Genomic DNA, 115,343 nt, shown 5'->3' with positions numbered 1-115,343 from the left:
TGATGAAGCGCAAACGCTTACACCACACTTAAACTACACACTTGAGCAAGCGCTTGAGTTCATCGATGATGATGAGTTAGTAGAAGTAACACCTGAAAATATTCGTATCCGTAAGCGTCACTTAACTGAAAGTGATCGTAAACGTGCGAGCCGTGCTGCTAAAGCATAGTTTTTGATTAAATGCAGTGAGGTTTAGCTTCACTCTTTAATTTAAGATTAAAAAACCCGCTAATTTAGCGGGTTTTTTGTTGGCAAAGCTTAAGCTTTGCTATCTGACTCCTCTATTTATTCATTACATAACTTCAAAGTAGCCTTATTTTTTGTTCATTCTTTTTAAACGGCCAAAAAGAACGAACCACAAATTTATCAGGAATTAATTTGAACAGCTTCAGCTGGCCCGAAGGGCTAAATACAGGGATGTATTTTGTCACAAAAAGTCGCCGTAATAATCAAACTACTCCTCAAATAAAATTTGATTTGAATATAAACGCCATGAAGTGGCATCCCTGCCTCAGCATGGCTTATTCGATATCCTATCTCATATTATTCATCAAATTATTATTTTCGGGTTTGATTTAAACGGAAGGGGAGTCCAACTTTTTCTTGTTTTTATAATTTTAAACTTTAATTGAGATGCTCTGGTCTTTAAAAAAGCTCCAATAAGAAGCCTTTTTAATGCTTTGTAACAAACCAAAACCTAACCTTGGTGCATTTGCTCGATAAATTTATTTGAATCTAAAATAGAGTTATTCATATCTTTTATTAATGATTGAATATCACGTTTTAAATTAGTGAACTCACCTTTGATTGCGCTAATAGCTTGTGCGTTAACGTTATGTTTTAAATATAAGCTGTTGTCTTTCAGCGCAGCTAAAACTGGCGCCATTTTAGTTTCTGACTTACGCATAGAACGTAGTAGTTTACTAAACTGTCTTTGCGTTGCGCTTAGCTTTTTTTGGCTTTCACGTTTAAGGGTTGCGCTTTGGTATTGCTCAAGTTCAGTTTCCCATTCATCAAATAATGCGGTTGCGACGTCTTCAACTTTGTTGATCCTGTTAGATACATCTTTGGCTGCAGATTCGCTAGCGATGTAATCATCATTTAATTGCTCATATACGCTTTGTAATTCGCCGCCGTCAAAGTTAATTAATGCACTTAAATGTTCTAAAGATGATTGAAATTGTTTTTGTGATTCTTCTTGAGATTCTTTAGCTGCTTCCACTCTATCAACTAAAATATCTCTTTTATGAACACCTACTTTTTCCATGGCAGAATAATAAGCAGTTTGACATGCAGTTAATAAAAGCAATGTAGTGCCTATTAATAATATTTTTTTCATTTGAGTAATATCCTTGAATTTTAATCACACTTAATAATGCTACTATAGAGTATCAGACAACTAACTAATAATAAAAAATGCAACAGAAATTAGACCTTACAATTGATAAGTTTAAATCATTTTTGCACCAGCAATCTATATGGTGGATAGCCTATTTTTCAAGGTGTCAGCAAGATCAAATTACCGTTAATGCGGGGTATTTGGCTTATGTTACCTTGCTATCTTTAGTGCCTATGATAGCTGTGGGTGTAGCAATTTTTTCAGCTTTTCCGGTATTTGAGTCTTTTCGAACCGGCATTGAAAATTTTATTTTTAATAATTTTGTACCAACTTCAAGCGATGCGATTAAAGAACATATTAGTGCTTTTGCGGGTAATGCCAGCCAAATGACGAGTGTGGGCATAGGCTTTTTAGTGGTGGTTGCGTTATTTTTGATCCGAAATATAGATCTGACACTAAATAAAATCTGGCGAGTAAGAACTAAGCGCAAAGCTATTTTTTCATTTGCGATTTATTGGATGGTGTTAACTTTAGGACCTGTTATTTTGGGGGCAAGCTTAGGTGTGACTTCATATTTAGTTTCCCTTGCGAGTATTGCAGATCAAGAAATTCCAGGTTTTAGTGGTTTTTTATTGAAGTTATTACCATACATGATCTCAATGGCTGGGTTTATTCTACTTTATACCTTAGTACCTAACGCTGATGTGCCTTTAAAATGTGCTTTTCCGGGAGCATTATTTGCTGCTGTTTTATTTGAATCAAGTAAAACTGGATTTGCTTTATATATGAGCCATTTTCCATCTTATGAAGTAATTTATGGTGCATTAGCAACTGTGCCTATTTTATTTGTATGGGTTTATTTGTCTTGGATTGTAGTGCTTTTAGGTGCTGAGTTCACTGCTTCTCTACAAGAGCAGAAAAAAGAGCAGTATTTAAAAAGGGCTTTATTAGAAGAAACTACATTAGACTAACCTTGGTTTTATGATCTATAGCTATACTCTTTGTATTGGATTATTAAGTTACAATACAAAGGGAAAGCAATGCCGCAATTATATGTTGTAGAAAAAGCCCGCAGAAGCTATCATTTAGCTGTTGGCGAGGGCCATCAAATTCATGTAGAAGAATATGGCTTAGAAGATGGTATTCCTGTTCTGGTATGTCATGGAGGCCCTGGTAGTGGTTTAAATCCACTGAGTTGCCGCTATTATAACCCTGAGCATTACCGCTTGATTCTTTTCAGTCAAAGAGGCTGTGGTTTATCAACTCCGCATTTCGAATTACAAGCTAATACAACCGCACACTTAATTGCTGATATTGAACTACTAAGAACCTCTTTAGATATAGCGCACTGGATGATCACTGGAGAGTCTTGGGGCGCAACGCTTGCATTATTATATGCCATTGAATATCCAGATAAGGTATTGGGCTTATTGTTGAGGAGTACTTTTTTAGCACGTAAACAAGATTTACATTGGCTATTTGGTGAATTAGGCGCACCTGCGCAAGCATTTCCTGAGCAGTTTGAAAGCTTTAGAGCGAGCCATCATAATGTAGCCGCTACTTTAGAGTATTATAAACATCAACTAAATATGGATGATGAATTAGCCTGTATTAAAGCTGCTAAAGCATGGTGTGAATGGGAGTCGGTATTATCAGGTATGTATCCAAATCATAATGCAGACTTACATTTAGTGAATAAAGAAAAAGTATTAGATGTATCCCGCCTAGAGAATCATTATTTTACCCATGACTTTTTTATCGAAGATGACTTTATTTCAAATAACATAGATAAATTACAATATATTCCAATGTGGTTTTTACATGGTCGCCAAGATTTAATTTCGCCTTTTGCAGGCGTATACCATCTGACAAAAAAATTATCGCACAATCCAAATATTAAATTGGATATATTAAATGATGTGGGGCATAGTTCAGAAAATATAAATTATGCCAATGCAATTAGAATTGCATCTGACATGTTTTATTGTCTAATGATAAAGCGATTTAAAAAAGGTAATTAAATACAGTGCAGGCGTTAATTCAAAGAGTATCAGAAGCTAAAGTAGTTGTAGATGGACAAACAATCGGAGAAATAGAGCAAGGTATTTTGGTTTTATTAGGTGTTGAAAAAGAAGATGATGAGCCAAAAGCCAATAAGCTTTTAAATAAAGTATCTGGTTATCGTATTTTCCCTGATGATGAAGGAAAAATGAATTTAAGCCTTAAAGATATCAAAGGCCAGTTATTAGTTGTATCTCAATTTACTCTCGCTGCCGACACCAAAAAAGGTATGCGCCCAAGCTTTTCGTCAGCGGCAATTCCGAGTGAAGCAGAGCGTTTATATGAATATTTTGTAAGCCAGTCAAAAAAACTTGTGCCTTTAACCAAAGTGGCAACGGGTGAATTTGGTGCAGATATGAAAGTGTCTTTGATTAACGATGGGCCAGTTACTTTTCGCCTAGAAACCTAATTATTCTTCATTCTTACAATTACTGCTTTGTTAGCTGCGAATTCTCACCTCCATCACTTAGTCTACTAAGCTCAAGGGGATTCGCATTCTTGCCGCCTTGCAGTAATCGCAATGATTTTGAATAATACTTTTGCTAAATTACACTTACTCGCCCGAATTACTTATAAACCATAAGCTCATCGAGCCTCGAATGTTTGTCACCTTGATACAATTTTAATTATTTAGAGGATTCATAGAAAGCATAAAGCTTTGTTAATTGCGAATGCTCACCACCATCACTTAGTCTTTCTTTGCTTTTATTTAGTAACCTAATTGAGCATCAATTAAATTAATTAAAGATTCACCTTTTGCCATGAGTCCATAGTTTGTTGATATTTGTTCAACTATGGTATTGATACTTGTAAGGGCTGAGGTATGCGGTGTGCAAATAATGCGAGGGTGTAACCAAAACTTATGATCTTTTGGTAAAGGCTCGGTTTGAAATACATCTAAAATAGCGCCTAATATTTCATTATTATCTAACGCTTTTAATAAGTCTTTTTCGATTAAGTGTTCGCCTCTAGCAACATTTATAACGCAAGCGTGATTAGGTAAATATTGAAAAAGGGCATAGTTTAAAATGCCTTTTGTTTGATCTGTAAGTGGTAATAAACAGATTAAATAATCAGATGATTTTGCCATTTCGGTTAAGCCATCATCACCATGGTAGCAATTAATGTTCTTAATATTTTTTTCAGAGCGAGACCAACCTGACACTTCAAAGCCATTTATATTTAAAAGTTCTGCTGTTTGCTGACCTAATTGGCCTAAACCTAAAATTCCGACTTTTGATGCTTGGTGCGCTCTTCTTGGCTGCCATAGTTTTTGTTGTTGTTTGACCTGAAACTCATTGAGTCTCAGTTTGAAATTAAGCACTTGGCCAAGTACATACAGTGCCATATCAATAGCGAGTTTTGGGTCTACTATTCTAGCGACAGGTACATTTGGTAGTGGTTCATTTTTAATTAAGCCATCGACACCGGCACCAAAAGAAGAAACCGCTTTGATATTTGGTAAATTACACCATAAATTTTTAGGCGGGTTCCAAGCTAAAACAAACTCGACCTTTAAAGGGTCTTGAATGTTAGGCCAAACTTCAATTGTAATTTCAGGAAGGGCATCAGATAACAAGGCTTGTAACTTTGTCATATCTCTATTTGGTACAACAATCAGTAAACTCATTTTTAATTCTTTATTGTTTCAGCTAATATTTATCATACCTTTTAGCTATTTTTTAACAATAAAGTTTTAAACTTGAAGCCATAATAAATGATTACTATATCCAGGTACCATTAAATGGTCAGCGGGTGTTTTAAATACATTTTTGAGTGTTTTTTTTAGTTGAATTAATTGAGATTCATGCTCTGCAACAAAGTTAATAAATAGCCAGCCATTTGAATTGAGCACATGATAAATATCTTCGTAAAAATCTTGCTTGAATAAAAAAATGGGCGGATCAACTTTACAAAATAAATCAACAATTATCCAATCAAAAGTTTGTTTGCCTTTAAGCTCAACGGTAGCATCTTCACAATGTAAATTTGAAGCTGCAAAACCACCAAAATACTTTTTGTAACAATGTATTATTTCTGAGTCTTTTTCTACTGTAATGATATTGGCTTTAGGATAGTGGAGATGTAAATAATTTCGGATAGCACCTGCACCTAAACCGAGTTCTAGCACTGACTGTGGTTCTGCTAATGGTTGCCATATTTCAGAGAGTGTTTTTAAATGAGGGAAAAGCAGATGTTCTGGATTATCTTTTTCTATAACTGATTGTAATGTTTGATCTATTAGCAGCCACCTTAATTGCTTATGTTGCCTCACTTGTATACTTTGACCATATTGTTTATGCCAATAAATAACATGACCAATATCATTACAATGTTTTATAAAGTTGCTACTGATCACGCCTGTTTTGGCTTTAATATAATCCATACATTCCTAGCTAATTGATTTCTTAAAATTAAAAATTCAAGGATTGACTTAGGAGCATAGTCAAGCTTTAGCGATCATGCCAATGATGTATTTTATCTTCAGGTTTTTTGTTGTATGGTATTTTGCAAATAAAACCGCTTCAACAGGAATTTTTATGTTTAAGGTGACAACACCCAACAGTAGCCAAGACTGGCAAGATTATTATCAATTACGTTGGCAAGTTTTACGTGCTCCTTGGGATCAACCTAGGGGATCAGAGCAAGATGATTTAGAACAAGACTCTGAACATAGATTTATTAAAAATAATAAAGGTGATGTTTTAGGCGTAGCAAGATTACACTTTAATAGCCATGTTCAAGCGCAGGTTCGCTATATGGCAGTATCTGATGAACATAGAGGCCAGCATTTAGGTAGTCGATTATTAAATGAATTAGAGTTGCTAGCTTGGGAGCAAGATGTTGATGAGCTAGTGCTGTTTGCAAGAGAACGCGCGCTTAATTTTTATCAAAGTCATGGTTATGAAGTAAAAGAAAAAGCACACTTAGCATATGGTGATATTCAGCATTATCGTATGGTAAAAAAACGCCCATCTCAACCTGGATGGTTTAGGCATCCTGATTGGGCGCAGGTATTACAAAATACATGGCGTGAATCAATTCCTATCTCTGATGCGATGGGTATAAAAGTTGAAAGTTACACCGATTGGCAATTTACCACTCGTGCTGATTTTGGTGCGAATGTAAATCTTCATGGCTCTATGTTTGCAGGATCGATTTATAGTTTGGCAACTTTAACTGGTTGGGGTGCAACATACTTAGCCCTTAAAGAGCAAGATCTTGAAGGTGAGATTGTATTAGCTGATGCCAATATTAAATACTTAAAACCGTTAAAAACACAGCCTAAAGCAAGTGTTAAATTAAGTGACTGTGAAGGTAAACTCGCCAAACTATCTAGTGGTGATAAAGCTAAATTTATCGTACCGGTTATTGTATATGATGGCGAAGAAGCCGTTGCAGAGTTTGAAGGTATTTTTGTGGTATTGCCTAAAAGCTAAAAAATAAAGAGGCTAATTCATAATCAAATTAAATTAGCCTCTTAAGCTTAAAATACAATCGATAATTGTAAGCCACTATATAAATGTTCTTTTGACTCCCAGTTATTACCATCTATTTGTCGTAATCTTGTAAATACATCTATTTTGATTGGTTTGAGATCAAATCCAATGCCTACACCTATATACCCATCAATATCATCATCTTGGCGTTCTGTATCAAAATAATCATATTCTTCATTATCGTAATAATAAGTGCGTTCATCTTCATGTTTGTCATTTAAATCGTCCCAAATAAGCTCAAATAAATCTAAACCGACTTCGCCATAAATTGATATATCAGAAAAGTAGCCAAATTTAAAACCTGTATCCCATGTAAGATAATCATTGCTATTGCCTGTTTTATCAGTGATATCAGCATAGCCAATTGCTGAGGTCATATAGGCACCAAAATGAGAGTGAGGATCACCAAAGGGGATTTCTATACCGATACTTGAGATCGAATCTGTATTATGGCTTTCATTTTTTGCAAAAATTGCAGGGGGGGAAGTTATTCGCACTAGCCAAACATGGCATAAAACTAAATAAAGTAATACTAATTAATAAAAGTGAGATTTTTTTCATATATGAAAACCCTTTTAGTGTCAGTAAGAAATTACTAACGAATAGTTTAAAGCTTATCTGTTTTGAGTTTGTGAGAAATTGTCTTAAACCCTGTGAAAAATTGTAAGATAACCAAAGGGTTTGATAAAAAATGAACAATTGATATTTTAAATTTATGAGTTTTGTGTATTATTATAGGTACTTGATTGACAATTAACTTATATGGATTTTGGTGTGAACGACTATAAACAGTCTATAACGAATATGTCTTGGTGTGGTTTGGTGTCTTTGGCGATTGCGCAAGAAAATGGCGAGTGTGGTTTTAATGCTATGCATGAAAATCGATTTTTAAGTAAATGGTTAGATGTTGCTTATAAACAAAAAAGATTTTCGAAAACGATTGCTGTTGATTTAGAGCATTTGATTAGAATTGCAAAAAGTAAAGGGCAATTTGCTAAGCTTAAAGAGTTGTTAATTGAATTGTATCAGCAGCCATAAATTAAGTTAGTTAAGGTGGCTAGAATAACCACCTTAAGCATAAATTTATGACTTTATAATAAGTCACTTAATAATATACCAACCCCAAAACGTTCTACTGAGGCATTGTAATCTATTAAGCTCTCACCATAACCATTAAAGTATTGCGCGTACCCACGTAATCGACCCCAAAGTGGAAATGACCAATCTAGCTGTAATGCACCACGGTTATCATTACTTAAGTTATTACGGCTCATAAAGCCAAATTCGTGTTCTTTATAACGATAAGCCCCTGATAACTCGTAATACCCCATGTACTTATGAATATCTGGATTATCATCACCTTCTGGGTGAGTAGGATCTTCTTTTTTATCTTCAGGTAATCTGTACCAAGGTTTAAAGCTGAAAACGAAACCACTTTGCTCCCAAATTAAATTAGCATAAATTCGATTCCAAGAACGTGAAAGCGCAGTACTTTTACCATTAGATTGATGTTCAGCACCTAAAAACACTACCATTTCATCACCCCAAAGGGTATTTTCTTTATCGAGAATATTAGCCCAATAGATTTCTGGTTGGTAGTTAGTTTCTCTAAATGGCGCTGAAATTTCGGAATTATATACTTGCCAATATGATTGCATTGTAAAAGCAAAATATACAGCTTGATCGTCATCAGAAAAATTATCAAAGACAGGTACTTTTAATGATAATTGGAACTTAGCTTCAAAGTTATCGAGTACTTCTTCATTTTCTTCTAGTCCTTCAGAGTCAATAATTGGAATATTGTTAGGACTATTCATATACGTGACTGGCAGTATATAATTACGTTTATGTGGTGTGATCACATTAGGATTACTCTGAGATACTAACTCCCTTGAAACGCGTTTATCAATTGCAGTAATTTGTTTTTCTTCAGCGAGCTCTTTACATTTATTTTTTAAATCAGCGATAGTTTGTGAGTCATCGCCAGATAATAATTCATTTAAAACACATTGTTTTACTTGAGCATGTTGTTCTTTTTGTGGCTCAACCTCTTGCTCTGCAACATTGACAAAGCTGACGCTCAGTAATGACACGCTAATAAATTTAGTAAACAAATCCATGATGAAGTTTTTGGGTAGGTTAATTTTTAGCTAGTATACTTAATTTAATTGTAATCTAAAAAGAAAAAGGCAAACGATTTTCACCGTTTGCCTTGAGTAGCCATAAATTTATGATCTATGACTCTCACGCAATATTGTTTGAACTCACTAATTTGCTAGGTGAGCTTTTGGTAATTGGTAAAAAATTTATAAAGTTCAGTACCTTGATTTACGCTTGCAGATGCAAAGTGCAAAATCGTAATGGCATCTTGATCAAAGCTAATCGACTGTAATGGTTGTTCTGATAAGTATCTTTCCATGCACAATATATTGGCAATTGGATCACCGGCCTTTATATGGCTGCCAAGCGGAGCTAAATATTCAATCATGCCACCCATAGGCGCATAAAATGCAATGTAATCTTTTAATTCACATACATATCGTGACATGGATTTAGGTCGGTGCTCTGAGTCTGTAAATGCTTCTTTGTAAGTTAAATAACTTAAAATACTATTAGCATCGTGTTTCGCTTCTTTCAGATCAATTAGCTCTTGAGAGCCCAGTTCAACAGTAAAGGCTTCCACTGCAACCGGGAAATATTTCCCTAAAGTTGCAAGTGTTTCTGTTAGGTTCCACCAAGGGCAAAAGTTTGCTTCATCCATTGCACCATCAAAATCATTAGGGATCATAAGTACATGTGGAATATCAAAATAGCTTGCACTAGATTTTGCATATTCAGGACAATATAAATGCTTACTTGAGATTGGCCCTGTATGTAAATCAAGTACGATATCAGCTTGATGCGCTAATTTTTGTAAGTTTAATGCAATGCGTTTACCTGTAGTAATGGCATAAGCAGGACCATCTAATATTTTATCTACTTCAGATATCAGTGCTTGTCTAAATTCGCTTTTAATAGTTTCGATATCACTACCTAAGTGTTTATTTGCAAACTCGTTTACCAAATGACTATTATCTTGGTACATGCGATTCCAATTGGTGCCTGTGATAGGATCAAAGCGACCTAAAGTGAATTCACCTGATTTTTGATTACAACCGATTGGGTTTGCATAGGGCACTAACGTGATATCAGAAGTTAAATGCATGTCTTTTAACTGCTCAAGTAACTGATAAATTACGGCATTACCTTGTACTTCCGCACCATGCATATTTGCTTGAATATATACTTTGGGACCAGTGCCATTGCCTTTTATACGATAAACAGGGATCGTTAATCGTAAACCGTTAGCAATTTCGCCAACTTGAATATCTTCTTGTGTGATTTGGTTTGTTACGTGTGCTGTCATAACCAATTACCTTAATACAAATAGCTTTGAGCGGGTTGAGCTGGGCGAATACAGTGAGTTTGATTATTTTCAATCACATATTCTGCAGCAAGTTCATGGCATAAAAAATAAGGCATGCTTTCAGTAAAACCGTAAGCACCACATTGATTGAATACCAGCCAGTCATTTTCATTTATATCACTTGCGAAAGTATGTTCACCTAAGCTATCTAGTGCAGTACATAAGGGTCCATGCACATTAAATGATTTACTAGGCGCATTAGATTTCCTTAATAATAATGCCGGGAAATCTTGATATGTCACTGCTGGACGTAAAATGTGGTTAATACCGCCAGCCATAATGAGTTGGTCTACACCGTAGTTTTGCTTTTGCTCGACCACAGGGTTGGCGTAATAACCGTATTCACCCACAGCATAACGACCTAGCTCCATCCAAAGTTGTTCAACGGCTGCATTTTTTTTGATAAGGCTCAGCGCTTCGATTAATTCAGGCCAATGTAATTGTTGATCTTTTTCAGTATAAGGAATACCTAAACCACCGCCTAAATCGAGCGTTTTTAATTTAAAACCTAAATCTGTGGCTAATTGCTGTAAAGGTGCAACCATCTGTGACCATAAATCAGCTAATTTTTCAGTGCTGAGCATATTGCCCCACTGAAAAATATGTAAACCAGTAAAGTTCAGCTGTGCGTAATCAGCAATATTAAGTGCTTGCCATTGCTCACACCCTAAACCAAATGGCGTTAAGCTATCGCCACCTAATGGATTTTTTTCACCTTCAGGCCAGCGTAGCTGCACTCTTAGTAATATGTTTAGCTCAACTTCTTGTGCTGTAGCTTCTTCATTCAACCAAGCTACTTGGTTAAGGCTCTCAGCAACAAATGTGCGTACGCCTAAATTAATAAACTCATTAATTTGGCGTTTGCTTTTGGCTGGGCCAGTATTAAGAACACGATTAGGATCTATACCTTGTTTGAGTACTTGTTTTAATTCGCCACTGCTTGCAACATCAAAATTAAAACCAGATTTATTTATCGTTTTAATGATGGAAGAAAGCGGGTTAGCTTTAACTGCATACCATAACTTTATACCTGAATCACTGATCGATGAGGTTAGGTTTTGTAAATGTTCAGCTAAACCATCTAAATCATAAGTAAAAAATGGGTAAGGCTCATTTTTACTTATGGTATCGATATGTTGGCGAACTTGCGTGCTCAAAAAACTCATAATGATCCTAATTTCACTTATCTTAAAATATCTTCTAACTCTAAAGATGCGTCGCTTTGCTCATCGCGGTATTTCACGATTAATGCACATGACATGCTTAAACCTTGTGCTTTACCCCATTCGCTAGAAGATGGGCGAGAACCTGGAATTACAATTGCATTTTCAGGAATGGCTTCGCCTTTATCTAATACACGTTCATTCACACAGTCATAAACAGGGATTGTTGCTGAAAGACGAACACCTGGTGCTAATACAGCACCTTTTTTGATTACAACACCCTCAACTAAAACACAACCAGCACCAATAAATGCATCGTCTTCAACAACAACTGGGCTTGCACCAATCGGCTCTAATACACCACCAATTTGCACAGCTGCACTTAAATGTACGTTTTCGCCTATTTGTGCACATGAACCAACAAGTACGTTACTATCAACCATAGTGCCCGCGCCAACATAAGCACCAATATTTACATAGGCTGGTGGCATGATGATAGTACCTGATGCAACATGAGCACCACGGCGTACACTTGAACCACCAGGAACCATACGTACATTATCTTGCGCTGAAAAACCACGTGGTGCTAAGTTATCTTTATCTACAAAGCCACCTGGAAATTCAATGTTAGAGCCATTTTTAAAAGCTTCTAAAATGCCTTTTTTAACTTGAACATTAGCATGCCATTGACCATTTTCGTCTTGAGTTGCCGCGCGTACCGTGCCGTTTTCTAAATTATTTAAAAGTTCTAACCAGTTCATTTTTATATACCTATTCTTAAATCTAAAATTTTGTTATTGCCAAGATAAAATTGTTGAGTTTGCTTGTTTTATTGCTGAAAAGTCGGTTAATTCAAGATGTGTTAATGGCGGTCTTAAATCAGCTAAAGGCAAACGACCTTGCTGTTGCATTAATACTTTTACGGGAATTGGATTTGCCACAGCAAATAAGCTATTTACGGATTTAGTCCATGTTTGAAAAAGGTTAGGGCATGTACCTAACAATGCGCGACGAACAAATTCAGCCGTTTGTTCAGGCCAAGCATTTGCTGCAACTGATACTAACCCTCTAGCGCCAGCTTGAGCGAAATAAGGTAGTAGGGCGTCATCACCGCTAAAAATAGATAATTCTGGAGCCGCAGTTCTAAAACTTTCAAATTTGCTAATGTCACCACTGGCTTCTTTCATAGCCCATAAGTTTTTATGATGAGATAGGTTTTGAATTACTTCAGGCTCAACTTCAACTGCACTACGCCCTGGTACGTTATAGATCATACAAGGGAAATTAGCAGTCGATAATAAAGCATCAAACCATTGAGTTTGTCCTACAATGCCCGGTTTAGCGTAAAGTGGAGAACCAAGTAAATATGAATCAATTGGCAGTTGATTACAGTATGAAACCCATTCTTGTTGTTGTTTTAAGTTACTGCCACCGACTGCGGCCATTAAAGGCACATTTGGTTGTAATTGACATACAAATTCAACAATAGATTTATGTTCGTCTAAAGTAAGCGCTAGGCCTTCACCTGTACTGCCTAATAATAGAATGCCATTATTTGCAGCAACCTGATCAGCAACTAAATTTTCTAATGTTGCAAAATCAATATTATCTTGAGCATCAAAAGGCGTGACTAGCGCAGTCCATAAAGGATAGTCATTTAAGTTATATTTTTGGTTCATCTCTACCGAACTCATATCATATTCGAGTGGTAGTTTTTGGGTGAGAGCCCGTATTTACCAATCGAACATATTAAATTCGAAGAGCAATGGGCTTAAGAAGAAAAAGGCTAATAGCCTAAATTCTTTAAGACCAGAAGCTCTCCACCATTAGGTGACAGTCAATTAGGATTCAACCCAATCGCCCGAAATTTTATTAAAGCAAATAATAAAAATCTCTCGGCGTTAATTCCCATCACAAGTTCTCATCGGAGTTTGCTCTCCTAAAACTTGTTACCTGAATAACGCACCTCTTCCAGCCCTATCATTTATCGTAAAGTGAAAACTCACTTAACAATAAACTTATGAATAGGGGAATTAATGATTAATTAAATAATCATTAATTGCGTGAATTGAAACATTTTAGACGTCTACATGTCAATGAGGTTTTTTGTTATTTGTTATAACAAATTTTTAAGTAGTTGATAAATTAAGCTAGCTTAAAGTAAAAAACAGACCTTTTAATATTTTTGTCTAGATAATTAAATAACAAAAAACCAGCTTATGCTGGTTTTTTTTATTGGGAGTTTTGGATAACTAGATTTGTGCGTTAAGGGTTAGTTACTTACTTTTACGTCACCTACACCAACTTCTACTTCTATGCGGTATAAGCCTGAGCCTGTGTATGCACTAGAAGAACTTACCATTTGACGCTTTTGACTTGAGTCGCCTGAAAACCCTGAAATGCGCGTATCACCTACACCAGACTCTAAATCGATACGTTTAAAGTCATTAGTATCTGTATCAATGACAACTGAGCCTACACCTACATCAACTTCAACTGAATTTGATAAGTTATCAATTTCAACACTGCCAACACCTAGGTCAATATCAATCTCTGCTGAACGAGGTACTTTAATATGCCACTCTTGGTTTAAATCATCTTCGTCAATTTCTAATGTGACATGGGAGTTACTGATATTTTTATCTAGCTTTATGCTGCCCAAATCTTTATCTGAAGAAAACCAGCTATTCCATTTAGAGTCTTGTGGCTTTAGTTCAATTTCTATTTCAAGTTGATCGCCATCAACAATTTCAATATCAACACTGCCAACTGGGAATTTTATATCTAAACTTTGATCTGTAGATAAGGTTAAGTTTTCTACAATACGTTTTTGAGAGTCAGCAAAAGCCGATGTAGCTAATATAGATGCGATGATGCCTGATGCGATAAGTAACTTTTTCATTTTATTATTCCTTTTGTCTAACTTATTTCTGGGCTTTTCTAGCCGTTTAATAAGTTAGACGCAGGATTTTTTAAAAGGGTTTAAATAAAAATAAATTATTTTTTAGTAACTTTAAAACCTTGGTTTCTTAACTGTTGAATTAAACCTTGTTCAGAGGCTAAATGTAATGCGCCAACTGCGATAAATAAAGATTCACTTTTAAATCTAGGAGTCAATTGTGTTAACCAATTTTGGTTTCTATCAACTAACATTACTTTTTCGCCTAATTTACCAAATTCGTCTTGAGTGAAAACTTCTTTATAGTATGTGTTTAAGTCTTCAAGTGACCCATTTTTCCAGCTATTAATTAAGCTTTCAAAGTGAGTGTTCATATCATTTAACTGTTCAAAAGTATCTGAAACCATAACATCATTATACGGTGCTAGCTTGCCAAAAATGGACATTTGCTGCTCTAAGGTTTCCAGTTGTCCTACTTTGATTTTATTTTTATTAGCAAAAGCGATTACTTGCTTATCTATACCATTATTCTCGCTGTAACCTGCATTTTGATATTCCATTTGGGTAATAATCAACATCACAGCCCAAGGTTTCATTGTGTTAAATAGGTTGATATCAATAGATTTCTTTTTGAAATAGTTATCAATAGCCTGATAGTTTTTGGTTTTAAGCTCAGTTTTTAATGTCTTACCTGCAGATAGCATCATAAAAGGCATTGTTTTAGATTGGATTTCGAAAGGTGTGAATTTAGAAATATCCACTTCGACCATTACTTCATCAGTTTCTTTTATGGCTGAAATTACTTTATTTGGCAGTTTTGCCATGCTGGCATCACCCACATGAACAGTGCCAAATATATATGATTTATTAAATGGTGAACCTTCTTTTTCTACTAACCAAAGAGAAGGTGATGCAAGTATTGAAGTACTAAACGATATTAAAATTAATAATGTGAATATATGCGTGAGTTTTAATAAAAACTTCATTAAAAGTCCTTTTTGTTATTTTATAATCTAAAAGGTTATTTTTAAGTAAACGGCTCCACATGTCTATTAATAAACTTAATAATGGGTAATTGTTTAAATATATAAGATTTAGTTATAAGTAAATTTATTAGAACTGAATATGCATTGCTTTGTGGCTATTAAGGTTTTTTGATTTTAATATCTTTGTATGCATTGAATAGTTATTTCTTATATTGGCGTTTTTTATTTTATATTGGAATAAATTATCCTTTTAGGTGTGGAAATTAAAATTATTTATATCTTGACATAACACCATTAAAAAGTTAAAAATTAGCCAGTAAATAAAGTTGAGATTTAAGACTTCTTTATTTTTAACCGAATTTAAAAGTAAATTTTATAAAAAAAGTGATTATTTATTAATGTTTAATACAGCTAACTCTCTCGTCAAAATTATTATTATCGTGGTGATTATTATCACCGCGGGGGCGGGTTAGTGCTGTAATTTAAGCAGGAATAACTAAAACCCCTCGCACCTACCGGTTCGAGGGGTTTTTTGTTTTTAGGTTGTAAATTTTTAGTTAGCATTTTTTTAAGTACAGGGTTGGGATTGAGGATGACAGGCGCAGAGTTATTAATCGAGTTATTAGCCAAACATGGTGTAAAAGACGTATTTGGTTACCCAGGTGGCGCTATTATGCCTATCTACGATGCGCTATATGGTGCACCGGTTAAGCATTATTTAACACGTCATGAGCAAGCAGCTGGTTTTTCTGCTATCGGTTATACCCGAAGCACAGGTAAATTAGGTGTTTGTTTTGCAACATCAGGTCCTGGTGCTACAAACTTAGTGACTTCTATCGCAGATGCTATGATGGATTCAATTCCATTATTGGCTATCACAGGTCAAGTACCAACAGCTGCAATTGGCTCAGATGCCTTCCAAGAAGTTGATGTTTTAGGTGTGTCTTTAGCCATCACTAAGCATAGCTATATGGTTGAACGCGCTGAAGACTTAGCTGAGATCTTACAAGAGGCAATTCACGTTGCTACTTCTGGTCGCCCCGGACCAGTTTTAGTTGATATCCCTAAAGACATCCAATTAGCGCAAGTTAACTTTAAACCTTGGTTAGCCGCTGAAGATTATCAACCTCAAGTTGACTTAAATGAAGTAGCTAAAGCTAACGAATTATTAAAAGAAGCTAAAATGCCAATAGCCTATGTTGGTGGTGGTGTTCATGCTGCTGACGCCCAAGAAAAATTAATGGCATTTTTAAATGAAACCAATATGCCAGCTGTATCTACCTTAAAAGCGTTAGGCTCAGTATTACCTGACTATGAATATGATTTAGGCATGTTAGGTATGCATGGTGGACAAGCTGCTAATTTAGCTGTGCAAGAATGTGACTTGTTAGTATGTATAGGTGCACGTTTTGATGATCGTGTTACAGGTAACTTAAGCAAGTTTGCTTCAAATGCAAAAATCATCCATTTAGATATAGATGCTGCTGAAGTGGGTAAACGTAAACCTGCTGAGGCATCTTTAATTGCAGATTTACATGATTCATTGCCTTTATTAGCGCATCCAAAAACCAATGAAGCTTGGTTAGTACATATAAAAGAAATGATGGTAAAACATGCTTGGCGCTATGATTATCCAGGCGAAACTGTTTTTGCACCTTACTTATTAAATAAATTAAGCCAAACTATGCCTAGCAATGGCGTGGTGTGTTGTGATGTTGGCCAACATCAAATGTGGGTGGCACAACATATGAAATTTAATAGTCCTAAAAACCATTTAAGTAGTGGTGGTGCAGGTACTATGGGCTTTGGTTTACCTGCTGCTATAGGTGTACAAGTTGCTCGCCCAGATGATTTTGTTATCACAGTGTCGGGTGATGGTTCTATCATGATGAATATACAAGAGCTTGCAACGATACGTCGTAATAACTTACCAGTAAAAATACTTGTAATAGATAACCAAAGATTGGGCATGGTAAGACAGTGGCAGCAAATGTTTTTTGAAGAACGCTATAGTGAGACTATCCTTTCTGATAATCCTGATTTTGTGGCTTTAGCTGCCGTGTTTGGCATTAAAGGCCAAACTATCACTAAAGCAAGTGAAGTAGATGATGCAGTTCAAGCATTAGTAGATTCAAAAGGTCCTTATATACTACATGCTTGCATAGATGATAAAGATAATGTTTGGCCGCTTGTTCCACCTGGTGCGGCTAATGATCAAATGGTAACAGAAGTTAAATAAGCTGAAAGATACGAGCACGTATTGGCTATTAACTCCATCATGTGCAGAAAAGATTAAATGGGAACTGAGGTGAAATAATGAAACATCAATTAAAAGTTGAAGTAAAAAATCAAAGTGTTGCAGTTGAGCGTTTTTTACGTGTTGTACGCCACCGTGGCTTTTCTTTATTACAACTGAACTTAGAAGCTGTTGAAGATAAGTACTTTGTTAATATGACAGTAGATAGTGATCGTCCTATTCATTTACTTACATTGCAACTAGCAAAATTAATTGATGTTCATAATGTAGAGTTAGCAGAACAAGCGCACCAACAAGCAATTTAATAAATTTTAAATATAAAGGGTATTTGTCATGTCAGATTTAATTTGGTTTAACGGTAAAATGGTTCCAGCTGAACAAGCTACAACAAGTGTATTGAGTCATGCTCTTCACTACGGTAGTTCAGTGTTTGAAGGTGTCAGAGCGTATGATACACCTAAGGGCCCAGCTATTTTTCGTTTAACTGATCATATTCAACGTTTATATGATTCAGCCAAAATTTATCGTATGGAAATTCCTTATACATTGGAAGAAATCACACAAGCTTGTAAAGACGCAGTAAAAGAAAATGGTTTAACAAATGCTTATTTACGCCCTTTTGCTTATTTAGGGAATGTTGGCTTAGGTTTAAATCCAAAATCTCATCTTGCCGAAGTATCTGTAGCGGCAATGGAGTGGGGCGCATATTTGGGTGATGAAAGCCTAGAAAATGGTGTAGATGTATGTATTTCATCTTGGAATCGTTTAGCACCTAATACTATGCCTACTGCAGCAAAAGCAGGTGGTAACTACTTATCTTCTCAGCTGATCTCAGGTGAAGCTAAGCGTAATGGTTATGTTGAAGGCATTGCACTTGATACCAATGGTAATTTAAGTGAAGGTGCGGGCGAAAACTTATTTGTAATTAAGAAAGGCATACTTTACACACCACCTACAACGGCATGTATTTTACCGGGCTTAACGCGTGATACGTTAATGACTTTAGCACGAGAGCGTGGTTATGAAGTACGTGAGGAATCAATCGCTCGTGAAGCATTATATTTAGCTGATGAGTTCTTTATGACAGGTACCGCAGCTGAAGTAGTTCCTGTACGTAGCGTAGACAAAATTCAAGTAGGTAGCGGTAAACGTGGGCCTATCACAAAAGAATTACAACAAGCTTATTTTGACTTAGTAAAAGGTCAATCTGATGACAAGCATGGTTGGTTAGAATATATAAACGAATAAATCTATTACGCATCTTTATAAAAACCATTGCGTGGAAATAAAGAATAGTTTTGGGAATGAGGAAATGTAGCTAAATAGCTGCAGAAATAAATTGAGGTAAATGATGGCTAAATTAAGAAGTGCAACTACAACTGAAGGTCGTAAACGCGCAGGCGCAAGAGCATTATGGCGTGCGACAGGTATGACAGATAAGGATTTTGGTAAACCAATTATTGCGGTTGTAAATTCATTTACCCAATTTGTACCAGGCCACGTACATTTAAATCAGTTAAGTGAGCTAGTAGCTGATGCAATCACTGAAGCGGGTGGTGTACCAAAAGAGTTTAATACTATCGCGATAGATGATGGTATTGCCATGGGTCACAGTGGCATGTTGTATTCTTTACCTTCTAGAGATTTGATTGCAGATTCAGTTGAATACATGGTAAATGCCCATTGTGCTGATGCTATGGTATGTATTTCAAACTGTGACAAAATCACGCCAGGTATGATGCTTGCTGCATTTAGATTGAATATCCCTGTGATTTTTGTATCGGGTGGACCTATGGAAGCGGGTAAAACTAAGCTTGCATCTATTGATGTGAAATTAGATTTAGTAGATGCCATGGTTCAAGCTGCAGATCCAACTGTAAGTGATGAGCAATCGGAGCAAGTGGAGCGTTCTGCATGTCCTACATGTGGTTCTTGTTCTGGCATGTTTACAGCAAATTCAATGAACTGTTTATTAGAAGGCTTAGGCTTAGCATTGCCAGGAAACGGGACTACTTTAGCAACGCATAAAGATCGTAAGCAGTTATACCTAGATGCATCTGCTCGTATCGTAGATTTATGTCGTGAGTATTATCAGAAAGATAATGAAGCTGTATTACCACGTAATATTGCCAGTCGAGCTGCATTTGAAAACGCTATGACACTAGATATTGCGATGGGTGGTTCATCAAATACTGTATTACATTTATTAGCAGCCGCACAAGAAGCAGGTGTTGATTTTGATATGACACATATCAATGCACTTTCTCTTAAAACACCTTATTTATGCAAAGTTGCACCTGCAACACCACAATACCATATTGAAGATGTGCATCGCGCTGGTGGTATTATGGGTATTTTAAATGAGTTAGGTAAAGCGGGTTTACTTGATTTATCTTGTGAGCATGTTGCTGGTGGTAGCATTGGCGATTTAATCAATAAATGGGATGCAACAAACCCAGATAACGTTAAAGCGCAAAAGTTTTATAAAGCAGGTCCTGCAGGTATTCGTACAACCAAAGGTATGAGCCAAGAATGTCGTTGGCCAGAGCTTGATATAGACCGTGAAAATGGCTGTGTTCGTAGTGTAGAACATGCATTCAGACAAGACGGCGGTTTATGTGCACTTTACGGAAATATTGCTGTTGATGGCTGTATTGTTAAAAGTGCCGGTGTCGTTGATGATATGTTGACTTTTACTGGTCCAGCAAAAGTATATGAATCACAAGATGATGCTGTTGATGGCATTCTAAATGAAGAAGTTAAAGCTGGCGATGTGGTTGTTATTCGCTATGAAGGTCCTAAAGGTGGACCGGGTATGCAAGAAATGCTTTATCCAACAAGTTATTTAAAATCTATGGGCTTAGCTGAAAAATGTGCATTGATCACTGATGGACGTTTCTCTGGTGGTACATCTGGTTTATCAATTGGTCATGCTTCACCAGAAGCTGCTGCTGGTGGCGCAATTGCATTAGTTGAAGACGGCGATTCAATTATTATAGATATCCCTAACCGCGGTATTTCAATAGATATTTCTGATGCTGAGCTAAAGACCCGCCGTGAAAAACAAGACGCTAGAGGTAAAGATGCTTATAAGCCAGTTGATAGAAACCGTGTTGTAAGCCCTGCATTAAAAGCGTATTCGCTACTTGTTACAAGTGCAGATAAAGGTGCGGTAAGAGATTTGGCTAAGTTAGACAAGCTTGTCTAGCGAATAGAAAAATAGAATTTAAGTTTGAATGACTCGCGTCATTCAAACTGTAGGAATGTAATATGGTCAGTAAAGAATTAGATTATTTCAGAGCTATCATCCAAGCCAATATGGCGCCATTAGCTAAATTGACTGACGTTAGCCCAGTTACCAGCCTTGAAAAAAAGTTAGAAAACAAAATTTGGCTTAAACGTGAAGATCAGCAACCTGTTTATTCATTTAAACTACGTGGTGCTTTTCATAAGCTAAAAAAATTACCTGCTAACTCTAAAGTAGTCACAGCTTCAGCGGGTAATCATGCACAAGGTGTTGCATTAAGTGCAAGTCACTTAGGTCATACCGCAGCGATCGTGATGCCAGATACCACGCCTGATATAAAAGTGAATGCAGTAAGAAGTTTAGGTGGTGAAGTCATTTTACATGGTCATCATTTTGATGCTGCAAATGCTTATGCAAAAGAACTGGCTGAAAAAGAGGGCGCTATCTTTGTTCCACCATTTGATGACCCTGATGTCATCGTAGGACAAGGCACCATTGCACGTGAACTTATGCAGCAATTACCAAACTTAGATGCGGTATTTATTCCGGTTGGTGGCGGTGGTTTATTGGCTGGTATGGCTGTTTATATCAAATCACTTAATCCTGAAATACAGGTAATAGGCGTAGAGTTTCAAGAAAGTGCGTGTTTAGAAGCCGCATTAAAAGCGGGTAAACCAGTAGAACTTGATCGTGTTGGTAGTTTTGCAGATGGTGTCGCAGTAAAGGTGATAGGCACTGAAACATTTAGATTAGCGCAGCAGTTTTGCGATAAAGTTATTACCGTATCAAGTGATGAAATATGTGCAGCAATGCAAGATATTTTTGTATCTACGCGTGCTGTTGCAGAACCATCTGGTGGCTTAGCATTAGCAGGGCTTAAAAAATGGTGTTTAGATACCGGTGTAAAAGGCCAAAATCTAGCAGCGGTGTTATCGGGTGCAAACTTGAACTTTGATCGCTTACGTTATGTTGCTGAACGTACTGCGCTTGGTGAAAAAAATGAAGCACTTTTAGCTGTTACTATTAATGAAGAAAAAGGTAGCTTTAAAAAGTTTTGCCAGGCATTAGATGGCAGAACGATTACTGAGTTTAACTATCGTTATGACAATAGTAATGATGCTGAAATTTATGTAGGCATAGGCCTGAGGAATGGCCAGGATGAACTTGATGAGTTGAAGTCACAATTAGCTTCTAAAGAATATAATTTTATTGACTTATCTGATAACGAGTTAGCTAAGCTACATATCCGTTATATGGTGGGTGGTAAGCCTTGTAGCCCATTAACTGAAAAGTTATTTAGGTTTGAGTTTCCTGAACATCCAGGTGCTTTAGAGCGCTTTTTAGATACGCTGGGTGCTAATTGGAATATCAGCTTATTTCATTATCGAAATCACGGTTCAGCTATAGGTAATGTATTGGCTGCATTTGAAGTTACAGATCAGGATATGGCCGAATTTAAGCAACACTTAGATAAATTAGCTTATGTTTATCAAGAAGAAACTGATAACCCTTGTTATCAAAGATTTTTAGCTGCAAATCATAAAGCTTAATTTTAGTTAAGTATAAAGCTCACGTGATATTTTATCGTGAGCTACCTCTTTTTGAATAACAAACACTTTCTTACAGTAATTTTTATTTGAAGCAGTAGAATCCAAGTTTTTATAATAAGCTAAGGTTATTATGTCTTCTTTTAAACTCAATCTCGCTCTTTTTTGCTCTATACTCGCTTTGGTATTTTCTGGAATGAATTTAATTCAACAAAATTCCATAATAACTGATGTTATAAAAGAACCAACAGGTACGTACAGTAATAAACAATCAATCGCTCTGAGTGAACCTGAAGTAAAAAGCAGTGATATTGAGGTTCAATACTTGTTAGAGCGAATAGTTAAATTAGAAACGCGTCTTAGCTCTTTTTCTAGAGAAGACACCACTATGCCTTTGGAGCATTCTCGACAAGCGTTAGAGACAGTTGTTTTTTCTCTGATTGAAAAGCACAAACAAAAAGAAATGGATGAGTTGAAGGCTGAAAACCCAGTATATAGTGTTTACGAGGATCTGCCTAAAGACTATGAGTTAAGAATCAAAACTGATTCTGAATTTGCAAATCAAGTGAGTAATGAATTAAAGCTAAAAGTATTAAATGATAATTTGCCTGCTGCAGAGCGTCTGGCTGCAATTAGCCAATTACAGATGAATATGTATATTCTTAACAAAAAAAACTTGGAACAATATGATTATCAGGCTGTTGAAGCCATTTTAGATATGACAAACAATATGCAAGATGAAAATCTGCGATTACAAGCGCTAGAGCTAGTTTCAAGAGCACCTCTAGTAGATGAAAGATTGTCACAATCATTTGCAAAAATGCTCGAGCAAGAACCGAATGATTATGTAAAAAGCCTTGCAGCTGAGGGGTTAATGTCTCAATACTTTCAATCTGGTTCAAATCCTACTAAACAAAAGAAAATAGCTCAAAACTTATTACATCTTTATGAAAATACTGAAGACCCAAAAGTAAAATCGATTCTTGAAAATACAATGGGAGACGAAAGAATGCTAGAGGACCTGAATAAATTATTGAAAGACTAAATAGAAGTTGTTCCAGTAGCCCATTAAAATGGGCTATTTTAGATTGTCTGTTTAGTTATTAAAGTCATAATTATTCGTTTATAGACTTTTTCGACGAGTAATCTTTAGTATTAAGCTGGCTACAATCAATAATAGAGCGAAACACGAAAGTAAAATATATGTTTTATATTTACCTTGTTCTGAGTTAGGGAGTTCATATGGCTTATCGTCAAGAATATGATTGATAACTTTAGCTATTTGCCATCTAGGCACATTTTTAGCGTTAGCTAATATAATAATGGCACGTTTGGTTTCGGGATAAGTGATTAATAAAGATTTATACCCGGTAATAGAGCCTGCGTGTTGGGCAACTGATATGTCGTTTTTTGTGTAGACTTGCCAGCCTAAACCCATTTCTATTTTTCCCCAGTTTGTTTTTCTTAGAGGGGTGAGCATTTCTTTAAATGCGCTTTTTTGTAGCAACTTCGCATCTTGATTTAAAGTGCTTAAAAGCCATTTTGATAATTCATCAACTGATGAAATAAGCCCTTCACTAGGAAAGTAGCTAATATCGTAAGGTCTTGTTGGTGCGTTAACTACCAATCCATAGTTATAGCTAGGTTGAGCATCAGGCGTTAAGTCATTGGTGCTAAGTTTAAAGCCTGATTGGGATAGACCTAGTTTTTGCAATATATTCACTTGAACATAATTGTTATAAGTTGTGTTTGAGGCGATCTCAATTACTTTACCTAATATATTAAAATTAAGATCTGCGTAATTAAAGCTTCTATTATCGTGTTCGCTGTTAAGTGCCAAGCTTTGTTTAAGATATGTATCAAAGTTACGATTTTCTGCTAAAGAGATAGGTTTTATTACATCCTTTAGGCCTGAAGTATGTGTAAGCAGATCTCTTATTTTGATGTTTTTATCAGATAACAAATTTATATATTTAGCGACATCATCATCTAATTTAACTTTGTTTTTTTCTACAAGCTGCATAATTGCTTGGGCGGTAAATAGTTTGGTAATAGAGGCGATTCTAAATAATGTATGCTCTGTAACTGGCTCAGAATTGTCTTGAACTCCAAAACCTCCGGTATAAAAATACTTGCCTTTATCTATTACAGCAACTGAAAGCGCTGGGATATTATGAGATTCACTAATAGTAGTTAATGCTTGATCTAGCTGTTTTGTTTTAGCTGCTATATTGGCAATGCTAAGCCCACTAAATAGGATACTAAGGATTACGATTAATTTTTTTAACATGAATAACCTAAAATTTTTATTGAAGGTGAGTTAATGCTTGATCTAGCTGTTTTGTTTTAGCTGCTATATTGGCAATGCTAAGCCCACTAAATAGGATACTAAGGATTACGATTAATTTTTTTAACATGAATAACCTAAAATTTTTATTGAAGGTGAGCTAAGGCTCACCTGTTACACATATGTTTTATATAACTTTATAAGTTTGCATATAAATGCTCTGCAGCAGCTTTTCCCATTAATCTATAATTATGGCCAATATTAGGAATGATTTTTAACTGCCAGTTAATTGGAGTGTTTAAATTTTTAGCCGCTTTTTTTGCTGTTTTATAAAAGTACTGAGCACGTGCATAGCGATGTAAACCTTGTTTGTTCACCGTAGGTGAATGTAATAAGGTGCCGCCTGTGCCATTTTCATTATCCAATTCACCAATAAATAAAGTTAACTTCTCTTTAAAGGCATGTTTTAAATGCTCATCTGATAATTTCGCATCTTGAATTCCAAAGGGGAGCTTAGTTTCAAAAACTGGCGCTGTATATGAACCTGAGTTTGATGCCAAGATACGGTTAACTTTGGTATTGGGTTTAAATAAAGCAAGTCTATGTGCAATTTGACCGCCTGCAGAATGCCCAAAAATATCATACTGACTTTGATTTGTGCCTAACTTTTTAATAGCGATATCAAAAAGTCTGTCAAAATCACTAAAAATTAAGCTCTTTGAATTGTTATAAGCATCATAACTGATATCTTCATCATCAATTTTTAGTACATAACGATTATTGTATTTTTCTTTTCTAGGCTTTTTATTAAATTTAAAGTTATTGATTAAACCTGCCATATGATAATTTGAAAAATCATAATCTTTTTCACTATAAGATGGAGAAAGAATTAATACATTATATTTTTCAGCAGCCTCCACCCAAGAATCTCGATAATCATCAGCATTGCGACCAGCGCCAGGGATCACAATTAAAACTTGTGAATTGGCATTAAACGCTTTGGGTTTATGATAATAAATATTGAGTTTATCGTCCTCATGATTGTAGCCGCCTCTGATTTTAAAGTTACCAGAACCTGAGTTTATATTTATAAGTTTTTGAACGGCATTGTTACTATTATGATTCGCTTTTGCTTGAGGCAAAAAAGTCAAAGGTAATAAAGTTAACAGTATAAAATTAAGTAAATGTTTCAAATGAAGCTCCTTTATTCATTATAGAATCTCGAGATGAACTATATATTCATCTTGGATTGGAGCATTTCATTATTGAGGTAAAAAGGTCTAGCCGATTTTGAAAAAACCTTGTCATTTTTAAAATCGCTATGAGTATTTTATTTTTGATAAGCCTATTTTACTGGTCTGTAGTTAACTTAGCATCAGTTACACTGTTTTTTGTATTCAGTAGGTGTCATACCCATAATATCTTTAAAAGCACGATTAAATGGTCCTATGGAGCCATAGCCCAAATCTAAGGCAATGCTTAAAATAGGCTTTCTGATATTGTTGAGATCTTTAAATTGAGCGCAAGCAGCAGGAATGCGGTGGCTATTTAAAAAAGAGGAAAAATTCTTAAATCCTAATTCTTGGTTTATTAATTCTCTTAATTGATGTTCCGGAATAACTAAAATTATGGCTAACTTTTTTATAGTTAAATTTGTTTCAGTAAACTTTTCTTCTTCAATAAATAAATTTAGTTTATCTAACTCAGCTTGAAATAGATTGATTGTTTTGGGCTGATTATTTTTAATTTCTTCTGGTTCTACAATATGAGTATTTTGTATGTCTTGCTGAGATTTATATTGTTTTAATAAAACCAGATAAAAAATATTGGTACCAATAAATATTAAAGCTGAGTTGGCTAAGCTAAAAATAGAAGTGTGAACAAAATCACTTTTTGTAAGTTCAAACAGCACTAAAATAGAACCGTAAAAAGTAGTCAATAACACAATAAACATGCGAATCTTGCGACGTTTATCTATGAGGTCATCATTAATATCTTTTAATACTAGGTAAATGATATGGACTAAAACAACAGCTTCAATGGCGTGGTTTATTTGATGGAAGGCACCATTGCCTTGTAAGTATATGAAAAAGTATAACAACCATAAAATAGCAGCAATTAAGCTTGTTTGAATAGCGATATGCCAATTTTTAGGATGGAAATCATCATCTAATAGAGAGCAAGCATAAAACCATAAAACATAAGGCATTAAATCAGTAAAAAAGAGTAATACGCCTCTAAAATAACCATAATGGTGGTTGGGTATTTGCGGTGTTAATAATAAATAGGCACTGGCACAAATCATTAAAGTGATAACCAATTGCGACTTAAAGGTGATGTTTTTGGCTAAGTAAATTACAGACACTAAAAAAAACTGCCCTATAATGGCAAACCTAAAAAACAAATCAAAAATGTCTATAAATGATAAATACATAATTACAGCAAAACCTAAGTCGAGTATTGATAAATTTACCATTAAGTAAGATTTTCCACTAGAGAAATTGAATATACTGGTTTTAAGGTAAAAAATAGATGATATTTAACTGTTATTTATTGCAATATTTACCTTAGATTTAAGAAATCTTTAATTCTTAAAAAGTGATCATATGCTTGCTATCGCTGCTATAATTAGGCATCGTTTTTTGTTATGTCGTTTTATGAATTACCTTGCTCATTTTCAACAGTTAGACCAGATTTTAGTTTCGACTCGTCAATATTGGCAATTACTTGCTTTTTCTCAAAATGAACTGCCGTGGCCGCAACTACTTGATAAGCTTAATAGTTTAAGCTCAGCACAATTATTAGAATTAGAACAAAATCCTGATTTATCTTATGAATACTTTTCTGATGTGATCCCGCAACTAGCTGAATTAAAAACGCTTATAGATATTTTTTCAATGGTTACAAAAGAAGTGGAATTTCCATTTTGGCTCGAAGCAGGTATTAAAGGCCGGAAACTCGCACAATTAAAATCATTTGTTGCAGCTGTTGATGAAACGGAATTACCTGTACTTGAATGGTGTGCCGGTAAGGGGCATTTAGGCCGTATGTTGGCTTTTAAAGGTACTAAAAAAGTACATAGCGTTGAGATCCAGCCTCACTTATGTGAGCAAGGTACAGCATTGGCAAAAAAATATGATATGAATATCAATTTTACCCAAGCTGATGTGTTGCAAGATGATCTATCACAACAGATTAAACAAGAACAACATGCTGTAGCATTACATGCTTGTGGTCAATTACATCAAACTTTGATGAGGCAAGCTGTTTCTTCTAAAACACAAAAACTGTCTTTATCACCTTGTTGTTATCACTTAATGCAAGAGTCAAATCAATACCAAGCAATGAGCAATGAAGGTTTAAATAGTGAGCTAAACTTATCTAATTATGATCTAAAACTTGCATTACAAGAAACGGTTACTGCAGCTGATCGGATCACGCAAAAGCGTACCCTTGAGGTAGAGTGGCGTTTAGGCTTTGATCAGTTGATGCGAGATGTAACAGGTACAGATAAATATATTAGTGTACCTTCGGTTAGTAAAAGTATGTTTTCTACTAATTTTGAAGCATTTTGCATATGGGCCGCAGAAAAAAAATCTTTAGATTTACCTCAGGATATTGATTTCGAAAATTACTACCAGAAAGGTAAAGCGAGAAAAAAAATAACTGAAAAAATTGAATTAATACGCCATTTGTTTAGAAGGCCAATTGAAATTTGGCTGATTTTAGATCGTGTTTTGTATTTACAGCAACATGGCTATGATGTTGTAGTGAATGAATTCTGCAATAAGCAAGTGACACCAAGAAATATATTAATACGCGCACATAAAATTTAACTATATTGTATTACCAAGGGACGCAATGAAACATTTAAAAAATCTATTTGATAATAATCGACACTGGGCCTGTCAAACAACTAAAGACAACCCTGAGTTTTTCAAAGTACTTTCAATGCAGCAAAATCCAGATTATTTATGGATAGGTTGCTCAGACTCACGTGTACCGGCAAATGAAATTGTAGGGTTATTACCAGGTGAATTATTTGTTCATAGAAATGTAGCAAATGTGGTAGTTCATACTGACCATAACTGTTTATCTGTAATGCAGTATGCTGTAGAAGTTTTAAAAGTAAAGCATATCATGGTTGTAGGTCACTACGCCTGTGGTGGTGTAAAAGCTGCTCTTGATGGTGCAAAGTTAGGTTTAATTGATAATTGGTTAAGACATGTTGTAGATGTAAAAGAAAAGCATACTGAGCAATTAAATGAAATTGAAGACTACGAAAAACGTGTAGATACTTTATGTGAGCTAAACGTGATTGAGCAAGTTAAAAATGTTAGCCAAACTTCTATTGTGCAAGATGCATGGGATCGAGGCCAAGAATTAACAGTACATGGTTGGATTTATGGCTTAAAAGATGGTCATTTAAGTGATCTGAACTCTTGTACAACTAACAGTAAAGAGCTTTTAAGTATTTATCAGCAAGCAACAAAAGAAGTATTTGAACGCTAGTGTTATAGCAATTGTACTAATTAACTTCTCATTCAGCGGGAATTAAAAGCGCTTTAGACAAGGCAAATAATTGAAGTCATAGTTATTCTATTTCAAAATTATTTAACGCAGTATAAATCGCTTTTAAACCCGCCTTACAGGATCCTCTGGGGTTTACACTTCGTTGTTATGTTATCTTTTAAGGGAGTAACCATTACTGCGATAACATGCCTAGAATTGAAAACCCCCAAAGGCTCTGAATGGGAACTTACTTAATACAATTGGTATTAAATATTTTGACATAAAAAAAGCCAATCTGAATTTAAGCTTAATGCTTTAATAAAAAGAATTAAGTTTTAAACTTACCTACAAGTGAAGTTAGATTTGATGATAAACCTGATAGATGCTCAGCATTATCATTTGCTGTTGTCGCTACATCAGCAACCTCATCGGCTACATTTTTAATTTCTACTACATTACGGCTGATATCTTCTGCAACATGTTGTTGTTCTTCAGCTGCAGTTGCAATTTGTGTATTCATATTGCTTATCATATCGACTGAGTCTGTAATGCTAATAAATGCATCTTTTGCTGCAGTTGTGAGATCGACTGTTTCGCCTGATTTAGCTAAACTGTCATTCATTTCTTTAGACACACTTTGTGTCATATTACGTAATTTACCAAGTTGAACTGATATTTCTTCGGTTGATTCTGAAGTACGTTGTGACAAGGCTCTTACTTCATCTGCAACAACTGAAAACCCTCTGCCTTGTTCTCCTGCTCTAGCGGCTTCTATAGCTGCGTTGAGTGCCAGTAAATTAGTTTGTTCAGCAATACCTCTTATAACATCTAATATGGAGGTAATATTTTGGCTTTCTATATCTAGATGCTGAATGTCATCTGCTGCACTTCTTATTGTTTCGCTTAATGAGCTAACGCTAGCAACAGATTTTTCAATGATTTTTTGACCGTCATCAGAAGCTTGTTTTGACGCATTAGCAGAGTCAGCTGCATTAGCGCAACTTGAAGCAACTTCATTTGCCGTAGCTGCCATTTCATTTACAGCAGTAGCTGCTTGTTCAAGTGCTTGCTGCTGTAATTGAATTGAATCATTTAAAGTGAGTGATAAACTAGAAGACTGATCTGCAGAACCATTTACATTATGAGACGTATCATTGATTTCTTTAACTAAATTGGCGATTGAAGTTAAAAATAAATTAAAGCTATGCGCTAGCTTTCCTGTTTCATCCCCTGTACGTATTGTTAGTCTTTGAGTTAAGTCGCCACCACCTTGAGAAATAAGTTCTAAGCCATCGGTTACTTCAATAATAGGCTTAGAGATTAAACGTGCTAAATAAATTGCCCCAGTTGAAAATAAACCAATTAAAATCAGGCTGATAACTATGATAGTGGTTGCCATTTTGTTTGCAGATGCTAGTACCTCACTGGTTTTAAGTAAGCCAATAAACTTCCAACCAAGCTTTTGAGATGTATATATATTTGCTAAATAAGTTTGGTTATTAATCTCAATTTCAACTTGTCCGCTACTGAGCTTTGATAATTGTTTATATAAACCATTACTCACTTCATTAAGTGGTTTAAAATTATTTTTGGTATGTTTAGGGTCAACAAGTATGGTGCCGGTATCTTCAACCAGCATTAGATATCCGGTTTCCCCTAATTTTATTTTTGAAACCATTTCAGTTAAGCCTTTAAGGCTAACATCCATTCCTGTTACGCCAAATGATTCCCCATTAGCTGATTTAATTGCTTTTACTGTTGATACAATAACGGCATCATCAGGCTCCCAGTAATAAGCTTTTGTTCTCACAGTTGTGCCATCTGCTTGCATGCCCGTTTTAAACCAAGGTCTAGACCTAGGGTCATAATTAGCGCCAACACTACCATTAGGCCATTGTGTATATCCACCTTCTAGATTACCCATATAAATATATGAAATACCATCATGAGACTCGCCAAATTCTGTAAATAATTTATAAATATTTGCTTCTATTGGGTCATTATTTGTTGGGTCTATAGTTGTGGCGTTTGTATTATCTAAATAAGTTTCTATACCTGAGGCACCTGACGTGACATGTGAGTGATGGGATAAGTAATTTACATTTTTTTCAATTTCACCAAAAAACAAATTTATAGCGTTATCAATTTGTGAAACTTCTCTTGTATTCGCATCTTGCATATTCTCATAAGCTTGCTCTCTAGTTTGACTTACCATCAAAATAGAAATAACCAACAAAGGCAGTGTGATTGTTGCAATAAAAGCCGCTATTAGCTTTTGAGATATAGTCATAAAGGTACTCAGCATAAGTTTAATATTGCAGTAAATATAGATTCTAGAAGAAGAATCATCAACTTATAGTTATAATTGTTAGATATATTTTGAAGCTATTACTACACTTGCAGTAATTAGTTGCCTGAGGAACAAGTAATGAACAAATATTCGACCATCTTTTTTTTTATAATACTTATATTGAGCGGGAAATGCTTTGCTTCACCTGCAATATCGGGCGGAGTTTGGTTCAACTATAGTTATATAGAGGATAATGAAAGAGATAAAAATACAGTAGGGGATATCTCTGATGAAGCGTTAATTTTATATATTGATGGCGAAGCACCTGAAGGTAAAGGTAATTGGTCATACTCGGCTGAATTTAGAATTGGTAATGGTGCATTTACAGATTCTGAAAATAATGCTTCTGGAGATAACTCTACATTACACAAAGCTTGGGTTGGTTTTGATTTATCTGAAAATTATAAACTAATCGTGGGGAAATCTCAGGTACCTTTTGCATGGAAAACTGCCAATTTTTGGCCGGGTGATATGTTTCAAGCTGCCTATGGAGATCAAATGGATGTGGGTTTAAAGTTAATGGCTCAAACCGAACTGTTTGATTACCAACTTGCTTATTTTCATGCTGATGATTGGGGTGAAACATCTACCGATTCAACCGATGATAATAAACATTGGGGTAGTAGTACCACTTACCGTAAGGTGAAAACTTTTGTTGCAGATGTAAAAATCCCAATGACTGAAAGACATATTTTAGGCCTATCTGGTCAAAGTGGTAAGTTACAGGATTTAATATCTCCTGAAAATGACTTAACGGGCGATCATCAAGCATGGAGTGCTTATTATCACGGGAAATTTGATAACTTTTATATCAAGGCTGAATATATTGATGGTCAAAGAGAGTTACCACAAGCTTATGCTTCGCAAGCAAATTTAGTTGATATTATTGAAAATACGCGTTATGGATTTGAGTTTAGTTATCAAATGAATGAATGGAATTTTATCTTTGATGCGACTTGGGCTAAACCAGATACATTGGGCAATAGTGCAGATACGATAACGGCTTATGCGCCAGGTATAAGTTATGATTATGGTCCTGGTTGGATATATTTAGAATACTTAACTCAAGATGGTTGGATAGACAGAGATATGATGATCCATGAAGGTGATTTTGATGCTTGGTATTTAACGATTGATTTTTATTTCTAATTTAATACTTTATCTGGGCTAAATTTATAAGTTTAGCCCAGCAAATATACATTATTCTTTTTCAGCTAAGATAGCTTCAAGCTGAGATACTTTTTCTTCAAGTGTTGTTAGTTTTTCACGAGTGCGGATCAGAACTTGTGTTTGTATTTCAAATTCTTCGCGAGAAACAAAATCCATTTGTGATAGTTTACTCTGTAAAACTTGCTTAGTTTTGCTTTCTACCGTTTCAGCGATATTTTTAACGCCTTGAGGCATATTTTCAGTAATTTGCTTGGCAATTTCTTCAATCTTTTTAGGGTTTATCATCTGCTTGAACCTTGAATTATTTTAGTCAGCTAATCTAGCCAATACATATTTTGTTATATGGTACCCATGAGAGCAGTATTTTAATAGTTAATTTGATAAAATCTCGCTTCTTATTTTTTCATTTCTTTTTAGATAATCGTTCAGGAATTTTGTTCACTATGCAAATGAATCCAAAGCAAGATGAAGCTGTAAAATATATTAGTGGACCATGCTTAGTTTTAGCCGGTGCCGGCTCAGGTAAAACACGTGTAATTATAAATAAAATTGCATATTTGATTCAAAAATGTGACTACAAAGCACGAAATATAGCTGCGGTAACTTTTACAAATAAAGCTGCTAAAGAAATGAAGGAAAGGTTAAAACAAACTCTAGGTAAACAAGAGTCTAAAGGCATTTGGATCTCAACCTTTCATACATTAGGTTTAGAGATCATAAAAAAAGAAATTAAAACTTTGGGATTTAAGTCGGGTTTTTCTTTATTAGATGATCAAGATACCAATCAATTATTAAATGATTTAACTGAAAAAGAACTTAAAAAAGATAAAGAACAATTAAATCTGCTTAAAATGCAGATTTCAAATTGGAAGAATGAACTTATTATTCCTAAGCAAGCTATTGCTGAAGCAAGGGAGCCGCAAAAAGTATTATTTGCGCAGCTTTATGAGCGTTATCAAATTCAGTTACGTGCTTATAATGCATTAGATTTTGATGATTTGATTATGATCCCAACGTTACTTTTAGCCAAATTTCCTGAAGTAACGTTGCGTTGGCAAAATAGATTTCGCTACTTATTAGTGGATGAGTATCAAGATACTAATACAAGCCAATACCAATTAGTAAAATATTTAGTGGGTAAGCGAGCTTGTTTTACTGTGGTAGGTGATGACGATCAATCTATTTACTCATGGCGTGGTGCTAAACCCCAAAATCTTGTTTTATTAAGTAAAGACTTTCCTTCTCTTAGGCTTATCAAGCTTGAGCAAAATTACCGTAGTTATCAGCGTATATTAAAATCAGCCAATATTTTGATTGATAACAACCCGCATGTTTTTGATAAAAAGTTATTTAGTGAGCTGGCATATGGCGAACAAATAAAAGTGATTGGCACCCGTGATGAAGAACATGAAGCAGAGCGTGTTGTAGCTGAAATCATCTCACATAAATTTATGCAGCGTACTAACTATAAAGATTACGCTATTTTATACCGTGGTAATCATCAAGCGCGTATCTTTGAAAAAGGTTTAATGGCTAACCGGATTCCTTACAAAATAAGCGGTGGCATGTCATTTTTTGCACGCGCTGAAATTAAAGATATTATGGCTTATTTAAGGCTTTTGGTTAACCAAGATGATGATAATGCATTTTTACGTATTGTTAATACACCAAGGCGTGAAATTGGTACGGTAACCCTTGAAAAGTTAGGTACTCTGGCAAATGAAAAGCATATCAGCTTATTTGAAGCATGCTTTGATTCTGAGTTAACAAATCGTTTATCTGGCCGTGGTTTTAATGCGTTGCAGGGCTTTGGTCGCTGGGTTGTTGAGTTATCTGATAATACAGTCAGAGGCGATACCTTAGAAGCTGTAAAAGCCATGATCCATCAAATCGATTATGAAGATTATTTATACGAATCATCACCAAGTGGTAAAGCGGCTGAGATGAGAATGAAGAATGTATCTGAGCTCTACAAATGGATCACAGATATGTTGATTGGCAATGATGAAAATCCGCCTATGACCTTAGCTGAAGTAGTTACTAAGTTAACCTTAAGGGATATGATGGAGCGTAATGAGGATGAAGAAGAAAGCGATGCAGTACAACTGCTAACTTTACATGCTTCAAAAGGTTTGGAATACCCTTATGTGTTTATGGTGGGCATGGAAGAAGGTTTATTACCACACCAAGTAAGTATTGACGAAGAGAATATTGAAGAAGAACGACGTCTAGCTTATGTAGGTATTACACGTGCACAACAGGAACTCATATTTACCTACGCTAAAACACGTCGTCAATATGGTGAAACTTCTACTACAGAGCTAAGTCGTTTTGTACAAGAATTGCCTCAAGATGATTTAGCCTATGAATCTAGAAAGCAGCCAACAACACAATCAGAGAGGATGGAAAAAGGCCAATCTAAAGTTGCAGGCCTCAGAGCTATGCTTAAAAAATAATATTATGAATAGACGTTTTCTATATTTTTAGCTTTATGATGAATATATTCATATTGACTTGAATAGAGAGAAATACCATATTTCTTTAGTGATTTTTGATAATTAAGAATGCTTGGGCCTCTGGCAATAACAGAGGTCTGAGTAAGATTTGCAACAGCTAGCACACCTTGTAATTGCAGCTGGTAACCTTCGTCTTTAATTATTTTTTTACACATTAAAGTGCTGAGTAAAATAAACTCAAATTGATATTGGGTTAAAATACTTAAATCACATCGTGTATGGCCATAATCGTCTAAACCCATTTTTATACCCAAACTTTGTAACTTTGTAATATTATTTTTATTATTGTTGCAGATGTGGCGTAAATCAGTTTCATTAAATAATAAACATAATCTATGTGTGATGTTTAACTCTTCAAGTTCAGTGATTAACGCATTGAAATATTCATTATTTAAAAGTTCAATGCTACAGCGTACTAAAATGGCATGTTTACATTGAATAAACTCACTGATTTTGGGTAATAATGAAATTTCAATTTTATGGAAATCAACACTTTTTGGTATATACTTTTTGATTTGGCCAAATTTCATTTTGCCAAATGTTGGATGAAACCAAAATCTATCGATCAGGCAGGCTATATGGTTTTCAGTGTGAAGATCTATAATCGCACTGGCTTTAAAATAAATTTCACTGGTATCAAATTCGTTTAAACGATAGGATTCTTGTTCGTTATTATTGTTGTGATAACTTTGATAAAAAGCATATCGACCACGACCACTCTTTTTTGATTGATACATAGCAGAATCGGCATTTTTCATTATATCATCGGTATGCTTATATCCTTGATCACTACAGGTTATACCGATACTGGCACCTGAATTAATCACATTATTATTGTCTTTAAATGGACGAGATAAAGAATCAATGATGCGTTCAGCTACTTCTTGTGCTTCGTAAGCCTGATAAATATGAGTGAGTAAAATTACAAATTCATCACCTCCTAAGCGAGCTAATAAATCATGTTCTCGAATGCAGAACCCTAGCGTTTTGGCAATATGAATTAAAAATGCATCGCCAACTTGATGTCCTAAATTATCATTTATTTCTTTAAAGTTATCTAAGTCTATAAATAAAACTGCAAAGCCTGGTTGTGGGTGTCTTAAATGCTGATTAAGTGTTTGTTCAAGTCGAGACATAAATAGGCTACGGTTAGCTAATCCCGTTAATGGATCATGATGGGCATCATGATATAGTTGTAATTCAATTTTCTTTCTTTCTTCTATCTGTAGCTGTAAAAAATGATTACTACGTTGTAACTCTTGTGTTTTTTGGGTAACACGCAGTTCAAGCTGATCATGACTTAGTTCAAGTTCAGCCATAGTTAAATGTTTTTGCAACACATTTGCGATTTGTTGTGATACAAAATTAATAAGGTCAACATCATCAGCTTTAAATGAATATGTATTACCATAAGACTGGCAAGCAATAATGCCAATCACGCCATTTTCTGAAATGAGTGGGGCACCCAACCATGATGTGGCTTGCGTATTTTTAGATGTACGTTTGATTGCGCCATGCTCGATTAATTTATTTGCTTTAGTACGATTTAATAATTGAGTACTTCCTTGACTGATCACATACTCTGAATAACCCATGGCAAAACTTCTTTTTTCAAAGTTGCCAGCGATGCTATCAACCCAGTATGGAAACGAGAGCATGTTTTCTTTTTGATCATATAAACATATATAAAGATTTTCAGCATAAGTAATAGATTTCATGATTTCATGTATTTGATAATAAAAGTCATCTAAATCTTTACTTTGTGTTGCTAGCTCAGAAATTTTAAATAAAATTTGCTGTTGTTTGAGTGTTTTTTTTCTATGTTCAATTTCTATTTGGAGTGCATTATTTGTATTTGTTAATTCTGATGTTCTAAACTTTACTTCGCTTTCAAGAGACTCTCTTTGTTTAACACGTTCAATTGCTGTTGAAAGATAAAGTGAGATGATTTCAACTAATTCTATTTGAGCATCTGAATATGATTGTTCTGGATAATAAGACTGCGTAACCATAACACCAAGAATGGTTTCATCTTTATAAATAGGGATGCCAAGCCAATGTTCGCAAGGAGCGCCCTGAGGTTTAAACTTATTAAGTCTTGTATCAATTTCAATTGAATCTTTGGTGTAATATTGTGTTTTACCAGTTTTATAAACATAACCGGTTAAGCCATTGTCAAAATGGTTATTTTCAGTTAAAGGTACCTTGATCCCATCTTTTTCATCAATAAAATAATTCAGTTCTAATTTTTTAGTTTCTTCATTTATGAGAACAACATAGAAATTTTTACTAGGTAAATATGCTACTAAAATTTGATGTATGGCAGGATATAAAAGTGTCAACTCAGACACTGTACTTGCTTGCTCAGAAAGCTGAATAAGCGCATCTTGCATATTATGAAAATGCTGATACTTTTTAAGTAATTTTTTAAGGCGTTGGTTATATTTAGTAACCTTATTTAACGCGATTGTTGAATCTTCCACTGACCCGAACCATTGTTATAATTATTATGGTTAATATTTGTGCAGTATAATTCCATTTTTATTAGGCAAGGTCAAGATAAAAAAACTAAATGAGAAAGAGATCGATTTTTTTATCTTTTGTACCTAATTATTTTTTATCCTAATAAAAACAGTTCATTAGCCGATTCTATATAGAATTTATTATCAATTTGTTTGGCTACTTCAGCCCATTGATAATATACATTCCTATTAATTTTGGCTGTTAAGCCATGGTTTAAGGTTAAATAAGGTAATTTTGCATCTTTATTATTGGTTGAGTCATTAGTTTTTAAAATTAAAGGGTGATTTTGACATAAGAGATATTGCCGCCCTAAATTATCTATACAGCATAAAACATCGCCTTGTTCGCTTTTTTGCCAATTCCAGTTGGTTATTAAAAATGGCGCATCTTCAACTTGAATTTTTATTTTCTCGACCGGAGTTTTTAAGAAGTACTCGTAAGATTCTTGGATTAAAACTGTGGCAAATAACTTAACCATAGATATCCTATTAATTGGGCTGCCCATATAATGCCAAGATCCGTCTTTTTTAATCTCAATTGGCATTTCACCACAATAATCAGGATCCCAAGAGTCTAGCGGAGGTGTACCTGCCTCTAGAAGCTTGCTCAATTCACTTAAGTTCATTAATTAGCTTTAGTAAGTGTGAGTACAAAAGAAACTGGAACTGAATGCGTAATTGAAGGCAATTTTGCAAGTTCTTGTAATTTATCAATACCGGTCGTTAAATTATAGTCTGCTGGGTTTATGATCACAGGCATAAATGATGCTACAACAATATCACCATTAGATTGCTGAGTTGCTAATACTTCAAGAGAGATTAGCTTGTTAATTCCATTAAGTGCTAAATCAGCTTGTGTTTTTAAAATAGCACTTTGACCTTTTTTAAGACTTTTAAGCTGCTTAGACAGATCTGATGTCAGGTTTAGTTTAGGAAATACTTCAGTATTAAATAAAAACTTTTGCATTCTTTCGTTACGAATAGGAATTAAAGTTTCAACGCTAGTTAAGTTAATCTCAAGGTTAAATTGACCTACATCATTGATTGAAGCATTTAACTTTTTGAAATAATGGCTCTCACCTATCTCATTTTTTTTTACAGAAACAAAATTAACACGTGATAATTCGTTATTTAAATTCCAATTTGCAAAAGAAGCAGTACTGAATAAGCAAAGCGCTAATCCAGAAAGTGAATATTTAAGCATGACATACCTATATTATTAAGTAATAAATTCTGTTTTTTAGTATAGTTGATTTTACCATAGTGAAAATACTCTATATAAATTAAATTGATAGCTTAAAGTATATAAAATCAGCATTAGATAGGTTTTTTGTTATCAAACATGTCATTTTTTAATCTTTTTATTATTTCCCTCTTAAATTCAATCGCTTTGTTTTAGCCCTTATTTTTTCTGGTCTAACGCGAAGATTTAACTTCTAAGATTGCTTGACAAATATGCTTGTCAAGTCCTAAAATCGTTGTTCGTGGTAAATTGTGGGTAAAAGTGGTCTTTTAAGACTAAAAATATTAAAAAGGTCCATTTTATGTTCCGTGGGGCACATTCAGTCAGCTTAGATAGTAAGGGGCGCTTGGCAATTCCAACCAAGTATCGCGCTTTGCTGCATGCTGATAATGATGGGCACATGGTATGTACTGTCGATTTACAACAAAGGTGTTTATTACTTTATTCTTTATCGGAATGGCAAGAGATAGAAGCGCGTTTACTCAAGTTATCTAATATGAATGTGAGTGAGCGTCGCGTTCAAAGGGTTTTACTTGGTAATGCTATGGATTGTCAGATAGATAAAAATGGACGTATTTTGCTTTCATCGCCTTTAAGAGAGCACGCAGGTTTAAGTAAAAAAATTATGCTTGTGGGTCAACTCAATAAATTCGAGTTATGGGATGAGCAAACCTGGCATGAACAAATGAAGTTAGATATAGAGCAAGAACAAGCTGGAGATTTTGAGCTCTCCGATGGTTTAAAAGATTTTTCTTTTTAACTGAAAATAAAATAAATGATTGCATTGGCATAATAGGAATACTAAAAAACGTGGAAAAATCGACAGCAACACAAGAACATATATCGGTATTACTTGAAGAAACAATTGACGCGCTGGCGATTAAACCCGATGGTATTTATATTGATGGGACTTTTGGTCGTGGTGGGCATTCAGGTCAAATTCTTAAAAGGTTAGGCGATAATGGTCAGCTACAGGCTATCGATAGAGATCCTCAAGCAATTGCTTCTGCTGAAAAATATAAAGATGATCCGCGTTTTTCTATTGCGCATAATACTTTTTCTGAAATCAAGTTAGTTGCTGAAAATGCTGGGCTTTTAGGAAAGGTTGATGGGATTTTATTAGATATAGGCGTATCTTCACCACAGTTAGATGATGCTGAACGTGGCTTTAGTTTTATGAAAGATGGCCCGTTAGACATGCGTATGGATCCAACTAAAGGCCGAAGTGCAGCACAGTGGTTGGCTGAAGCTGAACTAGAAGATATTGTTTTTGTTATTAAAAAGTATGGTGAAGAGAAATTTGGTCGCCGTATAGCTCATAAAATTTTAGAAACACGAGAAGAAACTCCAATCACAAGTACGGCACAATTAGCTAAGTTAATTGATGAAGCGGTGCCAGTTAAAGATAAACATAAGCATCCTGCAACACGTACTTTCCAAGCAATTAGAATTTATATCAATAGTGAGTTAGAAGAAATTGAAACAGCACTGAATGCGTCATTAGATGTATTAAAACCAGGCGGTCGTTTAGTGGTTATCTCGTTCCACTCATTAGAAGACCGTATAGTAAAGCAATTTATTAAACGTCAAAGTAAAGGTAAGGCTGTGCCTAGAGGTTTGCCTTTGACGGATGAACAATTGAAGCAAGATTTAACTTTAAAAGCGATCGGTAAAGCAATTAAACCAAGTGAAGCAGAGCTTGAAGCAAATTATAGAGCGAGAAGTTCAGTGCTTAGAGTAGCCCAGAGATTGGAATGAATACAAAAAGTAGTGTTATAAAAAATAATGCTAGGCAGCCCAATCTTTTTGCTGAAATATTAAAAGGTTTTTTTAAAGAGAAAATAGTATGTTTATTACTTTTTCTCATTTTTGTTTCTGCACTATCGGTTGTGCAGGTAACTTATGCCTCAAGGCAAGAGTTAATAACACAAGATGAATTGTTGCAGCAAAGGGATGATTTAGATTTGCAATGGCGTTATTTGCTTGTTGAGCAAGAGTTTTATGCTCAACATGTACGTATTGAAGAAATTGCAAAAACTAAATTAGGAATGAAAAGGCCACAAAGTAAAGATGAACAGGTAGTGATCTTGCCATGAGAAATGCGCAAAGAAAAAAAATAAAATCTAATTTTCATCATGGTCGATTTATTATCGTCTGCATTTGCATATCTATCGTTTTTGTAGGTTTAGCTGCGCGTGCGGCCTATATTCAAATTATAGAACCTGATATGGCGGTAAATGAAAGTGATAAAAGAACTAAGCGCGTAAAAAAACTACATGTTCAAAGAGGTATGATCTTTGACCGTATGGGTAAAGAGCTTGCTGTAAGTGTACCTGTTGTAAGTGTTTATGTTGATCCGAAAAATTTAAATAAAGGATTAATCAAAAAGGTATTAAGAGCAGCTAGAAAACAAGGTGAAGACACTAAGTTATTAGCTAAAGACAAAGTTGAATTAGCTAAACGTGTAAAAGAGCACTATCAAGAAGATGATCGTTGGAAAGAACTTGCCGATGTTTTAAGAGTAAAACAAAAGACCATTGATTATCGTTTAGTGGGAGATCCAACAAAGCGTTTTATTTATTTACAACGTCAAATTACCCCTGCAGTTGCTGAATATATTAAACGATTACAATTACCTGGCATTCATTTAATTGATGAATCCAAAAGGTATTATCCTGCAGGAGAAGTAACCGCTCACGTACTTGGTTTTACAAATATTGATGGTGAAGGCATTGAGGGTATGGAGAAGCTTTATGATAAAGCTTTAACAGGCACTGACGGCAGAAGAACTTACCGTAAGGATGCTCAAGGCAGAGAAATAGAGATCTTAGATGAAAGAGAGCGTGTAGAGCCTGAATCTATACATTTAAGCATAGATCAGCGTATTCAAGCGATTGCATATAAAGCTTTAAAATCAGCCGTTTTGTCTTTTAAAGCGACTTCTGGTTCAGCTATGGTCGTAGATGTAAAAACCGGTGAGATATTGGCTATGGTTAATAGTCCGTCATATAACCCAAATAACCTATCAAATGCATTACCTCATAAGCGAAGAAATCGTGCCATTACAGATTTATTTGAACCTGGCTCTACCGTAAAACCTTTGGCTATTTTAGCAGGCCTAGAATATGGCACTATTGAAGATGATAGCATTATAAATACCTATCCAGGCTATATGAGAGTGGGCGGCAGTGTTGTTAAAGATTCTCGTAATTATGGCAAGATGACTTTAAGGCAAATTATTCAAAAATCGAGCAATATGGGGGTCGCTAAAGTAACCAAAGAACTGCCTAAAGATTATATCGTAGGTCTATATGAAAAAGTGGGTTTTGGTGAAGACTCTGGCACAACTATGATAGGTGAAAGTAGCGGTTTATTTTCGCCTAGGCGTCGCTGGTCTGATTTCGAAATCGCCACTTTATCGTTTGGATATGCACTTGCCATTAGTACTGCACAATTATCGCGTTTTTACGCCACTTTAGGCTCAGGAGGTATATCGCGCCCGCTAACAATATTAAAGCAAGATGTGCCTATGATTGGCGAGCGAATTTTTGAGAAGAAAAATGTTAATTCAGTACTTGAAATGATGGAAAGTGTTTTTGAAAGAGGCGGTACGGCACCTAATGTTAAATTAGATGGTTATCGTGTTGCTGCAAAAACTGGTACTTCTAAAAAAGCAGTTGCCGGTGGTTACGGTGATGAATATGTGAATTATTTTGCCGGTGTAGGTCCAGTATCAGATCCAAGATTATCAGTAGTTGTAATGGTTAATGAGCCGGGTGGCGATGAATACTATGGTGCTACAACAACTGGTCCTGCATTTACCGAAATTATGTCGGGCGCTTTACGTATTCTTAATGTTGCACCTGATTTGAATACCGTTGCAGCAAAAAAAGTAGGAGCTAATCGTGGTTGATATAAAAAACTGTTTGGCTCAAATAGGTGTAAATTCACCTTCAATACAAATAAATAACCTTGTTTTAGATAGTAGAGAAATACAAGTTGGTGATGCTTTTATTGCGATTAAAGGCCATGAGTTAGATGGCGGTAAATTTATACTATCTGCATTAAATAAAGGTGCTTTATTAGTACTTGCAGATAGTGAGTGCCAAATTGATAGTGATATTGAGCCATCGAAAATAATAAAAATTGATCAATTAAATAATAAGTTAGCTAAGTTAAGTGCATCTTTTTATGATAATCCTAGCCAAAAATTACACTTAGTTGGTGTAACTGGCACTAACGGTAAATCAACAATTAGCAGCATGATTGCAAACTTAATAGCGGCATGTGAACAAAGCACTGCTGTTATAGGTACTTTAGGTTGGGGAAGTCTTGATGCCTTAGCGCCACTTAATAATACAACGCCATCATCTGTTGATTTGCAGCATATGTTATCAAATCTACAGCAAAGCCACACTGATTTAGTTGCTATGGAAGTATCATCTCATGGTTTGAGTCAAGGTCGCGTTGATGAATGTCAGTTTAGTGCATCTGTGTTTAGTAACTTATCACGAGATCACCTTGATTATCATGGTGATATGGCAAGTTATGCCGCAGCTAAATTAAAATTATTCACTCAGTATCAGGCAAATTTAAATGCTTTTAATTTAGACGATTCTGTCTCAATAAATTGGCTTGAAACACATAAGTTTAAAAATACCGTATTGTTTGGCAAAGGTGATACACCTTTATCTAAGCATCAATATGTTTTATTTAGTGATGTACAATGCACGGCAGAGGGCATAAAAGCCAAGTTTATTACAAGTTGGGATGAGCCAGATGTTATAAATGAAGTTACTTGTCCTTTATTTGGTGAGTTTAATCTGTATAACTTAGCTGCTGCACTTTCTGTTGCATTAGGTTTAGGTTACACAATAAAACACATATTTAAAGCTGCTAATAATTTAAAGCCTATCGCTGGTCGAATGCAGCCTTTTTCAGGTTTAAATAAACCAACTTGCATAGTTGATTATGCACATACGCCAGAAGCGTTAGAATTAGCTTTACAAGCTTTGCAGCATCATGTGCCTGGCGGTGTAACCTGTGTATTTGGCTGTGGTGGTGATAGAGACAAAGGTAAGCGCGCTTTAATGGCGAAAGCTGCACAAAAATATGCAAATAAAATAGTGGTTACCAGTGATAACCCTAGAACAGAAAATCCTGATGATATTATTAATGATGTATTACTGGGTTTTTCAAATAAGAATAACGTGCAAGTTGAAGCTGATAGAGGAAAAGCAATTACCTTAGCTGTTTCACAAGCATCAAAACATGAAGTTGTTTTGGTAGCCGGCAAAGGCCATGAAGACTACCAAATCATAGGTGATAAAATAATAAACTTTTGCGATAGAGCTTGGGTTGAACAGCTGTTAAAAGGTGGTTGCTGATGATCCCAATGGATTTTAAATGGATAGCAAAAGTTTTAGGGGTGACTGAAAACCTCAAAGATATTAATGAAAATAATAAATCTGTAAGCAATATAAATACAGATACACGCACAATTAGCTCAAATGAAGTGTTTTTAGCACTTAAAGGCGCAAACTTTGATGGTCATAAGTTTGTTAAAAAAGCCATTAACCAAGGTGCAACAGCGGTTATTGTTGAACAAGATGTATTGAGTGAAATTGAAGCTGAAGGTGTCGTTCAATTTATTGTAGCAGATACCCGAATTGCTTTGGGTTTACTTGGCAGTGCAGTGAAAGCAGAGGTTTCGCCAAAAACTATCGCCATAACAGGTAGTGTAGGTAAAACGACAGTTAAAGAAATGACCGCTGCAATTTTAGGTTTAAATGCTAAAGTATTGGCTACAAATGGCAACTTCAATAATGATATTGGCGTACCGCTTACTTTATTACGTTTAGAGCAAGATGATGAATATGCTGTTATTGAGCTAGGTGCAAATCATTTAGGCGAGATAGATTATACCAGTAACTTAGTTAAGCCTGATGTTGCTACCATTTGTAATGTGGCCGCGGCTCACTTAGAAGGTTTTGGTAGTATAGATGGTGTCGCTAAAGCGAAAGGTGAGATTTTTAATGGTTTAAAAGACGCAGGCACCGCCGTTTTAAATTTTGATAGTAATTATCATGATTTTTGGTTTAAAACTTTAACATCCAAAAAAATAATGCAATTTTCCAGCAAAATTCAAAAAGATGTTTGGGCTGAAAATATTAGCTTTGATCAACTTGGTCGCGCCAATTTTGATTTATGCATTGAAAATGAATCTGCTTTTGTACAGTTACAATTGCCCGGTGAACATAATATAAAAAATGCATTAACAGCTACTGCACTCACCTTAGCGCTAGATATTCCTTTAAAACAAATTTCTCAAGGGCTATCAAACATAGAGCAAGTTAAGGGGCGAGTTAATTTAATTGAACTAAACAAAGATATTACCATTATTGATGATAGCTACAATGCTAATGTGCAATCGGTGAAGGCTGCAATAGATTTACTTAAACAGATCCAAGGGCATACTATTTTAGCTTTAGGTGATATGGGTGAGTTAGGTGAAGATGCTTTAAGTTATCATCAAGATGTAGGGACTTATGCTAAATCTGAAGGTATAAAGCAACTTTATACATTAGGCACATTAAGTATGGGTGCCCATGAAGGGTTTTACACAGAGCATACATCAAATAAAAATACACAGCATTTTATGGATAGAACTGCACTTTTAAATCAGCTTTTAACTGATTTTTCACAACACAATAAATCAGAAAAAATAACAATATTAATTAAGGGGTCGCGCAGTGCGGCTATGGAATTATTAGTGCAAGATATAATAAAAAATAAAGAAGCATGTGAACTTCAAACTAAAGAGTCTGGAGATTTATTATGTTAATGTGGTTAGCTGAGTATTTAACGCAATATTATTCTGGATTTAATGTTTTCTCTTATCTGACATTTAGAGCTATTTTAGGTATTTTTACCGCTTTATTTATCTCTTTGTATTTTGGTCCAAAATTAATAAAAGCATTACAACGTATGCAAATTGGGCAGACTGTCCGTGATGATGGACCTGAGTCTCATTTATCTAAGTCTGGTACGCCTACCATGGGTGGTTTGTTGATATTGGCCTCTATTTTTACCAGTACGCTATTTTGGGCTGATTTAAGTAACAAATATGTTTGGGTGACTTTATTTGTTATTGGTTCTTTAGGTGCTGTTGGCTTTGTCGATGACTATAGAAAAGTGATCAGAAAAGATAGTAATGGTCTGATTGCGCGCTGGAAGTATTTTTGGCAATCAGTGATTGCGTTAGTGACTGCGTGTTTCTTATTTTTCACCCAGCAATTAGATGCTGAAACGGCGCTATTAATTCCATTTTTTAAAGAAGTCATGCCTCAACTTGGTATCTTCTTTATTGTTATGAGTTACTTTGTAATTGTAGGTACCTCTAATGCAGTTAACTTAACTGATGGTTTAGATGGTTTAGCAATTGTGCCAACTATTTTAGTGGCAGCTGCTTTTGCTTTTATTGCTTATGTAACAGGTAATGTGAATTTTGCTAATTACCTAAATATCCCTCATATACCACTCACAAGTGAACTTGTCATAGTGTGTACTGCCATAGTGGGAGCCGGACTTGGTTTCCTATGGTTCAATACTTATCCAGCGCAGATATTTATGGGAGATGTCGGTTCTTTGGCTCTGGGCGGAGCTCTAGGCATAATCGCAATTTTAGTACGTCAAGAATTGGTATTGGTCATTATGGGTGGTGTATTTGTAATGGAAGCTTTATCGGTAATTTTACAAGTTGGCTCATACAAATTAAGAGGCCAAAGGATCTTTAGAATGGCACCTATACATCATCATTATGAATTAAAAGGTTGGCCAGAGCCTAGGGTAATCGTACGTTTTTGGATTATTTCTGTGGTATTAGTTTTAGCCGGTTTAGCAACATTGAAGCTGAGATAAATGAATTATTTAAAGCAGTTAAAAGAGTTAAATATTATCGTGCTTGGTCTGGGAGTTTCCGGATTGAGCACAGTGCGTTTTTTACTGCAAAATAATATCAACCCTATCGTGATTGATAGTCGTTTAAATGCGCCTGGTTTAGATTGGTTGCAAGCAAACGCACCTGAGATTGAAGTTAAGCTTGGGGATTTATCAAAATCTAATTTGTCACAAGCTGATTTAATCATTATCAGCCCTGGTATTGCATTAGCGCAAACAGATGTTGCATTAGCAATCACATCAGGTGTTGAAGTGATAGGCGATATTGAATTATTTGCACGTATCAATACACAACCAGTGATAGCTGTAACGGGCTCTAATGGTAAATCAAGTGTTGTAACTTTAACTGCAAAAGTATTGGAAAAAGCCGGTTTTAAAGTGGGCTTAGGCGGTAATATCGGCACGCCTATTTTAGACTTGCTAACGCAAAATAGAGATGTATTTGTTTTAGAGTTATCTAGTTTTCAGTTAGAAACAACATCAAGTTTAAAACCTGTTAGCGCCACTGTGCTTAATATTTCAGAAGATCATTTAGACAGATACGATGGCATGGCGCACTACACTCAAACGAAACATAACATTTATGAAAATTGTGAAAACGCGATTTACAGTTTAGACGATAAAGAGACTTATCCAACTAAGGTTAATAATAAATTAAGTTTTGCAGCTGACAATGCTGATTTTTGTTTAGTTACACAAAATGGTCAAAGTTACTTTAGTGCCTTAGGTAAAATATTATTTGAAACAAGTAACTTAAAAGTTGAAGGTAAACATAATCAGCTAAATGCATTAGCTGTGATGGCTTTATTATCTCCGTGGAACTTAGAGACCAAAACTTTCAAACAGGCCTTTAATGAATTTTTAGGATTAGAGCATAGGTGCCAGTTAGTTTGTTCACATCAGAATGTGAAATACTTTAATGATTCTAAAGCCACTAATATTGGAGCTTGTATCGCTTCAATTGAGAGCTTAGCTGCGGGTAGTAATAAAAATATTATTTTAATTGCTGGCGGTGATGGCAAAGGTGCTGACTTCTCTGCTTTAAAAGCATATTTTGATAAACACATTAAAAAGCTAATTTGTTTAGGCAAAGATGCGCATCAATTAGCTAAATTAAGCGTTAGTGCATTGCAAGTGAGCTCTATGGCAGACGCTGTTAATTTAGCCTCTGAATATGCTTTATCAGGTGATATTGTTTTATTGGCACCTGCGTGTTCAAGTTTAGATATGTATCCAAATTTTATGGCCCGTGGCGTTGACTTTTCACAGTTAGCTTTACAACAAAAGGCTAACTGATGAATTGGTTAGTTAGTGTAAAACGCAAATTGCTTTCAAATAATGATAACGGTGCTTCGTCAATTTATGACCCAGTTATTATTTATTGCATTATGTTATTGATAGGTGTTGGTTTTGTAATGGTAACAAGTGCATCTATGCCTGTTGCAGAACGTTTATTTAATAATCCTTTTCACTTTACATTACGGCATGGCATTTTTTTAGGTTTGAGTTTTATTTATTTAGCTGTAAGCGTTAGCTTACCTATGGCTTGGTGGAAAAAAGCCAACCCTTATTTACTATTAGCTGGAATGGCCTTGTTAGTTTTGGTGTTGCTTATAGGTCGAGAAGTGAATGGTTCACAACGTTGGATTGGGCTCGGTCCTTTTAATATGCAAGTTGCAGAGATAGCAAAGTTATATTTCTTTAGTTATTTAGCTGGATATTTAGTACGTAAGCGTGATGAAGTAAAAGAAAACTTTATGGGGTTTGTTAAGCCAATTATTGTGTTTGTTGTATACGCAGGCTTGATTTTAATGCAGCCAGATTTAGGTACTGTTGTTGTAATGTTTGTAACAACAGTGGGGCTCTTATTTTTAGCAGGCGCTCAATTATGGCAATTTTTTATGCTTCTAATGGCGGGCGGTGGCTTAATTGTTTTGTTAATTGTATTTTCTCCTTATCGTTGGGCAAGGGTGACCTCTTTTTGGGACCCTTGGGATGACCCGTTTGGTAAAGGTTATCAGCTAGTACAGTCTTTAATGGCTTATAGTCGGGGTAGTTGGTGGGGTCAAGGCTTAGGTAACAGTATTCAAAAACAAGAATACCTACCAGAAGCGCATACAGATTTTATTTTTTCAGTCATCGCTGAAGAAACTGGTTTTATAGGTGTTTTAAGTATTTTAGCTATTTTGTGTGTATTGGTATTTCGCGCTTTAATAATTGGAAAAAAAGCACTGCAAAGCGGTAAAGAATATGAGGGCTATTTTGCTTTGGCTATTGGCATTTGGTTTGCTTTTCAAACCATGGTTAATATCGGAGCGAGTGCTGGTATATTACCAACAAAAGGTCTTACTTTGCCTTTTGTTTCTTATGGTGGTTCCAGTATGTTGATGATGACAATCGCAATAGGCATTTTATTAAGAATAGATTTTGAGGTAAAACTGGCTACTAGGCAGGCAACATCCGGAGGGCGAAAAAAATAATGAATAAAAAACAACAAAAATTAATGATAGTCGCCGGTGGTACTGGGGGGCATATATTCCCAGGTATAGCGGTTGCAGAGTATTTGATAAAACAAGACTGGCAAGTTGTTTGGTTGGGGACATCAGACAGAATGGAAGCCGACGTAGTGCCGAAGCACGGCTTAGATATTCGTTTTATTGATGTTAAAGGTGTGCGTGGTAACGGTTTAAAAAGGCTTATAAAGGCACCTTTCATGGTGTTAAAGGCAATCTTGCAAGCGCGTAAAGTAATGCAACACGAACAGCCTGATGTGTTATTAGGTATGGGTGGTTATATTACAGGTCCTGCAGGTTTAGCTGCAAAAACATTAGGGATCCCTTTAATTGTGCATGAACAAAATGCAGTTGCAGGAATGAGTAATAAGCTGCTTGCTAAATTTTCAAATCAAGTCTTAGGTGCATTTCCTGGGGCGTTTCCTGAGGTTGATTATCAGGTTGTTGGTAACCCGGTCAGAGAAAGTGTTGCAAATATAGAGTACGAGCCGTCGGAGCAGTCATGCCGTATTTTAGTTATTGGTGGTTCATTAGGTGCAAAAGTATTAAATGATGAGCTACCTGCGGTATTTTCTCAGTTAAATAAAGTCAAACCAATAGAGGTTTGGCATCAAACTGGTAAAGGTAATTTAGGAGCTGTAAAAGGCGCTTATCAAGAATTATCTCTCAAGGCTAAAGTAGCGCAATTTATAGATGATATAGACGCGGCTTATGCTTGGGCTGATATTGTTGTATGTCGTTCTGGCGCCCTAACAGTAAGTGAAATCGCAGCTGCAGGGAAAATGGCTTTATTTGTGCCGTTTCCACATGCTGTAGATGATCATCAAACTGAAAATGCGAAATTTTTAGTATCAAATCAAGCTGCATTATTGTTACAGCAAAGAAATTTAAATCAGCAAAGTTTAGTTGCGTTATTAAAGCCTTTTATAGAGCAACCACAGTTAATTAAAGAGATGGCTGATAAAGCTAAGTCTTATGCTCAAACAGATGCAACTGAACAAGTGGCTAATTATATAAAACAGCATACTCGTTATACATGTACAAATTAAAAAGAGAATTTAGTGAGCAAAGTAAGTGAAGTAACAGCAATGAGAAAAGTAAACAGTATTCACTTTATTGGCATAGGTGGTGCCGGTATGGGTGGTATTGCTGAAGTTCTAGTTAATGAGGGATATTGTGTTACTGGCTCAGATATCACTCAGAGCCCTATGACTGACAGATTAAAGGCTGCTGGTGCAACTATTTTTATTGGTCATCAAAGTGAAAATGTAAAAAAAGCCAGTGTTGTTGTTGTTTCTACTGCAATAGATGAAACAAACCCTGAGATTATAGAAGCAAAAGCAAATCGTATTCCGATTGTGCGCCGTGCCGAAATGCTATCAGAGCTGATGCGTTTTCGACATGGTATTGCCATCGCCGGTACTCATGGCAAAACAACAACAACAAGTTTGATTGCAAGTATTTTTGCGAAAGCTGATTTAGATCCCACTTTTGTTATTGGTGGTTTATTAAATAGCGCAGGAACAAATGCACGATTAGGTAAAAGTAGGTTTTTAATTGCTGAAGCTGATGAAAGCGACGCATCATTTTTACATCTACAGCCTATGGTATCAGTGATCACCAATATTGAAGCTGACCATATGGATACATACCAAGGTAACTTTGAAAATATGAAAGATACCTATATTGAGTTTATCCATAATTTGCCATTTTACGGTGTTGCAGTTGCTTGTATTGATTGCCCTGTTGTAACTGAGCTATTGCCAAGATTTGGTCGTAAATTTATTACTTATGGCGAGTCAGAACAAGCGGATTACCGATTAGTAGACTTCACACAAACAGTCAGTACGAGTGAGTTTAAAGTAATTAACAACTCAGGTTCTGAACTGCTTGTTAAATTAAATATGCCCGGTAAACACAATGCATTAAATGCGATAGCAGCAATCGCAGTTGCAAAAGATGAAGGCATTAGTGATGAAGCAATTGTTAAAGCGTTAGAAAAATTTGAAGGAATAGGGCGACGTTTCCAACATTATGGTGAGTTTGACACTGGACGCGGTAAAGCCATGTTGATTGATGATTATGGTCATCACCCAACAGAAGTCGCGGCTACAATCAAGGCTGTCAAAGATGGCTGGCCTGATAGACGTTTGGTGATGGCATATCAACCTCATAGATATACAAGAACAAGAGATCTCTATGAAGAATCTGTAAAAGTATTAACTGATGTTGATCTTTTATTATTGCTTGAAGTCTATTCTGCGGGAGAAGCGCCTATTGCAGGTGCTGATAGTAAAAGTTTATGTCGCAGCTTACGTCAAAGAGGTAAGGAGCCTGTATATATTGCGCAACCAAATGAATTGCCATTGGTTTTAAGTGATGTATTACAAGATGGCGATATCGTTTTAACCCAAGGTGCGGGAAACATTGGGCAATTAGTTAAATCTTTAGCGCAAATGAAATTAAATATAGAAAAATTAAAGCAGGTTAACGCATGAATGGGCAAAAGTTCGGTAAAGTAGCCGTTTTAATGGGGGGCAGTTCTGCAGAGAGGGCTGTTTCACTTAATTCAGGTAAAGCAGTGTTGTCAGCTTTACAAAGTGCAGGCGTAAATGCATTTGTGTTTGATCCTGCCGAGCGAAACTTATTTGAATTAAAAGAGTGTGATACTGAACGTGTATTTATTGCATTGCATGGGCGAGGTGGTGAAGATGGCACAGTTCAAGGTGCGCTTGAGTTTTTAGAGCTTCCTTATACTGGTAGTGGTGTTTTGGGTTCAGCTTTAGCTATGGATAAAGCGCGTTGTAAAGAATTATTCAGATCGCGTAATTTACCAACAGCTAATTTCATTACATTAGAAAAAAATAGTGAATTTGATATAGAGAAAATAATTCATGAATTTGGTGCTTTAATGGTAAAGCCTTCTCATGAAGGTTCAAGTATTGGCATGGCAAAAGCAGCGACTGCAGCTGAGTTAGAAACAGCGCTTGAAGATGCATTCAAATATGATGATATCGTTTTATTAGAACAATGGATATCAGGGCGAGAATTTACGGTAACTATGTTAGCAGGTGATGCACTGCCGGTTATTGAAATGGTTACACCTCGCGGTTTTTATGATTATGAAGCGAAATATCAAGTGAATAGTACTGAATACTTTTGTCCTGCTGATTTATCTCAAAAAGATACACAATATTTACAGAAGATATCAAAATTAGCATTTGATTTAGTAGGTGCAACAGGTTGGGGCCGAGTTGATATCATGCAAGATTCTGATAATCAGTTTTATATATTAGAAGTTAATACAGTACCTGGTATGACTGAAAAATCACTTGTGCCTATGTCAGCAAAAGCGAATGGTTTGTCATTTGAGCAGTTGGTTGTAAATATATTAGCGCAAACTTTAGGTAAATAAACTAAATGAATCAAAAAATAGAATCTTTTTTAAAATGGCAAAAAACTGTGCATTGGTCACGGGTGCTTGGCATGGGGTTCTTTTTAATTGTATTGATTGGTTTATGTCAGATGTATTTTTCAATTAGTGACTATTTACAAAAAGAACATCAAACACAAATAAAGCATGTAACTGTATTAGGGGAGCCTAAGCATACATCAGAGCGTCAAATTTTAAATGCGATTAAACAAGCTGATTTATCTCGTTTTTTTGACTTAGATGTTAATCAAGTTCAAGATTTTGTCATCGCCTTGCCTTGGGTAGAAACTGCTTCAGTGCGTAAACAGTGGCCAAACACCTTAAAAGTATTTGTTGTTGAGCATAATCCAGTTGCGATATGGAATGATGATTTGTTGTTAAATTCTGATGGCAAAGTATTTCAAGCTCCAAAAGCAACAATAACAAAAAAATTACCAAGTTTATTTGGACCTGAAGGCAGTGAAATAGAGGCTTTTAATACATTTCAGCAGTTCGCAGAATTACTTTATATCAATAATTTTGAACTAACGAGTTTGGCGCTTTCGGAAAGATTTGCTTGGCAGTTTTGGTTAAGCAATGGCATAAACCTAAATTTGGGTCGAAAAGATAAGTTAAAACGGGTGCAAAAGTTTATTGATATGTACCCATATATGCTTAAACGCAAAGATGCTGAGGTAGATTCAGTTGATTTAAGGTATGATACTGGGCTTGCGGTTAGTTGGAAGGCTGCAGACTTACACAAATTACAACAAAAAAACTATAAACAAAAGAGTAAGGCATGACTAAGTCAGCAGAACGAAATCTAGTTATCGGCTTAGATGTAGGCACATCTAAGGTGGTTGCGACTGTGGGTGAAATCACCGCAGATAATAAATTAAGTATAGTTGGCATAGGTAGCCAAATATCTCACGGTATGGATAAAGGTGGGGTGAATGATCTTAATCTAGTATCAGAATCAATTCAAAGAGCCATAGATGAAGCTGAGTTAATGGCTGATTGTCGTATTAGTTCTGTTTATTTGGGGATCTCAGGTAAACATATTCAATGTCAAAATGAAAATGGTGTTGTTGCAATCAATAATACAGAAGTGAGTTCTGATGATATTGATAATGTAATGCATACAGCTAGATCTGTGCCTATTTCAGCAGAGCGAAAAATGCTACATGCAATCGCACAAGAGTACAGTGTTGATATGCAAGAAGGGATTAAGAACCCGCTTGGCATGAGTGGTGTGCGCATGGAGACGCAAGCGCATATTATTACATGCTCAAATGATATGGCTAAAAATATTGAAAAATGTGTTGAGCGATGTGGTCTAACTGTTGATCAATTAACTTACACCGCACTAGCATCTAGCCATGCTGTTTTAACTGAAGATGAAAGAGAGTTAGGTATTTCAGTGATTGATATTGGCGGCGGAACTATGGATTTAACTATCTATACCAGCGGGGCTCTACGTCATTCCGCTGTGATTCCTGTTGCAGGTAATCAAGTTACGGGTGATATCGCTAAAATTTTCCGTACGCCTATTTCACATGCTGAATCATTAAAAGTACAATATGCATGTGCAAGTAGTGCAATGGCCAGTACAGAAGATACGATTGAAGTGCCAAGTGTTGGTGGTCGTCCATCTAGAACTATGTCACGCCATACTTTATCTGAGGTGGTAGAACCAAGGTTTAAAGAATTGCTTGAGCTGGCATTAAGAGAGATCCGCCGTTCAGGTTATGAAGATCAAATTGCTGCGGGTATTGTTCTAACAGGCGGTACCGCAAAAATGACTGGCGCTTTGGAGGTCGCTGAAGAAATTTTCCAAATGCCAGTTAGAATAGCCAGTCCTATCGGGATGATTGGATTGACGGATTACGTTGATGACCCTTCATTTGCAACGGCTGTTGGCTTATTACAATATAGCCAGACAATGCAAACAGCAAATGCCCAAAAAACATCTGAGCAAAATGGTGTAAGTTGGTTTAGCCGGGTGCAAAAAATGTTTAAGGATCACTTTTAATAAATTTTTTACTCAGTCGGAGAGTAACAATGTTTGATTATATGGAACAACACAGCGAAGAAGCTGTTATAAAAGTTATTGGTGTCGGTGGCGGTGGCGGTAACGCTGTTGAGCACATGGTTAAAAAGCAAATTGAAGGTGTACGCTTCATTGGTGCTAATACTGATGCGCAAGCATTGCGCCGTTCATCTGCTGATACTACTATTCAGTTAGGTACAAAAATCACTTCAGGTTTAGGCGCTGGTGCGAATCCTGAAGTAGGTCGTCAATCTGCAGAAGAAGATATTGAAGCAATAAAAGCAGGCCTTGAAGGCGCTGATATGGTCTTTATCGCTGCTGGTATGGGCGGTGGTACAGGTACTGGTGCTGCACCTGTTGTTGCTAAAATGGCAAAAGAAATGGGCATACTTACGGTTGCTGTTGTAACACGTCCATTTGACTTTGAAGGTAAAAAGCGTGCATCAGCTGCAGATCATGGTATTACCGAGTTAGCTGATACAGTAGATTCACTTATTACAATTCCTAACAATAAATTACTTAAAGTTTTAGGAAAAGGGACTACACTTTTAGATGCATTCGCAAAAGCAAACGATGTACTTTATGGTGCTGTACAAGGTATTGCTGAACTAATTACACGTTCTGGTCTAATCAACGTGGATTTCGCGGATGTAAGAACAGTCATGTCTGCTATGGGAACTGCAATGATGGGGACTGCTTCTGCAAGCGGTCCTGATCGTGCTCAAGAAGCTGCAGAAGCTGCAATTTCGAGCCCGTTATTAGAAGATGTTGATTTAACAGGTGCAAAAGGTATTTTGGTTAATATCACAGCTGGTATGGATATTGCGATTGAAGAGTTTGAAACAGTTGGTAACCATGTAAAAGCGTTAGCATCAGAAAATGCAACTGTAGTTGTTGGTGCGGTAATTGATCCTGAAATGAGTGATGAATTACGCGTAACAGTTGTTGCAACAGGTTTAGGTGGGGAAAGAAAAGCACAGTTTGGTATCGTTGATAATGGCTTTAAAAAAGCATCTGGTTCAGATGTAGCAACTACACCAAGTAATGCGCCAACGACAACACCAGGCGTATTTGTGCCAAACTTTGCAAATCAAACTTCTGAAGAAGTTAGCTCTGCTGCAAGTGGTCCAGTTGAAGCTACTCCAGAAAAAGAAACACCTGAAGCAGGAAAAGCAGAGCAAGGTGATTATTTTGATATCCCAGCTTTTTTACGTAAGCAAGCTGATTAATCAAAATCAAGTAAATAAAATGCGAGTTGGTTAATAATAAATCAACTTAATTGTCAGCTGGTCTTATCTGTGATAAGATCCGCAGCCAAATAAATAATTCATTAATGAGTGAGCTGCCTATGATCAAACAACGTACGATTAGCCAAGTAGTTAACGCCATTGGAGTTGGGCTTCATAAGGGCGAAAAGGTTTCTATTACTCTTCGACCTGCAGGCGCAAATACTGGGATAGTATTTCGTCGTGTAGACCTTGAGCCTGTGGTTGATTTATCAATCACACCTGAAGCAGTAGGTGATACTCAGCTATGTACATGTTTGATTAATAAAGATGGAGTTCGTTTATCAACAACTGAGCATTTAGTTGCTGCTATTTCAGCACTGGGTATTGATAACTTAGTTGTTGAATTAGATAGCCCTGAAGTACCGATTATGGATGGAAGTGCGCTACCATTTATATATCTTTTACAAAAAGGTGGTATTGAAGAGTTGTCAGTTGCAAAGCGTTTTATTCGCATAACTGAACAAGTACGTATAGAAGATGGCGATAAATGGGCTGAAATTGAACCGTATGACGGTTTTCATATTGATTTCCAAATTGATTTTGATCATCCAGCTATCAATGATAGTGAGCAACGTATTGGTTTAGATATTACTGCAAAAAGTTTTACTGAACAAATTAGTCGTGCAAGAACTTTTGGTTTTATGCAAGATATTGAATATTTACACGCTAACAATTTAGCTTTAGGTGGCAGCATGGATAATGCTGTTGTACTTGATGAATATAAAGTACTCAACCCAAATGGTCTACGTTACCAAGATGAATTTGTTAAGCATAAGATCTTAGATTGTGTTGGTGATTTGTTTATGACCGGCCATAACCTGTTAGGTAAAGTAACAGCGTTTAAATCAGGACATGATCTGAATAATAAATTGCTTCGTAAACTAATGGCGACTGAATCAGCTTGGGAATGGGCAAGCTTTGAAGATACAGTTACTATGCCTGCACCAGGGCTTGAAGTTATAACAGCGTAATAGCTTATTAGTAAAATAAAACTTAAATGAAAGCCAGAAGTTTACTTCTGGCTTTTTTGTATCTAAACATATCCACAATCGACATATCAAAACATCTGTTTTATTCGTTGCTCTTTAAGTTTTTCTTATTTTATAACTTGGGCCGCCAAGGAGGATAGAACAGGTATTTCTGTGAGTAGCTTATAAAAAATAAATTAAACTAGTGAAAATCGCTGTTTGAATGTATTTAAATACTGAATATGTTTGTTTTTTTGAGCGTTTTGATTGTTTTGTAATCGAATGAACGTTATTTTGAACTTTATTTAAAAAAACACTTGCGCTGAAATAGAATCTCTCTATACTGCGCCTCCACCGACACAGACGGCAAGCAACATTCTTAAAGGGATGTAGCGACATCGACTAGCTTGGTAGAGTTGATTAAAACTTAATTTAAAATTTTCAAAAAACTTTTAAATTAAGTCTTGACTCAAAATAATCACGGTGTATTATGCACACCCCAAGCGAAACGGCACTAGCCAAAAAGCTTGAAACGTTCTTTAAAAATTTAAGTAATCATCTGTGTGGGCACTCTTGCAGATTGAGTTCTAAAGTCACTTTTCGAAGTGACACAAAATTAGAGTCTCATTAAAATCTGTTCACTTAATCCTTTTAGGAAAGAGCGAGTGACTACACAGTCATATGCGACGTTAAGTTTAACTTTGTTAAATTTAATATCAAAAATAGAATTCATTGAGCTGTCTCATCTATTTTATAGACAAAGACAAAAAACTTTTTAATTGAAGAGTTTGATCATGGCTCAGATTGAACGCTGGCGGCAGGCCTAACACATGCAAGTCGAGCGGTAACAGAGATAGCTTGCTATCTGCTGACGAGCGGCGGACGGGTGAGTAATGCTTGGGAATATGCCTTTAGGTGGGGGACAACAGTTGGAAACGACTGCTAATACCGCATGATGTCTACGGACCAAAGTGGGGGACCTTCGGGCCTCACGCCTAAAGATTAGCCCAAGTGGGATTAGCTAGTTGGTTGAGGTAAAGGCTCACCAAGGCAACGATCCCTAGCTGGTTTGAGAGGATGATCAGCCACACTGGAACTGAGACACGGTCCAGACTCCTACGGGAGGCAGCAGTGGGGAATATTGCACAATGGGCGCAAGCCTGATGCAGCCATGCCGCGTGTGTGAAGAAGGCCCTAGGGTTGTAAAGCACTTTCAGCGAGGAGGAAAGGTTATAGTTTAATAGACTATAGCTGTGACGTTACTCGCAGAAGAAGCACCGGCTAACTTCGTGCCAGCAGCCGCGGTAATACGAGGGGTGCAAGCGTTAATCGGAATTACTGGGCGTAAAGCGTACGCAGGCGGTTTGTTAAGCGAGATGTGAAAGCCCCGGGCTCAACCTGGGAACTGCATTTCGAACTGGCAGACTAGAGTATGATAGAGGGTGGTAGAATTTCAGGTGTAGCGGTGAAATGCGTAGAGATCTGAAGGAATACCGATGGCGAAGGCAGCCACCTGGGTCAATACTGACGCTCATGTACGAAAGCGTGGGGAGCAAACGGGATTAGATACCCCGGTAGTCCACGCCGTAAACGATGTCTACTAGGAGCTGGAATCTTCGGATGACTTTTCCAAAGCTAACGCATTAAGTAGACCGCCTGGGGAGTACGGCCGCAAGGTTAAAACTCAAATGAATTGACGGGGGCCCGCACAAGCGGTGGAGCATGTGGTTTAATTCGATGCAACGCGAAGAACCTTACCTACACTTGACATCCAGAGAAGTTACTAGAGATAGTTTCGTGCCTTCGGGAACTCTGAGACAGGTGCTGCATGGCTGTCGTCAGCTCGTGTTGTGAGATGTTGGGTTAAGTCCCGCAACGAGCGCAACCCCTATCCTTAGTTGCTAGCAGGTAATGCTGAGAACTCTAGGGAGACTGCCGGTGATAAACCGGAGGAAGGTGGGGACGACGTCAAGTCATCATGGCCCTTACGTGTAGGGCTACACACGTGCTACAATGGCAGGTACAGAGTGCTGCGAGCTCGCGAGGGTAAGCGAATCACTTAAAGCCTGTCGTAGTCCGGATTGGAGTCTGCAACTCGACTCCATGAAGTCGGAATCGCTAGTAATCGCGGATCAGAATGCCGCGGTGAATACGTTCCCGGGCCTTGTACACACCGCCCGTCACACCATGGGAGTGGGTTGCTCCAGAAGTGGCTAGTCTAACTGCTTGCAGAGGACGGTCACCACGGAGTGATTCATGACTGGGGTGAAGTCGTAACAAGGTAGCCCTAGGGGAACCTGGGGCTGGATCACCTCCTTATACGAAAGAACTGGTTTGCATGCCAGTGTCCACACAGATGATTACGTAAATGAGAATGTATAAAAATATTGTGGGTCTGTAGCTCAGCTGGTTAGAGCGCACCCCTGATAAGGGTGAGGTCGGTAGTTCAAATCTACTCAGACCCACCACTTCTTCGCAACGAAGTGGCATACAATATTGAGATCTTTTAGTGGGGTTATAGCTCAGCTGGGAGAGCGCCTGCCTTGCACGCAGGAGGTCTGCGGTTCGATCCCGCATAGCTCCACCACTTCTAAGTACTTTTCATAAATAAACATGCTTTTACAAGCTTGGTTACTTATGAGAAGTTTTTCTCATGCTCTTTAAAAATTTGGAAAGCTGATATAAAAATTCTAATAAATGTTTATTAAACATTTATTAAGAGTTTTCAAAAAGTAAAAGAAACGAATGATAGCCATGTTATATGGTGATGCATTCATGCCAATTTATTGTTTACTTATTTATAAGTAATTAATGATTGGCGTCTACTTTAGTATTCAAAACATTAACTTCTGGCGAAGTTAACTGTCACGAAATAATACAGCGCATTTTAGTTGTAAGACTATTTTGGGTTGTATGGTTAAGTGAATAAGCGTACACGGTGGATGCCTTGGCAGTTGGAGGCGATGAAGGACGTATTAACTTGCGATAAGCTAAGTCGAGCTAGTAAAAAGCACTTGAGACTTAGATTTCCGAATGGGGAAACCCACCTATTTATAGGTATCGTTAACTGAATACATAGGTTAACGAGGCGAACGCGGAGAACTGAAACATCTAAGTACCCGTAGGAACAGAAATCAACCGAGATTTCGAAAGTAGCGGCGAGCGAAATCGAAACAGCCCTTAAGCTTTATTGTAGTTAGTAGAATGCTCTGGAAAGTGCAACGATACAAGGTGATAGTCCTGTATACGAAAACTTATATAAAGTGAAATCGAGTAGGTCGGGACACGTGATATCCTGACTGAATATGGGGGGACCATCCTCCAAGGCTAAATACTCCCAACTGACCGATAGTGAACCAGTACCGTGAGGGAAAGGCGAAAAGAACCCCTGTGAGGGGAGTGAAATAGAACCTGAAACCGTGTACGTACAAGCAGTAGGAGCAAAGCTTTGCTTTGTGACTGCGTACCTTTTGTATAATGGGTCAGCGACTTATATTTTGTAGCGAGGTTAACCGAATAGGGGAGCCGTAGGGAAACCGAGTCTTAACTGGGCGACTAGTTGCAGGGTATAGACCCGAAACCCGGTGATCTAGCCATGGGCAGGTTGAAGGTTGAGTAACATCAACTGGAGGACCGAACCCACTTACGTTGAAAAGTGAGGGGATGACTTGTGGCTAGGAGTGAAAGGCTAATCAAACCGGGAGATAGCTGGTTCTCCCCGAAATCTATTTAGGTAGAGCCTCGGATGAATACTGACGGGGGTAGAGCACTGTTTGGGCTAGGGGGTCATCCCGACTTACCAACCCCATGCAAACTCCGAATACCGTTAAGTAATATCCGGGAGACACACGGCGGGTGCTAACGTCCGTCGTGAAGAGGGAAACAACCCAGAGCGCCATCTAAGGTCCCAAAGTGTATGTTAAGTGGGAAACGATGTGGAAAGGCCCAGACAGCCAGGAGGTTGGCTTAGAAGCAGCCACCCTTTAAAGAAAGCGTAATAGCTCACTGGTCGAGTCGGTCTGCGCGGAAGATGTAACGGGGCTAAACATACCACCGAAGATGCGCCTGCGAACTTTGTTCGCGGGGTAGGGGAGCGTTCTGTAAGCTGTTGAAGGTGTACCGGGAGGTATGCTGGAGGTATCAGAAGTGCGAATGCTGACATGAGTAACGATAATGGGGGTGAAAAACCCCCACGCCGGAAGACCAAGGGTTCCTATCCCATGTTAATCAGGGTAGGGTGAGTCGACTCCTAAGGCGAGGCCGAAAGGCGTAGTCGATGGGAAACGGGTTAATATTCCCGTACTTATTATGAATGCGAAGGGGGGACGGAGCAGGCTAAACAAGCATGGCGTTGGTTGTCCATGTGAAAGTGCGTAGGCTGATGACTTAGGTAAATCCGGGTTGTCTTAAGGCTGAGACACGAGACGAGTCACTACGGTGATGAAGTTGTTGGTGCCATACTTCCAGGAAAAGCCTCTAAGCTCCAGTTTATAATGAATCGTACCCCAAACCGACACAGGTGGTCAGGTAGAGAATACTAAGGCGCTTGAGAGAACTCGGGTGAAGGAACTAGGCAAAATTGTACCGTAACTTCGGGAGAAGGTACGCCAACATTAGGTGAAGCGCTTTACGTGTGGAGCTGAAGTTGGTCTCAGAAACTAGGTGGCTGGGACTGTTTATTAAAAACACAGCACTGTGCAAAATCGAAAGATGACGTATACGGTGTGACACCTGCCCGGTGCCGGAAGGTTAATTGATGGGGTTATCTTCGGAGAAGCTCTTGATCGAAGCCCCGGTAAACGGCGGCCGTAACTATAACGGTCCTAAGGTAGCGAAATTCCTTGTCGGGTAAGTTCCGACCTGCACGAATGGTGTAACCATGGCCACGCTGTCTCCACCCGAGACTCAGTGAAATTGAAATCGCAGTGAAGATGCTGTGTACCCGCGGCTAGACGGAAAGACCCCGTGAACCTTTACTACAGCTTGGCACTGAACATTGAACCTACATGTGTAGGATAGGTGGGAGACTTTGAAGTAGCGTCGCTAGATGTTATGGAGTCAACCTTGAAATACCACCCTTGTAGTTTTGATGTTCTAACGTAGGTCCCTAAGCGGGATTGCGGACAGTGCCTGGTGGGTAGTTTGACTGGGGCGGTCTCCTCCCAAAGAGTAACGGAGGAGCACGAAGGTTTGCTAAGTACGGTCGGACATCGTACGGTTAGTGTAATGGTAGAAGCAAGCTTAACTGCGAGACAGACACGTCGAGCAGGTACGAAAGTAGGTCATAGTGATCCGGTGGTTCTGAATGGAAGGGCCATCGCTCAACGGATAAAAGGTACTCCGGGGATAACAGGCTGATACCGCCCAAGAGTTCATATCGACGGCGGTGTTTGGCACCTCGATGTCGGCTCATCACATCCTGGGGCTGAAGTCGGTCCCAAGGGTATGGCTGTTCGCCATTTAAAGTGGTACGCGAGCTGGGTTTAGAACGTCGTGAGACAGTTCGGTCCCTATCTGCCGTGGGCGTTTGAGAATTGAGAGGGGTTGCTCCTAGTACGAGAGGACCGGAGTGAACGAACCGCTGGTGTTCGGGTTGTCATGCCAATGGCATTGCCCGGTAGCTACGTTCGGAACTGATAAGCGCTGAAAGCATCTAAGCGCGAAGCAGGCCTCGAGATGATTTCTCACTAGTGCTATAAGCACTCTGAAGGGCCGTTGGAGACTACAACGTTGATAGGCAAGGTGTGTAAGGGTTGTGAGGCCTTGAGCTAACTTGTACTAATTACCCGTGAGGCTTAACCATACAACACCAAAGTGGTTTTGTGTGTGATAGAAACAAGCAAGAAGTTGGTGTTAACTAAAGTAGAATACTTTTATGATATCTGTATCAGCAGACCGAATTTATTAAATAAAACAAGAACAAAGCGAATTAGGAATGATTTTATAAATTACATCATGTAATTTACCCTAGCGGGGCGCACTAAAGTGCGTTAAAAATTGTTCCAGACAAATTTTGCTTGGTGACAATAGCGTTTTGGACCCACCTGATCCCATGCCGAACTCAGAAGTGAAACGAAACAGCGCCGATGATAGTGTGGGGTTTCCCATGTGAAAGTAGGACATCGCCAGGCTCCTAATTAGAAGAACCCGATACAGAAATGTGTCGGGTTTTTTGCTTTGTGGGGTTTATGAATTTCGTTAAATTAGCAGGAACTAATACCAATTTCATTAAGTATTAAGTCACTTTAATCCACTCTCTTGAACACATTTTTCGAACCCTATCAGGGTTTGAAATGAATGTGTTCCATGCTTTTGATACTTGCTCTACTATATCTTGGTATCCCGTAAATATTCTGTTTGATAGGCAATGCTGACGGATCCAACTCCAGATCTGTTCTATAGGGTTTAATTCTGGTGAGTATGGCGGTAATTTTATTAACGTGACATTGTTAAAGGGCTGAACTGTATCGAAAGTATGCCAACCAGCGCCATCCATGATCACAACAGCGTGCCTCCCATACTCAGTTGCTTTAGATATTTGCTCCATATGTAATGTCATGACTTCTTTATTAACACAGGGGGTTACTAAGGCTTCCGTCTTTCCATTGTGAGGACATACTGCACCGAATAAGTATCCATATTCAAACTGTTGTTGTTTTACGGCTCTTGGCCTAGAGCCTCGCTCAGCCCAAACTCTTGTTGTTTGATTTTGCTGGCCAAATCGTGCCTCATCTTGAAACCATATATCCATATTTTCTGGCATCACATTAAAGGGGGTGTGAAGGATCGTTGACATACTGAACTTTTTTAAAAGCTTCTTGAGCTTCTTTTGATTGCTTAGGGTGTTTGGAGCGTGTTGTGATCCAGCTTAATTCAAGGCTATGTAATAAGCGGTATACACTGCCAAGTTGATAATTAACATTAAAATTATTGCTAATATAGGTTTGAATATCAGCAGCAATTAATCGTCCACCGTCACTGGACTTTGCATGCTGTAACACAAACGTTTTAACGTCTGCTTGCTGTTTTTCTGTCAGGTTAGCTGGACGACCTGAAATAGGTTTGTTGTCTAATCCCGCTAAGCCACTGTCTAAATAACTTGATACCCATTTATTGACACTACTTCTAGCTGTACTTAGTCGACGAGCAATATTAGCGCGATTTTCACCTTCAAAAAAGAGTGACACTGCAAGTAAGCGCATACGCTTTCTCGCGTTTGATTCTTTTCTCGATAGGGTGAGAAGTTGTTTTGATTTTTCTAAATTCAAGGCTGTTTTTAATGGTTATGGAAACAGCCTATATTAGATCAGAAATTTAATTGAATTGGTATAATAAGCGGCTAAAGCCCCGCCTACGTTTATACCTCACCAACATCATTTCAGTAAAGCTTCGTTGTGTCTGCATGGATTCAGGTATTTATTCCCTAGTAAACAAATTCTATTTATTGCATATTAGCTGCATTATCTTGTTTAATTAATTTTTGGCTTTTATGGATTCTTTATTTCATTGGTTTGATCTTATTGGTGTTGCTGTTTTTGCTATATCAGGCACTCTAGTTGCCTATCGTAAAAAGTTGGATGGTTTTGGTGTGGTAGTTTTAGCATCAGTGACAGCAATAGGGGGTGGTACAGTGCGTGACGTTATTTTAGATGCACCTGTATTTTGGTTGCAAGATCAAAGCTATTTATATTCTATTTTTGTTGCTGCATTTATTACGATTGTTTGGGTCAATAAAAATAAAGACTTTCCTCAAATAGCACTAGAAATAGCAGATGCATTGGGTTTGGCTTTTTTTGTTGTTATGGGAGTACAAAAGGCGCTAGATTATGGCGTTCAGGATATGACCGCTGTATTGATGGGCACAATAACATGTTGTTTTGGTGGTATGATTCGAGATGTACTTGCTAGACAGAGTCCTATGGTACTTAAGAGTGAGCTATATGCGACCACTTGTATTTTTGGCGGTATTGTTTATACCCAAAGTTTAAATTTCTCTGTTAATACTGAAGTTGCTATGATTTTGAGTATGTTAGCAACTTTATCATTACGTTTAGGGGCGATAAAGTGGGGCTGGAGCTTACCTGTATTCCATCATATCAAGACAAAATGAAATCACTAATAAGGTTTTAATGTGCATTTTGATTTGTACTGTTGATAATTTTTACTAAACTTAATTTAATTCTCCACAATGAGGACAAGGAATGTCTTTTGCTAGAACTTATTCAAGAGCACTTCTGGGTATGCAAGCCCCTGAAGTTGTCGTTGAAGTTCATCTAAGTAACGGATTACCTAGTTTTAATATAGTAGGTTTACCTGAAACTTCTGTTAAAGAATCGAAAGATCGTGTTAGAAGTGCCTTGGTTAACTCTCAATTTATATTTCCAGATACAAGAATAACCGTTAATTTAGCGCCTGCTGACCTACCGAAAGATGGTGGTCGATTTGATTTAGCCATTGCTGTAGGTATTCTTTTGGCCTCTGGTCAATTAAAAAATGCAGATATAGATAAATACGAATTTTACGGTGAATTAGCACTGAGTGGTGAGGTAAGGACCGTAAGTGCCATTCTACCTTCGATCATGGCAGCTACTAGCTTAAATCGTTGCTGTTTTATTCCACACAAAGATGATGAATTAGCTAGTTTGATTGAGACCTCTGATCGAAAAGCAGTAACAAGTTTGCAGGAAGTTTGGCTAGATCTTAATGGTCAGCAATCCCTCCCGTTAAATCAAAGTTATAACAAAGAAAATGTATTTGAGATTAAGAAACAAGAATTTGATCTTTGTGATGTTAAAGGTCAACAACAAGGCAAGCGAGCTTTAGAAATTGCTGCAGCTGGTTCGCATAATTTACTTTTTTTAGGTCCTCCAGGAACCGGAAAGTCTATGCTAGCGCAAAGAATGACAGGCATTATGCCTGAAATGGCAAATAGTGAAGCGTTAGAGACGGCTGCAGTATACTCTATCACGGGTCAGCAAGTTAATTTGCAAAACTGGAAAAGAAGACCTTTTAGAAATCCACATCATACATGTTCAGCGGTAGCTCTCGTTGGTGGTTCATCAACTCCTAAACCGGGTGAGATTAGCTTGTCTCATAATGGTGTATTATTTCTTGACGAATTACCTGAGTTTGATCGTAAAGTGCTTGATAGTTTAAGAGAGCCTATGGAAACAGGTAAAGTAATGATATCTCGAGCTGCAAGGCAAAGTGAGTTTCCTGCTAGGTTTCAATTGATTGCAGCTTTAAATCCAAGTCCAACTGGATGTCATACAGATAAAAGAGCAAGCCCAGATCAGATCTTAAAATATTTATCTAAAATTTCAGGTCCTTTCATTGATAGAGTTGATTTACAAGTTGAACTGCCAAAGCTTTCTAGTTTAGAGCTACAATCTCAAGAGGAAAGTGAAACTAGTCAGCAAGTTAAATATAGGGTCGACAAAGCTAGGAAGCTTCAATTACTTCGTCAAAATAAAGCTAATGCTCATTTAACAAATAAGGAAATTTCAAAGTATTGTATATTGAATGAGGAGTCATTGAATTATTTAGCAAAAGTAAGTGAAAAGCTTGGGTTGTCACCTCGCTCATATCATCGAATAATAAAAGTATCTCGCACAATAGCTGACTTAAATGCCTGCCAACTTATAGACATAGCGCATTTAAAAGAAGCATTAAGTTATCGCTGCTTTGAACGTTTACTCGCTCATCTCGCAAAATAAAGTTAATTTTATGATTCAGATTTGTAGGTTTATCTAAGCTTAGTTCACACACTGCTAAAACAACATGTAAACTTCTCATTTGCACCTTCGTTTACCACCTGTTAACATCAATATCCAAGTGGCTTTTTCTTTTGCGCTATTATATTTTCAAAGCCCGTATTACCTACAACAAGGAGTCTCCGTTGAATAAGCTTGTATTTACATTTAGTATGATTTTTGCCGCTTTAAACAGTCCTATGTTATTAGCTAATGCTACTGAGGCAATGGATGCGTATTTAAATCAAGATTATCAAAAAGCTTTTGAATTATATGAGCAAACAGCATCTTTAGGTCATTCTAAAAGTCAGTTTAATCTCGGTGTCCAGTATTTAAGAGGGCAAGGTGTAAAACAAAATAAATTAACTGCTTATGCATATTTTTCTTTAGCATTAGACAATGGCTTTATGATGGCCAAGCAAGCACGAAAATCAGTAATAAAGCGTTTATCTGAAAGTGAATTACAACAAGCACAAAAACATGCTGCTAAATTAATTGCTTTATATGGTCAAAGCGGGTCTAAAAATATTGAAATCGCTTTAACTAAAAACCATAGCTATAATCCTCCGCCTAAACGTAGTAAAAACCCAGAAGTAGAATATCCATCATCGTTAGCGAGAGATGGGATCCCTGGTTTTGCATCATATATTTTTGATATTGATAGGAATGGCGTTCCAAGAGATTTGGTATTACTTAGCTCTTATCCTGAAAAAGAGTTTGGTGAAAGTGTTCTTGAAAAATTAGAAAATTCACGTTATCAAATAATCAAAATATCAGGCTCACTAAGAAAATTTACCAACGCACAATTTTCAGGTGTGTTTAAAGGTGGAGATATTCCAGCAGAAACCCTTGAGCGAATTAATAATAAAAAGAAATCATTATATGCAAAAGCACGTTCAGGAGATATTGCAGCACAAGCTGAATTAGCAAGCTTAATAGAGCTAATGAGCGATCAGCCTGATTATGCAGTGGTGTTAGCTAAATCTGAAGTTGAAGTTAATAATATGCCTGAACAAGCGTTGTTATCAGATGATGCGCAACCTGCTTTTAAATATAACAGTGATATAAACGATGATTTCTATAATTTCAGTTATTTAATTTGGTTAGGAAAAGATGGGAAAGTATCGCGTTATGAAACGCATAATCATTCTGAAATTCCAACAGTTTTAAAACAAAATGCAGAAGTTACTATAAATGATTGGCAGTTGAAGTTTGCCAAACCACAAAAAGTGATGGAAATTCAAGGACCCTATTTAGCAAAGTTCTTTTACAATAACAGCAAACGAAATAAGTCATTTTCTAATTATATTAATCGCAGTCATGTGAGCTTAAAATCTATAACAAATAGATCAAAATATGAAATCGCCAGTTATTGGCGTAAAGAAGCAGCAAAAGGAGGGCATGAGCAAAGTTTATTTTTATTAGGTGCTAATTGTAATATGCGTTTATTAAAAATTGCAGCTAATAGTGGTTATGCTCCCGCACAAACTCAAGCAGCTAAATGTATTATGAGAATGTCAGATCCTACTGAAGAGGATATAAATAACGCGAAATATTGGCTAGTATCTTCATCTCAAGGTGAAAATATTATTGCTAAAAGGCTTTTAGCTGAATTTTATACCAAGCACTCTAATAATCAAAAAGAGCTCGAAAGTGCAATTATACTTGCTGAAGAAGTTACCGATGAAACTGATGATCCTAGAGCATATGAATATATGGCTGCAGCATCTGCTAAATTAGGAAAATTTGAAGATGCTGTAGACTATCAAGAAACAGCAGTTAAAAAAGCATGGCAAGAAAACTTTTTTATGGCACCCTTTGAATTAAATTTAGCAAATTTTCAGAGTAATAAAATAGCTGTTTGGTAACTGAGGTGTAAATTATTTTGAAAAGTTGGTTTGTGATTTTTTTTGTTTTTTTCTTGGTCTCTTGTTCTGAGCCTGATGGTCAAACTCAGCTAAAAAAAATATCGACTCAAAATAAAATTAGAATTGGCACCTTAGTGGGAGCGAGTACTTTCTATCAAAGCACTGATGGTGAGCAAGGCTTTGAATTTGAGCTTGCGCAGGCTTTTGCTGATTTTGTTGGTGTTGAACTTGAAATAGTGCCATTTTTTAACTTGAGTGATTTATTTCCCAGATTAGAAAGCGGTAATATAGATATTATTGCTTCAGGCTTAAGTATTAACGAAGAGCGTTTAAATCAATATCGATTCTCTCCTCAATATCGTGAGATAAGTCAAAAGCTTGTTTTTAAACAAGGCGGAAAACGACCTCGAAATTTTACACAGCTAAATGGAAATTTAACTGTTTTATCAAAAAGCAGTCATTCAGATAGTCTAGTAGAAGCAAAGCAAATGTTTGATCAACTCAGTTGGAATGAAACTGATGAAATGGATGAGTCGGAATTATTGCAAGCAATTATTGATAATGAAATTGATTACACTATTGCGGATTCTAATTCTTTGGCGGTATTTCGACGCTATCACCCTGAATTAAGTATTGGATTTTCAGTCACTAAAAATGAACCTGTTGCTTGGATGATGGCGAAAAATCTGGATGACTCTCTTTACGCTTTACTTATCGAATTTTTCGGTGAGATACAAAGAAATGGTCAATTGAATATATTAGAAGAAAAGTATTTTGGTCATGTCAGAGAGTTTAATTACATAAATACTCTGTCTTTTATTAAAGCGACTAAAACCAAATTACCTAAGTATAAACATTGGTTTGTAGAATATGCCAAAGACTTAGATTGGCGTTTATTAGCTGCTTTAAGCTATCAAGAATCCATGTGGGAACCTAGAGCAAAATCGCCTACAGGTGTACGTGGAATTATGATGATCACACAAGCGACAGCTAAGCAAGTTGGAGTGACAAATCGTCTAGAGCCAGAGCAAAATATTCGTGGCGGAGGTATTTACATGAGCAGGCTTCTAAAGAGATTGCCAGATAAAATACAATACCCAGATAGACTTTGGTTTGCATTAGCTTCATATAATGTAGGTTGGGGACATGTAAGTGATGCTAGAAAACTGACTGAGCAAGCTAATAAAAATCCAAATAAATGGGTTGATGTTAAAGAGTTTTTACCTTTATTAATTAAAAAAAGGTACTATCGAAAAGTCCGTTATGGTTATGCTCGAGGTGATGTCGCTGTGACCTACGTTGACAATATTCGTCGATATTATGATACACTTGTCTGGTTAGATAATAATGATGGTACGAATAGCAAAGACTAAGCCTTTCAATTTTAATTCATAAAACTGTTAAGGAACAACAGTACACTTAATTCAATATACTGAATATCAATAATCTTTATCTCTGCTAAAGTTAATACTTTGAATTTTCTCAACTCTCACCTTTTAGGAGAAAATATGTTAAAAAGGCGAAATACACATAGATTTAAGCGTAATATTACTAATACGACACCAATCAGGCGCCGTATAATGATAAGAAATGTTCAACGTAAAATAAGCTTAAGAAAAAGAATGTTTGCTTTAATGCAATCAGAAAGCAAAGAACAAACGAGTGAAGCGTGTTGATCACGCTTAGCTTTAATTTCTTTTCTACGACGCTTAAAAAAGCTAGAGAGTTTATCACCACACTCATCAGCTAAAACACCAGATGTAACTTCTGATTTATAGATGTTCAAATTGGCTTGAAGTATTACAAGTTATTATCCTCATTATTCTTCAGAGCTTTTTTCTTAGCTTTAATTTCTTTTCTACGACGCTTAAAGAAGCTAGAGAGTTTATCACCACACTCATCAGCTAAAACACCAGATGTTACTTCTAATTGATGATTTAAATCAGGATGATTAACTAAGTTCATAAGAGAGCCAGCAGAACCCGTTTTTAAATCATGGGCGCCAAATACCAAACGTTCTATTCTGCTATGAACCAATAAACCAGCACACATAAAGCACGGCTCTAACGTAACGTATAAAGTGCACCCTAACATCCGATAGTTTTCGAGTTTTTGTCCTGCATCTCTTACGGCTAGCATTTCAGCATGTGCTGATGGATCATGTGTGCAAATAGAACGATTCCAACCTGTCGCTATTATTTTGTTGTCTTTAACTATGATCGCACCAACTGGAATTTCACCTTCTGACTCTGCTTTGTCTGCTAGTTGAAGTGCTTGATGCATCCAATATTCATCGTCAAAAAGTTGCTCACTCATAATCATCTCTATATTTTGGGGAAAGGTTATTATATTTGATTTTATATTTTCATAAACTTTTTTGTGATTAGGCAGTATATTCTTATAAAGGTGAATGTAATTATCTGTTTTATAGCTTTATTTATTCAAAGGACTTAAAGCCTTTATAAACTGCTCTAATTTACGTTATAATTATCAGCTTTGTTATTTAAAATAGCTACACAGGTTTGTTATGAAGTTCCCTGGGCGCCGCAGGCATAAACATTATTTTCCAGTAGAAGATAAAGATCCACTTACTCAAAAGTTGATAAGTACTAATTCACTGCAAAGAAGCTATATTGTAGGAATAGATCAAATTGTTGTAGATATAGAAGCTAAAGTTGATAATGATTTTATCGCAAAATTTGGCTTGCACCGTGGTATGTCTCAGGTAATTGATGACGAAACGACTAATGCTTTATATCAAGCGCTTCAAGATAAAGATTTAGTAAATTATGAATTTGCAGGTGGAACTATTGGTAACACCATGCATAACTATTCTGTATTAGCTGATGATCGCTCGGTATTATTAGGTGTTATGAGTGAAAATATCAAAATTGGAAGCTATGCATATCGTTTTATTAGTAATACTTCTAGTCGTGTTGATCTTGAATACTTACAAGGTGTCGATGGTCCTATTGGTCGCTGTTTTACTTTGATTGATGAATCAGGTGAGCGTACATTCGCGATCAGCCCAGGTTTAATGAATCGTTTACGCCCAGAATCGATCGATGAAAGCTTGATTGCTGGTTCTGCAGCATTAGTTATTAGCTCATACCTAATGCGTACAGAAAAAGACGATACTATGACTCAAGCTGCAATTAAGGCTGTTAAATGTGCAAATAAAGCCGGTGTTCCAGTTGTTTTAACGCTTGGTACTAAGTTTTTAATTGAGCAAGATCCTACTTGGTGGCAAAACTTTGTTAAAGAACACGTTGATATTTTAGCTATGAATGAAGAAGAAGGCTTAGCTATAACAGGTTTTGAAGATCCTTTATTAGCGGCTGATAAAGCTTTAGATTGGGTTGATTTAGTGATTTGTACTGCAGGTGCACAAGGCATGTTCATTGGTGGCTATATCGATGATTGTTGGAAGCGCCCAACTAAACACCCATTGATGCCAGGCGCTATTTCAGATTTTAATCAATTTGAATATTCTCGAGCTATGCTAAAAAGTGATTGTAAAGAACCTATAAAAGCGTTTACGCATAGTGCGCCATATATGGGCGGACCAGATGCCATTAAAAATACAAATGGTGCTGGAGATGGCGCTTTAGCTGCGGTTTTACATGATTTAAGCTCTAATGTTTACCATAAGTTAAATGTGCCAAATTCCAGTAAGCATCAACAAACAGCGTTAACTTATTCATCATTATCACAAATTAGTAAATATGCTAACCGTGTGAGTTATGAAGTATTAGTGCAACATTCCCCAAGACTTTCTCGTGGTTTACCAGAAAGAGAGGAATGTTTAGATCAAGGTTATTGGGAACAATAGTATAAAAGCTCAACTATATTGGGCGGAATCGTTTATAAGAGTAAACCATTTCGCCTTATGTATTATTTCCCTTACATATTCTAACAATTTAACCTCAAGTGACTTTCCATATTTCACCTTATTGATGATACTATAATAAGATATTTTGGGAGTGTAGGAACAATATGGCAATTCGAGTAATGTTAGTTGAAGATGATGAGCTTTTAGTTAAGCGAATTGAAAATCATTTTCTAGATTCTGAATTTAGTTTTATTGTTGATGTGGCTGGTGCAGCAGCATTAGACATAGTACAAAGTGCCCAAAATAATTCCTCAAAAGAAATTCACCTCGCAATTGTAGATATCGTATTACCAGAAAAAGATGGTTTACTGTTAGCCAAAGAGCTCAATACTCTTACAGATATTGGCGTTATTGTGCTATCAAGTCGAGATTCTCAATCAGATCGTATTGCAGGATTAGCGCAAGGTGCTGATGATTATATTTGTAAGCCTGTTGATTTATTAGAGTTAGAGCTGAGAATGCGTGCATTATGTAAGCGCTTAGCAATTACTAATAATGGTAAAGGTGATGAAGAAGACGAATATATTGAATATGGTAATTTTAAATTACATCCTGAGCACCGTACATTAATCGCCAATGATGAAGAGATTCGTCTAACAGAAGCAGAGCACAAAGTTTTAATTTGTTTAATTTCAAATTCAGGTAAAGCAACTTCTAGAGAAAAGCTATCAGAAGAAATAGGTCAGCCAGACTGGAGCCCTGCAGATCGTACAGTTGATGTTTTAATCGGCCGTTTACGTAAAAAATTAGGTGATGAAAAAGAGCAAAAGCGCATTGTTACCGTTCGTGGAAAAGGGTATATGCTGTCACTTGCTTAAGAGATGTAGGTCACAGTATTTTTTTAATTGGGCAATGGCATCCATATCCCTATTCTTCTGATTAGAACCTAGAACCTAGAACCTAGAACCTAGAACCTAGAACCTAGCCATCCCATTGTAAGTTCAGTAAGTTACATTTTTCCTGTCACAAATGACAAGTTAAAGTCCTTTATTCATGCCGAAAACTCGCTAGATCCTGACGTTATTTTCAACTATAATGCGGCTTCAAAATATCGTTCAACTCCTAACCCCGGATGAAAATATCTATGTTGATTCTACGTGGTGCACCTGCACTGTCTGATTTTAGAGTTCAAAAAATCCTAAAAACTTGCGCAGACGCAAAACTACCTGTAACTGGCGTTTATGCTGAATTCATGCATTTTGCTGACTTAACAGCTGAGTTAAACAGTGCTGAAAATGAGAAGTTACAAAAGCTATTAACTTACGGTCCGACTGTTGCTGAGCATGAGCCTGCTGGTTCATTAGTACTAGTAACACCGCGTCCTGGTACGATTTCTCCTTGGGCTTCTAAAGCAACTAATATTGCAAATAACTGTGGTTTAAGCCAAGTTCACCGTGTTGAACGTGGTACAGCATATTATGTTGAAGGTGATTTAACTGCTGAGCAGTTGGCACAAGTGACGGCGTTATTACATGATCGTATGACAGAAGCTACACATACTAAGCTAGAAGATGCTGCACAGTTATTTACAACTGCAGAACCGGCTCCTATGTCATCAGTTGATATTTTATCTGGTGGTCGTGAGGCATTAGCTGCTGCAAATGTTGAGCAAGGCTTTGCTCTTGCGGATGATGAAATCGATTACTTAGTTGAAAACTTCATTAAGCTTGGTCGTAATCCAAACGATATCGAATTATTTATGTTTGCTCAGGCAAACTCAGAACATTGTCGTCATAAAATCTTCAATTCAGATTGGACTATCGATGGTGTAGAGCAGCCGAAATCTCTGTTCAAAATGATCAAAAATACATTTGAGAAAAACCCTGAAAACGTATTGTCAGCGTATTCTGATAATGCAGCAGTAATGAAAGGCTCTACAGCGGGTCGTTTTTTCCCAAATAATGAAAACGAATATAGCTATCATCAAGAAGGTATTGAAATCTTGATGAAAGTTGAGACGCATAATCACCCAACAGCAATTGCGCCATTCTCTGGTGCAGCTACGGGTTCTGGTGGTGAAATTCGTGATGAAGGTGCCACCGGTCGTGGTTCTAAGCCAAAAGCAGGTTTAGTTGGTTTTACAGTATCTAATTTACGCATTCCTGGTTTTGAACAACCTTGGGAAACTGACTTTGGTAAACCTGGTCGAATTGTAAATGCATTAGATGTTATGACTGAAGGTCCATTAGGTGGCGCAGCATTTAATAATGAATTTGGTCGTCCTAACCTATTAGGTTACTTCCGTACTTACGAAGAAAAGGTAAATAGCCATAATGGCGAAGAAGTACGTGGTTACCACAAGCCTATTATGCTTGCAGGTGGTTTAGGTAATATTCGTACAGATCACGTACAAAAAGGTGATATTCCTGTAGGCGCTAAGCTAATTGCTTTAGGTGGCCCAGCAATGAATATAGGTTTAGGCGGTGGTGCTGCATCTTCAATGGCATCAGGTCAGTCTAGCGAAAACTTAGACTTTGCATCTGTGCAACGTGAAAATCCTGAAATGGAACGTCGTTGTCAGGAAGTTATTGATAAATGTTGGCAGCTAGGTGACGAAAACCCAATTGCTTTCATCCATGATGTAGGTGCTGGTGGTTTATCAAATGCATTCCCTGAATTAGTAAATGATGGTGGTCGAGGTGGTATTTTCCAACTTCGTGACGTACCAAATGATGAACCAGGTATGGCACCACATGAAATTTGGTGTAATGAATCTCAAGAACGTTATGTAATGGCGGTTGCGCCTGAGAATTTAGCTAAATTTGAAGAGATTTGTAAGCGTGAACGTGCTGAATACGCTGTGATTGGTGAAGCGACAGAAGAGCTACAGTTAACAGTTGCTGATACTCACTTTGATAACAACCCTGTTGATTTACCTCTAGATGTATTATTAGGTAAAGCACCTAAAATGCACCGTGATGTAAAAACACAAACAGCGAGTGGTGAAGCATTTAACTTTGACGACATTACAGTTGAAGATGCTGCTGCACGTTTATTACGTTTACCAGCTATCGCAGAAAAAACTTTCCTAATTACCATTGGTGACCGTTCAGTTACTGGTTTAGTGGCACGTGACCAAATGGTTGGTCCTTGGCAAATACCAGTAGCGGATTGTGCTGTAACAGCTGCTGCATTTGATACTTACCATGGTGAAGCGATGTCGCTAGGTGAGCGTACACCTGCTGCATTACTTAACTACGGTGCTTCTGCGCGTTTGGCTGTGGCCGAGTCATTAACTAATATTGCTGGTACAAATATCGGTAGTTTAGAAAACATTAAACTTTCAGCTAACTGGATGGCCGCAGCAGGTCACCCTGGTGAAGATGCTGGTCTTTACGAAGCAGTTAAAGCGGTCGGTGAAGAATTATGTCCTGCACTTGGATTAACTATCCCAGTAGGTAAAGATTCAATGTCGATGAAAACGCAATGGGATGAAGCTGGCGAAGATAAGTCTGTAACTTCTCCATTATCGCTTATCATCACTGCATTTGGTCGTGTTGAAGATGTACGTAAAACAGTAACTCCTGAGCTTCGCTCAGATAAAGGTAACTCATCACTAATCTTAATTGATTTAGGTGCAGGCCAAAATCGTTTAGGTGCGTCATCACTAGCACAAGTTTATAAGCAATTAGGTGAAACAACGCCAGACGTTGATAGCCCAGCAGTATTAAAAGGCTTCTATGAAGCTATGCAGTCGCTTGTAGCTGACGAAAAATTATTAGCTTATCACGATATTTCAGACGGTGGTTTATTCACTACTGTAACTGAAATGGCGTTTGCTGGTCATACTGGTGTATCTGTTAATTTAGATTCATTAACTGGCTCTGATATTGAAGTATTATTCCACGAAGAGCTAGGTGGTGTCATTCAAGTTCGTGATGCTGATAAAGCTGCAATACTTGAAGTGTTAGCTGCGAACGGTTTAGCTTCAATGACTCATGAAATTGGTTCATTAAACGATTCTGATGCGATTAGCTTTACTCGTAATGGTGAAGTTGTATTAGAAAATACACGTACGCAATACCGTACTATGTGGGCTGAAACAACTTACCAAATGCAATCTCTACGTGATAACCCTGATTGTGCTAAGCAAGAACATGAAGCAAAGGCTGATGCTAAAGATCCAGGTTTAAATACTAAGCTTTCTTTTGATTTAAATGAAGATGTGGCTGCGCCATTTATTCTAAAAGGTGCCGCGCCTAAGATGGCTATCTTGCGTGAGCAAGGTGTTAACTCTCATGTGGAAATGGCTGCTGCATTTAACCGTGCTGGTTTTGCTGCTGTAGACGTTCATATGAGTGATATTTTAGAAGGTCGTTTATCTTTAGAAGAATTTAAAGGCTTAGTTGCTTGTGGTGGTTTCTCTTACGGTGACGTATTAGGTGCTGGTGAAGGTTGGGCTAAGTCAATTTTATTCAATGACCGCGCACGTGGTGAGTTTGAAACATTCTTTAACCGTCAAGACACTTTATCACTAGGTGTATGTAACGGTTGTCAAATGCTTTCAACATTGAAAGAGTTAATCCCAGGTACTGAACATTGGCCACGTTTTGTAACTAATAAATCAGAGCGTTTTGAAGCGCGTTTCAGTTTAGTTGAAATTCAAGAAAATCCATCTGCATTCTTCTCAGGAATGGCTGGTTCTCGTATGCCAATTGCTGTATCTCATGGTGAAGGTCATGCTGAGTTTGCTAACGGTGATGCAGTTAAAGCAGCATTAGCGAGTGGTACAGTGGCAGCACAATACGTTGATAACTATGGTCAGCCTACTATGCAATATCCAAATAACCCAAATGGTTCGCCTGAAGGTATTACGGCTATTACAAGTACAGATGGTCGTTCAACAGTAATGATGCCGCATCCAGAACGAGTATTCCGCACAGTTGCTAACTCTTGGCACCCAGATGAGTGGAAAGAGGATAGCCCGTGGATGCGTATGTTCCGCAACGCACGTAAGCATATCGGTTAATTCACTTTAGAATGAATCATTAGAGAAGGGTCACTTTTTAAAAGTGGCCTTTTTGTTTGCGCGGATAAATTAACGCCTACAAGTCATTAAAGTATTAAGCTAAGATACAAACTCGAATGTAGGCGGGAATTCAGCCCCGTATGTTGTTTAGAGTAATGCAGGAGCAATTGTCGATAAGTCCCGTATTTTTTATATAATGAATAATATGTGTAAATTCTCTATGCTTGAATTACTTTTTACTATGTTTTGCCAATCTCTCTAATTTTTCTCTGAGAGAAGGCGGGGCGCTTTTTGCAACTTCTAATAATGAATTTGCGGTATCTTCGCTTAATACTAAATCTTTTTTCTGAGAATTATTTTCTTTTTGACTCGAAGGTGTTGTTCTATTTGTGAAGGCTTGTGGATTAGTTTGTACCTTAATTTGTGAAAGTTCAGGTAAGCCATTTTTACGTAGGTCCGATAAAATAGACATTTTCATATAGTTTAGGCGCATAGCAACGGCTGCAGAGTCGGTTTCTATTACCATAATGGCATCACGATAATTACTTACACGACATTTTTTAGCCATAGGCGCACTGATTGATTGCTCAAATAAAGCTTGAAAATGAGCGAGTTTTTGGCTTTTACCGGCATAAGAAGAGAGCTTGTTTGACATGCCTGCCATTAAATCATCAAGTGTTTTTGGTGCGTATCTGTCTTTTGCCATAAATAACATTAGTATTAGCGTGCGATTACTTTTATTATACCCTCAATATAAGTTTGGCGTATAAAAATTACCTACTTGAAATTAGGTTATTGTATCTCCATATAGTTAACAGTTCGTCAATTAATTGAAATCAAAGGGTAGTAACGGTTTTATCATGATATCTAAAATATTTACCAAGCTTTTTGGTAGTCGCAATGATCGCACCATTAAAAACTTAAAAAAAACGGTCGCAGTAATCAATCAATACGAAGAAAAGTTTGAAGCATTAACTGACGAAGAATTACAAGCGAAAACAGCTGAATTTCGCAAGCGTTTAGAAGCAGGTGAAACGCTTGACGATATTTTGTCTGAAGCATTTGCAACAGTACGTGAAGCATCAAAACGTGTATTTAATATGCGTCACTTTGATGTGCAAATGATAGGCGGGATGATCTTACATCAAGGTCGTATTGCTGAAATGCGTACAGGTGAAGGTAAAACTTTAACTGCAACATTACCAGCTTACTTAAATGGTTTATCAGGTAAAGGTGTTCATGTTATTACTGTGAATGACTACCTAGCTCAGCGTGACTCTGAGACAAACCGTCCATTATTTGAATTTTTAGGTTTAAGTGTTGGTTGTAATATTGCGGGTTTAGCACCACAAGACAAACAAGCAGCTTATCAAGCTGATATCACTTACGGTACAAATAACGAGTTTGGTTTTGATTACCTACGTGACAATATGGCGTTTTCTCCAGAAGAACGTGCACAACGTCCATTAAACTATGCATTAATAGATGAAGTAGATTCAATCTTAATAGATGAAGCAAGAACACCGCTAATTATCTCTGGCCCTGCTGAAGATAGTTCTGAGCTTTACGCTAAAATTAACTTATTGATCCCTGAGCTTGTTCAGCAAGAAAAAGAAGATGAAGAAGGTGTTGAAGGTGATGGCGATTACACGATAGATGAAAAAGGTAAACAAATTCATTTAACAGAGCGTGGCCAAGTTAAAGTTGAAGAACTTTTACAAAATCATGGTTTGATTGAAGAAGGTGATTCACTTTACTCAGCTGGTAATATCACATTGTTAAGTCATATCTATGCTGGTTTACGCGCAAATAAACTGTATCAAAAAGATGTTGATTACGTTGTAAAAGATAATGAAGTAATTATTGTTGATGAACATACAGGTCGTACGATGGAAGGTCGTCGTTGGTCTGAAGGGTTACATCAAGCAGTAGAAGCTAAAGAAGGGGTTAACATTCAAAATGAAAACCAAACTTTAGCATCAATCACTTTCCAGAATTATTTCCGTATATACGAAACGCTTGCAGGTATGACAGGTACAGCTGATACTGAAGCATTCGAATTCCAACAAATTTATGGACTAGATACAGTAGTTACACCAACAAATAAACCTATGATCCGTGATGATCGCGCTGATTTAGTTTATTTAACACAAGAAGAAAAATACGACGCTATTTTAGTGGATGTACTTGATTGTCAAAAGCGTGGACAACCTGTTTTAGTTGGTACAATTTCTATCGAAAGTTCAGAGTATTTATCTCAGTTCTTAAAGAAAGAAAAAATTCAACACAGCGTATTAAATGCTAAATTCCATGCTCAAGAAGCAGATATCGTTGCTGATGCAGGTTTACCTGGCAAAGTAACAATTGCAACAAATATGGCTGGTCGTGGTACGGATATCGTATTAGGTGGTAACTGGCAAGCACAAGTGGCTAAACTAGATTCACCAACAGATGAGCAAATCGCTAAAATTAAAGCTGATTGGCAAGTAACGCATGATGAAGTGATCGCTGCTGGTGGTTTACATATTATCTCAACTGAGCGTCATGAATCTCGTCGTATTGATAACCAATTACGTGGTCGTGCTGGTCGTCAAGGTGATGCGGGTTCAAGTCGCTTCTATCTTTCAATGGACGATGCGCTAATGCGTATTTTTGCTGGTGAGCGCATGACTAACATGATGCGTAAGCTTGGTATGGAAAAAGGCGAAGCTATTGAGCATCCTTGGGTAAGCCGTGCAATTGAAAATGCACAGCGTAAAGTAGAAGCGCGTAACTTTGATATTCGTAAGCAGTTATTAGAATTTGATGATGTTGCTAATGATCAACGTAATGTTGTATACGCACAACGTAATGAATTATTGGAAGAAGGTGATATCTCTGAAACTATCACAGCTATCCGTGGCGATGTCTTGAATGCAACGATAGATCAGTTTATTCCGCCACAATCACTTGCTGAAATGTGGGATATTAAAGGGCTAGAAGAGCGTCTACAAGCTGATTTCTTAATTGAATTACCAATTCAAACTTGGTTAGATGAAGATAATAAGTTATTCGAAGAAACGTTAAGAGAGCGTATCGAAGAATCTGTTTCTGAATCTTATAAGCAAAAAGAAGAAATGGTTGGCGAGTCTGTATTACGTCAATTTGAAAAAGCCATTATGCTTCAAAGCTTAGATCAGCATTGGAAAGATCACTTAGCTGCGATGGATCATTTACGTCAAGGTATTCATTTACGTGGTTACGCGCAAAAGAATCCTAAGCAAGAATACAAACGAGAGTCTTTTGAGTTATTTACAGAAATGTTAGAAAACTTAAAAGTAGATGTTGTGGGTATTTTAAGTAAAGTACAAGTGCGTGCTGAAGAAGATGTAGAAACTGTTGAAGCGCAACATCGTGCATCTGAAAATACTGAACACCAATATCAACATCAAGAAGCTGAGCATGTTGGCGGAGAAGCGCCAGAAGCTGCAACTATGACACGCACAGCACCAAAAGTGGGTCGTAATGATCCTTGTCCGTGTGGCTCAGGTAAAAAATATAAACAGTGTCATGGTAAATTGTCATAATTTAAAATGATACTGATGTAAAAAGCGACTTAGGTCGCTTTTTTTGTACTTATTGATTAACAGTTCCTAATATAAAAGATTATAAAATGACTCAAAAAATTGTACATGTAGCCGTGGGCATCATTAAGCAACAATCAAAAATATTTATATGTAAACGTTCCGCAAAGCAGCATCAAGGTAATAAGTGGGAATTTCCAGGTGGTAAAGTTGAAGTTGGAGAAACTGTAACACAAGCTTTAGCACGAGAGCTAAAAGAAGAAATTAATATCGAAGTCGTATCGAGTGAGGCTTTTCATCAAATTCATCATGATTATCCTGATAAATCAGTTTATTTAGATATCCACTTAGTTGAGAACTTTAAAGGCGAAGCTGTTGGCCATGAAGGACAGGAGTCTTGTTGGGTTGAAATTCAAGATTTAAATAAATATGAATTCCCTGAGGCAAATAAAGTGATTGTTGAGAAACTATTAAAGCTAAATCATATTTAGTAATAATAGGAAATTAGCATCGTAAACCCTGAAGTATTTTCTAAATTCTTTGCCTAAAAGGCTGAGTTGAATGTGTAATTAGATAAATAAGACCATGGAAATTAAAAATGATAACGCTGTCATTTTTAATTTCCATAGTATATATTTTCAATGAGTTCATATGATTTGTTAGAAATAATTTGAGTTATTCAGTACTAAAGTCTAATAACTAAATTAATATTGATATCTAAAACGAATAAAGGAGATTTTTGATGCGGTTCAATAAGAGCATGCTTTGTGGTATTAGTGCGAGTTTAATATGTTCAATACCAATGTTCGCAATTGCAGGTGTTTCACAAGATTCAGTAGAAAAGTTCACTCAAAAAACACAGTTAAAGTTTGGCGTCAGTGATAACTTTAAATACGCATCAAATAGTTTTGAAGGTAATCTAAGCTTTGATAATAAGTCAGATATAGACTTACCTGCAGGTAGCAGTGACTGGCAGGTATACTTTCATTCAATTAGAAAAATCGATTCTCAAATAGATCAAGGGCTACAATTTGAGCATGTGAATGGTGATTTACACCGTTTAGTGCCGACTTCCGATTTTAAAGGTTTAAAATCTGGCAGCACTTTAGAGTTAACATTTAAAGGTGCAGCTTGGATAGCTGCTTATTCTGACTTTATGCCTCGCTCATTTATGGTTGCCAATAATGGCGCGCCAGTGATTTTTTCAAATACAGATACTGAAGATTTTAGCCAATTTGTTAAACCCATAGTTCGTGAAAACCAAATTAAAAAATTTAATTCACCAGAAATGGATTTAACTCAGATTGCAAATGCAGAAAATCGTTATATCCATAACACTAAAGTGGCTAAAAATGACATATCAGAATCAGATGCGTTAAAACGTGTGATCCCAATGCCACAAGATGTTGATTTTAATCGTGGTGAAACAGTATTAAATGATAACTGGCAAATACGTTATAGCGGTGGTGCAACATCTGAAATTAAAGTATTTTTAGCTGATTTTAAAAAATACTACAAATTAGAATTGCAAGCAGAGCCTAATCATATTCCAACTTCAAAACAGCCATTAATCAATATTGTAATTGATGACTCGGTCAATAAAGGTAAAGCTGCAAGTTATCAATTGGAAGTTGATGATAATAAAATTGAAATTATAGGTAGCGATAATGCCGGTGTGTTTTATGGTATGCAAACCTTGCTTGCGTTGGCCCCTGCCGGTAGTAAAAAAGAAGTGACTCTACCTAGAGTTGAAATAACGGATAGCCCAAGATATGAATGGCGTGGTATGCATTATGATAATGCAAGAAACTATCATGGCAAAGAGGCTATGTTCAAACTTGTTGAGCAAATGGGGCGCTATAAATTAAATAAATTGCATTGGCATTTTTCAGATGATGAAGGTTGGCGCTTAGAGATCCCTGACTTACCTGAATTAACTGAAATAGGCGCACATCGTTGTTTTGATTTAAAAGAGCAAACATGTTTATTAACACAATTAGGTACTGGTCCATTTAAATCTGGCTCAGGCAATGGTTTTATGACAAGAACTGACTTTGTTGAGTTGTTAAAATTTGCTGCTGCTCGTCACATTCAAATTATTCCAGAGGTTGAATCACCGGGTCACGCAAGAGCTGCCATAAAATCAATGGAAGCGCGTTACAATAAGCTTATCGCTAAAGATAAAAAACAAAGTGTAGGGCAATTACTTAATCAAGCTGGGATTTTAAAAACCGATACTGAAGTTAAAACTATTCAAAACCTGCAAGCTAAAGCTTATTTGTTAAGCGATCCAGCAGATACCTCATTTTATAATACAGTTCAGAACTATAAAGACAATTCAGTAAATGTTTGTATGGATTCAAGTTATCAATTTATCGATAAAGTTACTTATGAATTACAACAAATGTACAGGGAAGCAGGTGTACGTTTAACAAATCTGCACTTTGGTGGTGATGAAGTAGGTAAAGGCTCTTGGACTGGCTCTCCTGTATGTCAGGCATTATTTGATAAACCAGGAAATGGTGTTTCTGGCGTAGCTGACTTGAAGCCTTACTTTACAAAACGTGTCGCAGAACTCCTTAATGCAAGAGGGATTTCACCAGGTGCTTGGGAAGATGGTTTAATGTACGACACATTAAATACCTTTAATCGTAAAGAACTACCAAGTGAAGTGTTTACCGCGAATGTTTGGGATAATATTTGGGAGTGGGGCGTTGCAGACAGAGCATATCGTTTAGCAAACAATGATTATCAAGTTGTACTATCACATGGTACACATTTGTATTTTGACCACCCATACGAAGCTCATCCTGAAGAGCGTGGTTATTACTGGGCTGGCAGATACACAAGCACAGAAAAAACATTTGGTTATATGCCTGATAATGTTTATGCCAATGCTGATTTTACGCGTTCAGGTAAAGTAATAGATAACCTCGAGGCTTTAGTAGGGCGTTCATTGCCTAAACTTGAAAAGCCTGAAAATATTTTAGGTATGCAAGGGCAGGTTTGGTCAGAATCTATTCGCACTGAAGATCAGGTTTTGAAAATGTTATTTCCAAGGGTTTTAGCTGTTGCGGAACGTGCTTGGCATAAAGCGTCTTGGGAAGGTGATAACCCAAGTAATGCAAAACGACAGCAAGACTGGGCTTACTTTTCTGCTGCCTTAGGTAAAAAAGAGCTAAATAAAATGCTACTTTCAGGTGTATCACCATATTTACCTGTACCAGGTGGTGTGATTGAAAGTGGTAAGCTCAAGGCTAATTCATCTATTCCATATCTTAAAATAGAGGTTAGTTTAGATAATGGCAGCAACTGGCAGCCCTATTTAACACCAATTAAAGTTAAAAAAGGCCAAAAAGTGCAATTACGTAGTTATTTAAATGAAAACTCCAAGAGCCGAATTACTCAAATAAATTAAATCGTTATTGTATTTAGATTAAAAAAGGACCGTTTGGTCCTTTTTTGTTTTTAAGTTTTTAGTAAATGCTTCTGGCAATAGCCGTTAAATTGTCGTAAAGTTTTATGATAGCGCTGTCATTTTTGTTAATGGCTAGTTAGATAATCTGGTTAGACCTGTGATTGTTTCGACTATTTAGCGTGAAACATAAAATTAACTATAACTTAATTAAGTGAAATATAAAGTTCAGGGGGAACTTGTATTACACTTAATTTCAACAAGAAGAAGTCTTATGGAAGCCAGTGTGAATATTGAGAATCGATCTAAAAGTAACTTTGTGCCCATGGCAATCGTTGCAACATTATTTTTTATATTAGGGTTTGCAACTTGGCTCAATGGTTCATTGATGCCTTACCTAAAACAAATTCTTCAGCTAACACCATTTCAAGCATCATTAATTTTATTTTCATTTTATATAGCGGTAACTTTTACTGCGATACCTTCTGCAGCTGTGATCCGTAAAGTCGGTTATAAAAACGGTATGGCATTAGGTATGGGTGTTATGATGATTGCCGGCTTATTGTTTATTCCAGCAGCAAAAACACAGTACTTTCCATTATTCTTATTAGCGCAGTTAGTGATGGGGGCAGGGCAAACTTTATTGCAAACTGCAGTTAATCCATATGTTGTACGTATTGGGCCTGAAGAGTCTGCTGCAGCACGTATCTCTATTATGGGTATTATGAACAAAGGTGCAGGCGTGGTTGCACCAATCGTATTTACAGCATTAATCATGAGTAATTTTACAGATACAGTAGGTACTGAGCTGACTCAAATTAAAATTGATGAAATGGCTAATAGTCTAATATTACCTTACTTAGGTATGGCTATTTTCATTGGTATTTTAGGCTTTGCAGTTACTAAGGCACCGCTACCTGAGCTAGAAAAAGAAGAAGAGTCTGATGAATCAGGTGATCAAGGTCTAGTTAAAGAAACTTTATCACATCCAAGTCTTGCTCTAGGAGTATTAGCATTATTCTTCTATGTCGCAGCAGAAGTAATCGCTGGTGATACGATTGGTGCATTTGCCTTGTCTTTAGGAATTGAAAATTACGGAATTATGACTTCATTCACTATGGCATGTATGGTGTTAGGTTATATACTGGGTATCTTCTTAATCCCTAGATTTATTTCACAAGAAAAAGCTTTAATGGTTTCAGCAATATTAGGCTTGGCTTTAACTGTTGGTATTGTTCTTGGCGATAATAATTCATATGCAATTTCAAATGCAGTACTTGCGCCATTAGGTATTATGGCATTACCAGATACTTTAGTTTTAATTGCATGTTTAGGTTTAGCAAACGCAATTGTATGGCCTGCTGTATTCCCGCTAGCATTATCTGGTTTAGGTCAATTAACAAGTACGGGTTCAGCATTATTAGTTATGGGTATATCTGGTGGCGCTTTTGGTCCATTATTCTGGGGATTAACAAGTGGTGCAACTGATTTAGGTCAACAAGGTGGATATATGGTGATGTTCCCATGTTATTTATTCATCTTATTTTATGCTGTTAAAGGCCATAAAATGAAAAGCTGGAAATAAATAAGCTTAACTATTCTAATTAGAATTAAAAATGCCAGCTATTAGCTGGCATTTTTAATTTTATCCACAGGATAAAGTGAGTAACCTGTATTTAAAGTGTGTGAAATCAGGTATAGATAATTAATTCAAAAAACCTAATAAAAACACTTGCGCTAAAATAGAATCTGTCTATACTGCGCCTCCACCGACACAGACGGCAAGCAACAGACTTTAAGGTAAGAGACTAAAGGGATGTAGCGATATCGAATGATGTTGGAAGGAGATTTATCTCCAAAAAGTTTGAATCAGATTTAAAGTTAAAAAATTAATTTTAAATTAAGTATTGACTCAAAAATTTTAAGGTGTATTATGCACCTCCGCTTCGAAGCACAGCTTCAAAGCAACGTTCTTTAACAATAAGTAATCATCTGTGTGGGCACTCTTGCAGATTGAGTTCTAAAGTCACTTTTCGAAGTGACACAAAATTAGAGTCTCATTAAAATCTGTTCACTTAATCCTTTTAGGAAAGAGCGAGTGACTACACAGTCATATGCGACGTTAAGTTTAACTTTGTTAAATTTAATATCAAAAACAGAATTCATTGAGCTGTCTCATCTATTTTATAGACAAAGACAAAAAACTTTTTAATTGAAGAGTTTGATCATGGCTCAGATTGAACGCTGGCGGCAGGCCTAACACATGCAAGTCGAGCGGTAACAGAGATAGCTTGCTATCTGCTGACGAGCGGCGGACGGGTGAGTAATGCTTGGGAATATGCCTTTAGGTGGGGGACAACAGTTGGAAACGACTGCTAATACCGCATGATGTCTACGGACCAAAGTGGGGGACCTTCGGGCCTCACGCCTAAAGATTAGCCCAAGTGGGATTAGCTAGTTGGTTGAGGTAAAGGCTCACCAAGGCAACGATCCCTAGCTGGTTTGAGAGGATGATCAGCCACACTGGAACTGAGACACGGTCCAGACTCCTACGGGAGGCAGCAGTGGGGAATATTGCACAATGGGCGCAAGCCTGATGCAGCCATGCCGCGTGTGTGAAGAAGGCCCTAGGGTTGTAAAGCACTTTCAGCGAGGAGGAAAGGTTATAGTTTAATAGACTATAGCTGTGACGTTACTCGCAGAAGAAGCACCGGCTAACTTCGTGCCAGCAGCCGCGGTAATACGAGGGGTGCAAGCGTTAATCGGAATTACTGGGCGTAAAGCGTACGCAGGCGGTTTGTTAAGCGAGATGTGAAAGCCCCGGGCTCAACCTGGGAACTGCATTTCGAACTGGCAGACTAGAGTATGATAGAGGGTGGTAGAATTTCAGGTGTAGCGGTGAAATGCGTAGAGATCTGAAGGAATACCGATGGCGAAGGCAGCCACCTGGGTCAATACTGACGCTCATGTACGAAAGCGTGGGGAGCAAACGGGATTAGATACCCCGGTAGTCCACGCCGTAAACGATGTCTACTAGGAGCTGGAATCTTCGGATGACTTTTCCAAAGCTAACGCATTAAGTAGACCGCCTGGGGAGTACGGCCGCAAGGTTAAAACTCAAATGAATTGACGGGGGCCCGCACAAGCGGTGGAGCATGTGGTTTAATTCGATGCAACGCGAAGAACCTTACCTACACTTGACATCCAGAGAAGAGACTAGAGATAGACTTGTGCCTTCGGGAACTCTGAGACAGGTGCTGCATGGCTGTCGTCAGCTCGTGTTGTGAGATGTTGGGTTAAGTCCCGCAACGAGCGCAACCCCTATCCTTAGTTGCTAGCAGGTAATGCTGAGAACTCTAGGGAGACTGCCGGTGATAAACCGGAGGAAGGTGGGGACGACGTCAAGTCATCATGGCCCTTACGTGTAGGGCTACACACGTGCTACAATGGCAGGTACAGAGTGCTGCGAGCTCGCGAGGGTAAGCGAATCACTTAAAGCCTGTCGTAGTCCGGATTGGAGTCTGCAACTCGACTCCATGAAGTCGGAATCGCTAGTAATCGCGGATCAGAATGCCGCGGTGAATACGTTCCCGGGCCTTGTACACACCGCCCGTCACACCATGGGAGTGGGTTGCTCCAGAAGTGGCTAGTCTAACTGCTTGCAGAGGACGGTCACCACGGAGTGATTCATGACTGGGGTGAAGTCGTAACAAGGTAGCCCTAGGGGAACCTGGGGCTGGATCACCTCCTTATACGAAAGAACTGGTTTGCATGCCAGTGTCCACACAGATGATTATTAAATAGTTTGTTCTTTGGAATGAATTATTTATGTGCTCTTTAAAAATTTGGAAAGCTGATATAAAAATTCTAATAAATGTTTATTAAACATTTATTAAGAGTTTTCAAAAAGTAAAAGAAACGAATGATAGCCATGTTATATGGTGATGCATTCATGCCAATTTATTGTTTACTTATTTATAAGTAATTAATGATTGGCATCTACTTTAGTATTCAAAACATTAACTTCTGGCGAAGTTAACTGTCACGAAATAATACAGCACATTGTAGTTGTAAGACTATTTTGGGTTGTATGGTTAAGTGAATAAGCGTACACGGTGGATGCCTTGGCAGTTGGAGGCGATGAAGGACGTATTAACTTGCGATAAGCTAAGTCGAGCTAGTAAAAAGCACTTGAGACTTAGATTTCCGAATGGGGAAACCCACCTATTTATAGGTATCGTTAACTGAATACATAGGTTAACGAGGCGAACGCGGAGAACTGAAACATCTAAGTACCCGTAGGAACAGAAATCAACCGAGATTTCGAAAGTAGCGGCGAGCGAAATCGAAACAGCCCTTAAGCTTTATTGTAGTTAGTAAAATGCTCTGGAAAGTGCAACGATACAAGGTGATAGTCCTGTATACGAAAACTTATATAAAGTGAAATCGAGTAGGTCGGGACACGTGATATCCTGACTGAATATGGGGGGACCATCCTCCAAGGCTAAATACTCCCAACTGACCGATAGTGAACCAGTACCGTGAGGGAAAGGCGAAAAGAACCCCTGTGAGGGGAGTGAAATAGAACCTGAAACCGTGTACGTACAAGCAGTAGGAGCAAAGCTTTGCTTTGTGACTGCGTACCTTTTGTATAATGGGTCAGCGACTTATATTTTGTAGCGAGGTTAACCGAATAGGGGAGCCGTAGGGAAACCGAGTCTTAACTGGGCGACTAGTTGCAGGGTATAGACCCGAAACCCGGTGATCTAGCCATGGGCAGGTTGAAGGTTGAGTAACATCAACTGGAGGACCGAACCCACTTACGTTGAAAAGTGAGGGGATGACTTGTGGCTAGGAGTGAAAGGCTAATCAAACCGGGAGATAGCTGGTTCTCCCCGAAATCTATTTAGGTAGAGCCTCGGATGAATACTGACGGGGGTAGAGCACTGTTTGGGCTAGGGGGTCATCCCGACTTACCAACCCCATGCAAACTCCGAATACCGTTAAGTAATATCCGGGAGACACACGGCGGGTGCTAACGTCCGTCGTGAAGAGGGAAACAACCCAGAGCGCCATCTAAGGTCCCAAAGTGTATGTTAAGTGGGAAACGATGTGGAAAGGCCCAGACAGCCAGGAGGTTGGCTTAGAAGCAGCCACCCTTTAAAGAAAGCGTAATAGCTCACTGGTCGAGTCGGTCTGCGCGGAAGATGTAACGGGGCTAAACATACCACCGAAGATGCGCCTGCGTACTTTGTATGCGGGGTAGGGGAGCGTTCTGTAAGCCGTTGAAGGTGTACCGGGAGGTATGCTGGAGGTATCAGAAGTGCGAATGCTGACATGAGTAACGATAATGGGGGTGAAAAACCCCCACGCCGGAAGACCAAGGGTTCCTATCCCATGTTAATCAGGGTAGGGTGAGTCGACTCCTAAGGCGAGGCCGAAAGGCGTAGTCGATGGGAAACGGGTTAATATTCCCGTACTTATTATGAATGCGAAGGGGGGACGGAGCAGGCTAAACAAGCATGGCGTTGGTTGTCCATGTGAAAGTGCGTAGGCTGATGACTTAGGTAAATCCGGGTTGTCATTAAGGCTGAGACACGAGACGAGTCACTACGGTGATGAAGTTGTTGGTGCCATACTTCCAGGAAAAGCCTCTAAGCTTCAGTTTATAATGAATCGTACCCCAAACCGACACAGGTGGTCAGGTAGAGAATACTAAGGCGCTTGAGAGAACTCGGGTGAAGGAACTAGGCAAAATTGTACCGTAACTTCGGGAGAAGGTACGCCAACATTAGGTGAAGCGCTTTACGTGTGGAGCTGAAGTTGGTCTCAGAAACTAGGTGGCTGGGACTGTTTATTAAAAACACAGCACTGTGCAAAATCGAAAGATGACGTATACGGTGTGACACCTGCCCGGTGCCGGAAGGTTAATTGATGGGGTTATCTTCGGAGAAGCTCTTGATCGAAGCCCCGGTAAACGGCGGCCGTAACTATAACGGTCCTAAGGTAGCGAAATTCCTTGTCGGGTAAGTTCCGACCTGCACGAATGGTGTAACCATGGCCACGCTGTCTCCACCCGAGACTCAGTGAAATTGAAATCGCAGTGAAGATGCTGTGTACCCGCGGCTAGACGGAAAGACCCCGTGAACCTTTACTACAGCTTGGCACTGAACATTGAACCTACATGTGTAGGATAGGTGGGAGACTTTGAAGTAGCGTCGCTAGATGTTATGGAGTCGTCCTTGAAATACCACCCTTGTAGTTTTGATGTTCTAACGTAGGTCCCTAAGCGGGATTGCGGACAGTGCCTGGTGGGTAGTTTGACTGGGGCGGTCTCCTCCCAAAGAGTAACGGAGGAGCACGAAGGTTTGCTAAGTACGGTCGGACATCGTACGGTTAGTGTAATGGTAGAAGCAAGCTTAACTGCGAGACAGACACGTCGAGCAGGTACGAAAGTAGGTCATAGTGATCCGGTGGTTCTGAATGGAAGGGCCATCGCTCAACGGATAAAAGGTACTCCGGGGATAACAGGCTGATACCGCCCAAGAGTTCATATCGACGGCGGTGTTTGGCACCTCGATGTCGGCTCATCACATCCTGGGGCTGAAGTCGGTCCCAAGGGTATGGCTGTTCGCCATTTAAAGTGGTACGCGAGCTGGGTTTAGAACGTCGTGAGACAGTTCGGTCCCTATCTGCCGTGGGCGTTTGAGAATTGAGAGGGGTTGCTCCTAGTACGAGAGGACCGGAGTGAACGAACCGCTGGTGTTCGGGTTGTCATGCCAATGGCATTGCCCGGTAGCTACGTTCGGAACTGATAAGCGCTGAAAGCATCTAAGCGCGAAGCAGGCCTCGAGATGATTTCTCACTAGAGCTATAAGCTCTCTGAAGGGCCGTTGGAGACTACAACGTTGATAGGCAAGGTGTGTAAGGGTTGTGAGGCCTTGAGCTAACTTGTACTAATTACCCGTGAGGCTTAACCATACAACGCCAAAGTGGTTTTGTGTGTGATAGAAACAAGCAAGAAGTTAGTGTTAACTAAAGTAGAATACTTTTACGAATATCAGCGAACCGAATTTATTAAAGAACAAAACAAAGCATAATCAACAGATTTTGCTTGGTGACAATAGCGTTTTGGACCCACCTGATCCCATGCCGAACTCAGAAGTGAAACGAAACAGCGCCGATGATAGTGTGGGGTTTCCCATGTGAAAGTAGGACATCGCCAGGCTCCTAATTAAAGAAAGCCGATACAGAAATGTATCGGCTTTTTTGCTTTTTATAATTTAAAAATATTGTGTTAGCTGGCATCGCCAGGCTTACCCTCATAATTTCAGTAAAAAGCCTAACTCATTGAGTTGGGATTTTCGCGTTTTAGAGTCTAATATTATTCAGACTAAAGATGCCAATACATCAGGCTCCACTCTCATAATCACAAGAAAGCCGATACAGAAATGTATCGGCTTTTTTGTTTTGTGGGATTTAGATATTAATTACGAGTAACCTAATCGCGGCTAAAGCCCCGCCTACGTTTATACCTCACCAACATCATTTCAGTAAAGCTTCGTTGTGCCTGCATGGATTCAGGTATTTAAGTCTACTCTGGCGCTATAACTTGTACTCTTAAAAATTTATCCGAATTTATATTAGAACACTAACTTAATAGTGTTGGCATGGCTGTATAGCTATCCCATATCTTTTAATACTGACATTTTATATGGTTGCATAGCAACAACCATTTCACCTGCTATTGGCTTTTCCAGTTGAGGTGTGAATGGACTTAATTGTCCGATTGTATTTATTAAAAATAATGGCACAGCTTCTTTATTTACTTCTAAATAATTATCCCAGGTAAACTCTTCTGAGATTCGAGTTGTACTTACCTTACCTCCTTTGGCAATTAAATCGCTTAATCGCGTAAAAGTGGCTGTATTATCTTGGGTATTATTTATAAATAATATTTGTCTCGAAAGAAAGGTCGCACTGTCTTTATTTGCTTTAGAGTGCACAGTTGATGATTTTAATGAAAATACATTTTTTTCTTTGATAAGGTGTGAAAAGTATTGCACTCCAATGGCGTTATTGTGTCTATTAGGTGATAGTGCTAATACGGTTTTTATATCTGTCATTGGCAAGTATCTTTCTGCATGTTCAGATTGTGGGTTTCCGTAATAACAGGGTAAGCCGCTCATTCTGGCTATTTTACAATTTTCCCAGGCAGGATCAGATAAATAGATATTAATATTCTGTTCTTTGAGTGCAATCGCTATCGCTCTTGATACATGATTTGCACCAATAATTAAAATAGTTGAAGGTTCTGGTCTATGCATTTTTAATAATTTAACAAGTGGTAGAGCTGTCAAGCTTTGAAGAATTACTGTAACAATAATTACTGTAAATATAAGAGGCACTATTTTATCAGCATCCTTTACTCCTTGCTCAGCCATACTTAATGAGAAAACAGAACCAACTGCTGCAGCGACAATACCCCTAGGTGAAATCCAAGCTAAGATCATTCGCCCTTTGATCGAAATATCTGATTTAAAGGTCGAGACAATAATACAGAATGGGCGAGCAATAAATAATACGATTACTAGGAATACCATCACTGTAGGACCTAGCAATAACAACTCAGACAAACTTAGCCTAGATGCCAGTAGAATAAATAAGCCTGAAATTAAGATCATTGATAAATCTTCTTTAAATTCTAGAATAGCGTCTAGTTCCAAGTCATCTTGATTTGCAAGCCATATTCCAAAGACTGTTACGGCTAAAAGCCCTGATTCATGACTTAGATAGTTAGAAAGTGAGAAAACAAATAAAACGAATGCAAGGACTGTAAATTTTTGCAACTCATAAGGGATCCAATCTTTTCTAAAGATTAAAGTGGTAAGCCAACCAGCAAAGGCACCAAGAGATAAACCGATTGCTAGTGTTGCGCTTAACTGTAGTAATGTATGACTTAACGCATCTGTTGGTCCTGCAAACTTTACGGCTTCAAATACGAGTACTGCAAATAAAGCACCGATAGGATCAATTACAATACCTTCCCAGCGTAGTATTCGATCAACTTCTATGCTTGGTCTCATTATATTAAGTAATGGCGTTATCACAGTCGGTCCTGTAACAACCAATACAGCACCTAAAACTGCAGAGACACGCCAATCTAAACCTAGTAGCCAAAAACTGCTTAGAGCGATAATAATAAAGGTTGTGAGCATACCAATAGAGCACAAGTTTCTTACAACTTTTCCTATGCCTTTAAGCTCTCTAAAGTGTAGCGTAAGAGCACCTTCAAATAAAATAATCGCAACAGAAAGAGAGATTACAGGAAACAATAAATTACCTAGTAATTCGTCTGGCTTTAATATTGAAAAAACAGGACCTAGTAGTAAGCCTATTAATAATAAAAATAAAATGGCAGGAACTTTAAATACCCAAGCAAGCCATTGAGCAAAAACTGAAAATAGTGCTATTGCTGCAATATATATCGCTGTCATAAATACTAATGCTCCATTAAGTTTTGTTCTTAACGAAGTAAGTATATGTGCTGAAAATAAAATCGCGAATATTAGATTTTAAAAATTGAGATTATTTTAAATAGAAGTCTTTATTTTATATAGACAATATAGAGGTGAAATTTTGGAGCGGTACACGAGGCTCGAACTCGTGACCTCGACCTTGGCAAGGTCGCGCTCTACCAGCTGAGCTAGTACCGCATCACATAATTCATTTTATGGCAGTTGAATAAAACTGTTTTCGAATTTGGAGCGGTACACGAGGCTCGAACTCGTGACCTCGACCTTGGCAAGGTCGCGCTCTACCAGCTGAGCTAGTACCGCATCAAATAATTCATTTTAGACAGTTGAATAAAACTGTTTGTAAATTTGGAGCGGTACACGAGGCTCGAACTCGTGACCTCGACCTTGGCAAGGTCGCGCTCTACCAGCTGAGCTAGTACCGCATCACATAACTCATTTTAGACAGTTGAATAAAACTGTTTTTAAATTTGGAGCGGTACACGAGGCTCGAACTCGTGACCTCGACCTTGGCAAGGTCGCGCTCTACCAGCTGAGCTAGTACCGCATCACATTTAGAACATTTTTTAAGAGCTGGCGCGACTTTGTCGCAACTAACGCTTTAGCAGCTGAACTAATACTGCATCACATCTTACATGCCATGTTAAGAAAACGCCCCGTAGGTTGTTGTCCTAAGCGGGGCGAGATATTACTTGATATGATTTTTTTTGCAAGTTTTTTGTTTAAAAAATTACAAATTAAAAAATTCTGTACGATAAACCTTCAATTCCATAATGGATTCGCGGATATCTTCTAAGGCTAAGTGTTCACCTTTTTTCTTCACCTTTTTCAAAACTTCAGGTTTCCATCGTCGAGCAAGCTCTTTTATTGTGCTTACATCTAAGTTTCGATAATGGAAAAAATCTTCAAGCGTAGGCATGTAAACATTCATAAAACGTCTATCTTGGCCTATTGAATTACCACACATTGGAGAAGCACCCTTAGGTACCCACTTTTCTAAAAAAGCTTGGGTTTGATCTATTGCATCTTGCTCTGAGTACTTACTTGCTTTACATCGATCAGTTAAACCAGACTTACCATGCTGGTTTACACACCAAGGATCCATGTTATCAAGCAACTCATTACTTTGGTGAATTGCAATTACTGGGCCTTCAGCCAATATATTTAGCTCACCATCTGTTACAATAGTGGCAATTTCCAATATTTTGTCTGTACGTGGCTCTAAACCTGTCATTTCAAGGTCAAGCCAGATTAAATTAGATTCATGAAAAGACATAAATTACCTTAGCGGTGCTTTCCTTTCGATTTTAAGCAATTAGTTATATCATAATACGCTTCTGGTATGGATTAAACGATTTTTTTTAAAGCAATCCAATTTATTAAGTTATAGGCTAAATGTGACAAAACGAAAGAAATTGAGTAAAGGTCAGTCAAGACGCATAAAAGAAAACCATCAAAAGCGTTTAAAAACGGCTAATACTGCAACAGAAAATACTGAAAATAAATCTCAGACTCAGTGGCAAACTGATAACTTAGGTGCCATAGAGTCGGCTATTGTGATCAGTCGTTTTGGTCAACATGCTGACATTGAAACTACCGACAAAGAAATCTTAAGATGTAATATCCGTCGTACAGTCAGTAATATAGTGTGTGGTGATAATGTTTATTTTCGTCGTGCTAAGGTAAGTCAAGGTGACTTAGCTGGCGTAATTGAAACTGTAGATGAGCGAACAAGCCAATTAACACGTCCTGATTTTTATGATGGCGTAAAAGTTGTTGCAGCTAATGTAGATCAGATTTTAATGGTTTCAGCTGTATTGCCTGAATTTACACCTAGCATCATAGATCGATATCTCGTTGCATGTGAAGATATGGGTATAAAACCGATATTAATTTTAAATAAAGTTGATTTACTAGACGATGACACTTTAGCTGAGGTGCAAAGCGTATTAGATATTTATCGTGGTATTGGCTATCAAGTATATTTAGTCAGTAATAAAACGGGTGAAGGCATCGATGGCATAAAATCTTTATTGGTTGATAAAAATAGTATTTTTGTTGGTCAAAGTGGTGTTGGCAAATCAACATTAGTAAATACGCTATTACCTGAATCTAATATATTAACTAAAGACGTTTCTGAAAATAGTGGTTTAGGTCAGCATACAACAACAGTATCGCGTTTACATCACTTGCCATCTGGCGGTAATTTAATTGATTCGCCAGGGATCCGGGAATTTGGTTTATGGCACTTAGAGCCTGATCGTGTCACTTGGTGCTTTAAAGAGTTTAGAGAATATTTAGGTGGTTGTAAGTTCAGAGACTGTAAACACTTAAAAGATCCAGGCTGTTTAATTCAAGAGGCGTTAGCTGAAGGTAAAATCTCACAGTTGAGATTTGATAATTACCACAGAATATTAGAATCTATGCAAGAAGGGCGTGCAGGCGCTCGTGCACCGAGAGTATAAAATAATAATTAGGAATACGTTTGTGAGTTTAGATAAATTTAAAATTGCAATGCAGTATGCAATGCCAAAACACTTAGTATCACGTGCTGTAGGCAAGTTAGCAGAAGCGGAAGCTGGTGCATTAACAACAACATTAATTAAAGCTTTTATTAAACAATATCAAATTGATATGACAGAAGCGCAATATGAAGAAGCGAGTCATTACAAAAGCTTTAATGAGTTTTTCACGCGTCCTTTAAAAGATGGTTTGCGCCCAATTGCGATGGAAGAAAATATTATTGCTCATCCTGTAGATGGTAAGATCAGTCAGTTAGGTGATATTCAAGATGATCGTTTGATCCAAGCTAAAGGTCATGACTTTAGTCTGCAAACATTACTCGGTGGTGAAGAACAAACAGCTGCCCCTTTTCAAGGTGGTAAATTTGCAACTATCTATTTAGCACCTAAAGATTATCATCGTATACATATGCCAATAGATGGCACTTTAAAGCAAATGATATATGTACCAGGTGATTTATTTTCAGTAAACCCACTAACGGCACAAAATGTACCAAATTTATTTGCAAGAAATGAACGTGTAGTTGCTATTTTTGATACTGAAATTGGCCCACTTGCTATGGTATTAGTGGGTGCAACAATTGTAGCAAGTATAGAAACAATTTGGTCAGGTACAGTAACACCGCCAGCAGGTAAAAAAGTATTTAGCTGGGATTACCCAACTGAAGGCGATAATAAAATTAGCTTGAAGAAAGGTGATGAAATGGGGCGTTTTAAGCTAGGTTCTACGGTTATTTTAGCTTGGCCACAACAAGCTGCTGACTTCTTAACGGGTCAAATCCCAGAGACAGTGACAAGAATGGGCCAACCATTCGCTAAAATTACCAAATAGGTCATATTAAATAACAAAAAATGGGGTAAGTGCTACCCCATTTTTATATTGCTAGCTCCTTACCTTTCTAATACCCAGTAAAACTAATATTAAGTAAAATAGTGAGCCACCAGAGCTTTGTTTTGCTTCAGGTTCAGGAATCGGCTCTGGAATTACAGCATCAGACACTGTGACTTCTTTAGTTATAACTGATACTTGGTTATGTTCATCCGTTACTGTTAAGGTGGCAGAATAACTACCTGCATTTTCATATTTATGTTCAACTGTGATTAAATCAGAGTTTTTTGAATCACCAAAATCCCAAGAATAAGTTAATGTTTCGCTATCCAAATCGGTAGTCGTAGATGCGTCAAACTGACAGGTTTTTTCAGAGCAACTAGTCGTAATCATTGCAGTTGGTTTTAAGTATTCGGTTATTTCAAAATCAACAGACTTTTCAGTTGTTAATCCCATTGAATTGGTAACACTAAAGTTTACTTTATAATTCCCAAGTGTCGGTAAAATAAAACTAGCTTCTTTATTTGAGCTACTTCTTCCGTCTTCTAGTTGCCATAAATAACTCATATCACTTTCAGTTGCAGAAAAAGTACATTTAGCACCTGTACAGTTTATGTTTAAGTCGCCAGTTGGTTTATTTAATTGTATTGTTACCTCTTTAGTTACAGTTGATATTTGATTATGTTCATCTGTTACCGTTAGGGTGACTGAATAATTACCTTCATTTTCATAGTTATGCTCTGGTGTAATTGAATCTGAACTAGCTGAATCGCCAAAATCCCATGAATATGTTAGTGCTTTACTATCTAGATCTGTAGTTGCAGAGGCGTCAAACTGACAAGTATTGTCAGTGCAACTATTGGTAAATATGACGATTGGTTTTAAGTATTCGGTTATATCAAAATCAACGGACTTTTCAGTTTTTAACCCAATTGTGTTTGTGATGCTAAAGTTTACTTTATAGCTACCGAGTGTCGGAAATATAAAGCTAGCCTCTTGATTTGAACTATATCTACCGTCTTCGAGTTGCCACAAATAACTCATATCGCTTTCATTCGCTGAAAAAGTACATTTAGCACCTTTACAATTTATTTTAGTGTCGCCAGTTGGCTTTATTAATTTCAGCGTTTTAGCTGTCACAGGACCCAAGCTAGCATCGTCATCTTCAGCGCGAAAATATAATGTTATTTGATCATTGTGTACCATGCTTTTATCTATGCGAGCAGTAAAAGTTTCTCTGCTACTATCTGTATCACCATCCTTCACTTCTGCTTGTAAAGTATTTTCTTCATCAAGGTAGTCACCTACACTATAAAAAACGCTTTTAATATTATGTGTTGGCTCCATTTCACTTTCTGAAGTAGGGATTTTATTACCTTGTTTATCTTTAACTGCCTTACTAGAGCCTCCAGATGAACTAAACCTTTCATCAGTTGCTAATACATCAACTTCTATATAACTATCAGTCACATTAGTAATTTTGATAGATTCAATATCAGGACCCGAAGTCATCAAATAAGGCGCTTCAACTACTTTGGCTGCGTAAAGTAAAGCTTTTAGATTATCTGGTCTAATTTTATTTTCATAGATATTACATTGCTGAAAAAAAGCAGTGCCGAGTTCAAATGTAATATGTGCTATGCCTAGTTCGCCATAAGCTAAATTATCAGAAGTGCCATCTGTAGGGTATAAACCGACAGACTGCATGGGGTCGTAACCATTGAAAAAAGCGAGCTTGCGTCCTAAGGCTTTTAGGCCTTTGTTATTTGGTGCTAACGTTTCACTATGCCCAAAAGGCCACAAAATTAACTCACTATAACTATGTATGTCTAAATAGAGCCCTTTAGTATCGACTGGAGCTGCATCTGTATCATTATCGCCTCGTACATCCGGATATATAGATCTTATGTAAGTTTCAAGTGAGGACACTTCAGGTTCAGAACCCGCAGAAGCTCCTCGATAAGTTTGATTACATTCATTACCACTAGAGCCACCTTGAACTGTATTCCAACCGAATGAAAAATTTCGATTTAAATCAACACCAACTGTTCCAAAATTACAGTGATTTTCATTAACATTTTTTCTCTGGGATACACCTGTTTCGGCAATTTTTCTGCCATCAGGGTTGGTTTGAAATAAAATATGAATTTGGTGACGATTTAAAATCCAATTAATATCAGGATCTGATTCAAAATTATTGAGTAAGGTTTTAGCGAAATCTAAAGTCAATGCGGCTGTAGTGTATTCTCTAGCGTGCATAGCGCTTTGTATGAAAAGTATTGGTGGATCTACTAAGTCTTTATTACCAATTTTTAAAACTTTTAAATCGTAGCCATCGCCCCCATTATGTTTTTGCCAAGAATCACCAATGTCTATCCATTGAGCATAGTGTGGATATTGGTTTATAAGCTTATCCGCTTCAGAGAATGTTTCTTCTACGGTTGCATAACAGCTAAAACCAGGGATCCCTGAAGTTTGATTATTATTATTTAGAGTGAGTTTTTTTATCTCACTGAGCTTTTTTTGCCATTGTTGAGTTGCAGGAGTAAGTTGTATGCCTTTATTTTCTAACAAAGAAACTTCATGTTCATTAAGTTCTAATAATAAACCATCTTTTTCAGTGGCAAGTAATGCATGATGGAAGCTAATTTTAGTCTTTATTTCATGTTGTTTATCTTTAAATTCAGCAAGGTAAACAGATGGGGAATTATCCGCTAAAGCGATCGTTGAGGCAAAAATTAAACTGCTTAAAAATGCCATGGTATTTCCTTATTATTAAAGTGTATGGCTCATTAATAAGTTAATACTTTGGTGAAATAATGTCTATGGGTTATGTAAACATTTGTGAAGCAAAAAATGTACAGTAGAATTGATTATTAATAATAAACTGATGAGCAATATTAATTGCCCATCAAAGAAATTTAAAGCGCTGTCTAAAAAATAAAATCTTCACTATCTAATGCCATAAGCGAATCGGCACCGTTTAATATGCAAGCTATATGACCTTTAGCTCTAGGTAACATGCGCTGGAAATAAAATTGTGCAGTTTTAATTTTAGCTTGGTAGAATTTTGTATCTTCTGAACCATCAGCTAATTTTTGTTGTGCCGTTTTAGCCATACGAGCCCAAAAGTAAGCTAAAGTAACATAACCTGAAAACATTAAATAATCGACAGATGCTGCACCAATCTCATCTGGATTTGTCATTGCTTTTTCACCGATTGTTTGGGTTATTTTTTGCCATTGTTCTAGGTTTTTTAAGATTGGATTTATGAATTCAGCCATATGTTCGTCAGCTGAGTTTTCTTTGCAAAATGGTAAAACCTCAGCAGCAAATGCTTCTAATAATTTACCTTTAGACCCTAGTACTTTACGTGCTAATAAATCGAGTGCTTGAATACCTGTCGTGCCTTCATATAAACAGCTTATTTTGGTATCTCGCATGATTTGTTCCATGCCCCATTCTTTTATAAAGCCATGGCCACCATAAACTTGCACACCATGACTAGCACACTCCATGCCCATTTCAGTTAAGAATGCTTTAGCGATTGGCGTTAATAAAGCAAGTTTATCATTCGCGTTTACTTTTACTGTTTGATCTTTTTCTGCGTGAGTTGTATCAACTAGCTGGCCTAAATAGCCAATTAAAGCGCGACCACCTTCGGCAATAGACTTTTGAGTAAGTAGCATACGACGTACATCAGGGTGAACAATAATAGGATCTGCATTACCGTCAGGATTTTTAGCTCCAGATAATGAGCGCATTTGTAATCTATCTTTTGCATAAGCAACAGAGCCTTGGAATGCAAGTTCTGCAGCGGCAACACCTTCCATTGCAACACCTAAACGTGCCGAATTCATAAAAGTAAACATGCAGTTTAAACCGCGATTCTCTTCACCGATTAAATAACCTTTTGCGTTATCAAAATTAATTACACAGGTTGCATTAGCATTGATCCCCATTTTATGTTCTATAGAGCCACAGGCAACTTGGTTGCGATCTTGTTTTTGGCCGTCATCACTTACATTAAATTTAGGCACAATAAATAATGAAATACCTTTTACACCTTTTGGTGCGTTAGGCGTGCGTGCTAAAACTATGTGCACTATGTTGTCAGATAAATCATGTTCACCAGCCGAAATAAAAATTTTAGAGCCTGTAATAGCATAGCTACCATCTTCATTCGGCTCAGCTTTTGTGCGTAACATGCCTAAATCTGTACCACAGTGAGCTTCAGTTAAACACATAGTGCCTGTCCACTCACCAGAGACTAAGTTAGGCATAAACATCTGTTTTTGTAGCTCGGAGCCATGATCTTCTAATGTAGCAATCGCACCATGACTTAAACCTGGATACATGGCAAAGCTATGGTTTGCCGTTGACATCATCTCAGCAACTGCATTATTAAGTGAATGAGGTAAACCTTGGCCACCGAAGTCGACATCTTGAGATAATGTTGGCCATCCACCTTCTACATACTGATCATAAGCATCTTTAAATCCATCAGGTGTTGTTACTTCACCTTCATTCCAAGTACAGCCTTGTTGATCACCAATTTGATTTAATGGTGCTATGACTTGCTCTGTAAATTTACTTGCCTCAACTAAAATCGCATCAATCATATCTGGAGTGGCATCTTCATAACCGAGTTTTTCATAATGGGCTTCGCAATTTAATAATTCTTGCATAACAAATTTAGTATCACGAAGTGGTGCTTTATATTCCGGCATTGTGCTATCTCCAAATAAAATGTTATTAATTTAGTATTATAATTTACTGGTCGGATGAGTTTATTGTGTTTGATTAAAGCATGAACACAATCAAAATAAAAGCGTTAAATGTCATCTAAAAAGCATAACTTTGATCTTAATTACCTTTGGAAATGCACTAACTTGATATCATTTTTTAAATTTTTTATGGTATGTAACTATGCTTCAACTTAACTTAAACTAGCTGACCCCCTCAGGTTTTTTTATCTATTTATTGGCAAAAAAAACCATTAGTCATACGCTAAGGTTTTAAGGATTTTCAAGATTTTTTATCACCTGATGAGTTAGCTGGATTAGCCTGTGACGATTATGTTGAGTCGCGCATTGTTTCTCAAAAAAAATTTATGGCACGCCGAGTTTGGTCCTTATATAGATCTTTATGATGTATTCCAAGGTTCTGGACATCGTCGTTGGTGTGTAGGTGATAAAGGCGATTATAAAGAATTTGCAGCATATGAGGCTTTATTGTATACCGAATCATTTGAATCCATTATAGATGTAGAGTTATTTCCTGGCGACATATTATATATTTCGCCGGGCTTTCCTCATGAGGGAATCACTTTAGAAGAATCAATGAGTTTCTCTGTGGGGTATCTACTTCCTCAGCCAAAGATATGATCAGATTAATTTAGATGAAAAATACGCTCAATTTATACCTTTATTATGTAATAACCAAGTTTTGACATTTAAGATGTTAAAGCCATTATTAAAACACCATTATTTAATTGAGAGTTTACTTTGTTGGCTTAATTTAGGTTATTGGTATTTTGATGAATAAAGGATATTTTGATTCAGTGTTTAAAAATAAGTAAGGCGCTTACTTAATTGCAAGCGCGCTACATTTTTATCGTAGTTACAGTTTAAATTGATTTACGCTTTCATTTAAACCTGAAGCTAAATTATTTAAATCACTTGCTTCACTAGCAAGCTCATTAGCATGTTCTGATGTATTATTTACTAAGTCATTAATTGCATTCAAACTCGTATTAATATCTTCAGCAACCAAAGTTTGTTGTTCAGTCGCAGTGGCAATTTGATGACTCTGATCTTGTACAGTTGCTACTGAATTACTTATTGCAGTAAGCGAGGCTAATACATCTTGAGTCTGTGTTACTGAGCTTTCAGCTTGATCTTTACCCTCTTGCATCATTGTTGAAGCTTGCTGCGCTATTTGTTGCAACTTATTGATCATATTGCGAATATCGTCAGTAGACTCTTGTGTTCTGCTTGCAAGAGAGCGTACTTCATCAGCAACTACCGCAAATCCTCTACCTTGTTCGCCTGCTCTTGCAGCTTCAATGGCTGCGTTAAGTGCCAGTAAATTTGTTTGATCTGCAATGCTGTTTATCACATCAACAACAGCACCAATATTTCCTGACTCTTGTTCTAAGCCAGATACAATTTGCGATGCTTCACCGATATGAGAAGCTAAAGAGGTCATAGCCGTTTGAGCATCATTAGATATATCTGTACCGACCTTAGTAAGGTTTTGAACCTCTGCAGCTGCTGAGTTTGTTTCTTGTGCGTTGCGTGAAATTTCTAATACAGTAGAAGCCATTTCAGTTACAGCAGTACTGACACTATCCACTTGCTCCTTTTCTTGCTGTATTTCACTGTTGGTTTCATAAGACACTTGACTTAAATGTTCAGATGCAACGCCAACTTGCTCAGCTTGACTGGCTGTTTTTAGCAATAATGTATGCAGTTTAGTGATAAAGCTATTCATATGAGATGCTAATTGGCCAACTTCATCAGTGCGATTCATGTCAATTTTTTTAGTTAAGTCACCGTCACCTGAGGCAATATCTCGCATCACATGCGTTAAATCACTAATCGGTTTACTGATCATCTGTGTCGCCCAAAAAATAACAGCTGCGATAATTAATAAAATAACCAGCACACCCATACTAGTAGTGAATACAGCTTGCTTAACAGGTTCTTCAATTAACTTCATTGGTACTAATAATCCAACGTACCAATCAAGAACTGGCTTCTCAAGTTGTAAGCGACGATAAACAACATAATACTCTTCGCCTTTAAAAGTCACTATATTCGTGCCGTTCAGGTTATTTTTCATTTCAGAGTTTAGTTGTTTAAATCCAGAGGTATTATCAAATTGTGTTTCGAGTGCATCTAATCCTTCTTTGCCTCTTTCACTTTCATCTGTAATGGATAGTTGATGTTGTGTTTTTTTCGATAAGTGAACAACTTTTTGTTGATTATCTAATAAAAAGCCAAAGCCTTTATTGTTGAAATTAATATCTTCAATCATGTCAGCGATTTTGTTTAACTGAAGATCAACACCAGCAACCCCCACTAATTTGTTATTTGGACTATAAACTGGTTGTTGAACAACTGCAGAAACATTACCCGTTGTTAAATCAACTGATAAAGCACCAACGTAAAGGCTATTAATTTGCATGGCTTCTTGCCACCAACCTCGTTTATAGGCGTAATAGGGCTGGCCGTTATAGAAGGTGGTTCGCTCATTTTCTTTAAAATACTCACCTGTTATGCCTGAGGCAAAAAATGCAGATAAAATATTATCGTCATTGCCACTAATACGCACCATATCTTGGTTTACAGCATCATAACCGTCGGAAAGCGCTAAATCACTTTCTCTGGCTGTCCAATTTTCAAACCAGTTAACTAAGTATGGATTTGTTACGAATGTTTCTACAATCTTGCCATATTGAGCAAAATAAGATTCGATGGATTGTTGTTCTGATTGAACATATTGTTTTGCTTCACTCTCGATTGAGCTACGAGATAAAGAAGCAATATGATTTACTAAAAAGCATGAAGCCATTATAAGTAGCACTGCAATCGTGCCACCAATCAAAAAGAGAATTTTTTTCCGAATAGATAAGTTTTGGATCATAATTAACATAACAGTACAACGAGAATTAGATAGTGGTAATATAATCATATATCCCTTAAAACTGCTAGTATATTGATGGAATGTTAATGGAAAATAAGCCCGTAAATGTTGTTATTTTAGGTTCTGGGTGGCTTGGTAGTAAATTAAGTACCAATTTACAACAGATTGGAGTTATTACCCAAGAGACTTGCCGCTCAAAAAAATTAGCAAATGAAAAGCAGATCCATTACTTTAATGTAAATAATCAAAATGACTTAGAGCACAATATTAGTTTAGAGGGAGCATATTGGGTGTGTTGTATCACACCAAGAGATAACTATATCGAGAGTTTAAACCAGGCGATTGATCTTGCAATAAAACTTAAAATGAAAGGTTTTTTATTATGTTCTTCAACGGGTATTTATCCAAATGCACCAGTTGAATATAATGAATTAAGCACATTAACTTTAGTTACAGAGCGCCAAAAGTTGCTTAATCAAGCAGAGCAAAAAGTTTTACAGTTAGCAGATTTAGGTAAGGTTGTACGTTTAGCTGGGTTAATTGGTCCTAAACGTCATCCTGGTAAGTTTGTATCTGGTAAACATCTAAAAAGTAGCGCTTTGGCGGCGGTTAATATGGTTCATCAAACAGATGTAATGGCTGGTATTATTTGTTTATTAAAACAATGGCAAACACCAAAACAGCTTTTTAATCTAGTCAGTCCTGATCATCCAACAAAACAAGAATTTTACCAACAAGCCTGCTTACAATTAGAAGTAAAAGCCCCGACTTATTCGTTAAATACGGTTGAGAATAGAATTATTGATGGTAGCAAAATAACTCAATTAGAATTTGAATATCAATATACGTGCTTATTTAAAGCCATGGAAAATTGCTAAATCTGAATTATTCGCATAAAAAAGCCAATTAAAATTAATTGGCTTTTTATTATATGGACATAATATTTTAGTTTAGCTAAAGCTGAAAATAATTAATCTTCATCTTCCATAAAGGGTAATTCTAAACCCATTTCAGTCATTATCTTTTTAACTTCAGCTGGAATGTGATCTGGATTATCTTTTTTCAGATCTTCATCATTGGGTAGCGGCTGTCCAGTAAATGCATGTAAAAATGCTTCACACAGTAATTCACTGTTTGTTGCATGACGCAAGTTATTTACTTGTCGACGTGTTCTTTCGTCAGTAAGTACTTTTAAAACACTTAATGGAATCGAAACAGTTATTTTTTTAACTAACTCTGATTTTTTACCATGTTCTGCGTATGGGTGAACATATTCACCATTCCATTTTGTTGCCATATACTTAAATTGCCTTTTATTCAAACCGCGCTTTTGTTGTCGAGCTAAATTATACTAATCTGACTAGTCTAATAGAACTACTTTATGTAATTTTAATTGTTTTATTGACCCGAAATTTTATCTATTTATCTAAGATAGTCAAATTTAAGATGTTTAGCTATTTAGATGGATAAAAGTTTTGACTTCCCAAACTTATTGAATTAACCTTTTGGACGTCTAAACATCTAATTGGTTGTAGGTATTAAAAATGACTCAAGTAAAAAAAGCAACAACAGCTGTACGAAAAGGCATCGAAGCAGATAAACATCACGGTGCAGTGGTTCCGCCTCTTTATTTATCAACTACTTATTCATTTGCTGACTTTGATAAAAAGCGTGCTTACGATTATGGACGCAGCGGCAATCCAACAAGAGACATTCTTGCTGAAACTTTAGCTGAATTAGAAGGTGGAGAAAAAGGCATTATTACTGCAACAGGAATGGCTGCAGTTCATTTAATTACACAACTATTATCATCTAAAGATACTTTAGTGATCCCACACGACTGCTATGGTGGTAGCTACCGTTTATTCACAAGTTTAGAAAAACGCGGTTTATTAAAATTAAAAATCGTTAACTTCACATTAGATGCAAGTTTTGATGAAATTCTTAATATCAAACCTAAAGTTATATGGATAGAAACACCAAGTAACCCGTTATTACGTTTAACAGATATCAGTAAAGTGGTTGCAACCGCTAAGCAGTGCGGTGCATTAGTTGCAGCCGACAATACATTTTTATCACCTGCATTACAAAATCCATTAGAATTAGGTGTAGATATTGTTGTGCATTCAACAACTAAATACATTAATGGGCACTCTGACGTTGTTGGCGGAGCTGTAATCGCTAAAACAGCAGAGTTAGGTGCTGAGCTTGCTTGGTGGGCAAATAATATCGGTATTACAGGTGCGCCATTTGATAGCTACCTGACTTTACGTGGTATTCGCACATTAAATGTGAGAATTAAACAGCATGAGCTAAATGCGATGGCTGTTGCTGAGTATCTAGAAAAAAGCCCATATGTTGATCAAGTTTATTACCCAGGTTTAAAATCTCATCCACAACATGAACTCGCTAAAAAACAACAAAAAGGTTTTGGCGGTATGGTGAGTTTTGATATTAAAGGTGATATTAACGACTCAGCAAAATTCTTAACAAGTGTTGAGCAATTTACTTTAGCGGAATCCTTAGGTGGTGTTGAAAGCCTAATTTGTCATCCTGCAACTATGACTCATGCAGGTATGGATGAAACCGCAAGATTAGAAGCGGGTGTTGGCGATACAATGATCCGAGTTTCAGTGGGAATTGAAGATGTTCAAGATTTAATAAATGATTTAGAACGTACTTTTGTAGCAACAAAACCCGGTGTAGGTTCAAAATCTTAAGAATCTAAATTACACTGTAAATGATATAAATATTGCAAATGTTAAGTGCTTAACTTCTGCTAATGAAGCTATTTGGTAAATTGAAATGAATAAATCAGTACATAAATTTGGTGGCTCTAGCCTAAGTTCTGCAGCGCGATATCATGCGGTAGCGAATATTATAATTAGTCATTGTCAATTAGGTGACTCAATTGTAGTTTCTGCTGCAGGTAAAACGACAAATACACTTGTTAAGCTATGGCAGTGTTATCAGCAAAATGATGTACAAGGCATTTGCGATGTTGTTAAATTATTAAAAAACCATCAAGTAGAATTGATAAGTGAACTGTTAATTGATGAGCAACAAGTTCATGCGTTAGATAAATTAAATATTGAGTTAGATGCAATAACTCAATTAGCACAACAAAATAAGTTAATAGAAGCACAGCTTTTAGCGCATGGTGAAGTATGGTCTTCAAGGCTATTAGCGCAATATTTAACGCAGCTAGATTATAAAGCGCAATCTTTTGATGCCAGAGATTTACTGTTATTAAAAGATGGCCAGCTTCAGCATGAAATTAATCAAAAAAGTTGTGAAGTTTTAAATGCACAGCAATTTAATGTAGTGACGGGTTTTATTGCTAAAGATATTGATGGCGAAACTGTTACTTTAGGGCGAAATGGTAGTGACTATAGCGCAACATTAATCGCACGTTATTGTAATGCGCAAAGTGTGACTATTTGGACTGATACCAAAGGTGTTTACAGTACTGATCCAAGAAAAGTTAAACATGCTATAAAATATTCAAAAGTGTGCCGAGAGCAAGCAAATCTATTGGCAAGATTAGGCAATCCTGTACTTCATGCTAAAACATTAACCCCACTAAAAGAAACCGATATTAAGCTAGTTGTTAGAAGCAGCTTTGATAGTCATAGTAGTTGTACGGAAATCGTTAAAAAAGGTAGCGCAAAACAAAAGTACTTCTTAACAACTCTAGATAATCATGACTTGGTGAAAATAGAAGAATTAGCAGATGGAGAAATTGGGGAGCTAAGCCAGCTTATTCAGCATAGTTTGCATCACTTTGACCTTGATGGTGATACTTATTTATTAATTCCGGCATCTTATACCCATACAGTGATTAATCATTTATCAGGGCGTGCAAATTTAATTGAATCTAACTTGTTTGGTTTAGGCATTGTTTGTCCAAACTCAGTTGCACAGCAATTAACAGAGCAAGCAAGTAAACTGCTGCAAAAATATAATATTAATGTGCGTTTTGCCTTTTCTCAAAAAGACCTTTTAGGTAATGAGTATGGCTTAGTATTGTGTGAACAAGCGTTTGATACTGATTTATTAACTGTGCTACATGATGAACTCATTAGCGACTCTCAAGAGCTAGCAGTTATTGTTGCTGGCCTTGGCAATGTTGGTGCAACCTTTATTGAGCAGTTAGAACAGCAACTAATATGTTTAAATCAACTGATCCCAGTAAAACTAGTAGGCTTAGTGCGTAGCAAAAATATGCTATTCAATACAGATGGTATCGTTTTATCTGATTGGCAATCACAGTGGCAAAATACAGCTGTGAGTTATGAAAAAGAAACACTGATTAATCAACTAGAGCAGTTAGATTACGAGCATAAAGTGGTTATTGATATAACTGCTAGCGAAGAGTTTAGTTTGTTGTATCCTGATTTTGTATCGCAAGATTGTCACTTGATCAGTGCTAATAAATACGCAGGTACTGCGCAAACTACTTGGTATGATAGTTTAAGAGAAAAACTGTCTGAGCGTAATTTAAAGTGGCGATACAATACAAGTGTGGGTGCAGGCTTACCAATTAACTTTGCATTAAACGACTTACAACACTCAGGTGATAAAATTGGGCGTTTGTCTGGTGTTTTCTCTGGTACTTTATCTTGGTTGTGTTGTGAGTATGATGGTGCAGCACCTTTCTCAGAGCTATTATTACAAGCAAAAGGTATGGGGTATACTGAGCCAGATCCAAGAGAAGATTTATCTGGTCGAGATGTACAACGTAAATTACTTATCCTTGCAAGGGAAGTGGGTTTATCGCTAGATTTAGATGATATTGAGCTCACACCTATGATGCCACTAGAATTAGCCCAAGGTGATTGGCAGTCATTTTTAAATAAACGAGATGTACTTGATGTTTATATGGATGAAAAGCTATCAAATGCTGCAAAAGATAACTTAGTACTGAGATATGTTGCTGAACTTAACCTAACAGAAAATAAACTGATTGCTAAAGTTGGATTATCAGCCGTTGCTAAAGACGATCCTTTAGCAACATTAAAAGCGGGTGATAATATTTTTGTAATAAAGAGTCAGTGGTACCAAGAAAATGCACTTGTTATTCAAGGCCCTGGTGCCGGTAAAGAAGTAACAGCAGCAGGTATCCATTCTGATTTATACTGGTTAACTAATTCTTTAGTAAAGTAATTTTAGACTTTTAAAAGAATTAATTACTTTTAAAAATAAATTAATGCGATTAATGTACTCACTCAATAATTATTTATTGCTGGGTTATTAGTCGCATTTTTGTTTTTAAGAATGATGTTTTAAAAAATAATTTATTTTTGTTTAAACCTTTTCCTACCAAGCAAGCGTCTAATACATTAAAGCAACTTAATACGTTATAAAAAATAATTCAAGGGACTATTTGGGTGACTTTAAATGTTAATTAAAGCCGAGCAAAGGTTTGCCGCAGTACAAGAAGATCAATTGATTGCTTCTGTACAGCAAGGCGATAGATCTGCTTTCGAACAACTTTATAATCAATATATTAGTAGGGTATATGCGTTATGTTTACGTTTAACCGCTGATAAATCAACAGCTGAAGATGCATCACAAGAAGTGTTTGTTCAATTGTGGCAAAAAATTGCAAACTTTGATGGTAAGTCAAAATTTTCAACTTGGCTACACAGTGTGACGGCAAATATCACGATTAGCTATATCCGAAAGCAAAAAAGCTGGTTGCAAAAAGTCGTTAGTACTGAAGATGCAGGCATGGATGAACAAGCGATTGAAGACGAACACGACTTAAATGGCTTAGATAAGTTGATATTACGATTACCAGAACGAGCAAGAATGGTATTTGTATTGTATGCCGTAGAGGGTTATCGCCATGAAGAGATTGCAACTATTTTGAATATGGCAGTTGGCTCAAGCAAAGCGCAATATCATCGCGCACGTAATTTATTAAAGGAGTGGTATGAAGATGAGCAATAAAGATTTTGATAATTTCTTAAAACACTCTTTAGAAAAGATGCCTGAAGAAATTCAGCCTAAAAAAGATTTATGGCAAGGGATAGATCGTGCAATAGATTTTAACGATAAACCTAAAGCAAATAATCATTTTACAAAGCTGTCTGTTATAGCAGCATGTTTTGCAGCGGTACTGTTAAGCATTAATTTTTTATCTAATACACAAGTAACACCTCAAGCTATTGAGATAAATAATGTGGCTTCAATGAGTCAGTTATTTGAAACAGAGAAACAAGCGCTTTTAGTGCAATATCAAGAAAAACCAGCGTTAACAGATGATTGGCAATCTCAGTTAGATGACTTAGAGCAAGCTGAAACGGCAATTAAACAAGCCTTAAAAAATGAGCCGCAAAATTCGACATTATTACGAATGCTAGCGCAAGTATATAGACAGCAGTTGGAGCTGATTAATCGAGTGCACCAACCAAAATGGCAACAGATTTAGGAGAATAATCATGACAATGAAATTAATAGCGATAGCACTTTTAAGTATCTCAAGTACCTTTGCATTTGCAGGTGAAAAAATAGATGAAACATTATCTGTTTCAAGTAATGGCAAAGTGATCATAGAAAATCAACGTGGTGATGTTCAAATTAAGGGTTGGAACAAGTCCGAAGTTAAAGTAACAGGTGAGTTAGATGATAAAGCTTTGGATTATGAATTTAAAAGTTCAGGTAACCGCACTATTTTTAAAGTGAAAATGCCAAGAAAAATGCGAAGCTGGAATTCAGGAGAAGGTTCTAATTTAGTGATCCATGTGCCAATTAATAGCGATTTAGATTTTGAGGGTGTTAATGTCAATGTTGATATTTCTCAAGTGGAAGGTGGCTCAGACATTGAAACTGTTAATGGTAATATATCAGCCCATAAATTAGCGGGTAAAATAAATTTAACAACTGTAAATGGTGGCATTAGATCTAAAGCGTTAGGTGGAAAAATACATTATGAAACAGTGAATGGCAGTATTCATGATACAGATTCTCAAGGACGTTTACGTTTTAATGCAGTAAATGGTGATATTGAAACTAAAACACAAGCTGAAGATATTAGAATTGAAAATGTAAATGGCGAAATAGAGTTACACGCAGACTCAATTCAGCGATTAGATATCAGTACTGTAAATGGCGAGTTAGATTTATCTATTCCAAGCTTTTCAAATAATGCGAGAGTGCAAATAGAAACTGTGAGCGGCAATGTACAATTAAATTTATCAGAAAAAGCATCTGCAAAATTTGAAATTGAATCTCATGCTGGTGGTAAAATTAGAAATAGCTTAACTGGGGATAAAGTAAATAAACCTAAATATGGACCTTCAAGCTCATTAGAGTTTGAAATGTTAGGTGGTAAAGCAGATATTGAAATAGATACAATTAGTGGCCGTATTAATCTTAAGGCACTATAAACTCGCTTTAAAATCACATAAAAAAAGCTGAGCTTAGCTCAGCTTTTTTTATTGAGTTAAAATTTTAGTATTAACTGATAATCAGAGTCGATAGAATAGTCATATTAGAAGTTATTAGTATGATGAAATGGCAAAGTTCGAAAAGTCTCAAAAATTTGAAAAGCAATTTGATAAACAAATTGATACTTTAAAAATTCCTCCGCATTCCATTGAAGCAGAGCAGTCTGTTTTAGGTGGTCTAATGCTAGATAATGAAGCATGGGATCGCGTAGCAGAACGTGTTGTTGGCAAAGATTTTTATACCCGTACGCATAAGTTTATTTTTGAGGCAATGGAAAAACTGGTTGATTTACATCAGCCGATAGATTTAATTACCATTTCTGAAACGTTAGAAAAAAATAATCAACTTGAAGGCATAGGTGGTTTTGCTTATTTAGGTGAAATTGCTAAAAACACCCCTAGTGCTGCCAATATTTCAGCCTATGCGGATATCGTACGTGAACGTGCTGTTGTACGTGAAATGATAGGCGTAGCTAACGAAATTGCTGAAGCAGGTTTTAATCCTGAAGGTAGAGAAAGTCATGAACTATTAGATTTAGCCGAAAGTAAGGTATTTAAAATTGCTGAATCTCGCACTAAAAGCAGTGATGGCCCACAAAGTATTCATACCATTCTAGAAAAAACAGTAGATAAAATAGAAGAGTTATATCAATCACCTCAAGACGGTATTACGGGCATCAGTTCTGGTTATTCTGATTTAGATAAAATGACCTGTGGTTTTCAAAATTCAGATTTAATTATAGTAGCAGCACGTCCATCTATGGGTAAAACAACCTTTGCAATGAATATTGCTGAGCATGCTGCAATGACCCAAGATAAGCCTGTCATTATCTTTTCACTAGAGATGCCGTCAGAACAAATCATGATGCGTATGCTAGCTTCACTAGGCCGTATCAACCAAACAAAAGTAAGAACTGGTCAATTAGACGATGATGATTGGGCGCGTTTATCATCCACTATGGGTTTACTTATTGAAAAAGGTAAAATGTTTGTTGATGATTCTTCAGGTTTAACGCCTACTGAGTTGCGTTCTCGTGCTAGACGTATTGCACGAGATCATGATGGTGTTAGCATGATCATGGTCGATTACCTGCAATTAATGAAAGTGCCAAGCCTTGCGGATAACCGTACCCTAGAAATTGGTGAAATATCTCGTTCATTAAAAGCCCTAGCAAAAGAACTTGAATGCCCGGTTGTTGCGCTCTCTCAGCTTAACCGTACACTAGAGCAAAGAGCTGATAAACGTCCAATTAACTCAGATTTACGTGAGTCAGGTTCAATCGAGCAGGATGCCGATTTAATCATGTTTATATACCGTGATGAAGTTTATAACGAAGACTCCGCTGATAAAGGCGTAGCTGAAATTATTTTAGGTAAACAGCGTAACGGTCCAATTGGACGTGTACGCTTAACTTTCCAAGGTCAATTCTCTCGATTTGATAACTATGCTGGTCCTGCAATGGACGATGACTATTAATTTAAAAAGAGTAATTAAATGCGTTTAGCTACCGCAGAAATAAATCTAACGGCATTAAGTCATAACCTTAAAAAAGTACGTGAGTTTGCACCAAATAGTAAAACCATGGCTGTTCTTAAAGCGAATGCTTATGGTCATGGCTTGGTGCAAATTGCACAAAACTTAAATGAAGCTGACGCATTTGCAGTTGCTAGGATTGATGAAGCTTTGGCATTACGTGCTGGTGGCCTTGTTAAGCCAATTGTTTTATTAGAGGGTTTTTTTGATAAAACAGATTTACCAATTTTATTGGCAAATAACTTTCAAACAATTGTTCATAATGAAACGCAATTAAAAGATATCGAATCTTGTGATTTGGATGGGCAATTAACCGTTTGGCTTAAAATTGATACAGGCATGCATCGACTCGGTATTATGCCATCTCAATTTAGAAATTTTTACCAAAGGTTAACTGAAAGCAAAAATGTAAAACCTGATATTAAGCTAATGACGCATTTTGCATGTGCTGACGATATTACAAATTCAATGACTCAAGTTCAGTTAAAGTTATTTGAAGCCATAACAAAGCAAGTGAAAGAACAAACTTGTTTAGCTAATTCTGCTGGTATTATTGGTTGGCAGCAAAGTCATGGAGATTGGATTAGGCCAGGTCTGATGATATATGGTGTATCACCTATGTTAGAGAAATCAGGTGCAGATCATGGTTTAAAGCCTGTTATGTGTTTAAAAACCCGCTTGATTGAGATTAAACGTATTAACAAAGGTGAATCAACCGGTTATGGTGCTAACTGGGTCAGTACTAAAGACACTTATTTAGGCATTATTGCGATGGGCTACGGTGATGGGTATCCACGTCATGCGCAAACTGGCACACCAGTAATGGTTAACGGTCGTAAAGTGCCTTTAGTCGGGCGTGTATCTATGGACATGATTACAATTGACTTAGGTGATGTTTTACAAGATAAAGTCGCAGATGAAGTAATACTATGGGGCCCTGAATTACCCGTTGAAGTAATCGCTAAACATGCTGAAACTATCCCATATGAACTTTTATGTAATATTACACCCAGAGTTGATTATAAATATGTTGAGTAAACCTTGAGTTTAATGTCAATCACCTTGTAGTGTAATAACAAGCTTTCTAGCACCACCGTGATCTC

General features: G+C 37.1%; 82 protein-coding genes, 6 tRNA genes, 6 rRNA genes, 1 pseudogene and 1 riboswitch (1 of these 96 running past the window's edge). Of the genes and pseudogenes, 63 read left to right on the top strand and 32 right to left on the bottom strand.

The window, feature by feature from the left end; translation table 11 throughout:
* Positions 1-169, top strand: the 3' end of a protein-coding gene (typA, locus tag PSA_RS00475) for a translational GTPase TypA (RefSeq protein WP_042146707.1). The gene continues 1,655 nt to the left of window position 1, outside the view; 169 of the gene's 1,824 nt are visible here — the last part of the coding sequence; the start codon falls outside the window, past its left edge; the stop codon is at positions 167-169.
* Positions 170-697: 528 nt separating this feature from the next.
* Here typA and PSA_RS00470 read toward each other — a convergent pair.
* Positions 698-1,339: a DUF2959 domain-containing protein gene (locus PSA_RS00470; RefSeq protein WP_042146705.1), complete on the bottom strand. Its 642-nt coding sequence runs from the start codon at positions 1,337-1,339 to the stop codon at positions 698-700.
* Positions 1,340-1,416: 77 nt separating this feature from the next.
* On the opposite strand from PSA_RS00470, the gene PSA_RS00465 reads away from it, so the two are divergent.
* The 3 genes from PSA_RS00465 to dtd all read left to right on the top strand — a co-directional run bounded on the left by PSA_RS00465 (position 1,417) and on the right by dtd (position 3,809).
* Positions 1,417-2,310, top strand: a complete 894-nt coding sequence (locus PSA_RS00465; RefSeq protein ID WP_042146702.1) for a virulence factor BrkB family protein — start codon at positions 1,417-1,419, stop codon at positions 2,308-2,310.
* Between the two features lie 69 nt (positions 2,311-2,379).
* Entirely contained in the window at positions 2,380-3,360 is a 981-nt protein-coding gene (gene pip / locus PSA_RS00460) for a prolyl aminopeptidase (protein WP_042146699.1), read from the top strand.
* A gap of 5 nt (positions 3,361-3,365) precedes the next feature.
* Positions 3,366-3,809: a D-aminoacyl-tRNA deacylase gene (dtd, locus tag PSA_RS00455; RefSeq protein ID WP_042146697.1), complete on the top strand. Its 444-nt coding sequence runs from the start codon at positions 3,366-3,368 to the stop codon at positions 3,807-3,809.
* Between the two features lie 300 nt (positions 3,810-4,109).
* On the opposite strand, the gene PSA_RS00450 is transcribed toward dtd, so the two are convergent.
* Positions 4,110-5,030 carry a glyoxylate/hydroxypyruvate reductase A gene (locus PSA_RS00450; protein WP_042146696.1) on the bottom strand — a complete coding sequence of 307 codons (921 nt, stop codon included), beginning with the start codon at positions 5,028-5,030 and terminating at the stop codon, positions 4,110-4,112.
* A 66-nt stretch (positions 5,031-5,096) separates the two neighbouring features.
* Positions 5,097-5,786 carry a spermidine synthase gene (locus PSA_RS00445; protein WP_042146693.1) on the bottom strand — a complete coding sequence of 230 codons (690 nt, stop codon included), beginning with the start codon at positions 5,784-5,786 and terminating at the stop codon, positions 5,097-5,099.
* 154 nt (positions 5,787-5,940) lie between these two features.
* On the opposite strand from PSA_RS00445, the gene PSA_RS00440 reads away from it, so the two are divergent.
* The gene (locus PSA_RS00440; RefSeq protein WP_042146856.1) at positions 5,941-6,840 is read left to right on the top strand and encodes a bifunctional GNAT family N-acetyltransferase/hotdog fold thioesterase; all 900 of its coding nucleotides are present in this window, start codon (positions 5,941-5,943) and stop codon (positions 6,838-6,840) included.
* Between the two features lie 47 nt (positions 6,841-6,887).
* Here the strand turns inward: PSA_RS00440 and PSA_RS00435 are convergent, their stop codons facing one another.
* Complete coding sequence (locus PSA_RS00435) at positions 6,888-7,397, bottom strand: hypothetical protein (protein ID WP_052380047.1); 510 nt, start codon at positions 7,395-7,397, stop codon at positions 6,888-6,890.
* A 277-nt stretch (positions 7,398-7,674) separates the two neighbouring features.
* On the opposite strand from PSA_RS00435, the gene PSA_RS00430 reads away from it, so the two are divergent.
* Positions 7,675-7,938, top strand: coding sequence for a DUF2913 family protein (locus PSA_RS00430; RefSeq protein ID WP_193216529.1), 264 nt, complete (start codon positions 7,675-7,677; stop codon positions 7,936-7,938).
* Positions 7,939-7,991: 53 nt separating this feature from the next.
* Here the strand turns inward: PSA_RS00430 and PSA_RS00425 are convergent, their stop codons facing one another.
* From PSA_RS00425 to PSA_RS00395, 7 genes are all read right to left on the bottom strand, one after another.
* Positions 7,992-9,020: a phospholipase A gene (locus PSA_RS00425; RefSeq protein ID WP_042146691.1), complete on the bottom strand. Its 1,029-nt coding sequence runs from the start codon at positions 9,018-9,020 to the stop codon at positions 7,992-7,994.
* Positions 9,021-9,175: 155 nt separating this feature from the next.
* Positions 9,176-10,306: a succinylglutamate desuccinylase/aspartoacylase family protein gene (locus PSA_RS00420; RefSeq protein ID WP_042146689.1), complete on the bottom strand. Its 1,131-nt coding sequence runs from the start codon at positions 10,304-10,306 to the stop codon at positions 9,176-9,178.
* An 11-nt stretch (positions 10,307-10,317) separates the two neighbouring features.
* Entirely contained in the window at positions 10,318-11,532 is a 1,215-nt protein-coding gene (locus PSA_RS00415) for a PLP-dependent decarboxylase (protein ID WP_042146687.1), read from the bottom strand.
* A 17-nt stretch (positions 11,533-11,549) separates the two neighbouring features.
* Positions 11,550-12,290 carry a 2,3,4,5-tetrahydropyridine-2,6-dicarboxylate N-succinyltransferase gene (locus PSA_RS00410; protein ID WP_042146684.1) on the bottom strand — a complete coding sequence of 247 codons (741 nt, stop codon included), beginning with the start codon at positions 12,288-12,290 and terminating at the stop codon, positions 11,550-11,552.
* A 33-nt stretch (positions 12,291-12,323) separates the two neighbouring features.
* A complete protein-coding gene (gene dapA, locus PSA_RS00405) occupies positions 12,324-13,208 on the bottom strand; it encodes a 4-hydroxy-tetrahydrodipicolinate synthase (protein ID WP_042146682.1) in 885 nt (294 codons plus the stop codon).
* Between the two features lie 126 nt (positions 13,209-13,334).
* Positions 13,335-13,508: riboswitch (Lysine riboswitch) on the bottom strand.
* 293 nt (positions 13,509-13,801) lie between these two features.
* Positions 13,802-14,431, bottom strand: coding sequence for a hypothetical protein (locus PSA_RS00400; protein WP_042146680.1), 630 nt, complete (start codon positions 14,429-14,431; stop codon positions 13,802-13,804).
* Between the two features lie 95 nt (positions 14,432-14,526).
* A complete protein-coding gene (locus PSA_RS00395) occupies positions 14,527-15,414 on the bottom strand; it encodes a TraB/GumN family protein (RefSeq protein WP_042146679.1) in 888 nt (295 codons plus the stop codon).
* Between the two features lie 592 nt (positions 15,415-16,006).
* Between PSA_RS00395 and ilvG the strand changes: the two genes are divergently transcribed.
* The 6 genes from ilvG to PSA_RS00365 all read left to right on the top strand — a co-directional run bounded on the left by ilvG (position 16,007) and on the right by PSA_RS00365 (position 23,510).
* On the top strand, positions 16,007-17,653 hold the full coding sequence (gene ilvG / locus PSA_RS00390) for an acetolactate synthase 2 catalytic subunit (protein ID WP_042146678.1): 1,647 nt from the start codon (positions 16,007-16,009) through the stop codon (positions 17,651-17,653).
* Positions 17,654-17,730: 77 nt separating this feature from the next.
* Positions 17,731-17,976 carry an acetolactate synthase 2 small subunit gene (gene ilvM / locus PSA_RS00385; protein WP_042146675.1) on the top strand — a complete coding sequence of 82 codons (246 nt, stop codon included), beginning with the start codon at positions 17,731-17,733 and terminating at the stop codon, positions 17,974-17,976.
* Between the two features lie 28 nt (positions 17,977-18,004).
* A complete protein-coding gene (locus PSA_RS00380; protein WP_042146674.1) occupies positions 18,005-18,919 on the top strand; it encodes a branched-chain amino acid transaminase in 915 nt (304 codons plus the stop codon).
* Between the two features lie 103 nt (positions 18,920-19,022).
* Positions 19,023-20,879, top strand: a complete 1,857-nt coding sequence (gene ilvD, locus PSA_RS00375) for a dihydroxy-acid dehydratase (RefSeq protein WP_042146672.1) — start codon at positions 19,023-19,025, stop codon at positions 20,877-20,879.
* Positions 20,880-20,941: 62 nt separating this feature from the next.
* Positions 20,942-22,468, top strand: a complete 1,527-nt coding sequence (gene ilvA / locus PSA_RS00370) for a threonine ammonia-lyase, biosynthetic (protein WP_042146670.1) — start codon at positions 20,942-20,944, stop codon at positions 22,466-22,468.
* A gap of 130 nt (positions 22,469-22,598) precedes the next feature.
* Positions 22,599-23,510: a hypothetical protein gene (locus PSA_RS00365; protein ID WP_042146668.1), complete on the top strand. Its 912-nt coding sequence runs from the start codon at positions 22,599-22,601 to the stop codon at positions 23,508-23,510.
* Positions 23,511-23,588: 78 nt separating this feature from the next.
* Here the strand turns inward: PSA_RS00365 and PSA_RS00360 are convergent, their stop codons facing one another.
* The 3 genes from PSA_RS00360 to PSA_RS00350 form a co-directional block, all read right to left on the bottom strand.
* Positions 23,589-24,755: a serine hydrolase gene (locus PSA_RS00360; RefSeq protein ID WP_059364666.1), complete on the bottom strand. Its 1,167-nt coding sequence runs from the start codon at positions 24,753-24,755 to the stop codon at positions 23,589-23,591.
* A gap of 194 nt (positions 24,756-24,949) precedes the next feature.
* A complete protein-coding gene (locus PSA_RS00355; protein ID WP_052380044.1) occupies positions 24,950-25,945 on the bottom strand; it encodes a hypothetical protein in 996 nt (331 codons plus the stop codon).
* A gap of 182 nt (positions 25,946-26,127) precedes the next feature.
* Positions 26,128-27,228, bottom strand: a complete 1,101-nt coding sequence (locus PSA_RS00350; RefSeq protein ID WP_042146657.1) for an AraC family transcriptional regulator — start codon at positions 27,226-27,228, stop codon at positions 26,128-26,130.
* 181 nt (positions 27,229-27,409) lie between these two features.
* Here PSA_RS00350 and PSA_RS00345 point away from each other — a divergent pair, with 181 nt between their 5' ends.
* The gene (locus PSA_RS00345; RefSeq protein ID WP_042146662.1) at positions 27,410-28,588 is read left to right on the top strand and encodes a methyltransferase; all 1,179 of its coding nucleotides are present in this window, start codon (positions 27,410-27,412) and stop codon (positions 28,586-28,588) included.
* Positions 28,589-28,613: 25 nt separating this feature from the next.
* Positions 28,614-29,264 carry a carbonate dehydratase gene (gene can, locus PSA_RS00340; protein ID WP_042146654.1) on the top strand — a complete coding sequence of 217 codons (651 nt, stop codon included), beginning with the start codon at positions 28,614-28,616 and terminating at the stop codon, positions 29,262-29,264.
* Positions 29,265-29,592: 328 nt separating this feature from the next.
* Here can and PSA_RS00335 read toward each other — a convergent pair whose 3' ends face one another.
* A complete protein-coding gene (locus tag PSA_RS00335; RefSeq protein WP_042146652.1) occupies positions 29,593-31,554 on the bottom strand; it encodes a methyl-accepting chemotaxis protein in 1,962 nt (653 codons plus the stop codon).
* Between the two features lie 138 nt (positions 31,555-31,692).
* Here PSA_RS00335 and PSA_RS00330 point away from each other — a divergent pair, with 138 nt between their 5' ends.
* Positions 31,693-32,763: a hypothetical protein gene (locus PSA_RS00330; RefSeq protein WP_042146650.1), complete on the top strand. Its 1,071-nt coding sequence runs from the start codon at positions 31,693-31,695 to the stop codon at positions 32,761-32,763.
* Between the two features lie 51 nt (positions 32,764-32,814).
* Here the strand turns inward: PSA_RS00330 and PSA_RS00325 are convergent, their stop codons facing one another.
* Entirely contained in the window at positions 32,815-33,069 is a 255-nt protein-coding gene (locus PSA_RS00325) for an accessory factor UbiK family protein (protein WP_042146648.1), read from the bottom strand.
* Between the two features lie 158 nt (positions 33,070-33,227).
* Between PSA_RS00325 and rep the strand changes: the two genes are divergently transcribed.
* Entirely contained in the window at positions 33,228-35,240 is a 2,013-nt protein-coding gene (gene rep, locus PSA_RS00320; protein WP_042146646.1) for a DNA helicase Rep, read from the top strand.
* 2 nt (positions 35,241-35,242) lie between these two features.
* Here the strand turns inward: rep and PSA_RS00315 are convergent, their stop codons facing one another.
* From PSA_RS00315 to PSA_RS00305, 3 genes are all read right to left on the bottom strand, one after another.
* A complete protein-coding gene (locus PSA_RS00315; protein ID WP_042146644.1) occupies positions 35,243-37,783 on the bottom strand; it encodes a diguanylate cyclase domain-containing protein in 2,541 nt (846 codons plus the stop codon).
* Between the two features lie 134 nt (positions 37,784-37,917).
* Positions 37,918-38,448: a DUF1285 domain-containing protein gene (locus PSA_RS00310; RefSeq protein ID WP_042146642.1), complete on the bottom strand. Its 531-nt coding sequence runs from the start codon at positions 38,446-38,448 to the stop codon at positions 37,918-37,920.
* Positions 38,448-39,026 carry a YceI family protein gene (locus PSA_RS00305; RefSeq protein ID WP_042146639.1) on the bottom strand — a complete coding sequence of 193 codons (579 nt, stop codon included), beginning with the start codon at positions 39,024-39,026 and terminating at the stop codon, positions 38,448-38,450. The genes PSA_RS00310 and PSA_RS00305 overlap by 1 nt, the downstream gene beginning before the upstream one ends.
* Before the next feature lie 340 nt (positions 39,027-39,366).
* Between PSA_RS00305 and mraZ the strand changes: the two genes are divergently transcribed.
* The 21 genes from mraZ to rrf (PSA_RS00200) all read left to right on the top strand — a co-directional run bounded on the left by mraZ (position 39,367) and on the right by rrf (PSA_RS00200) (position 63,387).
* Entirely contained in the window at positions 39,367-39,825 is a 459-nt protein-coding gene (gene mraZ, locus PSA_RS00300; protein WP_042146637.1) for a division/cell wall cluster transcriptional repressor MraZ, read from the top strand.
* Positions 39,826-39,875: 50 nt separating this feature from the next.
* Complete coding sequence (rsmH, locus tag PSA_RS00295) at positions 39,876-40,823, top strand: 16S rRNA (cytosine(1402)-N(4))-methyltransferase RsmH (protein ID WP_042146635.1); 948 nt, start codon at positions 39,876-39,878, stop codon at positions 40,821-40,823.
* On the top strand, positions 40,820-41,161 hold the full coding sequence (gene ftsL / locus PSA_RS00290) for a cell division protein FtsL (protein ID WP_042146632.1): 342 nt from the start codon (positions 40,820-40,822) through the stop codon (positions 41,159-41,161). The genes rsmH and ftsL overlap by 4 nt, the downstream gene beginning before the upstream one ends.
* Positions 41,158-42,978: a penicillin-binding transpeptidase domain-containing protein gene (locus PSA_RS00285; protein WP_042146631.1), complete on the top strand. Its 1,821-nt coding sequence runs from the start codon at positions 41,158-41,160 to the stop codon at positions 42,976-42,978. Before ftsL ends, PSA_RS00285 begins: the two co-directional genes overlap by 4 nt.
* A complete protein-coding gene (locus tag PSA_RS00280; RefSeq protein ID WP_042146628.1) occupies positions 42,971-44,452 on the top strand; it encodes a UDP-N-acetylmuramoyl-L-alanyl-D-glutamate--2,6-diaminopimelate ligase in 1,482 nt (493 codons plus the stop codon). The genes PSA_RS00285 and PSA_RS00280 overlap by 8 nt, the downstream gene beginning before the upstream one ends.
* Positions 44,452-45,909, top strand: a complete 1,458-nt coding sequence (gene murF / locus PSA_RS00275; RefSeq protein WP_042146626.1) for a UDP-N-acetylmuramoyl-tripeptide--D-alanyl-D-alanine ligase — start codon at positions 44,452-44,454, stop codon at positions 45,907-45,909. Before PSA_RS00280 ends, murF begins: the two co-directional genes overlap by 1 nt.
* Complete coding sequence (gene mraY / locus PSA_RS00270) at positions 45,903-46,985, top strand: phospho-N-acetylmuramoyl-pentapeptide-transferase (RefSeq protein ID WP_042146625.1); 1,083 nt, start codon at positions 45,903-45,905, stop codon at positions 46,983-46,985. Before murF ends, mraY begins: the two co-directional genes overlap by 7 nt.
* Positions 46,986-48,320, top strand: coding sequence for a UDP-N-acetylmuramoyl-L-alanine--D-glutamate ligase (gene murD / locus PSA_RS00265; protein WP_042146623.1), 1,335 nt, complete (start codon positions 46,986-46,988; stop codon positions 48,318-48,320).
* Positions 48,320-49,504, top strand: coding sequence for a cell division protein FtsW (ftsW, locus tag PSA_RS00260; RefSeq protein ID WP_042146621.1), 1,185 nt, complete (start codon positions 48,320-48,322; stop codon positions 49,502-49,504). The genes murD and ftsW overlap by 1 nt, the downstream gene beginning before the upstream one ends.
* Positions 49,504-50,586: an undecaprenyldiphospho-muramoylpentapeptide beta-N-acetylglucosaminyltransferase gene (gene murG / locus PSA_RS00255; RefSeq protein ID WP_042146619.1), complete on the top strand. Its 1,083-nt coding sequence runs from the start codon at positions 49,504-49,506 to the stop codon at positions 50,584-50,586. The genes ftsW and murG overlap by 1 nt, the downstream gene beginning before the upstream one ends.
* 39 nt (positions 50,587-50,625) lie before the next feature.
* Positions 50,626-52,035, top strand: a complete 1,410-nt coding sequence (murC, locus tag PSA_RS00250) for a UDP-N-acetylmuramate--L-alanine ligase (RefSeq protein ID WP_042146660.1) — start codon at positions 50,626-50,628, stop codon at positions 52,033-52,035.
* On the top strand, positions 52,032-52,952 hold the full coding sequence (locus PSA_RS00245) for a D-alanine--D-alanine ligase (protein WP_042146616.1): 921 nt from the start codon (positions 52,032-52,034) through the stop codon (positions 52,950-52,952). Before murC ends, PSA_RS00245 begins: the two co-directional genes overlap by 4 nt.
* A gap of 5 nt (positions 52,953-52,957) precedes the next feature.
* Positions 52,958-53,752 (top strand): cell division protein FtsQ/DivIB, encoded by a 795-nt coding sequence (locus tag PSA_RS00240; RefSeq protein WP_042146614.1) that lies wholly within the window; start codon positions 52,958-52,960, stop codon positions 53,750-53,752.
* Positions 53,749-54,981: a cell division protein FtsA gene (gene ftsA / locus PSA_RS00235; protein ID WP_042146612.1), complete on the top strand. Its 1,233-nt coding sequence runs from the start codon at positions 53,749-53,751 to the stop codon at positions 54,979-54,981. The genes PSA_RS00240 and ftsA overlap by 4 nt, the downstream gene beginning before the upstream one ends.
* A 29-nt stretch (positions 54,982-55,010) precedes the next feature.
* Positions 55,011-56,228, top strand: coding sequence for a cell division protein FtsZ (gene ftsZ, locus PSA_RS00230; protein WP_042146610.1), 1,218 nt, complete (start codon positions 55,011-55,013; stop codon positions 56,226-56,228).
* 119 nt (positions 56,229-56,347) lie between these two features.
* Positions 56,348-57,259 (top strand): UDP-3-O-acyl-N-acetylglucosamine deacetylase, encoded by a 912-nt coding sequence (gene lpxC, locus PSA_RS00225; RefSeq protein ID WP_042146658.1) that lies wholly within the window; start codon positions 56,348-56,350, stop codon positions 57,257-57,259.
* Between the two features lie 773 nt (positions 57,260-58,032).
* A 16S ribosomal RNA gene (locus PSA_RS00220) occupies positions 58,033-59,575 on the top strand.
* 72 nt (positions 59,576-59,647) lie between these two features.
* Positions 59,648-59,724, top strand: a tRNA-Ile gene (locus PSA_RS00215).
* A 43-nt stretch (positions 59,725-59,767) separates the two neighbouring features.
* Positions 59,768-59,843 (top strand) — tRNA-Ala (locus PSA_RS00210).
* 328 nt (positions 59,844-60,171) lie between these two features.
* Positions 60,172-63,059 (top strand): 23S ribosomal RNA (locus tag PSA_RS00205).
* 213 nt (positions 63,060-63,272) lie between these two features.
* Positions 63,273-63,387: ribosomal RNA gene (gene rrf / locus PSA_RS00200) — 5S ribosomal RNA — on the top strand.
* The 16S, 23S and 5S rRNA genes sit together here with 2 tRNA genes alongside, the layout of an rRNA operon.
* A gap of 104 nt (positions 63,388-63,491) precedes the next feature.
* Here the strand turns inward: rrf (PSA_RS00200) and PSA_RS24220 are convergent.
* A protein-coding gene (locus tag PSA_RS24220) for an IS630 family transposase (protein WP_127924266.1) occupies positions 63,492-64,458 on the bottom strand; the annotation gives its coding sequence in 2 pieces (ribosomal slippage) (positions 63,492-64,064 and positions 64,066-64,458; 966 coding nt in all).
* Between the two features lie 287 nt (positions 64,459-64,745).
* On the opposite strand from PSA_RS24220, the gene PSA_RS00185 reads away from it, so the two are divergent.
* The 5 genes from PSA_RS00185 (at position 64,746) to PSA_RS25700 (ending at position 70,552) form a co-directional block, all read left to right on the top strand.
* Entirely contained in the window at positions 64,746-65,366 is a 621-nt protein-coding gene (locus tag PSA_RS00185; RefSeq protein ID WP_042153180.1) for a trimeric intracellular cation channel family protein, read from the top strand.
* 91 nt (positions 65,367-65,457) lie between these two features.
* Positions 65,458-66,972 carry a YifB family Mg chelatase-like AAA ATPase gene (locus PSA_RS00180; protein ID WP_042153177.1) on the top strand — a complete coding sequence of 505 codons (1,515 nt, stop codon included), beginning with the start codon at positions 65,458-65,460 and terminating at the stop codon, positions 66,970-66,972.
* A gap of 182 nt (positions 66,973-67,154) precedes the next feature.
* Positions 67,155-68,876 carry an SEL1-like repeat protein gene (locus PSA_RS00175; protein WP_052380277.1) on the top strand — a complete coding sequence of 574 codons (1,722 nt, stop codon included), beginning with the start codon at positions 67,155-67,157 and terminating at the stop codon, positions 68,874-68,876.
* 32 nt (positions 68,877-68,908) lie between these two features.
* The gene (gene mltF, locus PSA_RS00170; RefSeq protein WP_231665296.1) at positions 68,909-70,249 is read left to right on the top strand and encodes a membrane-bound lytic murein transglycosylase MltF; all 1,341 of its coding nucleotides are present in this window, start codon (positions 68,909-68,911) and stop codon (positions 70,247-70,249) included.
* A 135-nt stretch (positions 70,250-70,384) separates the two neighbouring features.
* Positions 70,385-70,552, top strand: a complete 168-nt coding sequence (locus PSA_RS25700; RefSeq protein WP_193216569.1) for a hypothetical protein — start codon at positions 70,385-70,387, stop codon at positions 70,550-70,552.
* Positions 70,553-70,676: 124 nt separating this feature from the next.
* On the opposite strand, the gene tadA is transcribed toward PSA_RS25700, so the two are convergent.
* Complete coding sequence (tadA, locus tag PSA_RS00165) at positions 70,677-71,192, bottom strand: tRNA adenosine(34) deaminase TadA (protein ID WP_042153171.1); 516 nt, start codon at positions 71,190-71,192, stop codon at positions 70,677-70,679.
* Positions 71,193-71,403: 211 nt separating this feature from the next.
* Here tadA and PSA_RS00160 point away from each other — a divergent pair, with 211 nt between their 5' ends.
* The 3 genes from PSA_RS00160 to purL all read left to right on the top strand — a co-directional run bounded on the left by PSA_RS00160 (position 71,404) and on the right by purL (position 77,737).
* A complete protein-coding gene (locus PSA_RS00160) occupies positions 71,404-72,708 on the top strand; it encodes an inosine/guanosine kinase (RefSeq protein ID WP_042153169.1) in 1,305 nt (434 codons plus the stop codon).
* A 164-nt stretch (positions 72,709-72,872) separates the two neighbouring features.
* Positions 72,873-73,586 carry a response regulator transcription factor gene (locus PSA_RS00155; protein WP_042153166.1) on the top strand — a complete coding sequence of 238 codons (714 nt, stop codon included), beginning with the start codon at positions 72,873-72,875 and terminating at the stop codon, positions 73,584-73,586.
* A 266-nt stretch (positions 73,587-73,852) separates the two neighbouring features.
* Positions 73,853-77,737 (top strand): phosphoribosylformylglycinamidine synthase, encoded by a 3,885-nt coding sequence (gene purL / locus PSA_RS00150; RefSeq protein ID WP_042153164.1) that lies wholly within the window; start codon positions 73,853-73,855, stop codon positions 77,735-77,737.
* 229 nt (positions 77,738-77,966) lie between these two features.
* Here purL and PSA_RS00145 read toward each other — a convergent pair whose 3' ends face one another.
* On the bottom strand, positions 77,967-78,443 hold the full coding sequence (locus tag PSA_RS00145; protein WP_042153183.1) for a DUF721 domain-containing protein: 477 nt from the start codon (positions 78,441-78,443) through the stop codon (positions 77,967-77,969).
* Between the two features lie 154 nt (positions 78,444-78,597).
* Between PSA_RS00145 and secA the strand changes: the two genes are divergently transcribed.
* The 7 genes from secA to rrf (PSA_RS00110) all read left to right on the top strand — a co-directional run bounded on the left by secA (position 78,598) and on the right by rrf (PSA_RS00110) (position 91,943).
* On the top strand, positions 78,598-81,303 hold the full coding sequence (secA, locus tag PSA_RS00140; protein ID WP_042153151.1) for a preprotein translocase subunit SecA: 2,706 nt from the start codon (positions 78,598-78,600) through the stop codon (positions 81,301-81,303).
* A gap of 86 nt (positions 81,304-81,389) precedes the next feature.
* Entirely contained in the window at positions 81,390-81,791 is a 402-nt protein-coding gene (gene mutT / locus PSA_RS00135; protein ID WP_042153148.1) for an 8-oxo-dGTP diphosphatase MutT, read from the top strand.
* Positions 81,792-82,042: 251 nt separating this feature from the next.
* Positions 82,043-84,718, top strand: a complete 2,676-nt coding sequence (locus tag PSA_RS00130) for a family 20 glycosylhydrolase (RefSeq protein ID WP_042153143.1) — start codon at positions 82,043-82,045, stop codon at positions 84,716-84,718.
* 283 nt (positions 84,719-85,001) lie between these two features.
* Entirely contained in the window at positions 85,002-86,300 is a 1,299-nt protein-coding gene (gene nagP / locus PSA_RS00125) for an N-acetylglucosamine MFS transporter NagP (RefSeq protein ID WP_371257756.1), read from the top strand.
* 624 nt (positions 86,301-86,924) lie between these two features.
* Positions 86,925-88,467 (top strand): 16S ribosomal RNA (locus PSA_RS00120).
* A 340-nt stretch (positions 88,468-88,807) separates the two neighbouring features.
* A 23S ribosomal RNA gene (locus PSA_RS00115) occupies positions 88,808-91,696 on the top strand.
* A gap of 132 nt (positions 91,697-91,828) precedes the next feature.
* Positions 91,829-91,943 (top strand): 5S ribosomal RNA (rrf, locus tag PSA_RS00110).
* Between the two features lie 454 nt (positions 91,944-92,397).
* On the opposite strand, the gene PSA_RS00105 is transcribed toward rrf (PSA_RS00110), so the two are convergent.
* The 6 genes from PSA_RS00105 to orn all read right to left on the bottom strand — a co-directional run bounded on the left by PSA_RS00105 (position 92,398) and on the right by orn (position 95,527).
* Entirely contained in the window at positions 92,398-94,212 is a 1,815-nt protein-coding gene (locus PSA_RS00105) for a sodium:proton antiporter (RefSeq protein ID WP_042152104.1), read from the bottom strand.
* A 143-nt stretch (positions 94,213-94,355) separates the two neighbouring features.
* A tRNA-Gly gene (locus PSA_RS00100) sits at positions 94,356-94,431 on the bottom strand.
* Between the two features lie 47 nt (positions 94,432-94,478).
* A tRNA-Gly gene (locus PSA_RS00095) sits at positions 94,479-94,554 on the bottom strand.
* 46 nt (positions 94,555-94,600) lie between these two features.
* Positions 94,601-94,676 (bottom strand) — tRNA-Gly (locus tag PSA_RS00090).
* Between the two features lie 46 nt (positions 94,677-94,722).
* A tRNA-Gly gene (locus PSA_RS00085) sits at positions 94,723-94,798 on the bottom strand.
* 183 nt (positions 94,799-94,981) lie between these two features.
* Entirely contained in the window at positions 94,982-95,527 is a 546-nt protein-coding gene (gene orn, locus PSA_RS00080; protein WP_042152111.1) for an oligoribonuclease, read from the bottom strand.
* A gap of 121 nt (positions 95,528-95,648) precedes the next feature.
* Here orn and rsgA point away from each other — a divergent pair, with 121 nt between their 5' ends.
* Both rsgA and asd read left to right on the top strand, forming a co-directional pair.
* Positions 95,649-96,716: a small ribosomal subunit biogenesis GTPase RsgA gene (gene rsgA, locus PSA_RS00075; protein ID WP_042152114.1), complete on the top strand. Its 1,068-nt coding sequence runs from the start codon at positions 95,649-95,651 to the stop codon at positions 96,714-96,716.
* 22 nt (positions 96,717-96,738) lie between these two features.
* On the top strand, positions 96,739-97,605 hold the full coding sequence (gene asd, locus PSA_RS00070) for an archaetidylserine decarboxylase (RefSeq protein ID WP_042152117.1): 867 nt from the start codon (positions 96,739-96,741) through the stop codon (positions 97,603-97,605).
* A 51-nt stretch (positions 97,606-97,656) separates the two neighbouring features.
* On the opposite strand, the gene PSA_RS00065 is transcribed toward asd, so the two are convergent.
* Positions 97,657-100,362: a PKD domain-containing protein gene (locus PSA_RS00065; protein ID WP_052380239.1), complete on the bottom strand. Its 2,706-nt coding sequence runs from the start codon at positions 100,360-100,362 to the stop codon at positions 97,657-97,659.
* A gap of 173 nt (positions 100,363-100,535) precedes the next feature.
* Positions 100,536-102,332, bottom strand: coding sequence for an acyl-CoA dehydrogenase C-terminal domain-containing protein (locus PSA_RS00060; RefSeq protein WP_042152119.1), 1,797 nt, complete (start codon positions 102,330-102,332; stop codon positions 100,536-100,538).
* Positions 102,333-102,580: 248 nt separating this feature from the next.
* On the opposite strand from PSA_RS00060, the pseudogene PSA_RS00055 reads away from it, so the two are divergent.
* Positions 102,581-102,991 (top strand): annotated as a pseudogene (locus tag PSA_RS00055) (cupin domain-containing protein); the annotation flags it as partial.
* A gap of 233 nt (positions 102,992-103,224) precedes the next feature.
* On the opposite strand, the gene PSA_RS00050 reads toward PSA_RS00055, so the two are convergent.
* Positions 103,225-105,252, bottom strand: coding sequence for a methyl-accepting chemotaxis protein (locus tag PSA_RS00050; protein ID WP_042152204.1), 2,028 nt, complete (start codon positions 105,250-105,252; stop codon positions 103,225-103,227).
* Positions 105,253-105,338: 86 nt separating this feature from the next.
* Between PSA_RS00050 and PSA_RS00045 the strand changes: the two genes are divergently transcribed.
* A complete protein-coding gene (locus PSA_RS00045) occupies positions 105,339-106,130 on the top strand; it encodes a hypothetical protein (protein ID WP_042152126.1) in 792 nt (263 codons plus the stop codon).
* A 92-nt stretch (positions 106,131-106,222) separates the two neighbouring features.
* Here PSA_RS00045 and metJ read toward each other — a convergent pair whose 3' ends face one another.
* Positions 106,223-106,549, bottom strand: a complete 327-nt coding sequence (metJ, locus tag PSA_RS00040) for a met regulon transcriptional regulator MetJ (RefSeq protein ID WP_042152129.1) — start codon at positions 106,547-106,549, stop codon at positions 106,223-106,225.
* A 247-nt stretch (positions 106,550-106,796) separates the two neighbouring features.
* Between metJ and metB the strand changes: the two genes are divergently transcribed.
* From metB to alr, 7 genes are all read left to right on the top strand, one after another.
* Positions 106,797-107,972, top strand: a complete 1,176-nt coding sequence (gene metB, locus PSA_RS00035; RefSeq protein ID WP_042152131.1) for a cystathionine gamma-synthase — start codon at positions 106,797-106,799, stop codon at positions 107,970-107,972.
* Positions 107,973-108,057: 85 nt separating this feature from the next.
* The gene (gene metL / locus PSA_RS00030) at positions 108,058-110,418 is read left to right on the top strand and encodes a bifunctional aspartate kinase/homoserine dehydrogenase II (protein WP_042152134.1); all 2,361 of its coding nucleotides are present in this window, start codon (positions 108,058-108,060) and stop codon (positions 110,416-110,418) included.
* Positions 110,419-110,652: 234 nt separating this feature from the next.
* Positions 110,653-111,207 (top strand): RNA polymerase sigma factor, encoded by a 555-nt coding sequence (locus tag PSA_RS00025; RefSeq protein WP_042152137.1) that lies wholly within the window; start codon positions 110,653-110,655, stop codon positions 111,205-111,207.
* Positions 111,197-111,688, top strand: coding sequence for a hypothetical protein (locus tag PSA_RS00020; protein ID WP_042152140.1), 492 nt, complete (start codon positions 111,197-111,199; stop codon positions 111,686-111,688). Before PSA_RS00025 ends, PSA_RS00020 begins: the two co-directional genes overlap by 11 nt.
* A gap of 16 nt (positions 111,689-111,704) precedes the next feature.
* The gene (locus tag PSA_RS00015; RefSeq protein WP_042152207.1) at positions 111,705-112,646 is read left to right on the top strand and encodes a DUF4097 family beta strand repeat-containing protein; all 942 of its coding nucleotides are present in this window, start codon (positions 111,705-111,707) and stop codon (positions 112,644-112,646) included.
* Between the two features lie 127 nt (positions 112,647-112,773).
* Complete coding sequence (gene dnaB, locus PSA_RS00010) at positions 112,774-114,183, top strand: replicative DNA helicase (protein ID WP_042152143.1); 1,410 nt, start codon at positions 112,774-112,776, stop codon at positions 114,181-114,183.
* Positions 114,184-114,201: 18 nt separating this feature from the next.
* Positions 114,202-115,278, top strand: a complete 1,077-nt coding sequence (gene alr, locus PSA_RS00005; RefSeq protein ID WP_042152146.1) for an alanine racemase — start codon at positions 114,202-114,204, stop codon at positions 115,276-115,278.
* The last annotated feature ends 65 nt before the right edge of the window (positions 115,279-115,343 follow it).

This window comes from Pseudoalteromonas sp. '520P1 No. 423', assembly GCF_001269985.1.
Taxonomy (GTDB): Bacteria; Pseudomonadota; Gammaproteobacteria; order Enterobacterales; family Alteromonadaceae; genus Pseudoalteromonas.
This window is presented reverse-complemented; position numbering and strand designations above follow the sequence as displayed.

Bases quoted from the DNA above. Each gene is read 5' to 3' on its own strand.
- PSA_RS00335 (WP_042146652.1), bottom strand. From the start codon at position 31,554: ATGACTATATCTCAAAAGCTAATAGCGGCTTTTATTGCAACAATCACA.
- tadA (WP_042153171.1), bottom strand. From the start codon at position 71,192: ATGAGTGAGCAACTTTTTGACGATGAATATTGGATGCATCAAGCACTT.
- PSA_RS00450 (WP_042146696.1), bottom strand. From the start codon at position 5,030: ATGAGTTTACTGATTGTTGTACCAAATAGAGATATGACAAAGTTACAA.
- PSA_RS00305 (WP_042146639.1), bottom strand. From the start codon at position 39,026: ATGCTTAAATATTCACTTTCTGGATTAGCGCTTTGCTTATTCAGTACT.
- secA (WP_042153151.1), top strand. From the start codon at position 78,598: ATGATATCTAAAATATTTACCAAGCTTTTTGGTAGTCGCAATGATCGC.
- PSA_RS25700 (WP_193216569.1), top strand. From the start codon at position 70,385: ATGTTAAAAAGGCGAAATACACATAGATTTAAGCGTAATATTACTAAT.
- PSA_RS00285 (WP_042146631.1), top strand. From the start codon at position 41,158: ATGAGAAATGCGCAAAGAAAAAAAATAAAATCTAATTTTCATCATGGT.
- PSA_RS00245 (WP_042146616.1), top strand. From the start codon at position 52,032: ATGAATGGGCAAAAGTTCGGTAAAGTAGCCGTTTTAATGGGGGGCAGT.
- PSA_RS00415 (WP_042146687.1), bottom strand. From the start codon at position 11,532: ATGAGTTTTTTGAGCACGCAAGTTCGCCAACATATCGATACCATAAGT.
- PSA_RS00130 (WP_042153143.1), top strand. From the start codon at position 82,043: ATGCGGTTCAATAAGAGCATGCTTTGTGGTATTAGTGCGAGTTTAATA.
- PSA_RS00020 (WP_042152140.1), top strand. From the start codon at position 111,197: ATGAGCAATAAAGATTTTGATAATTTCTTAAAACACTCTTTAGAAAAG.
- mraZ (WP_042146637.1), top strand. From the start codon at position 39,367: ATGTTCCGTGGGGCACATTCAGTCAGCTTAGATAGTAAGGGGCGCTTG.
- murG (WP_042146619.1), top strand. From the start codon at position 49,504: ATGAATAAAAAACAACAAAAATTAATGATAGTCGCCGGTGGTACTGGG.
- PSA_RS00015 (WP_042152207.1), top strand. From the start codon at position 111,705: ATGAAATTAATAGCGATAGCACTTTTAAGTATCTCAAGTACCTTTGCA.
- PSA_RS00420 (WP_042146689.1), bottom strand. From the start codon at position 10,306: ATGACAGCACACGTAACAAACCAAATCACACAAGAAGATATTCAAGTT.
- lpxC (WP_042146658.1), top strand. From the start codon at position 56,348: ATGATCAAACAACGTACGATTAGCCAAGTAGTTAACGCCATTGGAGTT.
- ilvA (WP_042146670.1), top strand. From the start codon at position 20,942: ATGGTCAGTAAAGAATTAGATTATTTCAGAGCTATCATCCAAGCCAAT.
- PSA_RS00400 (WP_042146680.1), bottom strand. From the start codon at position 14,431: ATGAAAAAGTTACTTATCGCATCAGGCATCATCGCATCTATATTAGCT.
- PSA_RS00330 (WP_042146650.1), top strand. From the start codon at position 31,693: ATGAACAAATATTCGACCATCTTTTTTTTTATAATACTTATATTGAGC.
- PSA_RS00145 (WP_042153183.1), bottom strand. From the start codon at position 78,443: ATGGCAAAAGACAGATACGCACCAAAAACACTTGATGATTTAATGGCA.
- PSA_RS00065 (WP_052380239.1), bottom strand. From the start codon at position 100,362: ATGGCATTTTTAAGCAGTTTAATTTTTGCCTCAACGATCGCTTTAGCG.
- ilvM (WP_042146675.1), top strand. From the start codon at position 17,731: ATGAAACATCAATTAAAAGTTGAAGTAAAAAATCAAAGTGTTGCAGTT.
- PSA_RS00380 (WP_042146674.1), top strand. From the start codon at position 18,005: ATGTCAGATTTAATTTGGTTTAACGGTAAAATGGTTCCAGCTGAACAA.
- PSA_RS00465 (WP_042146702.1), top strand. From the start codon at position 1,417: ATGCAACAGAAATTAGACCTTACAATTGATAAGTTTAAATCATTTTTG.
- ilvG (WP_042146678.1), top strand. From the start codon at position 16,007: ATGACAGGCGCAGAGTTATTAATCGAGTTATTAGCCAAACATGGTGTA.
- PSA_RS00060 (WP_042152119.1), bottom strand. From the start codon at position 102,332: ATGCCGGAATATAAAGCACCACTTCGTGATACTAAATTTGTTATGCAA.
- PSA_RS00445 (WP_042146693.1), bottom strand. From the start codon at position 5,786: ATGGATTATATTAAAGCCAAAACAGGCGTGATCAGTAGCAACTTTATA.
- PSA_RS00240 (WP_042146614.1), top strand. From the start codon at position 52,958: ATGAATCAAAAAATAGAATCTTTTTTAAAATGGCAAAAAACTGTGCAT.
- orn (WP_042152111.1), bottom strand. From the start codon at position 95,527: ATGTCTTTTCATGAATCTAATTTAATCTGGCTTGACCTTGAAATGACA.
- PSA_RS00440 (WP_042146856.1), top strand. From the start codon at position 5,941: ATGTTTAAGGTGACAACACCCAACAGTAGCCAAGACTGGCAAGATTAT.
- ftsZ (WP_042146610.1), top strand. From the start codon at position 55,011: ATGTTTGATTATATGGAACAACACAGCGAAGAAGCTGTTATAAAAGTT.
- PSA_RS00105 (WP_042152104.1), bottom strand. From the start codon at position 94,212: ATGACAGCGATATATATTGCAGCAATAGCACTATTTTCAGTTTTTGCT.
- mutT (WP_042153148.1), top strand. From the start codon at position 81,390: ATGACTCAAAAAATTGTACATGTAGCCGTGGGCATCATTAAGCAACAA.
- dapA (WP_042146682.1), bottom strand. From the start codon at position 13,208: ATGAACCAAAAATATAACTTAAATGACTATCCTTTATGGACTGCGCTA.
- PSA_RS00395 (WP_042146679.1), bottom strand. From the start codon at position 15,414: ATGAAGTTTTTATTAAAACTCACGCATATATTCACATTATTAATTTTA.
- PSA_RS00470 (WP_042146705.1), bottom strand. From the start codon at position 1,339: ATGAAAAAAATATTATTAATAGGCACTACATTGCTTTTATTAACTGCA.
- PSA_RS00325 (WP_042146648.1), bottom strand. From the start codon at position 33,069: ATGATAAACCCTAAAAAGATTGAAGAAATTGCCAAGCAAATTACTGAA.
- can (WP_042146654.1), top strand. From the start codon at position 28,614: ATGAAACATTTAAAAAATCTATTTGATAATAATCGACACTGGGCCTGT.
- ilvD (WP_042146672.1), top strand. From the start codon at position 19,023: ATGGCTAAATTAAGAAGTGCAACTACAACTGAAGGTCGTAAACGCGCA.
- PSA_RS00345 (WP_042146662.1), top strand. From the start codon at position 27,410: ATGAATTACCTTGCTCATTTTCAACAGTTAGACCAGATTTTAGTTTCG.
- murD (WP_042146623.1), top strand. From the start codon at position 46,986: ATGAATTATTTAAAGCAGTTAAAAGAGTTAAATATTATCGTGCTTGGT.
- PSA_RS00160 (WP_042153169.1), top strand. From the start codon at position 71,404: ATGAAGTTCCCTGGGCGCCGCAGGCATAAACATTATTTTCCAGTAGAA.
- PSA_RS00025 (WP_042152137.1), top strand. From the start codon at position 110,653: ATGTTAATTAAAGCCGAGCAAAGGTTTGCCGCAGTACAAGAAGATCAA.
- PSA_RS00310 (WP_042146642.1), bottom strand. From the start codon at position 38,448: ATGAACTTAAGTGAATTGAGCAAGCTTCTAGAGGCAGGTACACCTCCG.
- dnaB (WP_042152143.1), top strand. From the start codon at position 112,774: ATGGCAAAGTTCGAAAAGTCTCAAAAATTTGAAAAGCAATTTGATAAA.
- mraY (WP_042146625.1), top strand. From the start codon at position 45,903: ATGTTAATGTGGTTAGCTGAGTATTTAACGCAATATTATTCTGGATTT.
- metJ (WP_042152129.1), bottom strand. From the start codon at position 106,549: ATGGCAACAAAATGGAATGGTGAATATGTTCACCCATACGCAGAACAT.
- PSA_RS00050 (WP_042152204.1), bottom strand. From the start codon at position 105,252: ATGATCCAAAACTTATCTATTCGGAAAAAAATTCTCTTTTTGATTGGT.
- PSA_RS00360 (WP_059364666.1), bottom strand. From the start codon at position 24,755: ATGTTAAAAAAATTAATCGTAATCCTTAGTATCCTATTTAGTGGGCTT.
- alr (WP_042152146.1), top strand. From the start codon at position 114,202: ATGCGTTTAGCTACCGCAGAAATAAATCTAACGGCATTAAGTCATAAC.
- PSA_RS00365 (WP_042146668.1), top strand. From the start codon at position 22,599: ATGTCTTCTTTTAAACTCAATCTCGCTCTTTTTTGCTCTATACTCGCT.
- ftsL (WP_042146632.1), top strand. From the start codon at position 40,820: ATGAATACAAAAAGTAGTGTTATAAAAAATAATGCTAGGCAGCCCAAT.
- metL (WP_042152134.1), top strand. From the start codon at position 108,058: ATGAATAAATCAGTACATAAATTTGGTGGCTCTAGCCTAAGTTCTGCA.
- murC (WP_042146660.1), top strand. From the start codon at position 50,626: ATGAGAAAAGTAAACAGTATTCACTTTATTGGCATAGGTGGTGCCGGT.
- metB (WP_042152131.1), top strand. From the start codon at position 106,797: ATGACTCAAGTAAAAAAAGCAACAACAGCTGTACGAAAAGGCATCGAA.
- PSA_RS00180 (WP_042153177.1), top strand. From the start codon at position 65,458: ATGTCTTTTGCTAGAACTTATTCAAGAGCACTTCTGGGTATGCAAGCC.
- PSA_RS00045 (WP_042152126.1), top strand. From the start codon at position 105,339: ATGGAAAATAAGCCCGTAAATGTTGTTATTTTAGGTTCTGGGTGGCTT.
- purL (WP_042153164.1), top strand. From the start codon at position 73,853: ATGTTGATTCTACGTGGTGCACCTGCACTGTCTGATTTTAGAGTTCAA.
- ftsW (WP_042146621.1), top strand. From the start codon at position 48,320: ATGAATTGGTTAGTTAGTGTAAAACGCAAATTGCTTTCAAATAATGAT.
- PSA_RS00425 (WP_042146691.1), bottom strand. From the start codon at position 9,020: ATGGATTTGTTTACTAAATTTATTAGCGTGTCATTACTGAGCGTCAGC.
- rep (WP_042146646.1), top strand. From the start codon at position 33,228: ATGCAAATGAATCCAAAGCAAGATGAAGCTGTAAAATATATTAGTGGA.
- PSA_RS00410 (WP_042146684.1), bottom strand. From the start codon at position 12,290: ATGAACTGGTTAGAACTTTTAAATAATTTAGAAAACGGCACGGTACGC.
- PSA_RS00155 (WP_042153166.1), top strand. From the start codon at position 72,873: ATGGCAATTCGAGTAATGTTAGTTGAAGATGATGAGCTTTTAGTTAAG.
- ftsA (WP_042146612.1), top strand. From the start codon at position 53,749: ATGACTAAGTCAGCAGAACGAAATCTAGTTATCGGCTTAGATGTAGGC.
- murF (WP_042146626.1), top strand. From the start codon at position 44,452: ATGATCCCAATGGATTTTAAATGGATAGCAAAAGTTTTAGGGGTGACT.
- PSA_RS00350 (WP_042146657.1), bottom strand. From the start codon at position 27,228: ATGGTAAATTTATCAATACTCGACTTAGGTTTTGCTGTAATTATGTAT.
- PSA_RS00185 (WP_042153180.1), top strand. From the start codon at position 64,746: ATGGATTCTTTATTTCATTGGTTTGATCTTATTGGTGTTGCTGTTTTT.
- pip (WP_042146699.1), top strand. From the start codon at position 2,380: ATGCCGCAATTATATGTTGTAGAAAAAGCCCGCAGAAGCTATCATTTA.